Annotated in this window: 95 protein-coding genes, 1 tRNA gene and 1 pseudogene (1 of these 97 running past the window's edge); 31 read left to right on the top strand and 66 right to left on the bottom strand. The window is 33.0% G+C overall.

Annotation, left to right across the window (positions count from 1 at the left end; translation table 11 throughout):
* Window positions 1–196 precede the first annotated feature (196 nt).
* Window positions 197–583, top strand: coding sequence for an ankyrin repeat domain-containing protein (locus FG167_RS02445; protein ID WP_203459876.1), 387 nt, complete (start codon window positions 197–199; stop codon window positions 581–583).
* 55 nt (window positions 584–638) lie between these two features.
* On the opposite strand, the gene FG167_RS02440 is transcribed toward FG167_RS02445, so the two are convergent.
* Both FG167_RS02440 and FG167_RS02435 read right to left on the bottom strand, forming a co-directional pair.
* Window positions 639–1412 carry a M48 family metalloprotease gene (locus tag FG167_RS02440; protein WP_203459875.1) on the bottom strand — a complete coding sequence of 258 codons (774 nt, stop codon included), beginning with the start codon at window positions 1410–1412 and terminating at the stop codon, window positions 639–641.
* 30 nt (window positions 1413–1442) lie between these two features.
* Entirely contained in the window at window positions 1443–2171 is a 729-nt protein-coding gene (locus FG167_RS02435; RefSeq protein ID WP_203459874.1) for a M15 family metallopeptidase, read from the bottom strand.
* A 63-nt stretch (window positions 2172–2234) separates the two neighbouring features.
* Here FG167_RS02435 and FG167_RS02430 point away from each other — a divergent pair, with 63 nt between their 5' ends.
* Entirely contained in the window at window positions 2235–2666 is a 432-nt protein-coding gene (locus FG167_RS02430; protein WP_203459873.1) for a GNAT family N-acetyltransferase, read from the top strand.
* Here FG167_RS02430 and FG167_RS02425 read toward each other — a convergent pair.
* A complete protein-coding gene (locus FG167_RS02425; protein WP_203459872.1) occupies window positions 2656–3804 on the bottom strand; it encodes a gliding motility-associated C-terminal domain-containing protein in 1149 nt (382 codons plus the stop codon). The genes FG167_RS02430 and FG167_RS02425 overlap by 11 nt on opposite strands.
* Window positions 3797–15289 (bottom strand): hypothetical protein, encoded by an 11493-nt coding sequence (locus tag FG167_RS02420; protein WP_203461153.1) that lies wholly within the window; start codon window positions 15287–15289, stop codon window positions 3797–3799. The genes FG167_RS02425 and FG167_RS02420 overlap by 8 nt, the downstream gene beginning before the upstream one ends.
* A gap of 176 nt (window positions 15290–15465) precedes the next feature.
* Between FG167_RS02420 and FG167_RS02415 the strand changes: the two genes are divergently transcribed.
* Window positions 15466–15538, top strand: a tRNA-Gly gene (locus FG167_RS02415).
* A 652-nt stretch (window positions 15539–16190) separates the two neighbouring features.
* Here FG167_RS02415 and pepE read toward each other — a convergent pair.
* On the bottom strand, window positions 16191–16898 hold the full coding sequence (pepE, locus tag FG167_RS02410) for a dipeptidase PepE (protein ID WP_203459871.1): 708 nt from the start codon (window positions 16896–16898) through the stop codon (window positions 16191–16193).
* 146 nt (window positions 16899–17044) lie between these two features.
* Between pepE and FG167_RS02405 the strand changes: the two genes are divergently transcribed.
* The 10 genes from FG167_RS02405 (at window position 17045) to FG167_RS02360 (ending at window position 30562) form a co-directional block, all read left to right on the top strand.
* The gene (locus tag FG167_RS02405) at window positions 17045–17851 is read left to right on the top strand and encodes a hypothetical protein (protein WP_203459870.1); all 807 of its coding nucleotides are present in this window, start codon (window positions 17045–17047) and stop codon (window positions 17849–17851) included.
* Window positions 17829–18626, top strand: coding sequence for a carboxypeptidase-like regulatory domain-containing protein (locus tag FG167_RS02400; RefSeq protein WP_203459869.1), 798 nt, complete (start codon window positions 17829–17831; stop codon window positions 18624–18626). Before FG167_RS02405 ends, FG167_RS02400 begins: the two co-directional genes overlap by 23 nt.
* Window positions 18613–19386: a hypothetical protein gene (locus FG167_RS02395; protein ID WP_203459868.1), complete on the top strand. Its 774-nt coding sequence runs from the start codon at window positions 18613–18615 to the stop codon at window positions 19384–19386. Before FG167_RS02400 ends, FG167_RS02395 begins: the two co-directional genes overlap by 14 nt.
* A 115-nt stretch (window positions 19387–19501) precedes the next feature.
* Window positions 19502–20005 (top strand): DUF6702 family protein, encoded by a 504-nt coding sequence (locus tag FG167_RS02390; RefSeq protein ID WP_203459867.1) that lies wholly within the window; start codon window positions 19502–19504, stop codon window positions 20003–20005.
* A gap of 63 nt (window positions 20006–20068) precedes the next feature.
* Window positions 20069–22375 carry a M1 family metallopeptidase gene (locus tag FG167_RS02385; protein ID WP_203459866.1) on the top strand — a complete coding sequence of 769 codons (2307 nt, stop codon included), beginning with the start codon at window positions 20069–20071 and terminating at the stop codon, window positions 22373–22375.
* 80 nt (window positions 22376–22455) lie between these two features.
* Entirely contained in the window at window positions 22456–22743 is a 288-nt protein-coding gene (locus tag FG167_RS02380; protein WP_203459865.1) for a twin-arginine translocase TatA/TatE family subunit, read from the top strand.
* A gap of 272 nt (window positions 22744–23015) precedes the next feature.
* On the top strand, window positions 23016–24530 hold the full coding sequence (locus FG167_RS02375; protein WP_203459864.1) for a S8 family serine peptidase: 1515 nt from the start codon (window positions 23016–23018) through the stop codon (window positions 24528–24530).
* A gap of 270 nt (window positions 24531–24800) precedes the next feature.
* Window positions 24801–27593 carry a gliding motility-associated C-terminal domain-containing protein gene (locus tag FG167_RS02370; protein ID WP_203459863.1) on the top strand — a complete coding sequence of 931 codons (2793 nt, stop codon included), beginning with the start codon at window positions 24801–24803 and terminating at the stop codon, window positions 27591–27593.
* Window positions 27594–27603: 10 nt separating this feature from the next.
* Window positions 27604–28515: a type IX secretion system membrane protein PorP/SprF gene (locus FG167_RS02365; RefSeq protein ID WP_203459862.1), complete on the top strand. Its 912-nt coding sequence runs from the start codon at window positions 27604–27606 to the stop codon at window positions 28513–28515.
* Between the two features lie 25 nt (window positions 28516–28540).
* Window positions 28541–30562, top strand: coding sequence for an OmpA family protein (locus FG167_RS02360; protein WP_239004430.1), 2022 nt, complete (start codon window positions 28541–28543; stop codon window positions 30560–30562).
* A 110-nt stretch (window positions 30563–30672) separates the two neighbouring features.
* Here the strand turns inward: FG167_RS02360 and FG167_RS02355 are convergent, their stop codons facing one another.
* From FG167_RS02355 to FG167_RS02310, 10 genes are all read right to left on the bottom strand, one after another.
* Window positions 30673–31314 carry an O-methyltransferase gene (locus FG167_RS02355; RefSeq protein ID WP_203461035.1) on the bottom strand — a complete coding sequence of 214 codons (642 nt, stop codon included), beginning with the start codon at window positions 31312–31314 and terminating at the stop codon, window positions 30673–30675.
* Between the two features lie 91 nt (window positions 31315–31405).
* Complete coding sequence (locus tag FG167_RS02350; RefSeq protein ID WP_203459860.1) at window positions 31406–32488, bottom strand: amidohydrolase family protein; 1083 nt, start codon at window positions 32486–32488, stop codon at window positions 31406–31408.
* A gap of 50 nt (window positions 32489–32538) precedes the next feature.
* Window positions 32539–33066, bottom strand: a complete 528-nt coding sequence (locus FG167_RS02345) for a 3-hydroxyanthranilate 3,4-dioxygenase (RefSeq protein ID WP_203459859.1) — start codon at window positions 33064–33066, stop codon at window positions 32539–32541.
* A 146-nt stretch (window positions 33067–33212) separates the two neighbouring features.
* Window positions 33213–33995, bottom strand: coding sequence for an SDR family oxidoreductase (locus tag FG167_RS02340; RefSeq protein ID WP_203459858.1), 783 nt, complete (start codon window positions 33993–33995; stop codon window positions 33213–33215).
* Window positions 33996–34087: 92 nt separating this feature from the next.
* A complete protein-coding gene (locus tag FG167_RS02335) occupies window positions 34088–34408 on the bottom strand; it encodes a GIY-YIG nuclease family protein (RefSeq protein WP_203459857.1) in 321 nt (106 codons plus the stop codon).
* Window positions 34409–34548: 140 nt separating this feature from the next.
* Window positions 34549–35985: an aldehyde dehydrogenase gene (locus FG167_RS02330; RefSeq protein ID WP_203459856.1), complete on the bottom strand. Its 1437-nt coding sequence runs from the start codon at window positions 35983–35985 to the stop codon at window positions 34549–34551.
* A 79-nt stretch (window positions 35986–36064) separates the two neighbouring features.
* Window positions 36065–36496, bottom strand: coding sequence for a RidA family protein (locus FG167_RS02325; RefSeq protein WP_203459855.1), 432 nt, complete (start codon window positions 36494–36496; stop codon window positions 36065–36067).
* A gap of 266 nt (window positions 36497–36762) precedes the next feature.
* Complete coding sequence (locus tag FG167_RS02320) at window positions 36763–38163, bottom strand: NAD(P)/FAD-dependent oxidoreductase (protein ID WP_203459854.1); 1401 nt, start codon at window positions 38161–38163, stop codon at window positions 36763–36765.
* A 262-nt stretch (window positions 38164–38425) separates the two neighbouring features.
* Window positions 38426–39697, bottom strand: a complete 1272-nt coding sequence (kynU, locus tag FG167_RS02315) for a kynureninase (protein WP_203459853.1) — start codon at window positions 39695–39697, stop codon at window positions 38426–38428.
* Window positions 39698–39893: 196 nt separating this feature from the next.
* Window positions 39894–40559: a hypothetical protein gene (locus FG167_RS02310; RefSeq protein ID WP_203459852.1), complete on the bottom strand. Its 666-nt coding sequence runs from the start codon at window positions 40557–40559 to the stop codon at window positions 39894–39896.
* 71 nt (window positions 40560–40630) lie between these two features.
* Between FG167_RS02310 and FG167_RS02305 the strand changes: the two genes are divergently transcribed.
* Window positions 40631–41431, top strand: a complete 801-nt coding sequence (locus tag FG167_RS02305) for a bifunctional 2-polyprenyl-6-hydroxyphenol methylase/3-demethylubiquinol 3-O-methyltransferase UbiG (RefSeq protein ID WP_203459851.1) — start codon at window positions 40631–40633, stop codon at window positions 41429–41431.
* A 100-nt stretch (window positions 41432–41531) separates the two neighbouring features.
* Here the strand turns inward: FG167_RS02305 and FG167_RS02300 are convergent, their stop codons facing one another.
* The 14 genes and pseudogenes from FG167_RS02300 to FG167_RS02235 form a co-directional block, all read right to left on the bottom strand.
* Window positions 41532–41831 carry a hypothetical protein gene (locus FG167_RS02300; RefSeq protein WP_203459850.1) on the bottom strand — a complete coding sequence of 100 codons (300 nt, stop codon included), beginning with the start codon at window positions 41829–41831 and terminating at the stop codon, window positions 41532–41534.
* Window positions 41800–42075 (bottom strand): hypothetical protein, encoded by a 276-nt coding sequence (locus FG167_RS02295; RefSeq protein WP_203459849.1) that lies wholly within the window; start codon window positions 42073–42075, stop codon window positions 41800–41802. The genes FG167_RS02300 and FG167_RS02295 overlap by 32 nt, the downstream gene beginning before the upstream one ends.
* A gap of 188 nt (window positions 42076–42263) precedes the next feature.
* Complete coding sequence (locus tag FG167_RS17490) at window positions 42264–42461, bottom strand: integrase core domain-containing protein (protein ID WP_203461034.1); 198 nt, start codon at window positions 42459–42461, stop codon at window positions 42264–42266.
* Window positions 42462–42519: 58 nt separating this feature from the next.
* Complete coding sequence (locus FG167_RS02285; RefSeq protein ID WP_203459848.1) at window positions 42520–43494, bottom strand: permease; 975 nt, start codon at window positions 43492–43494, stop codon at window positions 42520–42522.
* Window positions 43487–43894, bottom strand: coding sequence for an OsmC family protein (locus FG167_RS02280; protein ID WP_203459847.1), 408 nt, complete (start codon window positions 43892–43894; stop codon window positions 43487–43489). The genes FG167_RS02285 and FG167_RS02280 overlap by 8 nt, the downstream gene beginning before the upstream one ends.
* Window positions 43895–43906: 12 nt before the next feature.
* Window positions 43907–44143, bottom strand: coding sequence for a thioredoxin family protein (locus FG167_RS02275; protein WP_203459846.1), 237 nt, complete (start codon window positions 44141–44143; stop codon window positions 43907–43909).
* Between the two features lie 51 nt (window positions 44144–44194).
* Window positions 44195–44500, bottom strand: coding sequence for a helix-turn-helix transcriptional regulator (locus FG167_RS02270; RefSeq protein ID WP_203459845.1), 306 nt, complete (start codon window positions 44498–44500; stop codon window positions 44195–44197).
* A gap of 288 nt (window positions 44501–44788) precedes the next feature.
* Window positions 44789–45079 (bottom strand): hypothetical protein, encoded by a 291-nt coding sequence (locus FG167_RS02265; RefSeq protein WP_203459844.1) that lies wholly within the window; start codon window positions 45077–45079, stop codon window positions 44789–44791.
* A 329-nt stretch (window positions 45080–45408) separates the two neighbouring features.
* Window positions 45409–46233: pseudogene (locus FG167_RS02260) on the bottom strand (IS3 family transposase); the annotation flags it as partial.
* Window positions 46234–46259: 26 nt separating this feature from the next.
* A complete protein-coding gene (locus tag FG167_RS02255) occupies window positions 46260–46631 on the bottom strand; it encodes a transposase (protein WP_055434618.1) in 372 nt (123 codons plus the stop codon).
* Window positions 46632–46819: 188 nt separating this feature from the next.
* Window positions 46820–47545 (bottom strand): DUF6090 family protein, encoded by a 726-nt coding sequence (locus FG167_RS02250; protein WP_203461152.1) that lies wholly within the window; start codon window positions 47543–47545, stop codon window positions 46820–46822.
* A gap of 224 nt (window positions 47546–47769) precedes the next feature.
* The gene (gene msrA / locus FG167_RS02245) at window positions 47770–48435 is read right to left on the bottom strand and encodes a peptide-methionine (S)-S-oxide reductase MsrA (RefSeq protein WP_203459843.1); all 666 of its coding nucleotides are present in this window, start codon (window positions 48433–48435) and stop codon (window positions 47770–47772) included.
* A gap of 109 nt (window positions 48436–48544) precedes the next feature.
* Window positions 48545–49324 (bottom strand): zinc ribbon domain-containing protein, encoded by a 780-nt coding sequence (locus tag FG167_RS02240; protein ID WP_203459842.1) that lies wholly within the window; start codon window positions 49322–49324, stop codon window positions 48545–48547.
* 3 nt (window positions 49325–49327) lie between these two features.
* Window positions 49328–50422 carry a Nif3-like dinuclear metal center hexameric protein gene (locus FG167_RS02235; RefSeq protein ID WP_203461032.1) on the bottom strand — a complete coding sequence of 365 codons (1095 nt, stop codon included), beginning with the start codon at window positions 50420–50422 and terminating at the stop codon, window positions 49328–49330.
* Between the two features lie 154 nt (window positions 50423–50576).
* Here FG167_RS02235 and lpxK point away from each other — a divergent pair, with 154 nt between their 5' ends.
* Complete coding sequence (gene lpxK / locus FG167_RS02230) at window positions 50577–51581, top strand: tetraacyldisaccharide 4'-kinase (protein ID WP_203459841.1); 1005 nt, start codon at window positions 50577–50579, stop codon at window positions 51579–51581.
* On the opposite strand, the gene FG167_RS02225 is transcribed toward lpxK, so the two are convergent.
* The 10 genes from FG167_RS02225 to FG167_RS02180 form a co-directional block, all read right to left on the bottom strand.
* Entirely contained in the window at window positions 51574–53805 is a 2232-nt protein-coding gene (locus FG167_RS02225) for an ATP-binding protein (RefSeq protein ID WP_239004429.1), read from the bottom strand. The two genes, lpxK and FG167_RS02225, sit on opposite strands and share 8 nt — an antisense overlap.
* A 47-nt stretch (window positions 53806–53852) precedes the next feature.
* On the bottom strand, window positions 53853–54851 hold the full coding sequence (gap, locus tag FG167_RS02220) for a type I glyceraldehyde-3-phosphate dehydrogenase (protein WP_203459840.1): 999 nt from the start codon (window positions 54849–54851) through the stop codon (window positions 53853–53855).
* Window positions 54851–55729, bottom strand: coding sequence for a lipoyl synthase (lipA, locus tag FG167_RS02215; RefSeq protein WP_203459839.1), 879 nt, complete (start codon window positions 55727–55729; stop codon window positions 54851–54853). Before lipA ends, gap begins: the two co-directional genes overlap by 1 nt.
* 100 nt (window positions 55730–55829) lie before the next feature.
* Window positions 55830–56378 (bottom strand): RNA polymerase sigma factor, encoded by a 549-nt coding sequence (locus FG167_RS02210; protein WP_203459838.1) that lies wholly within the window; start codon window positions 56376–56378, stop codon window positions 55830–55832.
* The gene (locus FG167_RS02205; protein WP_203459837.1) at window positions 56369–57481 is read right to left on the bottom strand and encodes a glycosyltransferase; all 1113 of its coding nucleotides are present in this window, start codon (window positions 57479–57481) and stop codon (window positions 56369–56371) included. Before FG167_RS02205 ends, FG167_RS02210 begins: the two co-directional genes overlap by 10 nt.
* Window positions 57482–57486: 5 nt before the next feature.
* Entirely contained in the window at window positions 57487–57690 is a 204-nt protein-coding gene (locus FG167_RS02200; protein WP_055442936.1) for a hypothetical protein, read from the bottom strand.
* A 113-nt stretch (window positions 57691–57803) separates the two neighbouring features.
* Window positions 57804–58595 carry an anti-sigma factor gene (locus FG167_RS02195; protein ID WP_203459836.1) on the bottom strand — a complete coding sequence of 264 codons (792 nt, stop codon included), beginning with the start codon at window positions 58593–58595 and terminating at the stop codon, window positions 57804–57806.
* A complete protein-coding gene (locus FG167_RS02190; protein ID WP_203459835.1) occupies window positions 58588–59136 on the bottom strand; it encodes an RNA polymerase sigma factor in 549 nt (182 codons plus the stop codon). The genes FG167_RS02195 and FG167_RS02190 overlap by 8 nt, the downstream gene beginning before the upstream one ends.
* A gap of 63 nt (window positions 59137–59199) precedes the next feature.
* Window positions 59200–60213, bottom strand: a complete 1014-nt coding sequence (gene murB / locus FG167_RS02185; protein WP_203459834.1) for a UDP-N-acetylmuramate dehydrogenase — start codon at window positions 60211–60213, stop codon at window positions 59200–59202.
* Complete coding sequence (locus tag FG167_RS02180) at window positions 60213–61403, bottom strand: pyridoxal phosphate-dependent aminotransferase (RefSeq protein WP_203459833.1); 1191 nt, start codon at window positions 61401–61403, stop codon at window positions 60213–60215. The genes murB and FG167_RS02180 overlap by 1 nt, the downstream gene beginning before the upstream one ends.
* Window positions 61404–61526: 123 nt before the next feature.
* Between FG167_RS02180 and FG167_RS02175 the strand changes: the two genes are divergently transcribed.
* Complete coding sequence (locus FG167_RS02175) at window positions 61527–62870, top strand: aspartyl protease family protein (RefSeq protein ID WP_203459832.1); 1344 nt, start codon at window positions 61527–61529, stop codon at window positions 62868–62870.
* Window positions 62871–62931: 61 nt separating this feature from the next.
* Here the strand turns inward: FG167_RS02175 and FG167_RS02170 are convergent, their stop codons facing one another.
* A complete protein-coding gene (locus FG167_RS02170) occupies window positions 62932–63348 on the bottom strand; it encodes a DUF1573 domain-containing protein (protein ID WP_203461030.1) in 417 nt (138 codons plus the stop codon).
* A 248-nt stretch (window positions 63349–63596) separates the two neighbouring features.
* On the opposite strand from FG167_RS02170, the gene FG167_RS02165 reads away from it, so the two are divergent.
* From FG167_RS02165 to FG167_RS02155, 3 genes are all read left to right on the top strand, one after another.
* The gene (locus FG167_RS02165; protein WP_203459831.1) at window positions 63597–66233 is read left to right on the top strand and encodes a valine--tRNA ligase; all 2637 of its coding nucleotides are present in this window, start codon (window positions 63597–63599) and stop codon (window positions 66231–66233) included.
* 213 nt (window positions 66234–66446) lie between these two features.
* A complete protein-coding gene (locus tag FG167_RS02160; RefSeq protein ID WP_203459830.1) occupies window positions 66447–69431 on the top strand; it encodes a T9SS type A sorting domain-containing protein in 2985 nt (994 codons plus the stop codon).
* Window positions 69431–70237, top strand: a complete 807-nt coding sequence (locus FG167_RS02155) for a DNA/RNA non-specific endonuclease (protein ID WP_203459829.1) — start codon at window positions 69431–69433, stop codon at window positions 70235–70237. Before FG167_RS02160 ends, FG167_RS02155 begins: the two co-directional genes overlap by 1 nt.
* A 38-nt stretch (window positions 70238–70275) precedes the next feature.
* Here the strand turns inward: FG167_RS02155 and FG167_RS02150 are convergent, their stop codons facing one another.
* The 4 genes from FG167_RS02150 to gcvP form a co-directional block, all read right to left on the bottom strand.
* Entirely contained in the window at window positions 70276–71124 is an 849-nt protein-coding gene (locus FG167_RS02150; protein WP_203459828.1) for a glycosyltransferase family 2 protein, read from the bottom strand.
* Window positions 71125–71208: 84 nt separating this feature from the next.
* Window positions 71209–71730: a methyltransferase gene (locus FG167_RS02145; protein WP_203459827.1), complete on the bottom strand. Its 522-nt coding sequence runs from the start codon at window positions 71728–71730 to the stop codon at window positions 71209–71211.
* A 49-nt stretch (window positions 71731–71779) separates the two neighbouring features.
* Window positions 71780–72838: a 3-oxoacyl-ACP synthase III family protein gene (locus FG167_RS02140; RefSeq protein ID WP_203459826.1), complete on the bottom strand. Its 1059-nt coding sequence runs from the start codon at window positions 72836–72838 to the stop codon at window positions 71780–71782.
* A 94-nt stretch (window positions 72839–72932) separates the two neighbouring features.
* Complete coding sequence (gene gcvP, locus FG167_RS02135; RefSeq protein ID WP_203459825.1) at window positions 72933–75785, bottom strand: aminomethyl-transferring glycine dehydrogenase; 2853 nt, start codon at window positions 75783–75785, stop codon at window positions 72933–72935.
* Between the two features lie 345 nt (window positions 75786–76130).
* On the opposite strand from gcvP, the gene FG167_RS02130 reads away from it, so the two are divergent.
* Window positions 76131–76970, top strand: coding sequence for a hypothetical protein (locus FG167_RS02130; RefSeq protein ID WP_203459824.1), 840 nt, complete (start codon window positions 76131–76133; stop codon window positions 76968–76970).
* On the opposite strand, the gene FG167_RS02125 is transcribed toward FG167_RS02130, so the two are convergent.
* The 9 genes from FG167_RS02125 to FG167_RS02085 all read right to left on the bottom strand — a co-directional run bounded on the left by FG167_RS02125 (window position 76938) and on the right by FG167_RS02085 (window position 84192).
* Entirely contained in the window at window positions 76938–77201 is a 264-nt protein-coding gene (locus tag FG167_RS02125; RefSeq protein ID WP_203459823.1) for a hypothetical protein, read from the bottom strand. The genes FG167_RS02130 and FG167_RS02125 overlap by 33 nt on opposite strands.
* 3 nt (window positions 77202–77204) lie before the next feature.
* Complete coding sequence (locus FG167_RS02120) at window positions 77205–77759, bottom strand: sigma-70 family RNA polymerase sigma factor (RefSeq protein WP_203459822.1); 555 nt, start codon at window positions 77757–77759, stop codon at window positions 77205–77207.
* Between the two features lie 49 nt (window positions 77760–77808).
* Window positions 77809–78711, bottom strand: a complete 903-nt coding sequence (locus tag FG167_RS02115; protein WP_203459821.1) for a TIGR01777 family oxidoreductase — start codon at window positions 78709–78711, stop codon at window positions 77809–77811.
* 2 nt (window positions 78712–78713) lie between these two features.
* On the bottom strand, window positions 78714–79112 hold the full coding sequence (locus FG167_RS02110; RefSeq protein ID WP_203459820.1) for a hypothetical protein: 399 nt from the start codon (window positions 79110–79112) through the stop codon (window positions 78714–78716).
* Window positions 79113–79114: 2 nt separating this feature from the next.
* Window positions 79115–79414, bottom strand: a complete 300-nt coding sequence (locus FG167_RS02105; RefSeq protein ID WP_203459819.1) for a hypothetical protein — start codon at window positions 79412–79414, stop codon at window positions 79115–79117.
* A gap of 105 nt (window positions 79415–79519) precedes the next feature.
* Entirely contained in the window at window positions 79520–80023 is a 504-nt protein-coding gene (locus FG167_RS02100) for a GbsR/MarR family transcriptional regulator (protein WP_203459818.1), read from the bottom strand.
* Window positions 80024–80115: 92 nt separating this feature from the next.
* Window positions 80116–82152: a M3 family metallopeptidase gene (locus FG167_RS02095; RefSeq protein WP_203459817.1), complete on the bottom strand. Its 2037-nt coding sequence runs from the start codon at window positions 82150–82152 to the stop codon at window positions 80116–80118.
* Window positions 82153–82499: 347 nt separating this feature from the next.
* Entirely contained in the window at window positions 82500–82979 is a 480-nt protein-coding gene (purE, locus tag FG167_RS02090) for a 5-(carboxyamino)imidazole ribonucleotide mutase (protein ID WP_203461029.1), read from the bottom strand.
* Between the two features lie 58 nt (window positions 82980–83037).
* Window positions 83038–84192 (bottom strand): 5-(carboxyamino)imidazole ribonucleotide synthase, encoded by a 1155-nt coding sequence (locus FG167_RS02085; protein ID WP_203459816.1) that lies wholly within the window; start codon window positions 84190–84192, stop codon window positions 83038–83040.
* A 170-nt stretch (window positions 84193–84362) separates the two neighbouring features.
* Here FG167_RS02085 and FG167_RS02080 point away from each other — a divergent pair, with 170 nt between their 5' ends.
* From FG167_RS02080 to FG167_RS02070, 3 genes are all read left to right on the top strand, one after another.
* On the top strand, window positions 84363–85472 hold the full coding sequence (locus FG167_RS02080) for an adenylate kinase (protein WP_203459815.1): 1110 nt from the start codon (window positions 84363–84365) through the stop codon (window positions 85470–85472).
* Window positions 85473–85572: 100 nt separating this feature from the next.
* Entirely contained in the window at window positions 85573–86571 is a 999-nt protein-coding gene (gene obgE / locus FG167_RS02075) for a GTPase ObgE (RefSeq protein ID WP_203459814.1), read from the top strand.
* A gap of 201 nt (window positions 86572–86772) precedes the next feature.
* Entirely contained in the window at window positions 86773–87297 is a 525-nt protein-coding gene (locus FG167_RS02070; protein WP_203459813.1) for a DUF4136 domain-containing protein, read from the top strand.
* Window positions 87298–87302: 5 nt separating this feature from the next.
* Here FG167_RS02070 and FG167_RS02065 read toward each other — a convergent pair whose 3' ends face one another.
* From FG167_RS02065 to FG167_RS02045, 5 genes are all read right to left on the bottom strand, one after another.
* Complete coding sequence (locus FG167_RS02065) at window positions 87303–88688, bottom strand: M64 family metallopeptidase (protein ID WP_203459812.1); 1386 nt, start codon at window positions 88686–88688, stop codon at window positions 87303–87305.
* Between the two features lie 2 nt (window positions 88689–88690).
* Window positions 88691–89200, bottom strand: a complete 510-nt coding sequence (locus FG167_RS02060; protein ID WP_203459811.1) for a hypothetical protein — start codon at window positions 89198–89200, stop codon at window positions 88691–88693.
* Window positions 89201–89292: 92 nt separating this feature from the next.
* Window positions 89293–90675 carry a M64 family metallopeptidase gene (locus FG167_RS02055; RefSeq protein ID WP_203459810.1) on the bottom strand — a complete coding sequence of 461 codons (1383 nt, stop codon included), beginning with the start codon at window positions 90673–90675 and terminating at the stop codon, window positions 89293–89295.
* 121 nt (window positions 90676–90796) lie between these two features.
* Window positions 90797–91168 (bottom strand): DoxX family membrane protein, encoded by a 372-nt coding sequence (locus FG167_RS02050; RefSeq protein ID WP_203459809.1) that lies wholly within the window; start codon window positions 91166–91168, stop codon window positions 90797–90799.
* Window positions 91169–91435: 267 nt separating this feature from the next.
* Window positions 91436–97552: an alpha-2-macroglobulin gene (locus FG167_RS02045; protein ID WP_203459808.1), complete on the bottom strand. Its 6117-nt coding sequence runs from the start codon at window positions 97550–97552 to the stop codon at window positions 91436–91438.
* A gap of 250 nt (window positions 97553–97802) precedes the next feature.
* On the opposite strand from FG167_RS02045, the gene FG167_RS02040 reads away from it, so the two are divergent.
* Window positions 97803–98747, top strand: a complete 945-nt coding sequence (locus FG167_RS02040) for a lipopolysaccharide assembly protein LapB (protein ID WP_203459807.1) — start codon at window positions 97803–97805, stop codon at window positions 98745–98747.
* A gap of 301 nt (window positions 98748–99048) precedes the next feature.
* Window positions 99049–100404, top strand: coding sequence for a UDP-N-acetylmuramate--L-alanine ligase (gene murC / locus FG167_RS02035; protein WP_203461028.1), 1356 nt, complete (start codon window positions 99049–99051; stop codon window positions 100402–100404).
* 34 nt (window positions 100405–100438) lie between these two features.
* On the opposite strand, the gene FG167_RS02030 is transcribed toward murC, so the two are convergent.
* Window positions 100439–101881, bottom strand: coding sequence for a hypothetical protein (locus tag FG167_RS02030; RefSeq protein WP_203459806.1), 1443 nt, complete (start codon window positions 101879–101881; stop codon window positions 100439–100441).
* A gap of 292 nt (window positions 101882–102173) precedes the next feature.
* Between FG167_RS02030 and FG167_RS02025 the strand changes: the two genes are divergently transcribed.
* Complete coding sequence (locus FG167_RS02025; protein ID WP_203459805.1) at window positions 102174–102821, top strand: hypothetical protein; 648 nt, start codon at window positions 102174–102176, stop codon at window positions 102819–102821.
* On the opposite strand, the gene FG167_RS02020 is transcribed toward FG167_RS02025, so the two are convergent.
* Window positions 102814–103413, bottom strand: a complete 600-nt coding sequence (locus FG167_RS02020; RefSeq protein WP_203459804.1) for an FMN-binding negative transcriptional regulator — start codon at window positions 103411–103413, stop codon at window positions 102814–102816. The two genes, FG167_RS02025 and FG167_RS02020, sit on opposite strands and share 8 nt — an antisense overlap.
* A gap of 95 nt (window positions 103414–103508) precedes the next feature.
* On the opposite strand from FG167_RS02020, the gene radC reads away from it, so the two are divergent.
* The 4 genes from radC to FG167_RS02000 all read left to right on the top strand — a co-directional run bounded on the left by radC (window position 103509) and on the right by FG167_RS02000 (window position 107301).
* Window positions 103509–104207 carry a DNA repair protein RadC gene (gene radC / locus FG167_RS02015; protein ID WP_055442894.1) on the top strand — a complete coding sequence of 233 codons (699 nt, stop codon included), beginning with the start codon at window positions 103509–103511 and terminating at the stop codon, window positions 104205–104207.
* Between the two features lie 98 nt (window positions 104208–104305).
* Window positions 104306–105607, top strand: coding sequence for a polysaccharide deacetylase family protein (locus tag FG167_RS02010; RefSeq protein WP_203459803.1), 1302 nt, complete (start codon window positions 104306–104308; stop codon window positions 105605–105607).
* Window positions 105597–106286: a YjjG family noncanonical pyrimidine nucleotidase gene (locus FG167_RS02005; protein ID WP_203459802.1), complete on the top strand. Its 690-nt coding sequence runs from the start codon at window positions 105597–105599 to the stop codon at window positions 106284–106286. The genes FG167_RS02010 and FG167_RS02005 overlap by 11 nt, the downstream gene beginning before the upstream one ends.
* A gap of 106 nt (window positions 106287–106392) precedes the next feature.
* The gene (locus FG167_RS02000) at window positions 106393–107301 is read left to right on the top strand and encodes a hypothetical protein (protein ID WP_203459801.1); all 909 of its coding nucleotides are present in this window, start codon (window positions 106393–106395) and stop codon (window positions 107299–107301) included.
* Between the two features lie 19 nt (window positions 107302–107320).
* On the opposite strand, the gene FG167_RS01995 is transcribed toward FG167_RS02000, so the two are convergent.
* Window positions 107321–108598 (bottom strand): replication-associated recombination protein A, encoded by a 1278-nt coding sequence (locus tag FG167_RS01995; protein ID WP_203459800.1) that lies wholly within the window; start codon window positions 108596–108598, stop codon window positions 107321–107323.
* Window positions 108599–108732: 134 nt separating this feature from the next.
* Here FG167_RS01995 and FG167_RS01990 point away from each other — a divergent pair, with 134 nt between their 5' ends.
* On the top strand, window positions 108733–109485 hold the full coding sequence (locus tag FG167_RS01990; RefSeq protein WP_203459799.1) for a rhomboid family intramembrane serine protease: 753 nt from the start codon (window positions 108733–108735) through the stop codon (window positions 109483–109485).
* Between the two features lie 110 nt (window positions 109486–109595).
* Here FG167_RS01990 and rlmB read toward each other — a convergent pair whose 3' ends face one another.
* From rlmB to FG167_RS01965, 5 genes are all read right to left on the bottom strand, one after another.
* Window positions 109596–110330 (bottom strand): 23S rRNA (guanosine(2251)-2'-O)-methyltransferase RlmB, encoded by a 735-nt coding sequence (gene rlmB, locus FG167_RS01985; RefSeq protein ID WP_203459798.1) that lies wholly within the window; start codon window positions 110328–110330, stop codon window positions 109596–109598.
* 60 nt (window positions 110331–110390) lie between these two features.
* Window positions 110391–112019 (bottom strand): aryl-sulfate sulfotransferase, encoded by a 1629-nt coding sequence (locus FG167_RS01980; protein WP_203459797.1) that lies wholly within the window; start codon window positions 112017–112019, stop codon window positions 110391–110393.
* Window positions 112020–112099: 80 nt separating this feature from the next.
* A complete protein-coding gene (locus FG167_RS01975) occupies window positions 112100–112969 on the bottom strand; it encodes a hypothetical protein (RefSeq protein WP_203459796.1) in 870 nt (289 codons plus the stop codon).
* Window positions 112970–112992: 23 nt separating this feature from the next.
* A complete protein-coding gene (locus tag FG167_RS01970) occupies window positions 112993–113847 on the bottom strand; it encodes a hypothetical protein (protein ID WP_203459795.1) in 855 nt (284 codons plus the stop codon).
* Between the two features lie 13 nt (window positions 113848–113860).
* Window positions 113861–115343, bottom strand: the 3' portion of a protein-coding gene (locus FG167_RS01965; RefSeq protein ID WP_203459794.1) for a SusD/RagB family nutrient-binding outer membrane lipoprotein. The gene runs 11 nt beyond the window's last position; the window shows 1483 of its 1494 coding nt (coding positions 12–1494); the start codon falls outside the window, past its right edge; its stop codon occupies window positions 113861–113863.

Raw genomic sequence — 115343 nt, 5'->3', positions numbered from 1 at the left:
ATGAAGCTTGCTAAAAAATAGTTTAAGGTTTCCTTGTGGTGTATAAGGAAAGTGTTATTAATTATAGCATAACGTGTTTGATTACAGAATGTTAAATAAATGTTATTTATAGGGTTATTGTGTAACAGTTTGTAATTCCTGTCGTCTTTATTGTATAATCAAAATCAAATTTATTAATCAATTAAAATCATTCATCATGAAAAAAACAATCATTATGTCAGCAATCGCATTAAGTTTCACAGTTGGAACTTTATATGCAAACCCTTCATTAGAAGACAAAAACCAAATCAATGTAGAGACCGTTATGGAGGCAAGTCCATTTCATTTATCTATAATTAAAGGCGATTTATCAACGGTTAAAAAGTTATTAGATTTAGGTGCAAATGTAAATGAAAAATGGAATGGATTAAGTCCAGCTATGTATGCGGCAAAATTTAACAGAGCTGAAATTTTAAAACTTTTAATAGATCATGGAGCGTCCTTAAGTTCAAGGTCTAAAGATGGCTATACCGCAAAAAAATATGCCAAAATATCTAAAGCTACAGAAGCTATGGCTGTAATTAAAAAGGCAATGGAGAAATAACAATTTCCTTTTTCAATAAAAAAAAGCCTTGAGAGAATTCTCTCAAGGCTTTTTTTTATTGAAATTGAGCTCTATACTTTTGAATAGATTCTCTAATTTTTTCTATACGATTGTCAGGGTCTGGATGCGAGCTTTGAAATTCTGGAACACGATTTGGTCCAGCAGCAGCTTTTAAAATTTCCATAACATCAATCATTTCTTCTGGGTCATAACCAGCTCTTAACATAAAACGTACACCAAGATCATCACTTTCTAGCTCGTCACCACGACCATTTTTTAAAATTAAGTTCTGACCAACACCTCCAATTAATCCACCAATATCTCCACCAACAGATCCTGCAGTAGAAAGTCCTTGCCAAAGTTCACTATTTGCAATACGCTCTGCACTATGTTTACCAAGTACATGGCCTATTTCATGACCTAAAACACCTGCTAATTGGTCTTCGTTTTCTAATTGAGAAAATAGCGCATAAGTAATAAAAACTTGTCCGCCAGGTAATGCAAAAGCATTTATGGTTTGCGGATCGGCCAATAAATGAAATTCATATTTATAAGGTGTTTCTTTAGCAATACTGTTGTTTATTAGTTTATTCCCAACATTGTCAACCAATGCTTGGTAGCTTTCGTTTGGATATAAACCACCATGTTGCGCTGCCATTTGATCTCTACTTTGTAAGCCCATTTGTATTTCTTCATCTACCGACATAGAAATGGCCTGTTTTTTTCCGGTATACGGATTTACTTCTTGCGATGTAAAATATTTAAAGCCAAAATATGCAGCGATACATAAACCTATAATTAGTCTTACTTTTAGATTGCCTGATCTCATGTTTTTTATGTTAGTTGTAAAGATTTAAAGTTACAAAAGTTCTGGGTTAATATCTAAAATATTTTCATTTCGATATTTACTTATAAATGCTTCTGAAAAATAAGGACTTCCTAATAATTCTTCATTTTGAAGCAGCTCTTGCATGTTTAAATTTTTATAGTTTTTTAAATAATTTTGTGATAATGGTTTGTAGCTAAAATGCCAAGGTTCATATTTAAAACCTTTTCGGTGACTGTCTCCTGTATATACCAAATAGAACCCAAAAGAATTTGCGTGTTGATCCATCCATTTTTTTAAGTGGATGTATGCGCCATCTCCATGAAAGTTTTCTTCACGAAGCACATATTTTGGTGCGTGTACGCTAGCATCAATTATATCCATATCTGTTCCCCAATGATGTCTGGATGTTCCAGGTATTGTAGAGTATGCAATGATCTTTTGAATGCTTTTTTCTTCGGAAAAACCTTGACTTCTATAGCGTTTGTATTTCCGTTGCCAAATACTTTTTTGATGTTCAAAATTTCTGTAACTGGAAACTATTTGAATGTGTACGCCTTCTTTTAAAGCTTCGGTTTTCATATTCTGAAAAGCAAGATGTGCTTCTTCTCTTAATTGATAATCTTTTCCAAAAAGAATAGGTTTGCCTTTACCTATAAGTTCTTCCGAAGAAATTATATTTTGAGAACATGCAAAACTAGGAATTGTAGCTAAGGCTATTCCTGTTAAAGTGGTTTTCTTTATGAAGTTTCTTCTTTTCAAATTCAGATAAAGTATTACAAATTACGAGCCAAAATTAATTAAATTTACAACAAAAATTACCTTATGCATTTTTCGTTTAAAATAATTGAAAAAGAAAATATTTCAACAATCCTTCCTTTGATTAATAAGTTAAATGAAGGAAAAGTTTCTATAGAAATTCTGGAAAAACGTTTTCAAGATATAGTACATCAAAATTATGAATGTGCTGGAATTTTTGATTCCGATAAACTCATTGGTATTTCTGGTATGTGGTTTTGTACGAGACATTATTCTGGAAAAAGTGTGGAATTAGATCATGTATATATTGAGGATGCATATCGAAATCATGGTTTAGGAAAACAGTTTATGGAATGGATTACAGATTATGTAAAAACTAAAAATGTAGAAGCTATAGAACTAAATGCATATATAGAAAATCCTGCGTCGCATCGATTTTACGAGAATCTAGGCTTTAAAAAACCGGGTTATCATTTTCTGAAAAAGCTTAATAATTAATATATAACCAACCGGCATATTCTTTATTTTCATCGTGCAAGTTTAAAACATAAAAATAAGTACCAACAGGAAGTTTTTTACTATCGCCAACTAATACCTTTTTGTTTGTAATGCCATTCCAATCGTTTTTGTAGTTTTCAACATCATAAACGGTTCTTCCCCAACGGTTATATATTTTTAAAGTGTTTCTAAATAATTGGACTCCTTCAATTATAAAGACATCATTTTTGCCATCTCCATTCGGACTAATTCCATTATAAACAGTAATGCCATCACTTCCAATTAAAGATCCAAAAGTTATAATTTCATAATCGTTTGGTACAAAGGAAGTAGAAGTAATGGTTCCTGTATTGATGTTTCCTGTAAAATCTACATTGCCTAAATCTGTCCATTGGTTTTCTGTAGCACTCCAGCCTACAACGCGAAGGTTTAGTAAATCATCTACTAAGGCATTAATGTCGCTATCTGAATTCCAAGTTAAAGTTACTGGTGTTTCTTGGGTACCATTAAAATCCCAAAATTCATTTATGTTTACGTTGTTTATAATTCCTTCGGAAAGGGAAGTGTTAAAAGTTTCACTAAACGTAGATGGGAAGTTAGGATCTTCATTAAAATATGCTGCCGAAAATTCAGGAGAACCATTTTGAAAAGGAGTGATTAAAGGTCTTAATTTATTATCGTCTCCAATTGGAAATGTAAATTCATTATCTCCAAAATAGGAACTATAACCATCTGTATGTCTTTGATTATCTTCTAAAACATAAATAGCGTCATTTAAAAAATCTAAAGAAATACTAGGAGTTAATCTTGGTGTAATGATTTTTCCGTTGAGGTAGCTTAGTGAATTTTCTACTTCGGTATTTATTTCTAGCAAAAGATTATCTATAACATCTACTTCCATTTCATAGAACTTTGGTATTTCGGTTCCAGAAATAGTTAATGCGTTATCGGTATTGTAAAATCCAGCTAAACCTAAATTTTCATTAAATGTACCATCGTTTTCTAGGTCCATATGGAAGCCTATCTGACCTTCGTCATGGATTTGTACATTTCCAAAATTATGAAATGCTGTTTGCGATTTTCCACTTTGTGAAAAGAGAACAGTAACGATTATTAAAATACGGAGTGTCTTATTCATAAGCTGTGTAAATTACGAGTATATTCTCTGTTTTGTTATCTACGTTTATTGTAAAACCGGTTGCATTAAAAGAGGTGAAACTTGCAGATGTTAAACCTAAATTATCTCCGTTATTATTGGAGTATCTAATACCTATGCAATGTGTGCTTGAAGCGTAACGAGAAATATCATTAATGGATGATCCACTACCACCAACATAAATTACTTGCTGGGTCGTTCCTCTTGCATAACCTGTCATTCCTCCAAAAGAATTATTAAATCCGTTATCGTTATTATTAACACCATTGTCGTTATTTATATTTTCACTTTCAATATTAGGATAGGCCTGAAATGTTATCTGTGAAGGTTCAAAGGGAAGTCCTGTAATTGTTTGATTTCCTGTTCCTGTAATTATAAAATGACCGATATAAGTTCCGGAAGGACCTACAGGTCCTTCGGGTCCAGTTGCTCCATCAACACCATCTATTCCGTTTGCACCAGCAGGTCCAGTTGCACCATCAACACCATCTATTCCGTTTGCACCAGCAGGTCCAGTTGCACCATCAACACCATCTATTCCGTTTGCACCAGCAGGTCCAGTTGCACCATCAACGCCATCTATTCCGTCTGCACCAGCAGGTCCAGTTGCTCCATCAACACCATCTATTCCGTTTGCACCAGCAGGTCCAGTTGCACCATCAACGCCATCTATTCCGTCTGCACCAGCAGGTCCAGTTGCTCCATCAACACCATTTATTCCGTCTGCACCGGCAGGTCCAGTTGCTCCATCGACACCATCTATTCCGTCTGCACCAGCAGGTCCAGTTGCTCCATCAACACCATTTATTCCGTCTGCACCGGCAGGTCCAGTTGCTCCATCGACACCATTTATTCCGTCTGCACCAGCAGTTCCAGTTGCTCCATCAACACCATTTATTCCGTCTGCACCGGCAGGTCCTTGCGGTCCAACAATTCCAACGGTAGTAGAAACGTTACTTTCATTTGTGTAGGTTACCGTACCATCTGTGTTATCAACTAATGTTGTTACTGTTTCTTCGATTGCTATGGCAGTGCCATCACCAGAGGTATGTGTTGCAATAGCATTACCAGTAGTTACTACTTGTGTTACATTTGAAGATAAGGATGAAAGATCTGTAGTAATTGTTCCTCCAGCATCTGTAGTTTCAAGATTTGTACCATTAAGAATTACAGTGCTGTTAAGTTCATTTGTACTATCGTTATCATTATTAGCAGGAATAGTTATGGATAAATCATAATTGTTATCACCGTCGTTACTAACACTAATTGAACCGTCTGTAGATTCTATCATTTGAATTTCGTTAGTTGCATCGGTATCTTCATCTACAGTAATATGATCTGCGATATCAGTTGCATTGTCCGTAATGGCATCATCTTGTGTTACTTGTTCCGCCTCTAAAGTATCAATATCATCTGCATTGGTTGTGATTTGCGTTTGTAAGGCCGTTTCGTCAAAAGGAGTAACGCTTAATTCAAAATCGTTTCCGTTAGGAGTAACCGTTACCGAATTATCTGGAGAAGTTACTGCTTGGATTTCATTAGTTGCATCTATATCTTCATCCGCAGTAATATGATCTGCGATTGCAGTTGCATTGTCAGTAATAGCATCGTTTTGTGTTACTTGTTCTGCTTCCAACGTATCAATATCATCTGCATTGGTTGTGATTTGTGTTTGTAAAGCGGTTTCATCAAAAGGAGTAACGCTTAATTCAAAATCGTTTCCGTTAGGAGTAACCGTTACCGAATTATCTGGAGAAGTTACTGCTTGGATTTCATTAGTTGCATCTATATCTTCATCCGCAGTAATATGATCTGCGATTGCAGTTGCATTGTCAGTAATAGCATCGTTTTGTGTTACTTGTTCTGCTTCCAACGTATCAATATCATCTGCATTGGTTGTGATTTGTGTTTGTAAAGCGGTTTCATCAAAAGGAGTAACGCTTAATTCAAAATCGTTTCCGTTAGGAGTAACCGTTACCGAATTATCTGGAGAAGTTACTGCTTGGATTTCATTAGTTGCATCTATATCTTCATCAGCAGTAATATGATCTGCGATGGCAGTTGCATTGTCAGTAATATCTGAAACGTTATCGGTAATAGCATCATCTTGTGTTATTTGTTCCGCTTCCAACGTATCAATATCATCTGCATTGGTTGTGATTTGTGTTTGTAAAGCAGTTTCATCAAAAGGAGTAACGCTTAATTCAAAATCGTTTCCGTTAGGAGTAACGGTTACTGAATTATCTGGAGAAGTTACTGTTTGGATTTCATTAGTAGCATCTGTATCTTCATCCGCAGTAATATGATCTGCGATTGCAGTTGCATTGTCCGTAATAGCATCATCTTGTGTTACTTGTTCTGCTTCTAAAGTGTCAATATCATCTGCATTGGTTGTGATTTGTGTTTGTAAAGCAGTTTCATCAAAAGGAGTAACGCTTAATTCAAAATCGTTTCCGTTAGGAGTAACCGTTACTGAATTGTCTGGAGAAGTTACTGCTTGGATTTCGTTAGTTGCATCTGTATCTTCATCTGCAGTAATGTGGTCTGCAATTGCAGTAGCATTGTTAGTAATATCTGAAACGTTATCAGTAATAGCATTATCTTGTGTTATTTGTTCCGCTTCCAACGTATCAATATCATCTGCATTGGTTGTGATTTGCGTTTGTAAAGCAGTTTCATCAAAAGGAGTAACGCTTAATTCAAAATCGTTTCCGTTAGGAGTAACCGTTACCGAATTATCCGGAGAAGTTACTGCTTGGATTTCATTAGTAGCATCTGTATCTTCATCCGCAGTAATATGATCTGCGATTGCAGTTGCATTGTCCGTAATAGCATCATCTTGTGTTACTTGTTCTGCTTCTAAAGTATCAATATCATCTGCATTGGTTGTGATTTGCGTTTGTAAGGCCGTTTCATCAAAAGGAGTAACGCTTAATTCAAAATCGTTTCCGTTGGGAGTAACGGTTACTGAATTATCCGGAGAAGTTACTGTTTGGATTTCATTAGTTGCATCTGTATCTTCATCTGCAGTAATGTGATCTGCGATATCAGTTGCATTGTCCGTAATAGCATCATTCTGTGTTACTTGTTCTGCTTCTAAAGTGTCAATATCATCTGCATTGGTTGTGATTTGTGTTTGTAAAGCAGTTTCATCAAAAGGAGTAACGCTTAATTCAAAATCGTTTCCGTTAGGAGTAACCGTTACTGAATTGTCTGGAGAAGTTACTGTTTGGATTTCATTAGTTGCATCTGTATCTTCATCTTCAGTAATATGATCTGCGATGGCAGTTGCATTGTCAGTAATATCTGAAACGTTATCAGTAATAGCATCATCTTGTGTTACTTGTTCTGCTTCTAAAGTATCAATATCATCAGCATTGGTTGTGATTTGTGTTTGTAAAGCAGTTTCATCAAAAGGAGTAACGCTTAATTCAAAATCGTTTCCGTTAGGAGTAACCGTTACCGAATTATCTGGAGAAGTTACTGCTTGGATTTCGTTAGTTGCATCTGTATCTTCATCTGCAGTAATATGATCTGCGATGGCAGTTGCATTGTCAGTAATATCTGAAACGTTATTGGTAATAGCATCATCTTGTGTTATTTGTTCCGCTTCCAACGTATCAATATCATCTGCATTGGTTGTGATTTGCGTTTGTAAGGCCGTTTCATCAAAAGGAGTAACGCTTAATTCAAAATCGTTTCCGTTAGGAGTAACCGTTACTGAATTGTCTGGAGAAGTTACTGTTTGGATTTCATTAGTTGCATCTGTATCTTCATCTTCAGTAATATGATCTGCGATGGCAGTTGCATTGTCAGTAATATCTGAAACGTTATCAGTAATAGCATCATCTTGTGTTACTTGTTCTGCTTCTAAAGTATCAATATCATCAGCATTGGTTGTGATTTGTGTTTGTAAAGCAGTTTCATCAAAAGGAGTAACGCTTAATTCAAAATCGTTTCCGTTAGGAGTAACCGTTACCGAATTATCTGGAGAAGTTACTGCTTGGATTTCGTTAGTTGCATCTGTATCTTCATCTGCAGTAATATGATCTGCGATGGCAGTTGCATTGTCAGTAATATCTGAAACGTTATTGGTAATAGCATCATCTTGTGTTATTTGTTCCGCTTCCAACGTATCAATATCATCTGCATTGGTTGTGATTTGCGTTTGTAAGGCCGTTTCATCAAAAGGAGTAACGCTTAATTCAAAATCGTTTCCGTTAGGAGTAACCGTTACCGAATTATCTGGAGAAGTTACTGCTTGGATTTCATTAGTTGCATCTGTATCTTCATCCGCAGTAATATGATCTGCGATTGCAGTTGCATTGTCAGTAATATCTGAAACGTTATCAGTAATAGCATTATCTTGTGTTATTTGTTCCGCTTCCAACGTATCAATGTCATCTGCATTGGTTGTGATTTGTGTTTGTAAAGCAGTTTCATCAAAAGGAGTAACGCTTAATTCAAAATCGTTTCCGTTAGGAGTAACGGTTACTGAATTATCTGGAGAAGTTACTGCTTGGATTTCGTTAGTTGCATCTGTATCTTCATCCGCAGTAATATGATCTGCGATTGCAGTTGCATTGTCCGTAATGGCATCATCTTGTGTTACTTGTTCCGCCTCTAAAGTATCAATATCATCTGCATTGGTTGTGATTTGTGTTTGTAAAGCAGTTTCATCAAAAGGAGTAACGCTTAATTCAAAATCGTTTCCGTTAGGAGTAACGGTTACTGAATTATCTGGAGAAGTTACTGTTTGGATTTCATTAGTTGCATCTGTATCTTCATCTGCAGTAATGTGATCTGCGATTGCAGTTGCATTATCTGTAATAGCTGTGTTTTGCGTCGTTTGCTCTGTTTCCAGTGCATCAATATCATCAGCGTTAGTTGTTATTTGCGATTGCAAAGCAGTTTCGTCAAAAGGAGTAACACTTAAATCGATATTATTGTTTGCATCTGTGGTTACTGTAACCGAACTATCAGTAGAAGCTACGGTTTGAATTTCGTTTGTTGCATCTGTATCTTCATCTGCATTAATATGATCTGCTATTGCAGTTGCATTGTCTGTTATGTCTGAAGCGTTATCTGAAATGTCTGAAGCGTTATCTGTAATGGCAGTTGCGTTATCGGCAATTGCAGTATTTTGCGTCGTTTGTTCCGTTTCTAAAGTGTCAATATCATCTGCATTTGTAGTGATTTGCGATTGCAAAGCCGTTTCATCAAAAGGAGTAACACTTAAATCGATATTGTTGTTTGCATCTGTCGTTACTGTAACGGAACTGTCGGTAGAAGCTACGGTTTGAATTTCATTCGTTGCATCTGTATCTTCATCTGCAGTAATATGATCTGCGATTGCAGTTGTATTGTCAGTGATATCTGAAGCGTTATCTGTAATAGCTGTATTTTGCGTCGTTTGTTCCGTTTCTAAAGTATCAATATCATCCGCATTTGTAGTGATTTGCGATTGCAAAGCAGTTTCATCAAAAGGAGTAACACTTAAATCGATATTGTTATTTGCATCTGTCGTTACTGTAACAGAACTATCGGAAGAAGCTACGGTTTGAATTTCATTCGTTGCATCTGTATCTTCATCAGCAGTAATATGATCTGCTATTGCCGTTGCATTATCTGTAATAGCTGTGTTTTGCGTTGTTTGTTCCGTTTCTAAAGTATCAATATCATCTGCATTTGTTTGAATATTTGCATTTTGCGTTACTTGCTCTGTTTCTAAAGTATCAATATCATCTGCATTTGTAGTGATTTGAGATTGTAAAGCAGTTTCATCAAAAGGAGTAACACTTAAATCGATATTGTTGTTTGTATCTGTCGTTACTGTAACGGAACTGTCGGTAGAGGTTACAGTTTGAATTTCGTTTGTTGCGTCATTATCATTATCTGTAATCGATATGATTGTTGCGGTTCCGTTTTCATCCAAATACGTAAAAGTACCATTCGTATTGTCTGTAATGGTAGTTACAGTTTCTAAATTGTTAACTAAGCTGGAAAGGTTTATTTGTGTAGTAATACCATCTTCATCTGTATAATCGATATTTGTATTGTCTGGATTTAATGCTATAGCGGTTAATGTTTCTAGATTGGCAACGTTTAAAATCGTTGGGTTTCCATCTTCATCGGTATAGGTTAACGTTCCGTCGTTGTTGTCTACTAAAGTTGTTAAAGCTTCTAGATTTGCTACGATTGCAGATAAATCTAATTGTGTAGTAATGCCATCTTCATCTACATAATCAATATTAGTGTTATCGGTATTAAGAGCAATAGAAGTTAAAGTCTCTAATGCTGAAATGTCTATTATTATTGGGTTTCCGTCGTTATTATCAAAAGTGTAGGTACCATTTAAATTAGCTGTTAATGTCGCTTTATTTACAGTATCCATAGTTCCGTCTGGTTTTTGTAAACTAAAAGTTCCATCGCCATTATCCACTAAACCAATAGCATCCACATAAGATTTTGGAGTTGCATCGCTTGGTCCAGTTGGTTGACCTAAATCCGTTACCGTGTTTCCGTTCATGTCTAAGTTTCCAACCATAGTATCTCCGGAAACATTTACATATCTAGGATCATAAAGAGCCGCATTAAAAGGATCTATTGCAATCCAAACAGAGGAATCGTTATCATAAATATAAGTCGCTCCAACTTGAGCTGGATCTGGGGCATCACTGTTTACAACATATATATCTCCTTCTTGCGGTGTTCCACCAACTTCAATTACTCCGATATCTCCGGTGCTTGTTGTTGGACCTGTATATACATTTCCAATAGGGATATTTATATTTCCACTTGGATCTGGTACAGAATTATTAACACTGACTACACGAATACCATATACCCATTGTGTGCCATTCCAATATATTTCGCTATTCGGATTTGGAGCATCGGCAAACATTTCTAACGTAATTTGACTAGTTAAATCCACTAAATTATTAGGAGTAGCAGGATTAGATAACTGTAATTCTGTTCCATTTAAAAACAAATCTTGTAGTTCATTTGTGGAATCGTTGTCGTTATCTATTACGGAAATTTCAACTGTTGTGCCTGCTTCATTTAAATAGGTATAGGTTAAATCTCCATTATTCGTTAGAGTTGTTAGTGTTTCTAAGTTTGCAGCATTAATTGTTGTTTGCGCTCCATTTTCATCGGTGTAAGTTAATGTTCCGTCGTTATTGTCTACTAATGTCGTAAGTGCTTCCAGATTTGCTATGATTGCAGATAAATCTAATTGTGTGGTAACGCCATCTTCATCTGTGTAATCGATGTTTGTATTATCGGTATTTAAAGCAATGGAAGTTAAAGTTTCTAAGTTAGTAACATCTAAAATAGTCGGATTTCCATCTTCATCGGTGTAGGTTAATGTTCCGTCGTTATTATCTACTAATGTTGTTAGAGCTTCCAGGTTTGCTACGATAGCAGATAAGTCTAATTGTGTAGTAACGCCATCTTCGTCTGTATAATCGATGTTTGTATTATCGGCATTTAAAGCAATAGAAGTTAATGTTTCTAGGTTTGCAACATCTAAAACAGTTGGGTTCCCATCTTCATCGGTGTAGGTTAATGTTCCGTCGTTGTTGTCTGCTAATGTTGTTAAAGTTTCCAGGTTTGCTACGATTGCAGATAAATCTAATTGTGTAGTAACACCATCTTCGTCTGTATAATCGATGTTGGTATTGTCTGTATTTAAAGCAATGGATGTTAAAGTTTCTAAGTTAGCAATATCTAAAACAGTTGGGTTTCCGTCTTCATCGGTGTAGGTTAATGTTCCGTCGTTATTATCTACTAATGTTGTTAGAGCTTCCAGGTTTGCTACGATAGCAGATAAGTCTAATTGTGTAGTAACGCCATCTTCGTTTGTATAATCGATGTTTGTATTATCGGCATTTAAAGCAATAGAAGTTAATGTTTCTAGGTTTGCAACATCTAAAACAGTTGGGTTCCCATCTTCATCGGTGTAGGTTAATGTTCCGTCGTTGTTGTCTACTAATGTTGTTAAAGTTTCCAGGTTTGCTACGATTGCAGATAAATCTAATTGTGTAGTAACACCATCTTCATCTGTATAATCGATGTTTGTATTATCGGTATTTAAAGCGATCGAAGTAAGTGTTTCCAGATTGGCAACATCTAAAACAGTCGGATTTCCATCTTCATCGGTGTAGGTTAATGTTCCGTCGTTATTGTCTACGAAGGTTGTTAAAGCTTCCAGGTTTGCTACGATTGCAGATAAATCTAATTGTGTAGTAACGCCATCTTCATCTGTATAATCGATGTTAGTATTATCAACATTTAAAGCAATGGAAGTTAAAGTTTCTAAGTTAGCAACATCTAAAACAGTCGGATTTCCATCTTCATCGGTGTAAGTTAATGTTCCGTCGTTGTTGTCTACTAGTGTAGTAAGTGCTTCCAGATTTGCTACTATTGTAGATAAATCTAATTGTGTAGTAACGCCATCTTCGTCTGTATAATCGATGTTAGTATTGTCTGTATTTAAAGCGATCGAAGTAAGTGTTTCCAAGTTAGCAACATCTAAAATAGTCGGATTTCCGTCTTCATCGGTGTAAGTTAATGTTCCGTCGTTGTTGTCTACTAATGTTGTTAAAGCTTCTAGGTTTGCTACGATTGCAGATAAATCTAATTGTGTAGTAACACCATCTTCATCTGTATAATCGATATTGGTGTTGTCTGTGTTTAAAGCAATGGATGTTAATGTTTCCAAGTTAGCAACATCTAAAACAGTCGGATTTCCATCTTCATCGGTGTAAGTTAATGTCCCGTCGTTGTTGTCTACTAATGTCGTAAGTGCTTCTAAATTTGCTACGATTGCAGATAAATCTAATTGTGTAGTAACACCATCTTCATCTGTATAATCGATGTTTGTATTATCGGCATTTAAAGCAATAGAAGTTAAAGTTTCTAAGTTAGCAACATCTAAAATAGTCGGATTTCCATCTTCATCGGTATAAGTTAATGTTCCGTCGTTGTTATCTACTAATGTAGTAAGTGCTTCCAGATTTGCTATGATTGCAGATAAATCTAATTGTGTAGTAACGCCATCTTCATCTGTATAATCGATGTTTGTATTATCGGCATTTAAAGCAATGGATGTTAATGTTTCTAAGTTTGCAACATCTAAAATAGTTGGATTTCCATCTTCATCGGTGTAAGTTAATGTTCCGTCGTTGTTATCTACTAATGTAGTAAGTGCTTCCAGATTTGCTATGATTGCAGATAAATCTAATTGTGTAGTAACGCCATCTTCATCTGTATAATCGATATTGGTGTTGTCTGTGTTTAAAGCAATGGATGTTAATGTTTCCAAGTTAGCAATATCTAAAATAGTCGGATTTCCATCTTCATCGGTGTAGGTTAATGTTCCGTCGTTATTGTCTACTAAGGTTGTTAAAGCTTCCAGGTTTGCTACGATTGCAGATAAATCTAATTGTGTAGTAACGCCATCTTCATCTGTATAATCGATGTTAGTATTATCAACATTTAAAGCAATGGAAGTTAAAGTTTCCAAGTTAGCAACATCTAAAACAGTTGGATTTCCATCTTCATCGGTGTAAGTTAATGTTCCGTCGTTGTTGTCTACTAATGTCGTAAGTGCTTCTAAATTTGCTACGATTGCAGATAAATCTAATTGTGTAGTAATGCCATCTTCGTCTGTATAATCGATGTTTGTATTATCGGCATTTAAAGCAATGGATGTTAATGTTTCCAAGTTAGCAACATCTAAAACAGTCGGATTTCCATCTTCATCGGTGTAAGTTAATGTCCCGTCGTTGTTGTCTACTAATGTCGTAAGTGCTTCTAAATTTGCTACGATTGCAGATAAATCTAATTGTGTAGTAACACCATCTTCATCTGTATAATCGATGTTTGTATTATCGGCATTTAAAGCAATAGAAGTTAAAGTTTCTAAGTTAGCAACATCTAAAACAGTTGGATTTCCATCTTCATCGGTGTAGGTTAATGTTCCGTCGTTGTTGTCTACTAATGTTGTTAAAGCTTCCAGATTTGCTACTATTGCAGATAAATCTAATTGTGTAGTAACGCCATCTTCACCTGTATAATCGATGTTTGTATTATCGGCATTTAAAGCAATGGATGTTAATGTTTCTAAGTTTGCAACATCTAAAATAGTTGGATTTCCGTCTTCATCGGTGTAAGTTAATGTTCCGTCGTTGTTGTCTACTAATGTTGTTAAAGCTTCTAGGTTTGCTACGATTGCAGATAAATCTAATTGTGTAGTAATGCCGTTTTCATCTGTATAATCGATGTTGGTATTGTCTGTATTTAAAGCAATGGATGTTAAAGTTTCCAAGTTAGCAACATCTAAAATAGTCGGATTTCCATCTTCATCGGTGTAAGTTAATGTTCCGTCGTTGTTGTCTACTAATGTAGTAAGTGCTTCTAAATTTGCAACGATAGCAGATAAATCTAATTGTGTAGTAATGCCATCTTCGTCTGTATAATCGATGTTTGTATTATCGGCATTTAAAGCAATGGATGTTAATGTTTCTAGGTTTGCAACATCTAAAACAGTCGGATTTCCATCTTCATCGGTATAAGTTAATGTTCCGTCGTTGTTGTCTACTAGTGTAGTAAGTGCTTCCAGATTTGCTACTATTGTAGATAAATCTAATTGTGTAGTAACGCCATCTTCGTCTGTATAATCGATGTTAGTATTGTCTGTATTTAAAGCGATCGAAGTAAGTGTTTCCAAGTTAGCAACATCTAAAATAGTCGGATTTCCATCTTCATCGGTGTAAGTTAATGTTCCGTCGTTGTTGTCTACTAATGTAGTAAGTGCTTCTAAATTTGCAACTATAGCAGATAAATCTAATTGTGTAGTAATGCCGTCTTCATCTGTATAATCGATGTTGGTATTATCGGCGTTTAATAATATTGTAGTTAATGTTTCGGCGCTATTTGTATCAATGGTTGTTACTGTCCCGTTTTCAGAAGTATAAGTGAAAGTCCCATCTGCATTATCTAAAAGGGAAGTAATAGTTTCTAATGCAGAGATGTCTAATGTTAGTGGTGCACCATTTCCATTATCAAATGTAAAAGTTCCATCGCCATTGTCTGTAAATGCCGATTTAATAATTGTTGTAATGGTTCCTTCTTCGTTTGTGTAACTTAGAGAGCCGTCATTGTTATCTATCAATGTTGTTATCGTCTCATTTGCCATTACATCTACACACAAGCTCGTCCAAGATGAGTTATTGTATTGGTATAAACAATCTTCTTCTGTGTTATAAATGATTGCTCCATTAATAGGAGTAATTGCATTCATTTGTGCAGTTGTTATTCTGGTAACGACTAAAACTTTTTCAGTGCTTTCTAATTCTAAAATAGAATTATTGTCAATCGCGTTAGGATTGTCTCCAATTTTAACTTGGGAAAACATACTAGAAGAAAGTAGGAAAGCAAATAGTAATAGGGCATTTTTCATTTTATAGACTTTAAATTCAAAAATCAAAAATACTTGGTGAGCTCCTATTCGTATGATTTACAGAGTGGAAACAATATTTTATCGATAAAAGGTTGTTTATTCTCGTTAAAAAACATAATATTTTTATTGAAAAAGCTTTTTTATATCATAAAAATAATTAATTTTGCCATCCGAATGCGAGAGTAGCTCAGTTGGTAGAGCGTCAGCCTTCCAAGCTGAATGTCGCCAGTTCGAACCTGGTCTCTCGCTCTTAAAGCCTTATCTTAACCGATGAGGCTTTTTTTGTTTTATAAATTTGTTAGTATTGAAGATTTAAGGTGAGAAGTTTATGCAGAGCGCAGACGAAGTAAACCTGGTCTCTCGCTCTTAAAGCCTTATCTTAACCGATGAGGCTTTTTTTGTTTTATAAATTTGTTAGTATTGAAGATTTAAGGTGAGAAGTTTATGCAGAGCGCAGACGAAGTAAACCTGGTCTCTCGCTCTTAAAGCCTTATCTTAACCGATGAGGCTTTTTTTGTTTTATAAATTTGTTAGTATTGAAGATTTAAGGTGAGAAGTTTATGCAGAGCGCAGACGAAGTAAACCTGGTCTCTCGCTCTTAAAGCCTTATCTTAACCGATGAGGCTTTTTTTGTTTTATAGAGTTAATAATATTGAAGATTTAAGGTGAGAAGTTTATGCAGAGCGCAGACGAAGTAAACCTGGTCTCTCGCTCTTAAAGCCTTATCTTAACCGATGAGGCTTTTTTTGTTTTATAAATTTGTTAGTATTGAAGATTTAAGGTGAGAAGTTTATGCAGGGCGTAGACGAAGTAAACCTGGTCTCTCGCTCACAAAGCTTCATCTAACGATGGAGCTTTTTTGTTTTAAAAAATTAAAGCTTCGTCCTATAGTAGAGCTTTTTTATTTTAAATGACTAAGGTCTGTATTTGTTTCTACTTCATAAGGTGTTTGGTTGTGTTCAAAAATTCTAGCTTGTAGTTTTCCTTTTAAAGTTATTCTGTTTTCTTTAACTTCTAACCAACTTCCTTCTCTTAAACCAATAACTGGTTGTGAGTTGTAAATATGAAATTCTTTAATTCTAGTTTCTCGAGTCTCTCCTTTATGTGTAGAGTTTGGATCTGGATCTAAATAATGCGGATTGATATTAAAAGGTACTAAACCTAACGTTTTAAAACTTGGTGGTTGTACTATTGGCATATCGTTAGTCGTGTTCATCGTTAGACCACAAATATTACTACCTGCGCTTGTTCCTAAATATGGCGTACCGTTTTCTACCACATCTTTTATACTAGAAAGTAATTTATTTCTATGTAACTGACTTACTAAAACAAAGGTGTTTCCGCCGCCAACAAAAATGGCTTCGGCATTATTAATTGCTTCCGTTAGATTTTTAAATGTATGTATACCAATAATCTGTTTGTTAATTTTATTAAAAGCTACACTTGTTTTTAAGGTGTATTCGTCATGCGAAATTCCGCCAGGTCTTGCATAAGGGATAAATAAAATAGTAGAGGCATTTTTAAAAAAGTGGGCTAATTCTTCTAAAAGGTATTCTAAATAATCGCTTTCATATATGGTAGAAGTACTGGCTATAATAATATTTTTCATGGTTGTATTTCTAGGAATAGAAGTCTTTTAAATTCCATTAATTTGTTGTAAATTTAAGTAATAAAGAGTTTTAACAAAAGTTTAATTGGCTATTGTATTTTATTTAAGATTTGAATTCTTTTCTTTAACATGTAAAACCATATACTATGAAGCATTTATTACTATTATTTACTTTTTTATTATCTATTTCTTATACTGCATTCGGTCAAACTCTAGATAGAATTGAGATAAACGGAAAGGTTATTGTTGAAATTAACGAGGTAGATGGTTTAGTGGTTTTCAACAAAACTTCAAACAACCGTACTTTTACAGATGGCAATGGTGAATTTAAAATACATGTTGCTTTAAATGATGAAATAGAAATATCCGCTTTACAGTTTAAAACCTTTATGGTAAGGATTACTGAAGATATTATTGCTTCTAGACAACTTACTGCTTTTTTGGTAGAACGTATAAATAATTTAGATGAGGTTGTTATTTTGCCCTTCGGACTCTCAGGTAACTTAACTACAGATTTAAATAAACTAAGAACTTTTAATTTAGATATAGATGCTATTTATTCTGATGTTGAAAATGCAGAAGACTTTCAATATACAGAACCACAATACGCTGCAGTTGAGAATATGATACTTAAAAAAGATCAATTTTATAATGGTGTAGATTTTGTAAAAATCACTAATTGGTTAATAAAACCAAGGTTCAAATCTAAAAATAGCAAGGATAAAAACGACCAAAAGTTTTCCAATTTTAATGATTTAATGACCAGCTATACAAATGATTTTATTAGTACAAATTTTGAAATACCTAAAGAAAAAGTAGAAGCCTTTATTATTTTTGCCGAAAAAAACAATACAGATAAAAGGCTTTTAGATGCTGGAAAAGACATACAGTTAATAGAATACTTAGTAACCCAAAGTCAATTGTTTTTAAATGAAGAAAAAAACAGGAATTAAGCTTATTTTTCTTTTAATTATTTGTTTACAAACCTCTTGGGCACAAACTGTAGAAATTAAAGGTAAGATTGTCTCAGAATCTTCAGATTTAGAAAATATCAATGTGTACAATAGTACTTCAAAAAAAGGAGTCATTACAAATGTAAATGGAGCGTTTACTATTGCTGTAAAACCAAAGGATGTTTTGGTTATCTCTGCTATTTCGTTTAAAGAGGTGAAAGTAATTATCAGTGATGAAATAATTAAAAGTAAAACGGTTACCATTTTAGTAAAAGAAGAAGTGAATACTTTAGATGAAGTTGTTATTCTTACTCATAATTTATCGGGAGAATTAGTAGTAGATGTGGAAAATGCAGATTATTTTAAACCTATTCCCATTAGTATGGGAAACATGGATAATTTGGACTTTGAGGATATTAGAATGAATAAGCCAGATAATGTTCTTGTGAAGAAAGGAGAGCTTTATAATGGGTTTGATCCAATGGAAATATTAAAACTGTTTGGCGTTTCCTTTAAAAAGAAAAAGAAACTTAATTACGAAGAGTTAAAGGCAAGAGATGCTAAAAAAATATATGATTTAGCAGATGTATATGCACCAAAATATATTAGTGATAATTTTAATATTCCATTTGATAAAGTGGAAGCTTTCTATGCCTTTTTAGAAGTAAATCAATTGGATTATGAATTGCTTAAAAAAGAAAACGAAGTACATCTTTTAGAGTTTTTGCTAACGCAAAGTAAGCTGTTTTTAAAAATGCTAAATGAAGAGGATTAAGAATATAATTTTGTTTGTTTTTAGCCTGTTTAGTATTTGTGTTTCTTGGTCACAAACCATTGAAATACATGGTGAAATTAGGAGCATAGGCGATGTGGAAAATATCCATATCATAAATAAAACTTCGCAAAAGTTCACTATTACAAATGCAAAAGGAAAGTTTGTAATTCCGGTAAAACGGAATGATACGTTGATCGTTTCCTCTATTCAAAACAAAATAGAAACTTTGATTATTAGTATAGAGCATATTTTGTCTAAAAAAATAATAATAACACTCGAAGAACAAGTCAATGAGCTAGACGAAGTGGTAATAGGTAAAATGCTAACCGGAGATTTAATTACAGATTTAAATGCTGTTGAAGGAAAACCAATAACCTCGTTAAGTCTTGGTATACCAAGTTATCAAGGACTACTAAAAACCCATAACCAAAGATTACTTAATGAAGCAACCACAGGAGGTGGTTTTATTCCTTTAAACCCCATTTTAAATGCTATAAGTGGAAGAACAAAAAAGCTAAAAAATAGAATAAGATTGGATGAGATTGAAGTTTTTATGTATCAGGTGAAAACGAAATTTTCTAATGATTTATTTTACGAAAACCCATTACACGAAGATAAAATCATGGATTACTTTTATTTTGTTTCAGAGGATGCTAATTTCACTAAGATCTGTAATGGAAAAAACGATTTAGAAATTTTGGTTTTTTTAAAGGAAAAATTAACGGCTTATAAATTAATGATGAATAGCAAAGAAGATTAAGTTGCTTTGGAATACTTTTTGAAGCTATAAAATCAATTACTTTTGCGTTTAATAAAAAAGATTTCCGTTTTACGCCACCGTAATAACTTCAGCGCAAGCGGACACAATAATAAATATGAAGAATCTAAAAATCGCCTTACTACTTTTCGTACTACCAATGCTGGCATTTACAACAATGCATAAATACTACGTAAGTGTAACAAGTGTAGAATATGTAAAAGAAAAAGAAGCAATACAAATCACTTCTAGAATTTTTATTGACGATTTTGAAAGATTACTTCGGGAACGTTATGATGCAAAAATCACATTAGATATAGAAAATGAATTATCTACAATTGATATGTATGTAGAACGATATCTAAAGGAGAAAATACAAATAGAAATTAATGGAGAACTTATACCGTTTCATTATTTAGGTAAGGAATATGAAGATGAAATTATTTTTGTCTACCTCGAAATCGAAGGTGTTAAAGAGGTTAAGCGTTTTGAAATAACCAATAAAGTATTAATGGATCTATTTGAAGAGCAAGAAAATATTATTAGAACCAATATTAATGGTAAAAATAAAAGTCTTCTATTAAGAAAAGGAAATGCCAAAGGCGTGTTAAACTTTAATTAAAAAATGGTTAATATTTTTAAAATTTTACTAATTTGGGCATGATTTCTAACAAAATTTTATCCAATGAATAAATTGAAGTACGTATTCCTTTCCGCTTTATTTCTTACTGCTGGTGTGTTCGCCCAAGAAGAAGAACCTGTAGAAAGAGAGCAAGGCCACACAAACAACAACAAATTTAAACAACTCTATGATGAGTTCTCTACACCTAATATGTACAGAACCGCATCTGGAGCTCCGGGTGCTGCTTACTACCAGCAGCAGGCAGATTACAAAATGGATCTAGTATTAGATGATGTAAATGCTAAATTATCTGGTTATGAAACCATAACATATACTAACAATTCTCCAGACGTATTAAAATATCTTTGGGTACAGTTAGATCAAAACATGAGAGCTAAAGACTCTAAAACACCTTTAATTAGTGATGATGCTTCACAGCCAGCAGAAACACCAGGAAGTTTTGCAAACAAATACTTAACAGAAGCATTTGATGGTGGATTTAACATTCAAGAAGTAAAAGATACCAGCGGTCGTGCATTACAGCACATGATAAATCGTACGATGATGCGTGTAGAGTTACCAACACCATTAGCAACAGGACAAAAATTTTCGTTCTCTATAAAATGGTGGTACAATATTAACGATCACGTAAACGGAAGAGGAAGATCTGGTTACGAGTACTTTGCAGATAGCGATAATAGAAACTACGTTATAGCACAATTCTACCCAAGAATGGCAGTATATAGCGATGTAGAAGGATGGCAAAACTCACAGTTCTGGGGAAGAGATGAATTTGCTTTACCTTTCGGAAACTTTGAAGTAAATATCACCGTTCCTGCAGATCATATTTTAGATGGTACAGGAAAACTTACCAACAGAAAAGAAGTCTTTTCTAAAGAAATGATGAAACGTTACGAGAAAGCAAAAAAATCTTATGATGAGCCTGTTGTAATTGTAACGCAAGCGGAAGCAGAAGCTGCCGAAAAAATAAAATCTACAAAAACAAAAACTTGGAAGCTATACGCAGAAAACGTTCGTGACTTTGGTTTTGCTACTTCAAGAAAGTACATTTGGGATATGATGGCTGTTAAAATTGGAAACAAAGATGTAATGGCTGTTTCTTTATACCCAAAAGAAGGAAACCCACTTTGGGAAGATTGGTCTACTAAAGCAGTAGCAAGTACATTAAAGTCGTATTCTCGTATGACTTTCGATTATCCATACCACAAAGCAATTTCAGTACACGCAAAACAACAAGGTATGGAATACCCAATGATTTGCTGGAATTATGGTCGTCCAGATGCAGAAGGTAACTATAGCGATAGAACAAAATTTGGTATGATGTCAGTAATCATTCATGAGGTTGGACATAACTTCTTCCCAATGATTGTAAACAGTGATGAAAGACAATGGACTTGGATGGACGAAGGTCTAAATACTTTTGTACAATACGTAGCAGAACAAGATTTTGGTAAATGGTATCCAGGTGCACTTTCAGAAGGACAAACAGCATATCCTTCTCGTCGTGGTCCAGCCTCTAAAATTGTAAACTATATGGGAGGAGATCAAGATTTTATTGCTCCAATCATGACAAAAGGATTAAATACGTACCAATTTGGTAACAATGCGTATGGTAAGCCAGGAACAGCTCTTAATATTCTAAGAGAAACAGTAATGGGACCAGAATTATTTGATTACGCATTTAGAGAATACTCAAGAAGATGGATGTTTAAACACCCAACACCAGAAGATTTCTTTAGAACAATGGAAGATGCTTCTGCATTCGATTTAGATTGGTACTGGAGAGGTTGGTTTTATACTACAGACTACGTAGATATCGGAGTGAAAGAAGTGAAAAAATACTACGTATCTAATGAGCCAAATGCAGAAATTAAAAAAATTGCTGAGCAAAGAGGAATGAAATTAAGTGACTTACCACCTTTAGTATTTTTTGTAGAAGAAGGAAGTGAAGATTTTGATGATACATTAAAAGGTAAATCCGCTTTAGAAAACTCGCCAACATTAAATGAGTATGTAATGGATAACTTTACTCCAGAAGAAAGAGCACAAATAAAAGAGCCAAAATTCTTTTATAAAGTAACTTTCGAAAAGCCAGGAGGATTGGTAATGCCTATTATTGCAGAATATACATACGCAGATGGTACATCAAAAACAGTTACATATCCAGCACAAATCTGGAGATTAAACGATAAAGAAGTTAGTAAAGCTATTGCTTCAGAAAAAGAAATTGTGTCTATTAAAGTAGATCCAAATTTAGAAACAGCAGATGTAGATACTTCAAATAATGCTTGGCCAAGAGAAGTAACGGAAAGCAAATTCGACAAATTTAAAAAAGAAGTAAGAAACTAATTTTAAAATATTTTTTAAAAAGCCGACTTTTAACAGTCGGCTTTTTTTATTTCTAATAAACATCTCACTATATTTGTACCGTGATACTACAAACAACATTTTTATTCATTAGCAGCCCAGAAATAGTCTTAATACTATTTGTTGTGGTCATGGTTTTTGGTGCAGATAAAATACCAGAAATCGCTAGAGGTTTAGGTAAAGGTATGCGCACACTTAAAGACGCAACCAATGATATTAAGCATGAAATAACCAAAAGTGCAGAGAAAAATGGTATCGACACCAGCATTACCAAAGATGTGGATGAAGAACTTAAAAAAGTAAAAGAAGATTTAGAAGATTTTACTGGTTCTGTACGTCGTAAATTATAAATTAATTATTTGGGCGTTACCACAAGGGTCGCGTCATGCATTATACCTGCCTGACGGCAGTCAGGTCTTTTTTTGCCATATATGAAAGCAAAAAAAGGATGCCATTTCTACCGCTAACGCAAATTCAGAACTATTATTAAACTTCAAATGCACAAGTTTATATATGTGTGTTTGCTATTATTAACATGGTTTATTTATCAGTTCGATATTTATTTTAGGTTTTTTTTAAGAATAATTCATATATTTAAGGACTAACCTTAAATTTTTATAAAATGAAAAAACCATTACTCAAGCTATCTATTCTTTTAGTAGCCTTTACTTTTTTTAATGCTTGTCAAGACGAAGACTATTTAGAAAATAACGAAGAAAGCATAATCATTGAAGAACAAAAAGAAGCGTTAACCATTTCAGAATTAAACGCTATAATAAATGAAAGCTTAGCCACCACAGGAGTTTTTGACTGGAAAGATGTAGATGAGCATACACTTTGGAGTGCCGTAGTTAGAGGAAATAATATTTTAACAATTGGTTACGGACAAGAAGGTGAAAGTTTTGCAGAGTTAAAAACAGATCGGTTAAAATCTACTTTAGAAGATGTTTTGCAATTAGTAGAAGACAACGAAGGCTACACCAGAAATAGAGAAACAGTTGTAGAGCATGATATTATTAATGTGGTAGATGTAAAAGTGGAGAACTTAGAAACTATCAAACAATTATTTAATAAAGAAGATGTTCGTTATTTAGAGCCAAATGGATATAATCACTATGAAGTTGTAAATAACGCACGTTCTAGTTCTGGATGTGATAAAAACGGAGCTTATATTAATCCAGCACATTACACAACAATAAGCCCAAATAATGCACAAGTTTCGTGGCATTTTTACCAACATAATATTCCGCAAGCATGGAACTATAGTACCGGATCTGGTATTACTATAGGTTTAATAGATACAGGTGTTTCGGCATCCCAACCTTTATTGAATTCTTCAGGAATTAATGATGGATACTCTAGTGGACGTTTTGTGCAAAAATACGGGACGTTTATAGATTCTAATTGGTGGTGGTCAAGTAATTATGATGGGCCACATGATAAATGTGGGCATGGTACAGCTATGGCTTCTACAATGGCTGCTCCTCGTAATGATAATGGTATGCCAGTTGGTGTAGCTTATAATGCTAATTTAGTAGCGTATAGAGCAACCGAAGATGTTTTATTAAATGATTATCACGAACGTAAAGGTGTATCTTCTGCATTAACAGCATTAGGAAATAGAAGTGATGTAAAAATAATCTCTATGTCTATTGGTTATTTATGGTCTATTGGTAATATTAAAGATGCCGTAAAATACGCAAATAGTAAAGGGAAATTAATTTTTGCAGCAGGAGGAACTTCCACAAGTTTTACAAATGGTTATGGTGTTATTTTTCCAGCAACAATGAGTGAAACAGTTGCAGTAACAGGAGTGGACGATGGATCCAATTATGACAGATGTGAAGTGTGCCATAGCGGAAGTAAAATTGATTTTACTATAATTATGGAAGGGGATAATAATACAAGTAAAGCGCCTCCAGTTTTAGGATTCTATAATGGAGATAGACGCTATACTGGAGGTTCTTCTGTAGCAACAGCAACTACTGCAGGTATTGCAGCTTTAGTTTGGGCAAAACACCCAACTTGGACAAAGACACAAGTGCTAAACAAATTAAAACAATCTGCTGAATTTTACCCGAATAAAAATAGTAGTTTTGGTTATGGTAATATAGATGCTCTACAAGCGGTACAGTAAAATTTAGATTGTAACATAGTGTAAAAAAAAGCCCTTCTATAAATTAGGAGGGCTTTTTTATACTATAATTTTTCAAACATAAAAACGATTATAAAGAATCTAAACGAAAGAATTATTCCTAGTATAATGCAATAAAATTTTTGTTCCTGTTATTTTAATCCGTATTTATGTAACTTTAAAACTCAATAAGTTACTGTTGATTAGATGAAAATTAATAACCTTGTTCTTGATTTGTATTAATTATCTTGCGCAAAATTAAACGAAACCAAATTGAATATTTTTAAATATATAGCTTTTGCTATACTCGTATCTTCTTTTGCTAAAATTCAAGCGCAATGTAATTTAGAAGAAACCATAATTATTTGTGAAATGACACAAATAGATGGTAATAATGATGGCACTTTAGATGGTGTTATTAATCTGTATGAAGAATACACAAATTTAACAGGAAATACAATCCAACAGGGTACTTGGTTTGATCCCGGATTTAATTTTGCGTTAGATAATAGTACTGGAGACCTTTATTTGTGGGATTTAGATAATGCTTCAGAAGCAAACACAGATTATCAGTTTCAACTTACAAACGCAACTTGTGGTACAGATAATATCGCATTAACTATAAATGTGATTTTAGGACCTTTTTCTGGTTTTGCTGTTCCTACAGTAGGAAGCAACGATGTTAATGTTGAAATTTGTGATGAAGGTATCGATCCATGTGGATCAACAACCATGTTCGATTTAAATCAAGCGCTCTTATCTATACCAAGCGCACATACAAATGGAGTTTGGTCTTATGAAGGTTCTAGTCCTAATTTTCTTGGAATAGAAGGGAGTACTTTTCTGGCAGATGTACCATACCAGCCAGGGGTTCCTTTGGTAGATGAAGAAACTTTTGAGCTAGTATATACCGTTCCGGGTATTACTCCGTGTACTAGTCCTTTGGCAGAAACACGAGTTAAAATTTCTGTTATTCGAGAAGTGTTTTCTGGAGCGGCAAATATTTTTAATATTTGTGAAACAGAATTGATTGCAGGTAATTACGGGGTTATAGATTTACGAGATGATGCTTACCTAGTAAATGAAGACATAGAAGGTATATGGTTAAACGGAGATGATCCTACAGGACAACTTTCTGGACCAGGAGATTCTATTATAGACCTAAGTGTACTATACAATGATTTATACCAAAGCAATCAGCGATTCGGATGTGAAACCTATGATTTTTCCTATTTTGTGGAAAGTCGTTCGCCCGTTTGTACCGATAAAACAAGTACGGTAAGTTTTACTTTTTTCGAGTATATAAGACCTTTTTCACAAGTAGATCCAACTCCAGAATTTTGTGTTGGTGACGAAAGTATAAGTACTTTTAACTTATATAGTTTGCTAGGTTTTACAACCGAAAACGGCGTGCTGTATGATTATCCTAATGATGAAGGTGTCACTTGGTCTTTAGTTTCCGGACCTTCACATTTAGGTTTAAATGATAACATAGGTAGCCCTTGTGGAGCATATCCGGTGAATACTTCTTCGGGAACTATTTGTTTGTCCGATTTAACCAATGCAGATGCAGGAACATATACCTTTCAGTTTGATGTTTCGTCAGACTATAATTGTCCAGTGGGAACACCAGAAACAATTTATGAAACACCAGATGGTTGTGCTTCATCAATAGATATCGCGCATCCTTGTCAGTCTGAAACGGCTCAAGTAACCATAATTATTCACCCAAAAAATTATGCTGGAGAAGATACAGGTGTTTTAGAGTTTTGCGAGTCCAGCATTACTAGTCCTATAGATTTAATCAGCTTATTAACTACCAATGGTGTTGATGATCCTATTTATGTAGGTGATTTAGGAAACTGGCTAGATGCAGATTCCGGAAATCTAATTGCTAATCCATTTACAGTTCCAGAAATTAACGGACAACAAACTTTTAATTTTGTATACAATACTACCACCGAAAATAATTGTGAGGATACCGCAGATTTATCTTTTCTAGTTTATGAAGAGTATCAATCCGGAATTAGTACCACTTTAGATATATGTAATGATAGTACAGCATTTAATTTATTTGATGCTTTAACAGGAAATCCAAACACCAACGGAACTTGGTCTGGACCAAACGGATTTACTGCAACAACAAACAATGTGAATTTTGATCCTGCTACTTTTGAGACTGGAGATTATACCTATACCGTTCCTGATAATGGAAATGGTGCTGACGTTATTTGTCCCGGAAATCAAGCAATAGTTACTGTTAATATTACACAAAATGCGAATGCAGGAAGTAATATGCAAACCACCTTGTGTCGTTCTGATGCACAGATAGATCTTTTAGATTTATTAGATCCTTTGGCAGATTTAGGCGGAACGTTTATAGATACAGATAATACAAATGCGCTAACTGGTACTGTTGTGGATGTGTCTAACTTTAATGTGGGTACTTATAATTTTGAATATCAAATTCAAGGAAGCCCAGTATGTACTGTAGCTGCAGCAAACATCATGGTAAGTATTATTGATGTGGATGCGCCTTCTGCTCAAAACCAAATATTCTGCCTTATTGATGCTGCTAAAATTGCAGACTTAGAAGTGGATAGTTCTGGTTTTGATTTTAATTGGTATGATACAGCAACCTCTACAACAATTTTGTCGGAAGACGAATTATTAATAAATGGAGAAGATTATCATGTTTCTTTAGTAGATGCTAATGGATGTGAATCTAGAAGAACTCCAATTACAGTTTCCTTATTAGCGCTTAATGATCCTTCTTGTGACGATTGTATTATCAATGACGGAATTTCAGATAATGATGATAATGAAAATGAAGTACTAGATTTATGTAATCTACCTGAAGTATTTCCAAATTATGAAATTGAAATATTTAACAGATATGGAACAATAGTTTTTAAAGGAAATAAAAATACACCTCTTTTTGATGGAACATCTAATGTGTCACTAACATTAGGCGATGCTTTACCATCGGGTATTTATTTCTATGTGTTTAACCCTAAAGATGGTAATACCGCGCCTTTTCAAGGAAACGTTTATTTAAGTAGATAATTTATATAGCATGAAATTAAAAATATATATCATAATGTTGTTATGTAGTGCATCTCTTTACGCGCAACAAGAACCACATTATACACAGTACATGTACAACATGAATATTATAAATCCTGCGTATATGATTAACGAACCTGGCCTAGTTGAGGTTGGTGCTTTGTATCGTTCACAATGGGTTGGTATCGATGGTGCACCAAAAACAGGAAATGTATTTGCTAATATTCCGTTAAGCGATAGAATAGAAATAAGCATCAACTATCTAAATGATGAGATTGGACAAAATATTAAACAAACAGAAAATGTGTTTAATGTAGATGCAGCTTATAAGATGAAAATTAATGAAACCTTAGATTTATCTTTTGGTATGAAAGCTGGTTTTGATCATTTAAGTACTAGTTTTAATGAAAGTAATGTAAGTGGTGATCCTTTGTTTGCTAATACCAAGAAGACAGTGCTTAATATTGGAGCAGGAGTATTTCTTTTTCAAGAAAAATACTATGTTGGGTTGTCTGCACCAAATTTACTTCCAAATGAAATAGATGCCAATGATGAAGTGCAATATCAAAACAAAATGCACCTCTTTTTAATCGCGGGTTATGTGTTTGATATTAATGACGATTTAAAACTAAAACCTTCCACCGTTGTTAAGCAGACTGCTGGCGCTCCTTTATCCTTTGATATTTCTGCAAATGCACTATTTAAAGAGAAATTCGAATTAGGGGTTTCTTATAGATACCAAGACGCTATTACTGCAATGGCAGGAATTGAAGTATTGCAAGATTTAAGAATCGGTTATGCGTATGATTTTAATACGAGTGCATTAAAAACGTATAATAATGGCAGTCATGAGTTTCTATTAACCTATAGGTTTGATGTGCTCGGTTTAAGTAAAAAATATTCATCTCCTAGATTCTATTAATATGCTGAAGAAAATAGTTATACTAATGACTTTGTTACTTGTAGCACAAACGTCATTTTCGCAACAAAAAACAAGAGCAGATCGCTTTTTTGAAAAAGGGGATTATACCAATGCTGCTAAGTATTATGAAGAAGAACTAGCAAAAGAGTATCATAAAAAGGCCTTAGAAAATATTTCGGTTTCTTATTATAATACCTTTCAATATCGCAATGCATCCCGTTATTTAAAACAACTGGTAAATGGAAAATTCGGAGAAAAAGATAAATCTTATGATAACGAATTTAACTTTAAGTTATACCAAGTTTTATCTGTTTTAGGGGATTATGAAACAGGTCTAGATTATTTCAAATTATATAAAGAAAATCTATCTGCTTCCCTTAATAAAGCCGAAGCAATTGAAACTATTGAAGCTTTCAAACTAAAGAATGCCGACTATACCGTAAAGTTAGCTTCGTTTAATTCACCTGCGTCCGATTTTGGTGCTGTAAAGTTAAAGGATGAAGTGTATTTCACTTCTGATAGAGATAATAAGCAACTGCTACCAAAAAAATATAAATGGACACACCAACCGTTTTTAGATATCTACGCGGTTTCCGTATCCGATAAAAATGAAATGATTGGGGAGGTGAGATTATTGCCAGAGCATATCAATTCTAAATTACACGAAGGGAATTTTTGTTTTAGTAAAGACGGTACTACTATATATGTTTCCAGAAGTAATTTTGATGATGGTAAAAAGGAGTTTGATGACAATGTGAACAATAACATTCATTTATATGTTGCAACGCGTACAAATGGAGAATGGTCCGAATTAGAAGAACTAGATTTTAATAAACCTGCATTTTCATACCAACATCCAGCTTTAAGTCCGGATGGTAAAAAGCTATATTTTTCTTCCAATCAAGAAGGTGGTTTCGGAAGCTTCGATGTATACTATGTAACCGTAAATGTAGATGGTACTTTTGGTGAACCTGTGAATTTAGGCGAAACCATAAATACTGAAAACAGAGAACATTTTCCTTTTATTTCAGATGAAGGTAATTTGTTTTTTGCTTCTAATGGGCATTTCGGACTAGGTTTATTAGATAATTTTGTTTCCGAATTTGTAGATGGTACATTCACCAAACCTATAAATTTAGGAGCTCCAATTAACTCGCAATACGATGATTTTAACCTAAATTATTACAATGAAACGGAAGGTTTTTTCGCTTCCAATAGAAATAGGTTAGATGATAATATTTATAGTTTCAACCAAATAGGAGAAATTTTTATTAGAGAATATATCAACCTGTTCGAAATTAGAGATAAAGAAACCAAAGCATTTATTTCTAATGCTAATGTGGTATTAACCGACAAAAAAGGAAATGGAATTTATACCAATACTTTAGATAGTATTGCTAGTTTTAATAAAAACCTATTAGCGGGTAATTATATGCTTAAAGCAACAAACGATGCTTATGAAAATGGTGTAATTAATATTGTTGTAGTAGAAGAGCAAGACCAAAAACATGTTTTGTATTTAACCAAATTGCCTCCGGTTTTGCCTCCAGAACCACCAAAACCATTAGATCCAGTAGAGGTTTTAATTGCGGAAAAAGGAATCGATAAAAACTTAAAAGAAGAAGATCCTAAGCGTTTTGAATTACTAACCGATGTAGAAGGTCCTCCAGTGATAGAAAAAGACGGAAAGTTGTTTTTTCAGTTAGAACCTATTTATTTCGATTTTGATATGTGGAATATACGAGCAGATTCTAAGCTTATTTTAGATGCACTTGCTGCAAAATTAGAACGCTATCCAGATATTCATTTAAAAATTAGTGCGCATACCGATAGTAGAGGAACGGTTCGTTACAATCAGATTTTATCCGAAAGACGTGCAGAAGCAACCAGAAATTATATCGCATTAGAAGGTTTTATAAATGCAAGACGAATGAAATTCCAAGGTTATGGTGAGTTGTCTCCAATTGTGCCATGTCCGATGCTAAATTGTACCGATGAAGAACATCAGTTAAATAGACGAAGTGAATTTGAAATTATAGAATATTAAGCTATTCGGAAGGATTACAATTTATTTTAAATACAAAAAACCGAAGCAAATCTGCTTCGGTTTTTAATTTTAGTTTCTATTGTGTTTGTGAAAAATACTTCTATCGAATCTTATTTTCTTCTACTAATAGTCAATCCATCACGAATTGGTAGCAATACCGTTTCAATTCTATCATCATTTCTAAGAAGCGTATTAAAGTCTAAAACAGCCTTAGTAGAAATATCTTTATCTTTTAAAGGTTCTACCACTTTTCCATGCCATAATACGTTGTCGGAGAGTATAATTCCTCCAGGATTTAGCTTATCAATTACTAAATGAAAATAGTTGCTGTAATTAGGTTTGTCGGCATCAATAAAAACCAAATCATAGGTTTTATCTAAAGTAGGAAGTATATCGATCGCGCTTCCTAAATGTTGCTGTATTTGTGAACCATAACCTGACTTGTCAAAATATTTTCGTTGAAAATCTACTAATTCTTCATTAACATCAATCGTGTCTATTTCTCCTTCTTTTTGTAAACCTTCCGCTAAGCATAAAGTAGCATAACCCGTAAAAGTACCGAGTTCTAAAATAGATTTCGGACGAATTAGTTTAGAGAGCATACTTAATACTCGCCCTTGATACGGGCCACTAAGCATAATAGGTTGTAGTATTTTCTGATAGGTTTCACGTGTAAGTTGCTGCAGTAATTCTGGCTCTTCTTGCGAATGTGCAACCACGTAATCGTCTAATTTTTCTGGTAAAAAGTGCATTATCTTGTCTGGTCGAGCGCAGTCGAGACCTTTTTTAATATAAGGGATATAAATACCTCTCGACTGCGCTCGAGGAGACATTGTTATTCGTTTACCCTAAAATACGTTTTACTAATTTATCTTTCGCTGCTTGATCATCACCACATAACCATTGTATCACATTATCTTCCCAGATAGCATCACGTTCGGCTTCTGTAATAATGTGTCTCTCTATGGCTAAATCTAAAATTTTACCAGGATAAGAACTTTGTTTTTCACTTTCCATTTCTCCTAAAGGATAGGGGTCATCTAATCCCATTATTACCTGTTTAGATCCTTGGTTTTTTATTAATAAGTCTAATCCTCCAGTGTCATGAACTAAGGTGTCAAAAAAGATGTTTTTATGGCCAACCGCTTTTCTTGGGTGACTTTTGCCTTCAAATAAATCGGGTCTACCATCAAAACCTTGAATACGTCTTCCTAAATTTATTTGAGCTAATTGCCCACCATGTGCAAAACAAGTTCGCATATTCGGATATTTATCTTGGTAGCCATTTAAAGTTAAAAAGTGATAGGCATCTGCACATTGTGCAAGCATCCAGATTAAGTGAAAACGCCAAGAAGTATTTTCTAATTTTATAAATTTTTCTCCATCATAAGGATGAATTTCGACTGCCAAATTATACTTGTTTGCCAATTCAAAAATAGGCTCGTTTTCTTCGTCAAAAATACAACGCCAAGTACCAATAGTATCCATGTAATGTGTTGGTAAACATAATAAGCGTAAACCTAATTCTTCTACACAACGTTCAATTTCCCAACAAGCACCGCGAACAAAACCAGGGTGTACTACAAAACCACAGGTAAATTTACTTGGGTTTTCACGCTGTACTTTGGCATTAAAATCATTCTGAAATTTTAGCGCTTGCTTCATCTCTTCCACACGCAAACCATTTCCATATAATTGGGATAAGTTTAAAACAACCGCATGGTCAATTTTAAAACGCTCCATCCAAGCTAGTTTTTCATCTAAAAAGAAACTAGAATCTGTAATTGGTCTGTTCCAATCTTTTTGAAGCATGAATTTTCGGTCTTTATCTACCCAAAAAATCTCTTTGTCTTGCATAAACTGAGGGATTTCTTCAGGATATGGAAGTAAGTGGGAATGGCCGTTAATTCTAAGTTTACGTTTCATAATGTGGTCCTGAGAGGTCAGGAATCTTTAAAGGTTGGTTTTTATTTAATCTATTTTACTTTACTTGGTGGTTGCATTACCGTACCACATTTTTTGCAAGTACGTTTAGCTTCATTGCTATAAAATTTATCAAAAATTATTGGCATATCCGTCTCAATATTGTCTAGCTTAAATTTTTTCTTATATAGCTTTGTATTACAATTTTCGCAATACCATATTAGGGCATCCTTCATTTTTTTAGAACGTGGATACTCTATTACTAATCCAACCGTATTTGCACCTCGTTGTGGAGAATGTGGTACTTTTGGAGGTAATAAATAGATGTCACCTTCATTAATATGTATATCTTTTGGCGTGTCTCCATCCATTATTTTTAACACCATATCGCCTTCCAATTGGTAGAAAAACTCTGGTGTTTCATTATAGTGATAGTCCTTTCTATTATTTGGTCCACCAACAACCATCACGATAAAATCGCCATCCTTCCAAACACATTTATTCCCAACAGGTGGCTTTAAAAGGTGTCTGTTTTCTTCAATCCAAGCTTTAAAATTTAAAGGCGAAACTAAATTACTCATAGTATTATATTTTGTTATTCCTGCGTAGGCAGGAATCTATTTAATAATTTTTCTTATTTTGGCTTCCCCATCAAGTGCGGAATGACAAAGTGGTATAAAGTTAATAATTACTTTTCAATTTATAAGATATCAAATCAAGTTTGATATTAAAGACTTTTCGTTCTTCCTCCATCTACCGGAAGATTAATTCCGTTAATATAAGCAGCACGTGCACTCGCTAAAAATGTAATCGCATCCGCTAATTCTTCAGGTTCTGCAAAACGTTTTGCTGGTACAGCACTTTTCATAGCATTAGCAGATTCTTCTTCTGTGTTGCCAGTTTTAGCCGATTTGTTTTTAATAATTTCCGCTAAACGATCCGTTCCTGTAGCTCCTGGTAACACGTTGTTTACGGTAATGCCAAACTGACCAAGCTCATTTGCTAAGGTTTTACTCCAATTAGCAACTGCTCCACGAATCGTGTTACTTACTCCAAGTCCGTCTAATGGTTGTTTTACCGAAGTAGAAATGACATTTATAATTCTACCATAACCTTCACTTTTCATAAACGGAACCACTGCTTGTGCCAATACATGGTTACATTTTAAATGTTGTGTAAACGCACTTTCAAATTCATCTAGGTCTGCCGAAAAAACGGGTCCGCCTTTTGGTCCGCCAGTATTATTTACCAATACATGAAAACCATGATTTTCTTTTACATAGGCTGACACTTTTTCTTTTAAGTCCTTCGGATTAGAAAAGTCAGCCACAATATAATCGTGATTTCTATGCTGAGGTAACTCGACTAACGTTGCTTTTAATTTGTCTTCGTTTCTAGCAATAAGGGTTACTTGTACACCTTCTTCCGCTAATGCTATTGCTGTTGCTTTTCCTATTCCTGCTGTGCTTCCGCAAACTAATGCGTATTTGTTGTTTAAGTCTAGATTCATGTTCTATGTTCTTTTGAAACCTCTCGACTGCGCTCGAGGAGACATTTCGTTTATATTTTAATTCTAATGTCTGGTCGAGCGCAGTCGAGACCTTATTCGTTATCGAGATTATATTTTGAATGACTAGCGTTTCTACATTCAGATAAAATTTGTAACAAATCATATTCACCATTCGCTAAAGCATATTTCTTTTTGGAACTCCAGTTTTTTATTTTCTTTTCAAAATGTATTGCTTGTTCGATATCATTAAAATCTTGAAAAAAAATCAATTCAAGCGGTCTTCGTTTAAAAGTAAAACAATTTTTATTTAAACCTCTTTTATGTTCTTCAAAACGTCTAGAAATATTATTGGTTACCCCTGTATACGTCAAGTTATCTGAACATTGTAATATGTAAACATAATATGTTTTCAATTTTAATCTTTTGGTTCTTTGTCTGGTCGAGCATTGTCGAGACCTTTTTGTTATTAATATTCGAATTTTAAAATTAACCTCTCGACTGCGCTCGAGGAGACATTTCGTTTCAATTCATGAGATTCCCACTTTCGTGGGAACTAGTATTTTATACAAACATTCTTCGCTTCGGTAAAAAAGCGTAAAGCTTCAAAACCACCTTCACGTCCAACACCAGAAGCTTTTACACCTCCAAATGGCGTTCGTAAATCACGCATCATCCAAGTATTCACCCAAACTATTCCTGCTTGTAATTGGTTACTCATTTTCATGGTGCGTTTTAAGTTGTTCGTCCAAAGGGTTGCTGATAAACCATACTTCACTTTGTTAGCCATGATTAACACTTCATCTTCGGTATTAAATGGCATGATAGTAACTACAGGTCCGAAAATTTCTTCTTGATTCACGCGACATTCGTCGGTTGGGACTTCAATAACGGTTGGCTCTAAATAGTAACCATTTTCATAACCTTTTACAATCACTTCTTTTCCGCCACAAAGCACTTTTCCGTTTTCTGTTTTGGCAATTTCTATATATTCTTTTACTTTTTCTAAATGGGACTTAGAAACTAAAGCTCCTATATTTGTGGTTGCTTCCGATGGATGACCGACTTTTAAAGCCTTTATTTTTTCGACAAAATCTTTCTTGAATTTTTCATAGATAGAAGCTTCTACAAAGATTCTACTTCCGCATAAGCAAATCTGGCCTTGATTCGCAAAAGACGAACGGACTGTGGTGTCTAACATATCGTCATAATCACAATCTGCAAAAATGATATTTGGGTTTTTCCCACCTAATTCTAACGATAGTTTTTTAAACATTGGAGCAGCTACTTTTGCAATATGTGCTCCTGTTGCTGTTCCTCCTGTAAAACTAATCGCTTTGATGTCTTCATGTTCTATAATGGCTTGACCTGTAGATCCTCCTAAACCATGAACAATATTCAAAACACCTTTTGGTAAACCAGCTTCGTTACAAATCTCACCTAGTAAATAGGCTGTCATTGGTGTTACTTCGCTTGGTTTGGCAACCACACAATTTCCTGCTGCAATTGCTGGAGCAATTTTCCAGGTAAATAAATAGAGTGGAAGGTTCCAAGGTGAAATACAACCTACAACACCAATGGGTTGACGTAAGGTGTAATTTATAGCTTGTCCAATGCTTTCATGGCTTTCACTAGCAAACTGTGTTATGGCATTTCCAAAAAATCGAAAGTTACTTGCTGCTCTTGGTATATCTACTGCTTTTGCTAAGCTAATCGGTTTTCCGTTGTCTTTACTTTCTGCTTCTGCAAAACGCTGTAAGTTGGCTTCTAGTAACTCGGATATCTTTATCAATATTCTACTACGCTCTTCTATAGAAGTTTGTGACCAACTCGGAAAAGCCGCTTTTGCAGCGATATATGCGTTCTCTACATCTTCTTTGGAGGAGTTTGGTATTTTTCCGTACACTTCTCCGTTACTAGGATTGTAGTTGTCTATCCAATGATCTTGCATTGGATTGTGGAAGTTTCCGTTTATGTAGTTTTGAATGTTCATGTTTTTGTCTGGTCGAGCGCAGTCGAGACCTATTTAAGTAACCTCTCGACTGCGCTCGAGGAGACATTAGATTTATAAATTAATTTCCAACATATGCCATCACCTTAATCTCCACTACTAAATCTGGATGTGGTAATTGGTGAACTGCAACGGTTGTTCTGGTTGGTCCTGTTTCTTTTTCAAAAAATTCAGCGTAGGCTTTGTTGTAACCAGCAAAATCATTCATGTTTACTAAAAACGAAGTAACATCTACCACGTCTTTTAAGCTTGCTCCAACTTTTTTAAGATTGGTGTCTATGTTTTTTAAAACCTCACGCGTTTGTACTTCAGCGTTTAAACGTTTGGTTCCCATTTCGTCAATAATATCTACTCCAGCAATAGTATTGTCTGCTCTGCGTGAACTGGTTCCGGAAACGAATATGAAATCGCCAACTTGTTTTACGTGCGGATATGCTCCTCTTGGTGTTACTTTCGTTCCTGCGGAAGCAGGAATCTCATCTTTTTTACTCATAATATTCTTGTTTGTGTCATTGCGAGATTTTTTTAAATCGCGGCAATCTGTATAATTGGATTACCATTTATGAGATTACCACGTCGCTTTCGCTCCTCGTAATGACAGTTCTATTGGTGTTTTTAGTTATTATTTTTATTGGATTCCTTACTTGATAAGGAATGACAATGCTTTTTGCGTTAAGGATTGCAGCGATATCCTTTTGTTTTACAAAAGATAAAGCGGAAAGCCTGACCACGCCAAAGCGTGGTAACGCCCAAATAATACTATTTCAATCCCGCAATTCTATCATCTTCTAAAATAGCCTCGGTTTCTTGTTGTACTTTTTTAAAGATAGTCTTTAAATCTTCGTTGGTATCTATTTCTTTATTCGCTATTAGGTTTAGAATTGCTTTGTCTTGAGCTCTTCCTTTTGTCATTGCTGTGTGATACGGAATGTCTTCTTTAAAAGTTACCATCGAGTATTTTGAAAAATAGTCGTTTGGAAATTCTTTCTCTAAAGCCATTTCAATAGCACGTTTTACTTTAAAAATAGGATTTGCAACATGATCACGCATTTCGTAATAATTGTCGATTGCTAAATCTGCAATAGCGTCGGTATCTGCTTTTCTCGTTTTTTCGTATACTTTAAAAATGGTTTCCCAGTCGCCTTCGTGTTGTTCTAAAATAGCATCAAAAACGGTTACATCTTCAAAGGATGCGTTCATTCCTTGTCCGTAAAAGGGAACAATAGCATGTGCGGCATCTCCTAATAAAACGTTTTTGTTTTTATAATGCCATGGCGAACATTTTACGGTTCCTAAAGCGCCTGTTGGGTTGTTGGCAAACTCTTCTGCTATATTCGGGATTAATGCTAATGCATCCGGAAATTGCGTAGCGAAGAATTCTTTTATGCTTTCTTCTGTGGTCAGATTTTCGAAATTGTATTTTCCTTCTTCGTAACTTAAAAATAATGTAACTGTAAAGCTTCCGTCTAAATTGGGAAGTGCAATTAACATATAATCACCTCTTGGCCAAATGTGTAAATAATCTTTACTGATAAGGTGTTTTCCTTCCGCGGAAGCGGGAATCTCTAACTCTTTATAACCATGTGTTAAATAGTTTTGCGCATAACTGAATAAAAATTTACGCTCTAAATAATAGCTTTTTCTAAGAGAAGATCCTGCGCCATCGGTACCAAAAATAACATCTCCTTTAACTACTAATTCTGTTTTTGTTTCGTAATCGTATAAGCTGGCGGTGTTGTTTTCGATATCAATTCCGTTACATTTTTTATTGAAATGAATGGTCAGGTTATCGTATAAATCGGCTTCGGTTAAAAGCAATCCATTTAATTCGCCTCTAGAAATGGAGTTGATATATTCGTTATCTCTTCCAGAATAGTTTGAAGGAAAAGTGTTTCCTTCTATATCATGGACTAATCTGCCATACATGGGAATGCAAAGCGGTTTTACTTTGTCTTCCACTCCTGCTAATCGCATGGCTTTTAAACCACGATCGGAAAGGGCTAAGTTTATAGAACGGCCTGCAGAAATATCTGTGGTACGTAAATCTGGTCTGCTTTCGTAAACGTTTACGGTGTAGCCGCGTTGTGCTAAACGTAAAGCTAGGAGGGAACCACAAAGTCCAGCTCCAATGATTAGTATGTTGTCTTTTTTATTACTCATGTTTTTTCTTTCCGCGAAGGTGGAAATCTCCTTTGTTTTAATATTCTGTTCATTTTGTCTTGATACAAAACGAACCAAAAAATCACAGTCAAGCCAAGGAATTTTTCAGTTTTACAAACTGAAAACCGATTTGAAAACTCCGCGTCGAACTGCGTTCTCCTGATTTCGGAGCTTTTCTTCATCTATTCTTCGCCTTGACGTTCAATTCTGCGAATTGATTTGGTACAAGACTAAATTATATAGTTTGTTTCTTGACTCATAATTATTTATTCAATATCTCTTTCAACTTCTCCACCATTCTAAACACATCTTCAAAAGTGTTGTATAATGGCACTGGAGCGCAACGTATTACATCTGGCTCACGCCAATCGGTAATAATATGGGCTTCAGTTAATTTTTTATGTAAAGTTTTATCTGCATCTTTTACTTGAATAGATAATTGACAACCCCGTTCTTTAGGGTTGGTTGGTGTGATTATTTTAATCTTGTCGTTATTTAATTCATTAATTAAGAATTCGAAATAACCTGTTAGCTTTTCAGACTTCTTGCGAAGCGCATCCATTCCTACTTCATTAAACATATCTAGAGACGCTTTAATGGCTGCCATAGATAAAATTGGAGGATTACTAAGTTGCCAACCTTCGGCTCCAGGAATCACGTCTAATGGTTGTCGCATATTAAAACGTGTTTTTTTATTATGACTCCACCAACCAGCAAATCGTTTTAAATCTTTGTTGTGTGCGTGTTTTTCGTGGACAAACAGTCCGCCTAAACTTCCTGGTCCAGAATTTAGATATTTGTAGGTACACCAAGCGGCAAAATCTACACCAGAATCATGTAACTCTGGTTGTATGTTTCCTGCTCCATGTGCTAAATCAATACCAACCATACAGTTTTTGGCATGCCCTAACGCTGCTATTTTTTTAAGGTCTAAATATTGTCCGGTGTAATAATTCACACCTCCAATAAGTAATAATGCGATTTCATCTCCTTGTTCTTCCAGAATCGTTTCTAAATCTTCTATATTAAGAAGTTCTTCGCCTTTTCTAGGTTTCCATTCTATAACTCCTTCATTAACATCAAAACCATGAAAATCTAATTGCGTCTGTACAGCATAGCGATCACTAGGGAAAGCATCACTTTCGATTACAATTTTATATTTCTTTTTTGTGGGTTGGTAAAAACTTACCATTAGCAAATGCAAGTTGGTAGTTAAGGTATTCATGATAACTACTTCAATTGGTTTTGCACCAACCACTTTTGCCATAGATTCTGTTAAGAACTCATGATATGGCATCCAAGGATTTTTTGCTTCAAAGTGACCTTCTACTCCAAAATTAGCCCAATCTTCTAGCTCTTGCTGGATGTATTCTTTTGTGGCTTTTGGTTGAAGTCCTAAAGAATTCCCTGTAAAATATAACCAATCCTTGCCTTCCTTATCTTTAGGAATATGGAATTGATCTCTGTAATTCGAAATTGGGTCGTTTTGGTCTTGTTGCTTTGCGTAATCTAGACCTTGTTTGTAGTTAGACAATGTGGATTGATTTTCGGTTTCCAACAAAAATAAGAATTATTATTTTAGGAATGAAGCTGGAAATGAAGAACAAAAAAACGCCTTGTAAAAAAGTATTACAAGGCGTTTTTTAATTTATATATAGACGCAATACTAATATTGCGGAGGGTATAATATATACGTGTAAGAGATTCGTTTTAGATGTTTTATTTTAAAACTAATTGGTATCTACCTGGATATTAGTGAGGTTAAGGTTCCAGTTTTCTCCTTTTTTAATATGTTCTAAGGCAATCTTAAGACCATTAAAATCTTTGTGATTTTCAAAAGAAGTAGTCATGGAAGGTTCTTTGGCATTACCTTTTCTATAAATCCATTCTTTAATAATATAATTGTCATCATAATAAAAATCGTAAGCATCACCAGGAGTGTAACCACCTTCATTAGCATATAGTAGTGTGATTTTGTTTAAAAGGGTTTCGCTAATTGGTGCTTTTTCTTGCGTAGGTTCAGAAATGGTTGTGCCACTATCCCATACCAATTGAAAAGGTACAAGCAACCAGAATTTATCATTTATAAAACCTTGATCTGCTTTAATAGAAATGCTGTCTACGTTTTTTCTATTGTAATGAATAGTGTCAAGATTGCTAATTAAGCGAACATCATTTGTTTTTGGTTTCCAGGTCCACGATCTTTCAAAATGTGTACTGTCTTTATCTACATTAAAAGTGAAAGCTATTTTTGAAATCTTATCCCAGTTTTCAAATCCGTGTGCATTTGCAATTTTTTCTGCTACAGATAATTCTTTAATAGCTTCTTTTTTTTCTTCCTTTTTACAAGAAATTAAAGTTATAAGCGCACAGAGTACAAGGAATGTGTTTTTCATTTTTTCTAGTTTTTAACAAAGATAGAGAAGATTGCATAAGAAGTTTTATCTTAGGCATTCAATTTAGTATTATGGATAAGAATCAAGATTATTTTAAGGCAAATAAAGTAACATGGAATGATAAAGTAAAAGTGCATTCTAAAAGCGATATGTATAATATGCAAGCTTTTAAAGACGGTAAATCTTCTTTAATGTCTTATGAAACGGAAGCACTTGGCGATGTTTCGGGAAAGTCTCTTTTGCATTTACAGTGTCATTTTGGACAAGATACATTAAGTTGGTCTAGGCTAGGAGCAACTTGTGTTGGTGTGGATTTAAGTGATGGCGGAGTGGCTTTAGCACAAGAGTTAAATGATGAATTAAAGCTAAATGCTAGATTTGTTTGTTGTAATGTTTTAGATACTTCCGAATATGTAAAGGAAACTTTTGATATTGTTTTTACCAGTTATGGTGTTATTGGTTGGTTGCCAGATTTAAAGCCTTGGGGGAAAATGATTGCCGAAAAATTAAATAAAGGAGGAACGTTTTATATGGTAGAATTTCATCCCATTGTTTGGATGTTTGATTACTTAGAAGAGAAGCCTATTATGAAATATGGCTATATGCAAGACGAAGTTATTTATGAAGAATACGAAGGTACTTATGCCAATCAAGAGTCTAAAATGGTAAGCAAAGAATATGGTTGGAATCATGGATTAAGCGAAGTGATTAATGCATTAACCGAAGCTGGTTTAAAAATTGAATATTTAAAAGAACACGATGAAGCTCCTTATGATGTTTTGCCAGGTTTAGAAAAAACAGCATCTGGAATGTATGTTACTAAAGATAAATTGTATCCTTTAATTTTTGAGCTGAAGGCAACAAAGATTTAATGTATTATTTGTTTTATATGGTTATTCTGGCTAGCGGTCTAGTTAGAATGTGTTTTAAAGGAGTTTTGCTTCTCATTTTTCGCTATTATCCGTTATTGTATTAGATAAAAGTATCAATATCTCCATAAACTAAGTTAATATTTTTAGTAGGAATTCTGTCATCAAAACTTTTTGCACCAATATGCCAAGACTCCAAACTTTGAATACTCTTTTCCATTAGTATTTGGTTGGGAGTACCTTCCAAAAGTTGAATATAAAGTTTTTGTATTCCTAATTCTTTCAGCGCTTGCTTTAGTGTCTTTAAAAAATTAGGAACATTTGTGTCTGAGGAAAAAGTTATAGCACCTAAATGCCCTTCATTTTTTAATTTAAGCCAAATGGAGTTGCCATCTATGTCCAAGAAATAATGCTAGTTGTAAATTGTTTCTATATCCATCATCAAACACAATGGCGATATTCATTCGGTTTTGGTCGGTTTTATTGGATAATAAATCAGACAACGAAACAAGGTTATAGTGTGTTTGTAAAAAATCTAATTGCTTCTCAAAGAGCTGTGCCGAAATGAAACGTCCATTGATATCGGTCTGTCCTACATAATCGATACCATGATATAGTAAAATACATTTTCCAGGTCGATCACGCAATAGCCAGTTGTTTCCTAAAAATCAAGATATAACATCAATGCCTATTCTACGAACATGGTAACTTATTTTTTTATGTAATGTAGTTATCATAATAAGGATTCATCTATGAATTTGTGCTTTGTTGATTTTTGTTTGAAACTGGGTTTTTATGTCTAGTCCTGAAATACGGTTACAGGTTATAATTGATTTTACGCTGATAATTTGCTCACCTGCCGAACGGGCAGATATACCATATTTGATGTTTTATAGTCTAAAGATAAATGTAATCTTCCTTCATTGTATAAAATAATAGCACTTTTTGCAGCTCTCTTTGCGTGTGCTATATTTTCAAAGGTTTGATCGAGATAAAATTCTTCTTTTAGTATTCCGTTTACGCGTCTTACTATCTTGTTTTCTTAGCAATGATTTTCTTCAGTTCGACTAATGTCTACCTTTTTTTTCGTTTTATAAAATCATATTAAATAGAAATCCTGAAAAGATGATAGCAATAGTAATGACACCAAAAAAGATAGCGATTAATCGTAATGACATTACTTTTTTTAGCAAGGTAGCTTCGGGAATGGATAAGCCTACGGTTGCCATCATAAAGGCAATGGCAGTACCTAGTGGGACTCCTTTTGCAACAAAGACTTCAATAACAGGAACTATTCCCGCTGCATTGGCATACATAGGTACAGCAAGAATTACTGCAAGGGGAACAGTCCACCATTCGCCACCACCAAGATATTGATTAAAATAGTTTTCTGGAACATAGCCATGCATAGCTGCGCCAATAGTAATACCTATAATCACATAAAGAAGAACACCTCTTACAATGTCCCAAGCTCCACGAGTGATTTCTGGTAAGCGTTGGCTGAAAGTTCGTTTTTCTTCTTCGTATTCCGTTTGTTTCATTTTATTATCTAGAATCTTTTTTACCCAATCGGAAAGTAAAGGTTCCAGATTGAGTTTGCCAAGTAGCCATCCACCAATGGTTCCTAATACAATACCTGAAACAGCATAAATTAGCGTAGCTTTTACACCAAACATTCCAAGAAACATTGCAATAGCAACTTCATTTACTAAAGGGGAAGTGATTAAAAAAGAAAAAGTTACTCCTAGCGGAATTCCTCCTTGAACAAAACCAATAAATAAGGGAACGGAAGAACACGAACAAAAAGGGGTTACCGCACCAAAAACAGCGGAGAAAAAATATTCTAATCCGTAAAGTTTCTTTTTGTTTAAATAATTTTTGAGTTTTTCAATAGGGAAATATGCATTTACAATTCCCATTAAAAACACAATAAAAAATAGAAGTATGAGGATTTTAAGAGTATCATACACAAAGAAATTCAGGGATGTACCCAATTTAGTTTCCGCAGCAATCCCAAAAATGGAATAGATTAACCAATCGGCAAAATGTTGTAACCAATCAAACATTTTCAATCGTGCTAATCGTTCCAGAAATGGTACAAGACAATTTTACCGTATTATAGATCGTACCAAATTTTTCAATATTCTTTTTAAGTAATTCTTTATTGAGTTTTTTATCGTTGCTATAAATGGTCAAATTATACAGGATGTTTTCCATCCTTGGCGGATTTTCAAGACGAGTAGCATTTACTTCTATTATAGCTTTTGTGTAGGTGAATTTCATCATCGTTGAAAATCGTTCCACATTTTTGAGTACGCAGGAAGCAAAAGAACCTAGAAATAATTCGGCAGGATTTGGCAAGGTTTCGGCAGTTTTTGAAGTGGTGCCAAAATCGATATTCGATTGCTTTATATGAAGAGTAGCATCTTGCTTTACAATGGATGAAGCCTGGATATGATAATTCATAGTTGGATTGAATTAGTTTAAAAGCGCCAATACTTCATCTTTTGAAGGCACTCTACCTTTTATTGTAATCACGTCATCTATTACTAAAGCTGGTGTTGTCATTACATTAAATTTCATAATTTCCATGATATCTTCTACTTTTTCAATAGTTGCATCTATGTGGTTTGCAGCAACCACATCTTTAACTACACCAGTCATGGATTTACATTTTGGACAGCCTGTTCCTAAAATTTTAATTACTTTGCTCATAATATTTGTATTTGTCTATCGGCAATAAGCGATGTGATTATAAAAAAAATATCAATCAAAAAATTGTTGAAATAAAGTTTTTGCAATTTTCCAGTTTTCAGGATGAATACAATACTTTATTTTTGGTGGTTTTAATTCGCCTTGAATTAAACCTGCATTTTTTAATTCCTTTAAATGTTGTGAAACTGTAGATTGAGAAATTGGCAATACGTCTACTAAATCTCCTGTAAAACAACACGATTGATTTTCAAGATGTTTTAAAATGGCAATACGAGTTGGATGTCCTAAAGCTTTAGCAAATTTAGCCAATGCTTCTATATCTTCCTTGTAGTCTATATGCTCTAAGCTTCTTTTCATATCCTCTATCGTAAATGTACGATTGGTTTTTAAAAGGAAACATGATAATTGTCATATCCAGTCTTTTTTTTCGAGTCTTAGAATTTGTGTATCGAAAACGATAATGTGCTGTTCGTGCAGTGGGTTCCAATTGTGGTTTACGATTTTCTGTAAACAGAGGTGTGTGTAAGTATGTAACTTTGCAAATGAAAACCGAACCAATCTTCCCATAAGTGAGAGGGAAATACGCGTGGGATTTAGTAAATAGGCTAAAGTTAAATGATCAATTATGTACGTTGTTTGGGTAGTTTAATTTCTTTTTACTATTTCAAATATTCCCAAAGTTAAAATGGCAATTATCACACCTTGTAGAGCTATCATTCCAATTCCGTATACGAATAAATCTATTAGTTCAACATTTCTATTTTCTAATGCTGACTTTCCATTTTTGGGTAAATAATCTCGATGAAAACTGGTCACAATTATCACAAAACGTTCCAAATACATTCCAATTTTCATGGCAAATGCCACTAAAAGGACATACCAAAATTTGTAAAGTTCAAATGTCTGTTTTGATAAATTACCTTTTGAGTTCTCCAAGCGGACGCAGAAAAAACAAGATTTAAAGGTCCGATGATTAAAATTCCAATTAAGGTCAAAGTTGGAATTGTAGAGCTAATTATTTTTCGTTTTTTTGTGTTGAAAATCCATAGATTCCAAAGCAAAGTCAGGGGAGTCCACACCATAATTCCCAAATACGTAAATGACTTTATTGTTTGGTTCTTAATTTCAAATGAAGTCAGTTCGTCCAGAGTATAAAGTAGAATTGTCAGAATGAAAATTCCGTTCAAAATTGTCGATATGTACTTCTTGATCGTCATTTTTTTTAAATGTCTTGTCCTGAAATATGGCTACAGGTTAAAATTGAATTAAGCTGATAATTTATATACCATATTTGGTGTTTTATAATCTAAAGATAAATGTAATCTTACTTCATTGTACAAATTAATTGCATTTTTTGCAGCTCTCTTTGCGTGACTCACGTTATCAAAGGTTTGGTCTAAATAAAATTCATCTTTTAAAATTCCATTTACACGTTCTGCCATTGCGTTTTCGTAACAATGATTTTCTTCAGTCATACTAATATCTATCTTTTTTCTTTTAAGAATTTGTGTGTATACATTGCTACAATACTGTATTCCTCTATCCGAATGATGAATAAGTTGCTTAATGTTTTTAGCTTGATAAATTGCCTTCTTAAGCGCTCTTACACATCCATTTAACTCTAAACTATCACTTAGGTCATAACCGACTATTTTTCTGGAATGCATATCTGTTATTAAAGCCAGATAACAAAAGCCCTTTATGGTTCTAATGTATGTGATATCAGATACCCAAACTTGGTTCGCTCTAGTAACTTCTAGGTCTTTTATAATGTTATTGTATTTATAAAAACGATGATAAGAGTTCGTAGTTCTAGCACTGGTTTTCTTTCTAAGTGTAAGCATATTATATTTCCTAAGTACTTTGAATAGTGTATCTCTACCTACTTTAATGTTAGCTTTAACAAACTCTTTATCTAAGGACCTGGTAAGTTTGCGAACACCTTCTCTAGGAAGGGATTTGCGTCTTTTTCTAACAATATCTATAATCTGTTGTTCTAGTTTTAAACGCTTATCAGCTCTGTTTTTATGCTTGTAATAAGCATTGCGTTTAAGTCCAAAACAATGGGTTATAGTTGTTAAAGAAGCAAATCCCTTAGATCTTTTTTTAGCTTTACTTAAGGCTTTATACTTAGCTTTTTTTTTAGTTCATTAACTGATTTATAACCAAGATCTTCAGCTGCTACTTCAAGATAACAATCCTGTACCATAGCATCGAGATCCTTTTTAAGTAGTAGTTTTTTAAGTTGTTCAACCTCTTTTTGAAGTGCTTTTATTCTAGATATTTCGTCTTTTGTTTCCACTTTTACTCTGGTGTTCATTAAGTCTTTACGATTATACTTTTTAATCCACACGTTTACTGTTGTAGGTGCAATAGAGTAGAGTTTACAAAGTTCACTCTTTGTGTGTTTTCCGATTGTAAGTTCGGCTAAAATTTTTAATTTAAAAGGCTCACTGTAACGTCTAATTACTTTGTCATTTCTATACATAATGTTTAAAATTATGTAGCCTTATTTCAGGACGGGTCAAAATTGTTTGTAACGGTTTTGTATATGGTTTGTTGCGTATTTAAGCACGTAATTTAGCAAATAAAAACCGAATAGAAAATCCGAGAGGATTTTCGTAAGTAAGCTAGAACTAGCAATAAATTATATACGGAGTTGTGCTTTCGTTATTTCTAGTTATCTTTTAATTGATTATCGATTTTAACTATCAATTCTTTTGCGTTTTCTCTAAAATTTATCAATTCTTGTGCATATACGTCAAAAACTAAATAATATAATGTTATCTCATTTTTTGCAATAGGATTATTAGAAATATAATCTATTACGCCTTCCATTTCCTTGTGTATTAATAAAGATGAAAACCAATCATATTTTTTTAGATTTTTATTTATTTCTACATTTTGACGGAATAGTTCCTCGATTGAAACATCTATTTCTACAATATGTTGATTGTAGAATAAGTTGATTTCAGAAGCTAGGTTTTGTTCGGTATTTACGATAAGGACTGATTGATTTTTCAGCAATTCAGAACCACGCTGGTTTATAGAAAAATCTTTATATCCATCTATTACAGATATGTATTGTGGATTTTTTAACCAGTCTTCTTTTGTAAGTTTTGTGTTTAAAACGGTTTCAAAAGATGGCTTTCTCACCTCATCATAATATTTTAAAAATGAATCAATTTCTGAAATATCATTAATCAAATCTTCCTTTACAATGAAATAAATTGAATTGGTAGTTCCCTTTTGCTTTCTGGTTTCATTCCAGTTATTAATAGACAATGCAATTAAAATTCCAATAACCACAAGAACAATTTCTCCAATAGCATATTTCAAATACTTTCCAGTTTTATTTTTCTCCATCAAGTCGTATCTTATTTTTCTAAAGAATTTTATCATTGTTTAATGGTTGGTCATAATGAAGCACAACTTGCTATATCATCACATTTATGAATCCTATCCCGTAAATAAGTCGGATATAGGAGTTTTTATGCGAGTGTTATTCCATAAAGATAATTTTTTCAAGCTTGTATGCAATGGATTTATTTAGCGTTTATTAAAATTTAAATTCACTTTTTTAAAGTCAGTAATATATCTTTAAATTCAATAAGCTTTAAAAAAATCTAATGCTTTTCTTTTAATATTTCGGGCATTAAAGATTGAAAACGTCTTAATCTTGGTATAGAAACACCTTGAATGTATCTATTTTCGGGATGTAGTCTTTCGTAGTTTTGATGGTAGTCTTCGGCAACCCAAAATTTTTGAAAAGGATATACTTCTGCTGCAATAGTTTTTCCTAACTTTTTAGCTAATGCTTCTTTTTTCTTTACGATGATTTCTTTTTGCGCTTCGTTTTGATAAAAAATTATAGAACGATATTGACTTCCTCTATCCGGACCTTGACCATTTACTTGTGTTGGGTCTTGTGATGCAAAATAAACATCTACTAAAGTACTAAAGGATACTACTTCTGGATTGTAAATGATCTCTACAGCTTCGGCATGACCTGTTCGTCCTGTGTTGCTAGCCTCGTAGGTAGGGTTTTTAGTTTGTCCGCCAGAATAACCTGAAATAGATTCGTCTACGCCTTTTACGCTTTCAAAAACAGCTTCTACACACCAAAAGCAGCCACTGGCAAAGTATGCTTTGGCTTTTCCGTTTTCTAAAGCAACTTCTACTGGTGTTGCGTTAATTACAGCTTGTTGGTCTTCATTAACTTGTGCTGTGTTTTTACAACTGAATAAAGTAATAAGTAAGAGGGATAATAAAAAGGTTTTGTGCAGTTTCATAACATATAGGTTTTTGGGTTCAGTCGGAAACAAGAGTTATTCCTTAAAAATAAAGCAAAAAAAAAGCCCTTACAAAAGTAAAGGCTTTTAAATATAGTTTGAAAATGGATTATAGTTTTGCAAACATTTTTTCCATTTTTTCTTTTTGTTCTTCAGCTAAATTAGCATCAACTAAAATACGTCCAGAATGCTCATCGGTAATAATTTTTTTACGACTAGCAATTTCTACTTGTACTTGTGGTGGAATGGTAAAGTAAGAACCTCCAGCAGCACCTCTTTCAATTGGCACAACAGCTAAACCGTTTTTTACATTTACTCTAATTCTAGTGTAAGCAGCAACTAAACGATCTTCAATAGATTCTTTGTATTCATCCGATTTCTTAATCAGCGCTTTTTCTTCTTTTTCTGTTTCCGCTAAAATGGCATTTAATTCACTTTGTTTGTGCTTTAAATGTGTTTGGCGAGCTTTCAAACGATCTTTGTTTTCAGAAATTACTATTTTCTTCTGATCTATTTGCGCTTTAAATTCTTTAATGTGCTTGTCTGCTAATTGAATTTCTAATTCTTGAAATTCAACTTCTTTAGTCAGTGAGTTAAACTCTCTGTTATTTCTAACATTTTTTTGTTGCTCAGCATATTTTTTAATTAAAGATTTTGCTTCTTCAATTAAATTCTTTTTTGAGTCAATGTCATTATTAGTAGCTTCTAAGCTTAATTCAAGCTTTTCTAATCTTGTCTTTAAACCAGTAACTTCATCTTCTAAATCGCGAACTTCTAATGGAAGTTCTCCACGTACATTTCTTATTTCGTCTATACGAGAGTCTATGAGTTGTAAATCATACAACGCTCTTAAGCGATCTTCTACAGTTACTTCTTTCTTTTTTGCCATACTTTAAAAATATTGAACAGGATTGGTGTTTGTCTTTGATAAAACGACTGCAAAATTAGTAATTTTTTTTGTAAGATGCGCTACTAAACCGTTTTTTGTGTACTGTTCGCTCTCATAATGGCCAATATCTGCTAAAACAATGCTATTTTCGGCAGAAAAGAAGTCGTGATATTTTAAGTCGGAAGTCACTAATACATCTGCTCCTGAGGCTTTTGCAGCAGAAATTGCGAAACTACCAGAGCCACCTAAAACAGCTACTTTTTTTATTGGTTTGTTGCGTAAATTGGAGTGTCTAATACAGCTAGCTTGCATTTTCGTTTTTAAATACTTTAAAAAATCGGCTTCTGTCATAGCGTTTTCTAGTTCGCCAAGCATTCCCATTCCTATATGTTGATTATTGTTTTCTAAAGTGACTATTTCATAGGCTACTTCTTCGTAAGGATGTGTTTTAAAAAGGGCCTGTAAAATGGTGGATTTTGAGTGTTTTGCAAAAGTTACAGAAATTTGGGTTTCTGCTTCTTGATGTGTTTCTCCTATTTTACCCAATGTAGGATTTGCATTTTCATTGGCTTTATACGTGCCAACTCCTTTGGTATTAAAACTACAATTACTATAGTTGCCTATATTTCCTGCTCCTGCCTTAAATAACGCTTTGCGTACTTTTTCAGCTTGTTCATTAGGAACAAAAGTAGTTAGTTTTTTAATGCTTTGGGTTTGCGGTATTAAAATGCTTCTATTATTAAGTTGTAATTGGTCGCAAATCATACTATTCACACCTTGCCATGCATTATCTAATGCGGTATGCATAGAATAAATAGCAATGTCATGTTTTATGGCTTTAATAACTACCCGTTCTACATAGGTTTTTCCTGTGATTTTTTTTAAACCTTTAAAAATAATAGGATGAAAACTTACAATAAGATTACAATTTTCTTTAATTGCTTCATCTACTACTTCTTCTAAAGTGTCTAGTGTTACTAGAACTCCAGTGAGTTTGGTATTTTTGTCTCCTACAAGTAAACCAACGTTATCAAAATCTTCGGCATATGCTAAAGGCGAAAATTCTTCAAGGTAATTTATGACATCTTGAATAATCATGTTTTTTAGTATTGGATTTGTAACAAATATAAAATATTTACTTGCATGTGCTGGCATTTATTATTTTAAAATATTCCTTGTAATCTCTATGTGGTTTAAATAATTATTATCTTCGATTTTTAAAAAATGGTCAAGCCTTTGTGGTTTATTTTATATGAAATTATTGCGATACTTTTTATTTCCTGTTGTACCAATTTACTATCTAGTAACTTGGTTGCGTAACGTGTTTTATGATAATGGTATTTTTAAATCTCAATCGTACGATTTTCCGGTATTAGCTGTTGGTAATTTAAGTGTTGGTGGCACTGGTAAAACACCAATGATTGAGTATTTAATAGCTTTACTGAAAGATAAAAAACAAGTGGCTACTTTAAGTCGAGGGTATAAACGAAGTAGTGAAGGTTTTTATTTGGCAGATAATAATGCCAATGCAAAATTATTGGGGGATGAGCCTTTTCAATTTTATAGAAAATTTAAAAAAGACATTCAAGTTGCCGTGGATGCAGATAGACAAAACGGAATTAAAAATTTAATGCAACAAGAAACTGCTCCAGAAGTTATTTTATTAGACGATGCCTACCAACATAGAAAAGTAAAAGCTGGTTTTTATGTTTTATTAACTACCTATAGTAATTTATATACGAAGGATTGGGTTTTACCAACGGGAAATTTACGAGAGCCAAGGGCAGGAGCGAAGCGAGCAAATTGTATTGTAGTAACTAAATGTCCTGATAACTTAAGTGCTATAGAAAAAGATGAAATTATAAGAAGTATTAATCCGAAAGCAAATCAAAGTGTTTTTTTTAGTGCTATTCGTTATGCAGATAGTGTTTTTTCTGAAGAAAAGAAACTGGGATTAAAAACGTTACATGATTTTACTTTGGTCACCGGAATTGCAAATGCAACGCCTTTGGTGAATCATTTAAAAACGGAAGGTTTGCAATTTGATCATTTAAATTTTAAAGATCATCATGACTTTACAGCGCAAGATATAGAACTGTTTAAAAGTAAGTCGCTTATTATTACTACGGAAAAAGATTATGTAAGGTTGTTACAGTTTGATGCTTTAAAAGATAAAGTATTTTATCTACCTATTACTGTAAATATAGATAGAGCTGAAGCTTTTAATGCTAAAGTTTTAGAGTTTGTTACTACTTAACTATTGCAACTTCTTCCTTGATTAAAGCTTGGTATAGTTTCTTTTCAAAGTCTTCTTGCTTAAATGGCTTAGATATGATATCATCAAATCCTGCTTCGTCAAATTCATGCATTTTGTCTTCCAAAGTTACCGCTGTTAAAGCAAATATGGTAAGGTCTTTTTTGAAGCCTCTAATTATCTTGGTTGCTTCTAGTCCGCTAATTCCAGGCATGTGTATATCCATTAAAACAACATCGTAATTTGTGTTTCTAACTTGCTCTACAGCATCTTCTCCGTTATCAACAATGTCACAATTAAGATTCATTTTGTTAAGAATCTTTTTGGTAATCATTTGGTTGATTTTGTTGTCTTCGACTACTAAGATTTTTATTGTACTCAATTCTATTTCGCTTATGTTTTTAAAATAATTCTTTTTAGTTTCTTCTTCAATTACTTGATCTGTATAGTTTAATGGGATTTCAAAAATAAAGTTAGAACCTTTACCTAATTCACTTTTAAGATAAATTTTCCCCTTTAAGATATCTATTAACCCTTTTACAATAGATAAACCTAAACCAGTACCTCCGTATTTTCTATTAATTTGAATAGAGCCTTGTGAGAAGCTTTCAAACATGTGTTCTTGCTTTTCTTTGCTAATACCAATTCCGTTATCTTCTATTTCAAATCTAATAGAGTAGGTTCTACCTGTTTGGTTAAGCTTATATACTCTAACCCAGATGTCGCCATCCTTTGTGAATTTTATAGAGTTTCCAATGAGATTAATTAGTATTTGAGAAATCTTTAGTTGATCTGCATTGTAGTTTTCTGGTAAGTCTTTGTCGTATTCAAAATGGAGTTTTATGCCATTATCTATTGCAGAATTATTTAACGCAGCAATAACATTAGCTACTTTCTTTTTTAAATTGAATACTTCTGGCTCTACTTCCACTTTATTCGCTTCAATTTTATTTATTTGAAGAATATCATTAATAAAAGTTAATAGGTAATCTCCAGAGAATTTTAAAGACTTTAAATGCTGTACTTGTTCTGGTTTCGGATTTTCGTCTAAAAGCATATTACTTAATCCGGTTACTGCATATAAAGGTGTTCTTAATTCATGTGTTACCGTAGATAAAAAGTTGGCTTTTGTTTTTGAAGCTAATTCTGCTTTTTCTTTAGCTAGAATAAGTTCGCCGTTCTTTTTGTGCAACATATTGTTTGTTTTTAACCTTATTCTGTTGTTTTTATATAACGATAAAGTTAATAACGATAAAATAGTAATTAATGCAACACTTAGAATAGCCGTTAGTTTACTAAGGTTTTTTGAATCTTTAAGTTCTTCAAGGTCTGCAGCTTGCTTTTTTTGATACTCTGTTTGGTTTTTTAATAAATATTCAAACCTTCTTTCTGGATTCAAATTTTGTCTTTTTATATTTAAAAGAGAATCTGATAATTTAATGTGTTTCCTTAAATACGAATTAGCAAGTTTGTAGTTTTTAGTTTCTTGGTTTAAGTCACTTAAAACTAAATAGCCTTCACTTATAATATTATGGAAATCATTATTAATGGCTTCATTTACACCTTCGTTGGTGATTTCAATAGCTTTATCAATATTGCCAAGTTTAGCGTAAACAACTCCTAGGTTTATTTGAGCACTACTATGTATTTTTTTTAAATTATATCTGTTAGCTAAATCGATAGCGTTTTCAAAAAGTAATTTGGCTTTGTTGTAGTCTTCTAGTGCTAAGAAAGTCTGTCCCTTTTTAAGGTCAACTTCGGCAACAAAATCATCTAGACCTTCTTGTTCAAAAAGGTTTTTTGACGATTTATAATAGTCTAATGCGATGTTGTATTCCTTTTTTGCAACATAAACGTTACCAAAGGTTTTGTAAGATTCTGCAAGGTTAATTTTATCATTAAAAAGGCGTTGTGTGGCAACTGCTTTTGTTAGTTGCTTTATCGCTTCATCTGGTTCTTCAATGATGTAATTAATTTTTCCAAGTTTAGAATATATTAGCCCTATACTTTTTTTATCTTCAATAGTTGTAGCAGGAATAAGCGCGTTCTCAAGCTCTTTTTGCGCTTCAAAATAATTAGAATTATCTATGTTTTTTTGAGCTAACCTTATTAGGTTATTTACATTTTGTTGTATAGTGTCTCTCTCTTGAGTAGTGATTTCCTGAGAAAATACACTGCAACTCAACACCATGATAATAGCACATATATAGTAGTTGATTCGGAACATTTTTTTAACAATGATATAAGCAAATATAAATATTTATTCGACAAAAGTTAACTTTTTACCGATAAATTGCTAATTAAATCAATTATTCTACTAGAATACCCTGTCTCATTATCGTACCAACCAATAATTTTTACCATGTTTCCAATGGTTGAAGTCATTTGAGAATCAAATATGCAGGAATGTGTATTTCCTACAATATCGATAGATACAATTGGATCTTCGGTATATTCCAAAATGCCTTTGTATTTATTTTGCGAAGCTTTTTTAAATGCATCATTAATCTGCTCGATGGTTACATTTTTCTCCACATTTAAAGTGATGTCTGTAAGCGAGCCATTCGCCACAGGAACTCTAATACCGCAACCGCCAATTACATTTGCTAATTCTGGAAATATTTTTGTAAGTGCCTTTGCTGCTCCAGTTGTTGTTGGTACAATGGACTGTCCAGCAGCTCTTGCACGACGTAGATCTCTATGTGGTTGATCGTGTAAACTTTGATCTGTGGTGTAGGAATGGACTGTGGTAATATATGCTTGTTTAATACCGCACAGCTCTTGCATGATAGCAAGCATTGGTGCCGCATTGTTTGTGGTACAAGATGCGTTAGATATTATTTTTTCAGTGCCATCTAAAATAGCTTCATTAACACCTAAAACTACTGTTTTTATGTCATCTTCTATAGGAGGAACACTTAAAATAACGCGTTTTGCACCGTTTTTAATATGCAGGTTTAGCGCTTCTGTGGTTTTAAACTTTCCTGTTGCTTCAATAACAAAATCGATATCATAAGGTTTCCAATTAATATCTTCTAGCTTTTGCTTATTTAATAAAGGAATATTTTTATTGTTTACTATAATGTGATTTTCATTACAAGAAATGTCTTCGTTAAAAATGCCATGAATACTATCATACTTTAAAAGATGGCTTAATGTTCTTGCGTCTGCTAAATCATTTATAGCAACGACTTGTATGTTTGGATTGTTTTGAAGTAGTCTAAAAACGCGTCTACCAATTCTTCCAAATCCATTTATTGCAACATGAATCATTAATTAATATGTTTTTGAGCTTTGTAAGAGGAACGTACTAAAGCGCTACTTTCTACATGACGAAAACCAAGACCTAAACCAATTTCTCTATATTCTTCAAATTGATCTGGAGTAATAAATTGCTTTACAGGTAAGTGTTTTTTACTCGGTTGTAAATATTGGCCAATAGTTACTACATCTACATCATTCGCTCTTAAATCGTGTAATGTTTCTATAACTTCTTCTCGCATTTCGCCTAGACCTAACATGATGCCAGACTTTGTTCTTCTTTGTCCTTGTTGTTTTAAGTATTTTAAAACCCCCAAACTTCGATCGTATTTTGCTTGAATACGTACTTCGCGAGTTAAGCGTCTTACGGTTTCAATATTATGAGAAACTACTTCTGGAGCAACATCTATAATTCTGTCAATATGTAATTCTACACCTTGAAAATCTGGAATTAGTGTTTCTAGTGTCGTTTCCGGATTCATTCTGCGAACCGCTTTAACCGTTTCATTCCACATAATGCTTCCCATGTCTTTTAAGTCATCACGATCTACGCTAGTTAAAACCGCATGCTTAATTTTCATGATTTTAATAGAGCGTGCTACTTTTTCAGGTTCATCCCAATCTACCGTTTCTGGTCTTCCGGTTTTTACACCACAAAAACCACAAGAACGTGTACAAACGTTACCAAGAATCATAAAAGTTGCGGTACCTTCTCCCCAGCATTCTCCCATGTTCGGACAGCTTCCTGATGCGCAAATAGTATTCAGTTTGTATTTGTCTACTAAACCACGAAGTTCGGTGTACTTTTTACCTGTTGGTAACTTTACACGAAGCCATTTTGGTTTTGCTACTCGTTCCGGAATTATGTTTGAAGCAGTATCTGTATTCATTTAGTTTGTTATTTCTAAGTACAAAGATACAAAGTATTCTATTAAAAATGCCTTTATCAAATAGTGAGATACCATAAATTAAAGCCAACTAGGAGTGTGGTTATTTTTTCTGAATAATTTCTGCTAAAAGTTTTTTAGCACGTAAGAGTTTTACCTTAACGTTGTTAATAGGTTCGTTTAATTGGGTGGAGATTTCTTTATAACTTAACTCTTGAAAGTAGCGTAGATTAATCACCTCTTGATAATGCGGTTTTAATTTTTTGATATCCCGAAGTAGTTTGGCTAAGTTTTGTTCGGTAATAAGTTTGTCTTCTGCTGAAGGGGTTTCGTCTAAAATTTGAAACAAAGAATTTTCATCGTCTTTAGACATATCTGCAGAAATAGAACGTTTTTCTTTTCGCAATAAATCGATATGAATGTTTTTAGAAATGGTAATCAGCCAAGTCTTAAACTTATATTCGGTGTTGTACGTCTCTATTTTGTCAAAAGCTCTAGAAAAGGTTTGAATGGTAACGTCTTCGGCATCGTTTTCATTTTGAATACGTTTTAACTGAAAACCATATACGTCATCCCAAAAGGTGTTTAGTAAAAAATTAAATGCCTTTTGTTCGTTTTTTTTTGCTCTTTGTATAGCTTCTTCTATTTCCAATATTTAGGTTTTGCAATAAGATTGGTTATAAATATAGTTAATTGCATTCCAATTAAAAAAATCTCTAAAAAAGGAAGAAAAATAATAAGGTCTTTTTCGTCTAATTTATTGGAGGTTTTACCAAATATTATATAAAAAATAAGTAATCTTAAAAGGAATAAAGGCAAAACTATTTGCCATGAATATGTTGTGATAAGTAGTGTAATTGCTAAAGTCCAAAATAAAAATTGTGAAATATAGAAAAGTACAAGCAAGGTTTTGTGTATTGCTTTATAATGTTTTGCGGTAGAAACGTGTCTTCTTTTTTGTAAAAGCCAGTCTTTAAAAGTTGTTTTCGGATTAGAAATAGTAAAACTTTCTTTTGTAAAACAAATGCTTGTATTTTTATTAGTGGCTACTTGATTAATGAATAAATCATCATCGCCAGAACGGACTTGCATGTGGTTTATAAAACCATTTGCATTAAAGAATGCTTCTTTTTTATACGCTAAATTTCTACCAACTCCCATAAATGGTATTCCTGATTTGGCATAAGAGAAATACTGTAAAGCGGTTAGCAGTGTTTCAAATCGGATTATTTTATTTAAAAAGGAGTTTTTAATTTTTGCATAAGCACCATAACCTAAAACAATACTTTTTGTTTGGTTAAAATGTGCGCTCATTTCTTGTAACCAGTATTTAGAATTTGGTTTGCAATCTGCATCTGTAAAAAGTAAGTATTCATTTTTGGATGCTTTTATACCAAGAGTTAATGCGTACTTTTTGTTTCCAAAAAACGCTTCGGTTGGAAGTACATTAACAATTTTAATGTTGTTATGCTTTGTGGCAAATTCCTCCATGATTTCTAGTGTGTCATCATGAGAGTTATCGTTAATTAAAACAACTTCAAAATCTGGATATTCTTGATTTAATATATACGGAAGGAATTTCTTTAAATTATCGGCTTCATTTTTAGCACAAATAAGAATAGAAACAGCAATGTTTTTTTGTGTTTCATGCTTGGGATGTAAAAAAGCAAACTTTGAAAATAAGAAAAGGTAATATATAACTTGAATAGTTACTACGGCTATAAATGCGTAGAAGGCAATATTCAGTAAAATCATGTACTTTAAGAATGTTGTGGTTCGCTACAGTCTTGGTATTGCTCAGGAGTTTTTCCGCAAAAGCCGCAAGATTCTCCTTCTTTATTTAACATTGGGTTTTGGCTAGCACAAGTACCAGCAAATTTTCCGTCTTTTTTTGCCCAAATTTTTATAGCTATTCCAGCGATTGCTAAACCTAAAAGTACTAATGTAATTGCTAGTAATTTCATGTGTGTATTGATCTTAATAATTTCTACAAAGATACTACTTTTTGGGAAATGGGTGTACTAAAAAGCCTCGCTTTTTAAAACGAGGCTTCTAAATATGTATCGTGGAAAGTATTTTACTTTTTTAAGCTAATTTCTGCTACAGATTTTTCAACAGAAGCATTTTCATTACCTCCTTTTGGTTCAATAGTAATATTTAAACCTAAAGCATTTTCTGTGTAAGGTAAAGGTATAAGTTGGCTGTCTGTTTCGTTTAAGATACCTAAACTTACCATTTTGTCTTGTACTTCTGCCCAAATTTGGTAACACTGCTCTTCTGGTAATTGTGGTAAAGAAACCACATCTATCATAGAGGTTTTATCTATTGGGTTTATATATGCAACCGTTTTTAAATTTTTAGCTCTAGCGTTTCCTTTTATTATATATTTTTGTGTCTCTGGATTATTAAGTTGCTTAAATTGTTGCATGATATCACTTAACATTAGGTTGTTTTGATCAATGTCGCTACGTAGATCAAAAATTTCATCTGCTATTACTTGGTTTTCACGTTTTAGGTCTTGATTGTTTATGTAAAACATAAATGTAGAACCCGCAAAAACTAATGCAGTTATACTTGCAGCTATACTAAATTTATACCAAGTTTTTTGTTTGGTAACCGTTTGTAGTGCAATTACTGGTTTCTCGTCAAGCGCCGAAAGTATATTGTTTAATATATGCTCTGGTGCTTCAATGGCATTACTTTTAGCAACAATCTCTAGATGCTGTTGCATGGTATTGAATGCCTCTTTAACTTCAGGATATTTAGCAATGTAAGCTTCTACCTTTACATTTTCTTCTGTAGTGGTATTGCCTACTAAATATTTGTCTAATAGATCTGAATTTAAAAATGAAATTACTTTATCATTCATTGCTTTTCAATTCTGGATCGTAAATCTTTTTTAATTCACGTAATCCAATTTTTAGTCTTGATTTAATTGTACCAAGCGGAATATTTAATTCGTCGCTTGCTTCTTGTTGTGTCATACCCTCAAAAAAGAGCGCATTAATTACTATTTGATATTTTACATCTATTGTTTTTAAATGTGTTTGAATATCAATAACGTCTTGATTTAAGCTATTGCCTGTTAATTTATATACGTTGGAATTCTCTATTTGGATTTCTTTACTTTGTTTATTCGACACAGAGCGTATTTTATCGATTGCGGTATTGTATGCAATTCGATATAGCCATGTAAAAAGTTTTGCTTTTTTAGCATCATAGGTTTTTGCTTTTTTCCAAACCTTTATAAAAGTTTCCTGTAATACATCTTGCGCTAAGTCGGGATCTGTGATTACTTTAGAAATAACTCCAAATAACGTATCTGAGTAGTTCTCGTACAACAAAGTAATGGCTTTTTTGTCGCCTTGTTTTAGTAAGTTAACTATTTGTTGTTCTATTGGAGTACTCAAAAGATGTTTTGTTTAGTGTTTTTCTAAGTTATAGAATATCAAAGTTATAGATTTATTTTAAGATTAAATAATATTTACTTCTGCTTCTATGTAAATATTAAAGATACGCATTATTGTTTCTTGTATGATTTTTGAAAGATTTAAAATTTCGGAACCCTTTGCATTATCATAATTGACCAAAACTAATGCCTGCTTTTGGTGCACACCATAGTTACCAAAACGCTTTCCTTTAAATCCTGCTTTTTCAATAAGCCAACCTGCAGGAATTTTAATAGAAGTACTAGAAACGGGGTAGTTTGGAATCTCTGGGAAATTTTGTTTTAATTTCTCAAAATCTTGTAAAGAAATCACTGGGTTTTTAAAAAAGCTTCCACTATTTCCAATTTCTTTTGGGTTTGGTAATTTACTTTCGCGAATGGTAATAACAGCTTTGGAAACCTCTTGAATAGTTGGTTTCTCTACTTTCATTATTTCTAATTGCGAAGCGATTGCTCCATAATTAGTACGTAGGATATGTTTGTCTTTGGTTAATTTAAAAAGAACACTTGTTATAATGTATTTCCCTTTTAATGCTTGTTTAAAAATAGAATTTCGATATTCAAAATTACAGGCTTCGTTAGTAAATGTTTTAGTTTCTTGTGTTGCAATTTCTAAGGCTTCGCAAGAAACAAAAGCATCTTTTAATTCCACGCCGTAAGCACCAATGTTTTGAATTGGAGCTGTACCAACATTACCAGGAATTAAGGATAGGTTTTCTAATCCGCCAAAATCATTTTGCAAACACCAAAGTACAAAGTTATGCCAGTTTTCACCGGCTTGCGCTTTTACTAAAACAGAGGAGTCGTCTTGCGAAACAATTTCAATTCCTTTTAAATGTATATGCATAACTAATGCTTCCACATCTTTAGTGAGTAGCATATTGCTTCCGCCACCAAGAATAAACCTTTTAGGATATTCTGACAGTTGAAGCACTTCTTTTAACTCTTCTATAGTATTAATGGAAACAAAGTGATTTGCTTTAGCATCGATACCAAAAGTGTTATATTTTTTTAGAGATATGTTATGTTGTATTTGCACTAGTCTTTATACACTTTAAGTGCTTCTTTAATAATATGTACCGCCTTAATTAGACTTTCTTTTTTAAGAACGTAAGCGATACGTATTTGGTTTAAACCAACGCCTGGCGTAGAGTAAAATCCGCCAGCAGGAGCTACCATAACCGTTTCTCCATTTAAGTCAAAATCTTCTAAAAGCCATTGCGCAAAAGCATCACTATTTTTTATTGGTAATTGAGCAATACAGTAAAACGCACCTTTTGGGGTTGCTACTTGTACGCCTTCTATTTTTTGTAATTCGCTTATTAAAACATTACGTCTTTCTACGTATTCTTCAATAACATCATCAAAATAACTTTGAGGTGTGTCTAAAGCTGCTTCACTTGCAATTTGTGCTAAGGTTGGCGGACTTAATCTTGCTTGTGCAAATTTTAAAGCAGTTTGAATGACTTCTTTGTTTTTAGATACTAAACAACCTATTCTTGCACCACACATACTATATCTTTTAGATACAGAATCAATCATGATTGCATTTTCTTCTAATCCTTCTTCTTGCATGATGGAATAATGTGTGTTTCCATCATAGGCAAATTCTCTATATACTTCGTCTGCAATTAAAAATAAGTCATGCTTTTTTACTATTGCTGCAAGTTTTTTAATTTCTTCTTTAGAATATAAGTAACCTGTTGGGTTTCCTGGATTACAAATAAGAATTGCTTTGGTTCTTGGTGTAATAAGTTTTTCGAATTCTTCAATTGGAGGCAAAGCAAAATTGTCTTCAATCTTAGAAATTACAGGAACCACTTTTACTCCAGAAGAAGTAGAAAAACCATTATAGTTTGCATAAAAAGGTTCCGGGATAATAATTTCATCATCTACATCCATAATGCTTCCAAAAGCAAAAAGCAATGCTTCACTTCCTCCAGTAGTTACAATGATGTCCTCATGGCTAACTTGAATATCATTTTTTGCATAGTAATTTGCTATTTTTTTCCTGTATTGCTCAGAACCTTCCGATCTAGAATACGCTAATACTTCTAAAGAAATAGATTTTACAGCATCTAATGCTATTTGTGGTGTTTTTATATCTGGTTGGCCAATGTTTAAATAGTATATGGATTTTCCATTTTTTGCAGCTTCTTCAGCAAATGGAACTAATTTTCTAATAGGCGATTGTGGCATTAATTGCCCTTTTTTTGAAATAGCTGGCATTTTATAAGTATTTGAGATACAAAGTTGCGAAAATTATATCAAAGTTTTTTTAAAAAGCAATACAAAATACGGATTTAAGAAGAAAGATTTGTAAATTGATAGAGATCGTGTTTTGTATTACTTATGAAAAAAATAGTTTTTACTTTCTTGTTTGTTTTTAGTCTACCTTTTCTGGGTTTTTCTCAAGACACTTTTGTGATTCAAAATAAAAAGAAAAGTGATAAAATAAAGTTTAAATTAATTAATAATTTAATCATAGTTCCTGTGAAAATTAATGGCGTAGAACTCTCTTTTATTTTAGATACAGGAGTGAGTAAGCCCATTTTGTTTAACATATTTAATGTTAATGAAACTTTGAAAATTAATAATTCTGAAAAAATTGTAATACGTGGTTTAGGAGAAGGAGAGCCTGTGGAAGCATTACGATCTAGAAATAATATAATAGAAATTGGAGATGCGATAAGTATTAATGAAGATTTGTATGTGGTATATAATTCTAAATTAAATTTTGCACCAAAGTTAGGGTTTCCAATCCATGGTATTATAGGATATGATTTTTTTAAAGACTTTGTCGTTGATATTAATTATTCTTCAAAAACGATTAAAATTTTTGAAAATGAAGTGTATCGCTATTCCGATTGTAAAAACTGTGAATCTATCCCTTTAAATTTTCATAATAAGAAACCTTATATACATGCCAATGTTACTATTGATGATAAAGAAATTCCTGTGAAACTTTTAATAGATTCTGGCGGAAGTGATTCGCTATGGTTATTTGAAGATGTTTCTTTAGGGATTCATGCTAATGAAGCACATTTTGTTGATTTTTTAGGCCATGGATTAAACGGAAGTGTTTATGGGAAGAGAGCTAAGGTAGATGCATTTAGAATTGGAAGTTTTACGCTAGAAAATGCCAATGTAGCCTTTCCGGATTCGACTTCTATTTCCTTTGCTAAGAATCATAAAGATAGAAATGGAAGTCTTGCAGGTAATATTTTAAAACGATTCCATGTTGTTTTTGATTATGAAAGGTCTATGCTTCAGTTAAAAAAGAGCAAGTATTTTAAAGACCCTTTTAGCTATAATAAAAGTGGTATTGAGTTGGAGCAAAATGGAATTAGGCTAATAAGAGAAAGAAGTTTTGGAGGCTTAAAAAGAACAAAAACAGATGATATTAATGGTGTAAATAGCACTTCAGGAATAAAATTCACGTATAATAATGATTATAAGTTATCTGTTAAACCTTCCTATACTATAGTAGAACTTAGAAAAGATTCTCCTGCAGAAAGAGTAGGGTTAAAGGTTGGAGATATCATATTGAAGATAAATGGTAAAGAAACGGCAGATTTTAGCCTACAAAATATCACGCAGTATTTTTACGAAAAAGATGGAAAAACTATCAAGCTACAAGTAAATAGGCTAGGTAAAGAATTCGATTTTGAATTTGAATTAGAAGATATGTTTTAATAAAATAAAGGTTGTCTACTTATTAGTAAACAACCTTTTAAGTTTGTGTTATTATAGAAAGTTATTTTTCCATTACACTTTTTTCTCTTTTTTCAAGAACGCTTGTTTTGCTTGGATCAATAACTTCTCCTTTAATTTTTAATGCTACAGTTGGTGTTTCTGCATTAGAAAGAACCGTAATAGTTTTTCTAATAGGCATTACACGCTTAGTGTCATACTTTACTTTTATTTCACCCGTATCTCCAGGCATAATTGGTCCCTTAGGACTAGATGGTACTGTACAACCACAACTAGAAGATACTTTAGATATAATAAGTGGAGCATCTCCAGTATTAGTAAATTCAAAAGTTCTAATACCATCGGCACCTTTTTCTATAGTACCATAATCTACTGTCGTTTCTTTAAATTCAATTTTTGCTTGAGCAGTCATTGAAAAACTAAATATTCCGATAAATAAAATTGTAAGTATTTGTTTCATCATTTTTTAATTTAAATTATTTTTATTTTAAAACACATTTAATTGATTATCAATTACTTGTGTTGTTTTTGTTTTTAATTATATTGTAAATCTACTTACTTTTCAGTCATTCTACAAAAATAATGGATGTAATGCGTAAATCTTAACATAAACTTTAGGCTTAAAGGTACATTAAACCCCATTAATATTTTTCAAAATATAAATTATAAGTACTTTTGCATAATATTATTCAAAAACTATTCCAAAGTATGAACATTCCATCAAAATATGATGCAAATAGTGTAGAAAGTAAGTGGTACAGCTACTGGACAGAACATAATTATTTTCATTCCACACCAGACGAAAGAGAACCATATACCATTGTAATTCCGCCACCAAATGTAACTGGAGTTTTACACATGGGACACATGCTTAACAATACTATACAAGATGTTCTTATACGTCGTGCGCGTTTGTTAGGTAAAAATGCATGTTGGGTTCCTGGAACAGATCACGCATCTATTGCTACAGAAGCAAAAGTTGTAGCTAAATTAAAGGAACAAGGAATAGATAAAAACGATTTAACAAGAGAAGAGTTTTTAGCACACGCCTGGGAATGGACCGAAGAATATGGAGGAGTAATATTAGAGCAACTTAAAAAATTAGGGTGTTCTTGTGATTGGGACAGAACTAAATTTACAATGGATGATGATATGTCTGAATCTGTAATTAAGGTTTTTGTGGATTTACATGAAAAAGGATTGATTTATAGAGGTTACCGAATGGTAAACTGGGATCCGGAAGCAAAAACTACCTTGTCTGATGAAGAAGTAATTCATGAAGAACGTCAAGGAAACCTATATTATATAAATTATAAGGTGGAAGGAAGCGACGATACTTTAACGATCGCAACTACACGTCCGGAAACTATTTTTGGGGATACCGCAATTTGTATTAATCCAGAAGACGAACGTTTTGCACACTTACGTGGAAAAAAAGCAATCGTACCAATTTGTAATCGTGTAATCCCAATTATTGAAGATGCATATGTAGATATAGAATTTGGAACTGGTTGCTTAAAAGTAACTCCAGCGCATGATGAAAATGATAAAAATCTTGGGGATAAGCACAATTTAGAAGTTATCGATATTTTTCATGAAGATGCGACTTTAAATAGTTTCGGATTGCAATTTGAAGGTCAAGATCGTTTTGTGGCTAGAAAATCAGTATCTAAAGAATTAGAAGAAATAGGTGCTTTAGTGAAGACTGAAACACATATGAATAAAGTAGGAACTTCAGAAAGAACCAAAGCTGTTATTGAACCAAGATTAAGTGACCAATGGTTCTTAAAAATGGAAGAGTTGGCAAAACCGGCTATTGAAGCTGTTTTAGGTGAAGATCCTGAGATTAAATTATTTCCGAAGAAATTCGAAAATACCTATCGCCACTGGATGGAGAATATTCGCGATTGGAATATCTCTCGTCAATTACTTTGGGGACAACAAATTCCTGCGTATTTCTATGGCGACGGAAAAGAAGATTTTGTAGTTGCAGAAACTATCGAATTAGCAGTTGAGAAGGCGCAAAAAGTAACAGGGAAAGCAGATTTAAAAGCTTCCGATTTAAAACAAGATACAGATGCTTTAGACACATGGTTTAGTTCATGGTTATGGCCAATGTCTGTTTTTGACGGAATAAGAAATCCGGAAAACGAAGACATAAAATATTACTATCCTACTAATGATTTAGTAACTGGGCCAGATATTTTATTCTTTTGGGTAGCACGTATGATTGTTGCAGGTTATGAGTATAAGAACGAAAGACCTTTTCAAAATGTGTACTTAACTGGTTTGGTTCGCGATAAGCAACGTCGTAAAATGAGTAAATCTTTAGGGAACTCACCAGACGCTTTAAAATTAATTGAAGAATATAGTGCAGATGGTGTTCGTGTTGGAATGCTATTTAGTAGTGCAGCAGGAAATGACCTAATGTTTGACGAAGCCCTTTGTCAACAAGGAAAAGCCTTTGGGAACAAAGTATGGAATGCATTTAATCTTACCAATATTTGGGAGGTTAGCGATACTATAGAACAACCAAACTCGAGTAAAATAGCTTTAGATTGGTACGAAGCAAAGTTTCAAACAGCCTTAGTAGAAATTGAAGACCATTTTAGTAAATACCGTTTAAGCGATGCTTTAATGTCTATTTATAAATTGATTTATGATGATTTCTGCGGGTGGTTATTAGAGATTGTAAAACCAGCATACCAACAGCCAATTGATGCGGTTACTTATAATAAAGTAATGGCTGCTTTTGAGGATAACTTAAAAATATTACATCCATTTATGCCTTTCTTAACGGAAGATATCTGGCAATATATTGCAGAACGTACGCCAGAAGAAGCATTAATCATTGCAAAATGGCCAGAATCTAAACCAGTGAACAAGGAGATTATTTCTCAGTTTGAATTTGCTTCGGAAGTGATTTCGGGAATACGAACCGTTAGAAAAGAAAAGAACATTGCGTTTAAAGATGCTATTGGTTTTTCGGTAATTAATAATGAAAATTCGGATACTACATTTGATGAAGTTATTGCAAAACTAGGAAACTTAGAAGCTATAGAATATGTAAAAGAACCTGTAGAAGGAGCGCTTACGTTTCGAGTAAAATCTAACGAGTATTTTATACCAATGGATGGCGCTATAGATATTGAAGCAGAAATTAAAAAGTTAACCGAAGAATTAGGGTATACCGAAGGTTTCCTTAAATCGGTACAAAAGAAACTTTCTAACGAACGTTTTGTTGCAGGAGCCCCAGAACAAGTTATTGCTAACGAACGTAAAAAAGAAGCAGATGCTTTGGCTAAGATTGAAACTCTAAAAGCTAGTTTGGCTAGTTTGAAGTAAACGCTTAGAACATATATGAAATAAAAAAGCCTTTCCAGATTTGGAAAGGCTTTTTTATTAGAAATAAATGCCTATTAAACATATAAAGAAGATATATGAGTTCCAATCATCGGCTATACATATCATCTTAGCGAATAAGATCTAAGAGCAATGTTAAATGATTTTTAATAGTGTTTTTGTTGCCTACCTTTGCAGCCCCTAAGAATTAATAGCATGTTTAAATTAACCTTATTCCCAATACTGCTTCTTGCTTTATTGTGCCCTATTTATATATTTTCGCAATCTGGCCCAGGTGGCGTTGGTAATACATCAACTAATGGCCTTTGGTTAAAAGTGGATGATTTAAAATTATTAGATGGAGAAGTCGTTTCTAATTGGCGAGATGCTTCTGGTAATAATAACGATGCAAATCAAACGATTACAGGTGAACAACCATCTTTTATTAGTAACTCTTCTTTAAATAATTACCCTAGTGTAGATTTTAATGGGGTTAGAGATTGGTTAAAAGTAGATGATGCCGATATTTTAGATGGGACTACTGCAATTACTTATTTTTCAGTTTTTAAGCCAAAAGGCCTTTATACCAGTAATAATGTACACGCGATATTAGGTAAAAGACTTACTTATTCTGTCAGTGCGAATTATGCGTATACCTTTTTTCTTTATAATAATAAACTTACAACCGATATTGTAAATTCAAATAATCGTTATACCAGTTCAGCATCTTTTTCTAATGATGAGAATTATATTTTGAGTTTTGATTTTGATGGAAGCAACCCCATTAATTCAAGAAGCTCTATGTCTCGTAATGGTAGCGTTCTATTAACAGCAAAAGAAAATAGTACGAGTATTATAAATTCAAATCAGCCTTTAACCATTGGAACGATGAATGTGGATTACAATCGTTATTCTAAAGGAGAAATGTCAGAGCTTATTCATTTTAATTATAAGTTGAATCAGGCAGAAACTATAATTGTAAATAATTATTTATCAGCAAAGTATAATATCGCTTTAACAGCTAATAATTTTTATACTAACGATAATATTGCTAATGGTGATTTTGATCATCATGTAGCAGGAATTGGGCAAGCTTCAGATGGGAGTAATCATTTAGATTCTCAAGGGTCAGGAATTGTTAGAATAAATGCACCTTCTGCTTTATCTAATGGAGATTATTTATTTTGGGGAGAAGACAAAAAGGATCCTTCCTATAATTTTGTTACAGAAACAGTACATTATAGAGAGCAACTAGATTCAAAATGGCGCGTTAGTAAAATTGGAAACCTGGGAACTGTAAATATGAGTTTTGATATTTCCGCTTTAGATTTAACAGCTAAACAAAGTTGCCAACCTTTGCAATTAATTGTAGATAGTAATAGTGCTTTTTCTACAGCAACTAGTTATGATTTAACCATTTCAGGGTCTACAGCAACTGTATCCGGAGTTTCTTTTTCTGATGGAGATTATTTTACATTAAGTTATTTAGACCAAATTGTTTGGGACGGAACTTCTTATTTTAACGGGTCTGGTATTGGTAGTGCACCAAATGCATCAGATTCCTGTTTAAAATTAACGGTGAAATCTGGAGCAATAGGCATTCTAAATGAAGCTGGATATGTTAGAGAAGTTCAAGTAGAATTAGGTGCAACATTACAGGTTAACGATGGTGTGCTATTAGAAGTTGAAAATGGGATATGGAATAATGGAACAATTACGTTTGTAGATGAAGCGCAACTAATTCAAAAGCATACAGGAACCTCTTTAAATTCGGGAAGTGGTGATTTAACCATTTCACAAGAAGGTTCTAATAATTTATATAATTATAATTATTGGAGTGCTCCGGTGCATAGAAATGGTAATTGGCAAGTAAATTATTTAGAAACGGAAACAGGACCTATTGGTTTTACATCTAGTAATGATGCTAATCCTTTGGCTAGCCCTATGGAATGGAGTAATCGTTGGTTGTATACTTTTAATGGCTTAGCTGATGCGTATGCAGATTGGCATGATATTTCTCCAACAACTCCAATTACACCAGGTCTTGGTTATACCATGAAAGGTTCTGGAAACCTATCTGTTTTAGAACAAAAATATACTTTTAAAGGTATAGCAAACGATGGCGATATATTTATAGATGTATTAGCGGGTGATGAGGTTTTAGTAGGTAATCCATTTCCTTCCGCATTAGATGCTGTTCAATTTATTAAAGATAACCTTTCTGTAATAGATGGTTCTCTTTATTTTTATGAGCAATTTGCTTCAAATGATACACATGTTTTAAATCAATATCAAGGAGGTTATGCAACCTATAATTTATTAGGGGCTGTTAGTGTTCCTATACCAGTAAATGGAGGAGTATCCTCAAAAGGAGGTCCTAAAGATTATATTCCTGTAGGACAGAGCTTTTTTGTAAAAGCGCATACAGATGGTACAATTGTCTTTAAAAATAGTCAAAGAGCATTTAAAAAAGAATCTTTGGGAGAAAGTGTTTTTTATAGAACATCAGAAGAAACAACAACAGATACTCGAATTAAATATTGGCTTGCGTTTAGAGATGCAGCTAGTAATGAGTCTACCATTGCTTTAGGATATGATACGAATGCGAATGCTGGTTTTAATCATGGTTACGATAGTAGAACCTTTAATGAGCTTTCCAATGAGATTTATTGGGCAATTACAGATGAAGAGTTATGTATTCAAGCGCTTAATAGTTTTGATGTATTAGATGAAATACCTTTAGGAATCCATATTACCGATTCTGGCGCTTATACTTTTGAGATTACAGAAACTCTAAATTTTCCGGAAAGTGAAACTATTTATTTGAAAGATAATCAGACAAATATGTTTTATGATATAATGGATAATGGCATAACTTTAAATTTAAATAGTAGTGTAGATGTATCTCGTTTTTCAATAGTTTATCAAGAAGGACAAGTTTTGTCTTCACAAGATTTGGATGCGAATCCAGTTTCCGTTTTTTATAATATAGAAAAAGAAACATTAGTGTTACATGGTATTGAAAATTTAAATGAGATTCAAAGCTTGAATATTTATAATCTGTTAGGACAAAATATACAATCTTTAAATAATGTGAATTCCGAAAATGTAGATCTTTCCTTTTTAAATTCAGGAATGTATATTGCAGAAATTACGGATAGATCCAATAAAAAGATAAAGCTTAAATTTGTAAAACGGTAATGGCTAATAAAAAAATATATTCTGTAATTGCTATCCTAATCCTTGTTGGAGTTTATGGATACGATGCTTATTTCGATAATGAAATTAAAGTTGGCATCATTGAACAAGGAGGTACAGTAAAAACAAATACCAACGAATATTTTTTGCCAACAAGTACCACAGGACAGATAGTGCATCATGAAGGGTATAGTTTAAGTTATAGTGAACCCCATGAACAAGCAGAATGGGTAGCTTATGAACTTAAGAAATCACATTTAAGTAGCGCTAATTTTAAACGTCCTTATTTTGAAGTGGATAATGCTGTGAAAACCGGAGCTGCACATTGGCGAAATTATAAGCAATCGGGTTATGATCGCGGACACCTTTGTCCTGCAGGAGATAGAAAATATAGTAAATCTGCGCATGACGAAACTTTTTTGACAAGTAATATTTCTCCGCAAAAACACGATTTTAATGCCGGTGTTTGGAATCGATTAGAACAGAAAACAAGATATTGGGCAAGTAAGTACAATGGCGTTTTTGTGGTGTCTGGCGGAATTTTAAAAGGAAATATGAAAACCATAGGTACCGAAAAAGTATCCGTGCCAAATCAGTTTTATAAGGTGTTGATAGATAACAATTCTGGTAAAACGAAAGTGATTGCGTTTTTAATGAAGCATAAGGAATCTAAAGAGCCGCTATATAAGTTTGTCGTTTCTGTAGATGAGGTAGAAGCATTAACAGGAATTGATTTCTTTTCCGAATTGGAGGATACTGTAGAAAATAAATTAGAAGCTTCCGCAAATTATAAAAATTGGAGTTTTTAGAAGGTTAGCCTGTCATGCTGAGCGCAGTCGAAGCATCTTTATTTCAATTTATCTAGCATTCCTTCCCAACGCAGTTTTCTAATAAAAACACCTTGATCTTTAGTAACTAAATATGCTGTTTTGTTGGTTTTCGCTTTAAAATAACCAGACATATAATCTTGAAATAGAGCAAATCTTCCTTTTTTATACGCCAATTTTAATGCAGAAATTAGTGTGATTATAAATCCGTAGCGCATTTTATACATCGCTTCTCCTTGCATGTGTTTAGATGCTTTGTTATAGCTTATTCCGGTAGGTTTTAAATGTTTTACGTGTAGTGTCTCATCGGTAAGTATTTCCCAATCGTAATATTTAGATAAAAGCTCATCCACAGTATCCCAACCCATAGAAGGTTTTAGTTTTCCTATTTGCTCAAAGCACTCTTTTCTATAGGCTTTTAAAGCACCACGAATATGATCTTTACGCGTTAGATTTTCTAAGATCCATTGCTTGTCTTTTTCAATATAGCAGAAACCAGCAGCCATTCCTAACTTTTTATTCGCATTAAAATGTGCTGCTAATTTTTCTAAATAATTATTCGGAAAGATTAAATCTGCATCAAATTTACAAATCACATCGTAGTTGGTGTCTAGAATTTCTAAGCCTTTGTAAAAAGCATTGATAATTTTAGTTCCTGGTAAATGTGCATCGGAAGAAGTAATGTTTACAAGAGAGATCCAACTGTACTTCGATAAATAATACGAAACTATCTTTTGGGTTTTATCGGTAGAATTATCATTTACAATCACAATTTGCTTTGGACGAAGCGTTTGATTTACCAAAGAAACGATAGTTTTTTCGATAAACTTTTCTTCGTTATGCGCAGGAATGATAATGGAAATGTTCATGAAAACAAATTACAATATTAAAATCTCAAATTCCAAAACCAACCGAGTAAGTTTTTGGGATTTGTTATTTCGTTTTTTGAAATCTTATACGCGTTCTGCGTAGATTATATAATACCTAGGAGTAAACCATCTTAGTATTGGTCTAATCCCAATTTTTTTGGTAGGATTAGTCCATTTTTGTCTATCTATTATTTTCCATCCCGTTTTTTCTAATAGCCAATCTAATTGCCAATCTTCAAACTCATGGTAATGTCTATCCCATGTATCTATTTTACTTCGGTAAGCAGTAGAAAACCATAATCGAAGCGGAACGCTTATTACTAGTTTATCTGCTTTTATATCTTGTAAAACAGTAAAAGGAGAGAGTAGGTGTTCAAAAATCTCAAAAGCCGTTACAACGGTTGCTTCCGAGTTTTTTATGGTTGTAGTATTCGTGTCCAAGTCTTCCCCTTTGGTGTTCTCCACAGAAAAACCATTATCCTTTAAGATTTTGGTAAACGGATTTTCTACTCCTAAATCTAAAATTGCTTCCGATTTAGAAATGTGTTTTTCTAAAAACTGATAGGTAAGTTTGTAGCGTTTATGCGGAAATGTTTGTTCGTACATATTTATTTTCCGCGAAAGCGAAAACCTTTTAAATTCAATGATTTAATAACTAGTGCTTATACACTATTGCGTTAATATTCATACCAGCTCCAACACTTGCAAACATGATGATATCTCCTTTATGGATTTCTTGATTTTCAAGTTTTCCTTTTAAAATCATATCATATAAAGTAGGAACCGTTGCTACGCTAGAATTACCAAGCATGTTAATAGACATAGGCATAATACCTTCTGGTGTTTCCATATTATAAAGCTTGTAAAAACGATTTATAATCGCTTCATCCATTTTTTCATTTGCTTGATGAATTAGTATTTTTTTGACATCATGTATACCATATCCACTTTTATCTAAGCATGATTTTAATGCTAATGGAACATTGGTTAAAGCAAATTCATAAATCTTTCTACCATACATTTTAATGTATTTACGTTGACTAGCAGATTCTTGTTTATTAGTTTTTCCAAAATAGATAAAATGCGCCTCGTCTAAAGCAAAAGTTGCAGTTTCATGGCTTATAATACCACCTTCTTCTTCGGTTTCTTCCACAATAACAGCTCCTGCACCATCACTATATATCATAGAATCTCGATCGTGTTTATCTACAACTCTAGATAAAGTTTCCGATCCGATAACCAAACAGCGTTTTGCTATTCCAGATTTAATAAATGCATTGGCTTGGATCACACCTTCAATCCAACCTGGACATCCAAAAAGTAAATCGTACCCAACACATTTTGGATTTTTAATTTGTAACAAGTGCTTTACGCGTGAGGCAATACTTGGTACCGTATCACTTTGCTCCGTATTATGTTTTATGTCACCGTAATTATGGGCGACAATAATATAATCTAAGGTTTCTTTATCAATTTTTGCGTCAGCAATAGCCTTTTCTGCTGCATAAAAAGCAATATCAGAATTTGATAATTCTGGTTTTGCATAGCGCCTTTCTTCAATTCCTGTTATCGCTTTAAATTTATGAACGATAACTTCATTTGGACTATTTATTTTAGAACCATCTGCATTTAAAAATTCATGATTATAAAAATCTTCATTTTTTTCTATTGTGCTTGGTATATAACTTCCTGTACCTGTAATTTTGATATTCATAAAAAAAGGAATGCCTTTAATTGTTTATTCGCTAATATAAGTCGTAAAAATTAAAGGCAATTTTTAATGATTAATTATTTACGATGTTCAACCGTTAGTTTGCGTCGATATATTCTTCAATAGGAGCACATGTACATATTAAATTACGGTCTCCATAAGCATCATCTACTCTTCTTACGCTTGGCCAAAATTTATTGTCATGTACATATTCTAAAGGATATGCAGCAGTATCTCTAGTGTAAGGGAAATCCCAATTATTAGCAGTTACCATTGCCAAGGTATGTGGAGCGTTTTTTAAAGGATTGTTGGTATCCTCTTTTGTTGCTAGGTTTATTTCTTTTCTAATAGAAATTAATGCATCACAAAAACGATCAATTTCTTGTTTACTTTCACTTTCTGTAGGCTCAATCATTAAGGTTCCTGCTACTGGAAAAGATACTGTTGGCGCATGAAAACCATAATCCATTAAACGTTTTGCAATATCTGTAACCTCAATACCATTTGCTTTAAAAGCACGACAGTCTACTATCATTTCATGAGCTGCACGACCACGTTCACCAGAGTATAAAGTCTCAAAATGCCCCTCTAATCTAGTTTTAATGTAGTTTGCATTTAAGATTGCAACTTTTGTAGAAGCTGTTAATCCTTTTGCTCCTAGCATTTTTATGTAACCATAAGAAATTAAACAAACTAAAGCAGAACCAAAAGGAGCAGAGGAGATGGCAGTTATAGCGTCTTTTCCTCCAGTTTTAATTATTGGATTTCCAGGTAAAAAAGGAGCCAATTGTTTTGCAACGCAAATTGGTCCAACTCCAGGGCCTCCACCTCCATGAGGAATAGCAAAGGTTTTATGTAAGTTTAAGTGACAAACATCTGCGCCAATATTTCCAGGATTGGTTAATCCTACTTGTGCATTCATGTTTGCTCCATCCATATAAACTTGTCCGCCATTATCATGAATAATTTTGGTAATTTCTTTTATAGAAGCTTCGTAAACCCCATGTGTAGAAGGATAAGTTACCATTAAACAAGATAAGTTATCTTTGTGTAAAATTGCTTTTTCACGTAAATCTTCCACATCGATGTTACCTTCGGCTGTAGATTTAGTAACTACTACCTTCATTCCTGCCATCACTGCACTAGCTGGATTTGTACCATGTGCAGAACTAGGAATTATACAAATGTTTCTATGATGATCATTACGAGACTCATGATATGCTTTAATAACCATTAGTCCTGCAAACTCTCCTTGTGCACCAGAATTTGGTTGTAAAGATGTTGCAGCAAAACCGGTAATCTCTGTTAGTTGGTCTTCTAATTCTTTTAAAACTTTAGTATAACCTCTGGCTTGTTTTAATGGCGCAAAAGGATGAATATTACCCCATTCTGATTGGCTTAAAGGTAGCATTTCTGCTGCTGCATTTAATTTCATAGTACAAGAACCAAGCGAAATCATAGAATGATTTAACGATAAATCTTTACGTTCTAGTCTTTTAATGTATCGCATTAATTCGGTTTCTGAATGGTACGAATTAAAAATATCTAGTGTTAAGAAATCGGTGGTTCTTTGAAGTTCTTTATCAATATTATTTACTTCTGAAAAAGAAGAAATAGTAAATGCTTTTTTACCTGCAACTTTAGCGAAAATAGAAATGATCTCATTTATATCTCTAACCGAAGTCGTTTCGTTTATAGAAATAGTAACTGTTTTCTTGTCAGGATAAAAGAAGTTTACTTTTTTGTCTTTGGCAATTTTCTTTACTTTTTTAGCTTTGGTTTTAATTTGAAGCGTATCGAAGTACGAAGTATTGGTTTGTTTAAAACCTAATTTCTCTAAGGCTTCTGCTAGCGATGAAGCTGCACTATGTACTTGGTTTGCTATAAATTGTAAACCTTTAGGTCCATGATAAACAGCATACATTCCAGCCATAACCGCTAATAATACTTGTGCTGTACAAATATTAGAGGTTGCTCTGTCTCTTTTTATATGTTGTTCTCTAGTCTGTAAAGCCATACGTAAAGCTCTATTACCGTTTACGTCTTTGGTAACACCAATGATACGTCCTGGAATATCGCGTTTGTACACTTCTTTAGTTGCAAAATATGCTGCATGTGGTCCGCCATAACCCATTGGAATTCCAAAACGTTGTGTGGTACCAACTACTACATCAGCTCCAAACTTACCAGGAGCTTCTAGTTTTACTAAGCTTAAAATATCTGCAGCAATAGCAACTTTAATTTGTGCTTCGTTAGCTTTAGCTATAAAAGATTTTATGTCCGTAACTTGTCCGTTTTTTCCTGGATATTGTAAGATTGCTCCAAAGAATCCTGAAGAAAAATCAAACGTGTTTTCATCTCCAACAACTAGTTCTACACCAATAGGGTTAGATCTAGTTTGTAAAAGAGAAAGTGTTTGTGGTAAAATGTTTTCAGAAACAAAAAACTTATTTATACCAGCTTTTTTTTGTGCACGATCTCTAACTGCAAATAATAGGCTCATGGCTTCAGCAGCAGCAGTACTTTCATCTAAAAGCGAAGCGTTTGCAAGTTCCATTCCTGTTAGGTCTGTAATCATCGTTTGGTAATTTAGAAGTGCTTCTAAACGACCTTGTGCAATTTCCGCTTGATACGGTGTGTACGCAGTATACCAACCCGGATTTTCTAAAATGTTACGTTGTATTACTGCTGGTAAAATAGTTGGGTGATACCCTAAACCAATATATGTTTTGTATACTTTATTCTTTTTAGCAACCTCATTTAGGTATACTAAATATTCTTGCTCACTCATGGCTTCTGCAAGATCCAGATCTTTTTTTAATCTAATATCATCCGGAATGGTTTCGTAGATAAGTTGGTCTAAACTATCTACACCAATGGTTTTTAGCATTTGTTTTTGGTCTTCTTCTCTAGGACCAATATGACGAAGTGCAAAGGTGTTTGTATTCATTCTTAAATAGTTGTGTTATATTCTCACTTTCGTGAGAATGAGATTTTATTAGGAGCTTTATTGAAATAATAAAGCGTGTTGTTTGCGAGCCCAAAAATACGGAAATAATAGAGTTTTTTAGTTTTGAAATATGAAAGTTTTTAACCAAATGAAATGGTTATTAACAGGTAGCATCTTTTATTAATTCTATAGAGGGATGTAAATAGTTGTTTTTTGTGTGTACATTAAAATAAAAAGCGTTCTTAACTACTGCTATACTTGAGTTTTAATTATCTCGAAAACAAAAAATAACACATTTCTTTTTAGCAAATTTAATTCCTAAAAGGTATTGCGTATTTTTGTTTAATGCGAATAGTAAAACACCTTTTCGATTTTTATATAAACGCGAGTATTCATGTGGCTTTAAGTGTATATGCTTTAACATGGGTTACCCTTATGGAGTTTGGTGTTTCTTATGATGAGAATGTTTTGTTTTTTAACTTTTTTGCAACTATTACAGGTTATAATTTTGTGAAATACTTTGGTTTAGCGAAATTTCATCATAGAAGTTTAGCAAGTAGGCTGAAGGTGATTCAAATATTTTCGCTTATTTGTTTTATCGCTTTATGCTATTTTGCCTTTCAGTTAGAAGTAAAAACCTGGTTGTGTATTTTACTGCTTGGTGCAATTACTTTTTTTTATGCGATTCCTTTTTTGCCAAGAAATATATTTGTGGATAGCAACCAAAACTTACGCCAAATTAGCGGATTGAAAATTTATGTAATTGCTTTGGTTTGGTGTGCAGTAACGGTATTGCTTCCCATTATAGATAATGATATTGCTATAACAACAGATGTTCTTATAACTACCTTGCAACGATTTGTTTTTGTGTTAGCCCTAATGATTCCTTTTGAAATAAGAGATTTACAATATGATAGTTTAATACTTTCTACCATCCCACAACGTATTGGAATACGTAAAACAAAGCGTATTGGTGTTTTTTTACTGGTGGTTTTTTTCTTTTTAGAATTTTTTAAAGATCAAACTAATAGTAGAAACATTCTCGTTTTAATGGTAGTTGCACTAATTACATTATTGTTTGTGTTGCTTTCTAAAAAACACCAAGGAAAGTATTATAGTTCCTTTTTTGTAGAAGGTTTGCCAATTATATGGCTAATTTTTATGCTCTTTTATGGCTTGTTTTAGGTTGTCTTTTAAAGCTTCTTTTTCATCTTTATGCATACAATCTACCTTTGCCTTTTCTAATGTAACGCTAAGCTTTTTATTGTTTTTAGAGTAATTTCTACAAGCCCTACAGAAAGCTAAATGTATAGTAAGTTTTATTTTCTCTAATATAGAAGCTTCTTTATATTGCGATTTATCACAAACATGATTTGCTTTTTCGCAAGCTTTACTTATGTTAATCTCTGTATTCATAATTTAAAACCAGTTTTTCTCCATGCAAGATGCCATTGTTGTTCTTGCTCTATGAATGATAACCCAAAGGTTAGACGCAGTAATGTTTAGTTCATTACAAATAGTTTCGGTATCTATTCCTTCAATGGTTTTCATTTTAAAAATAGTAGCTTGTTTTTCGGGAAGTTTATCTAAGCAACTATAGATGGCATCACCTAGTTCTTCATTCTCAATAACACTTTCTGCATTTTTATCAAAAGGATCTGCAACGCGTTCTTCTAGCCAATCGCCTTCGGTTTCTACATCACTGTTGTAGCTCATTCTAACTTCGGCTTTTCCTTTGTTAGAATTTATTTTTCTGTAATAATCAATTATTTTTCGCTTTAAAATAGAAATTAACCAAGTACGTTCACTGGCTTCTCCTTTAAAGTTTTTCATTGATTTTAAACCAGCAAAAAAGGTGTCTTGAACCAAATCTTTAGCCAAATCTCTATCGTTAACACGAGAAATGGTGTAGTTGAATAGATAATCTGAATATAAATCAATCCATTTGTTTGGATCTATTTGATGCTTTGGCATATTCTTTTTTTAGCTAAGTTTTAGCAAAAGTAAGCAAAAGGATTTATATCTATTCTATTAAATTTTTTACGGCGGAAACAATTGTTGGAAATTGAAACTTAAAACCAGCTTCTAATAGCTTTTTAGGGACTACATTTCTGCTGTTTAAAATGAGTTCTGGTTCTGTTTGCATAAATAAAGCACCGATATCTAGGATGAATTTCGGACTAGGAATACCAAAAGGAATACCTAATACTTTTCTAAAATCTTTCATCATCGTTGCATTGTCTGTTGGTTTTGGAACACAAAAATTATAAGCGCCTTTAGCATTTTCTTTTTGGATTAGAAAATCTACAGCTCGTGCAAAATCGGTTTCATGAATCCAGCTTACCTTTTGTTTTCCGTTACCTTGTTTACCACCTAAACCAAATTGTGTTAGTTTTTTTAATGGTACAAAAGCACCATCTGCATTACCTAAAACGATAGAAGTACGTAGTACTATTTTTCTGGTTTCTGGATTTTTGGTTTTATAAAAAGCCTTTTCCCAAACGGTGGCAACTTCCGCTTCAAAATCGTTACCATACGCTGTGCTATCTTCAGTCATTTCTTTTGTAAATGACGCTTTGTATATAGAAGTAGTGGAAGAGTTCATCCATACTTTTGGTGGATTACTACAGGTATCAATAGCTTTTCCTAAAAGTGCTGTGGAAACAATTCTAGATTCTTTTATTGCTTTTTTATTAGCGTCTGTAAATCTGCAATTAATTGTTTTTCCGGTAAGGTTAATAAGGACATCTAAATTTTCAAGATGGGTAACCCAAGAGCCTTCCATGGTTTTTGCATCCCAAAGGATTTCATTATCACGTTTAGGATTTCTGCTTAATATTTTCACGGAATAACCTTTACTGGTAAAATGCTTTTCTAATGTTTGTCCGATAAATCCTGTTCCTCCTGCAATTAGTATATTTTTCATGATTATTCTTTATTTTGATTTTCAACAATTGGTTTTAAATTTTGTCGAGATTTTCTTCTTCCTCTAAAAAACAGAAACAAGTTAAGAAATAACATAATACCTAAGTATATTGTAAATCCGCCAATTTTTTTACTTAATATTTCAATCAAAATTTGATAATCTATTCCTTGGCTCGAGTAGTAATATATTTTCATAATATATAAAGCAAAGCCAATGTTTATTAAATAAAAACCAATCTCAAATAATTTATTTGTAGCCAAAGCAATTTCTTCTTTTCCTTTAAATATGTCTATCATAAAAAGCTTTCCATTTTTAAATAACATTTTTGAAACATAAATAGTTAGAATGATAACTATTGGTAGATAGATAAAGTAGCCGATAATAATTTTTGAATTTTCCATAATTATTGTTTTATATAATTTGATTTAGTTAAGTACTTCAGCCAAAAAATATTATTATAATGAAGTAAGGCTAGAAGCATTATTATTTTTCCAAGAGTAGTTGTTAGAGAATTTATTAATTCGATTGTATTTTCAATAGATTGCCAATACGCAATTGTAATTATTGCATATCCAATATTGGTTAGATAATAACCTGTTAAAAGTAAATTATTGATGTTTTTAACTAATGGAAGGTTATTATTTAAAAGGTTTAATAAGAATAACTCACCATTTTTATAAAACAACCAACCTACTTTAATCATAATTAAACAAATGATTGGAAGATAGATGCAGTATGTTATTATATTATAATTCATTCTGATTATTTAAAACTTTCAGAAAATACTGAAAGTTTATTTTAAATTTTTTTATTTAATGAGTTTGATTAAAGATTTAGTAATCCAATTTTGATTTTTGTCAACTAGATTATTTATCATTAAATCAGCATTTTCAGTTAATTCTTTTAAAGCTTTGGTTTGTTTTATTAGTTCTTTAGTTTTTTGAGTTCCATCATCTTGTATAGATGAAACATCTTTTAAAACTTTAATTACTGGTCTTATTTCTCTTCTGCTTCTTTCTTTAGCAATAACTCTTGTTAGTTCTTGTACATCTTTTTCTGTGGTAAAAAACTCTTTACGTTCTCCAGCAACAAGTTCTTTTGTTACAATTCCCCAATCCATAAGCTGTCTTAAATTCATACTAGTATTACCTCTAGATATTTTAAGTTCTTCCATGATGTCTTCCATAGAAAGTGGGTTAGGAGTAATAAAAAGTAAGGCTTGAATTTGAGCCATAGCTTTATTAATTCCCCAAAGAGTACCTAGACTTCCCCAAGTATTAATAAATTTTATTTTTGCTTCTTCGTAATCCATACAGCAAATATACAATAATTTCTAAACTTTCAGTAATTATTGAAAGTTTCTTTAATTAAAAAAGCTGATTAATTAAAATCAGCTTTAAAATTTTATTTAATTAATCCTGCTCTTTTTAAAAGCGCTTCTGGTTTTGGTTCTTGACCTCTAAAACGTTTGTAAAGTGTCATTGGGTTTTCGGTTCCACCTTTGCTTAATACGTTTTCTTTAAACTTTGTGGCAACGGTTTTGTTAAAGATACCTTCTTCCTTAAAGTATTCAAATGCATCTGCATCTAAAACTTCAGCCCATTTGTAACTATAATACCCCGAAGAATATCCTCCTTGAAAAATATGAGAAAATGCAGTACTCATACAATTTTCTGCAACATCAGGGAATAATTGTGTGTCACCAAAAGCTTCTTTTTCATGTGCTTTTACATTGGTAATCGCTGAAGGATCTTGTGCATGCCAAGACATATCTAATAATCCAAAACTTATTTGACGCATGGTTTGCATACCTTCATGAAAAGTAGCAGATTCTTTTATTTTTGCTACCAATTCCATTGGAATCACTTCTCCAGTTTCATAATGTTTCGCAAAAAGTTCTAATGCTTCTTTTTCATAACACCAGTTTTCTAATACCTGACTTGGTAATTCTACAAAATCCCAATAAACACTGGTTCCAGATAGACTAGGATAAGTAGTGTTAGCTAGCATACCGTGTAATGCATGTCCGAATTCGTGAAATAAGGTAGTTACTTCGTTAAATGTTAAAAGGGAAGGTTTTGTTTTTGTAGGTTTTGTGAAATTACAAACTATAGAAACGTGCGGTCTATCATTTACGCCATTTTTTATGCTTTGTGGCTTGTAACTTGTCATCCAAGCACCATTTCGTTTTCCTTTTCTTGGGAAGAAATCAGAATAGAAAATAGAGACTAGTTCTCCGTTTTCATCGTTTACTTTATAAGTTAAAACATCTTCATGATATGTATCTATAGTGTGAATTTCTTCAAATTGTAAACCGAATAATTTATTAGCAATAGTAAAAGCACCTTCAATTACGTTTTCTAATTTAAAGTATGGTTTTAACTGTTCGTCGTCTAAGTTGAAAAGCTTTTGTTTTAGTTTTTCGGCATAATAACCAGAATCCCATTTTTGTAAGGTATCAATACCGTCCAATTCTTTTGCAAAGTTTTCAAGATTTGTAAACTCTTCTTGTGCAGCTGGTTTTGCTTTTTCTAATATTTCATTTAAAAAGCTTTTTACCTTTTCAGGAGTTTTCGCCATGCGTTCCTCTAAAACAAAATGTGCATGCGTTTTATAACCTAAAAGATTGGCTCTTTTAAAACGAAGTGTTGCAATTTGTAAAACGTTATCTTGATTGTCTAAAGCGTCGTTATGAAAAGCTTTGCTTCCAGAAGCTAAAGCTAATTCCTTACGTAATTCCCTATTGTCGGCATAGGTCATAAAAGGAATATAACTAGGATAGTCTAACGTGATAAGCCATCCTTCTTTCTCTTTCGATTCTGCTAATTGCTTAGCCGCTTCTTTAGCGCCTTCTGGTAATCCTGCTAAATCATCTTCATTGGTGATAAGCATTTCAAACTTATTGGTTTCTGCTAGAACATTTTCGCCAAATTTTAGTTTTAGTTTACTGAGCTCCTTATCTATTTCACGAAGTTCCTGTTTTTTGTTTTCTGGAAGGTTGGCTCCATTCCTAGAGAAACTTTTGTATTTTTTATCTAAAAGGGTTTCTTGTTCTGTAGTTAATTTTAAGTCTGCTTTATTATTATAAACGGTTTTTACACGTTTAAATAAATCTTGATTTAATGTAATGTCATTACCAAACTCTGAAAGTAACGGCGAAACTTCTTGTGCTATTTTTTGAATTTCTTCATTCGTTTCGGCAGAATTAAGATTGAAAAATATACTAGAGATTCGATCTAATTGTTCTCCAGAGAAATCTAAAGCTTCAATAGTGTTTTCAAAAGTTGGAGCTTCAGAATTATTAATAATAGCATCTATTTCTGCTTTGGCATTCTCTATTCCTAATTTAAAAGCAGGAAGAAAATCTGTAGTAGCTATTTTGGAAAAAGGAGCTGTTTGAAAGGCTGTCTCAAATTTCTCTGTAAGTATATTCTTAGTCATTTTTTAAAGTTATGTTAAAAGAAGAATTTATTATGCACGCATAATAAGTATTTTTTATCTTTGTTTAGAATTTTTCATAGAGTTGGTTACTCATTGACAAAATTATTGATTAATAGCTAAAAACCTTGATGCATGTCAAGGTTTTTTTAATTTGTAAAAACGACAAATCAACACTTAATCGGTTTTATTTGTTTTTAATCGAAAATAATAAATCCCTTCTTTCTTTTGTTAATAATAATGAGGAATAGTTAAATATTTGCATAAGTTTTTTCATGTGAGTTCAATCTCATGTTTAAGAAATTGATTAATAGCGTTATAACCTTGAGAGAAATCTTGAGGTTATTTGGTTATAGACCTTTTGCAGATTCTATAACTTTGGCCTTTAAACCTTCTTTATAAGCAATTACTTTATCTAAAACAGAAGCATTGGAAGTCGCAATAATTTGTGCAGCAAGTATTCCTGCATTTTTTGCTCCATTTAAAGCTACTGTTGCCACAGGAACTCCGCCAGGCATTTGTAAAATAGATAATACAGAATCCCAACCGTCAATAGAATTACTGCTTTTTACAGGAACACCAATTATAGGAAGTGGCGATAACGACGCTATCATTCCTGGTAAATGTGCAGCTCCTCCAGCTCCAGCAATAATAACTGCAATGCCATTTTTATGTGCGTTTTTACCATAATCGAACATTTTTTCTGGTGTTCTGTGTGCAGAAACAATATCTACTTCTACCACAATATCAAAGCTTTTTAAAATATCTATAGCTTCTTGCATTACTGGAAGATCACTTTTACTTCCCATGATTACTCCTACTTTCATAATAAATTTCAAATATTTAAATTTTGAATGATACTAGGTATCAATATTTCATTGTTGCGATTTACTCGCTTATCACTTTAATCGTATTCTTAACTGCTTCCGCAATTTTACGTGCTTCGTTTATATCTGGATGTACAATAGTGACATGTCCCATTTTACGAAAAGGACGTGTTTCTTTTTTACCATAAATATGCGGAGTAACTCCTTCCATATTCATAATGTCTTCTATGTTTTCATAAACAACACTTCCAGTATAACCTTCGGCGCCAACAAGATTTACCATGATTCCACCAGCTTTATTCGCAGTGCTTCCTAAAGGTAAATTTAAAATGGCTCTTATGTGTTGTTCAAACTGCGAAGTATAATTAGCCTCAATAGTTTGATGGCCAGAATTATGCGGTCTTGGCGCAACTTCGTTGATTAATATTTCATCATTTTGTGTTAAAAACATTTCCACAGCCAATAAACCAACATGTTTAAATGCTTCGGATGTTTTTAAAGCAACTGCTTCTGCTTTTTTAGCAATTTCAGGAGCTATTCTTGCAGGACAGATTACATATTCTACTTGGTTTGCTTCCGGATGAAATTCCATTTCTACCACAGGAAAAGTTTTTACTTCGCCTTTTGCATTTCTAGAAACAATAACAGCAAGTTCGTTTTTAAAAGGAATTAAATCTTCAGCAATACATTCGCCTTTTGGTAAATCTTTTAAATCTTCCAGACTTCTCACTACTTTTACACCATTACCATCATAGCCAAATTGTGCTGCTTTCCAAACAAATGGAAAATGTAAACCTCCATTTTCTATGGCGTCTTCGATTTCAGAAAGATAAGCGAAACGTGAAAAAGGCGCAGTAGGTAAATTTTTATCTATATAAAATAGTTTTTGTTTTGCTTTATTTTGAATAGTTCGAAGCGTTTTCGAAGCAGGATAAACCGTAACGCCTTCTTTTTCTAACTTTTCGAGCGCGTCTATATTTACGTTTTCAATCTCAATGGTTAACACATCTACCTTTTTTCCAAACTGGTACACGGTTTCAAAATCCATTAAGCTTCCTAAATGAAATTCATTACTTCCTATTTTGCAAGGTGCTTCCGTGCTTCCGTCTAAAACACAAGTGTAAATATCTAGTTTTCTGGTTTCGGTAAGTAGCATTTTACCAAGTTGTCCGCCACCAAGAATACCAAGTTTAAAATCTGAAGAAAAATAGTTCATATTTATTTTCCGTGAAAACGGAAATCTTTTTAATTAATAAGTCTTATTTTAATTGTAACAAAAATACAGTTTAATATGAAAATATAGCCAATAAAATCGCATCAAAATCGTAAATCATATTACAAATATGTATCTTTGCAAGGAATTAATAAAAAACAAGTTAGTCTTATATGATTAAGCTAGACGATTTATCTTTTAAACCATTTATTTCGGCAGAAAAAATTGATGCTGCTGTACAAAAAATGGCAGATGATATTGCTGCAGACTTAGGAGATGAAGTACCTGTGTTTATAGGTATTTTAAATGGCTCTTTTATGCTAGTAAGCGATTTTGTTAAAAAATACCCGAAACCTTGCGAAGTTACTTTTATAAAACTGGCTTCTTATGAAGGGATAAAATCTACAGACGACATACAAAGACTTATTGGTTTAACACAAGATTTAACAGGACGTACGGTTGTGATTCTAGAAGATATTATAGATTCTGGAAAAACGTTAGCAGAAGTACATCGCATTTTTAAAAATGAAAATGCTAAATCTTTACTAATAGCGACCTTGTTTTTTAAACCTGAAGCATATAAAAAAGACTACAAACTACATTATATAGGTATAGAAATTCCGGATAAATTTATAGTTGGTTATGGATTAGACTATAATGGTTTAGGAAGAGATTTACCAGAAGTATATCAATTAAAAACAACACAACACATGACAAATTTAGTGCTATTTGGACCTCCAGGAGCAGGAAAAGGAACACAAGCTAATTTTTTAAAAGAAAAACACAATTTAGTACATATATCTACAGGAGATGTTTTTCGTTATAATATAAAAAACAAAACCGCTTTAGGTATGTTGGCTAAATCTTTTATGGACAAAGGCGAATTGGTTCCAGATCAAGTAACTATTGATATGTTGGAAGCAGAAGTGGAGAAAAATGCGGATGCTAAAGGTTTTATTTTTGATGGTTTTCCTCGTACTCACGCACAAGCAGAAGCTTTAGAAGAGTTGATGATGCGTAAAGATTCACAGATTAATGCAATGGTCGCTTTGGAGGTAGATGATGAAGATTTAGTTTTACGTTTGTTAGAACGTGGTAAAACTAGTGGAAGAGCAGATGATGCAGACGAAAATATTATAAGAAATAGAATTAAAGAATATTACGATAAAACAGCTATTCTTAAAGATTTCTATACCGCTCAAGATAAATATTATGGTGTAGATGGAGTTGGTAATATTGAAGATATTACAGCACGATTAAATGACGTTATTGATACGCTTTAGTTTCTAATAACAAAGGATTTTGCTAATGTATTGTAAAGAATACAAGGAGTAAAAATCATATATTAATTAAAAAATATTTCCGCTTTTGCGGAAAGGAAACATGACTGAGGGAAATTTTGTAGACTATGTAAAAATGCACGTTTCTTCTGGAAAAGGAGGACAAGGATCGACGCATTTACACCGTGAAAAATATTTAGAAAAAGGTGGCCCAGATGGAGGAGATGGAGGTCGTGGTGGTCACGTAATTCTTAGAGGAAGCTCTAATCTTTGGACGCTTATACATCTTAAATTTAAGCGACACATAAGAGCAACACATGGTGGAAACGGAAGTAAAGGAAGAAGCTCTGGAGCAGATGGTGAAGATCAATACGTAGATGTGCCTTTAGGAACCGTAGTTAGAGATACAGAAACCAATGAAGTGCTTTTTGAAATTACCGAAGAAGGTGAAGAAAGAATTGTTGCAGAAGGTGGTAAAGGAGGTCGCGGTAACTGGCACTTTAAAAGTTCTACCAACCAAACCCCTCGTTATGCACAACCTGGAATTCCGTTAGAAGAAAGAGATATTACCTTAGAGTTAAAATTACTAGCCGATGTTGGTTTAGTAGGTTTCCCTAATGCAGGAAAGTCTACATTACTTTCTGTAATTACGTCTGCAAAACCAAAAATTGCAGATTACGAATTTACAACGCTAAAACCCAACTTAGGTATTGTAAAACATAGAGAGTTTCAATCTTTTGTAATGGCAGATATTCCTGGTATTATTGAAGGAGCAGCAGAAGGAAAAGGTCTTGGTTATTACTTTTTACGCCATATTGAGCGTAACTCTATTTTATTGTTTTTAATTCCTGCCGATGCAGAAGATATTAAAAAACAATACGATATTTTATTGGATGAGTTAAGACGTTACAATCCAGAAATGCTAGATAAAGATCGTATGATTGCGATCTCTAAATGTGATATGCTGGATGCAGAACTCCAAGCCGAATTAAAAGAAGAATTAGACAATACGTTACCAATAGATTATTTGTTTATCTCCTCTGTCGCACAACAAGGTTTAGCAGAACTTAATGATAAGCTCTGGAATATGTTAAATGAATAATTTTTGGGCGTTACACTACTACGCTTAGGCTACGCAGTGTCAGGCTTTTCGTTGTATCTTTTATTTTGAAATAAAATAAAAGGATGCCACTACAATCCTTAACGCGATATATCATAATTTATGATTACTTTAAAACTACCATATACATGGTAGTTTTTTATTGGAATAGTTTTTGATTATTTTTACAGAAACACAATTCCTATGAAAGCCATTAAAGTTTTACTATTTACATTCCTCATTACTTCTTGTGCGCCAATTTATCTGACTACAGATTTCGAAAAAGGCACCGATTTTTCTAAATACAAGACCTATAATTACTATTCAGATATAGAAACAGGATTAAGCGAATTGGATGCAAAACGCTTGTTTGATGTGTTAGATACCCAATTACAACTGCAAGGATTATCTATTTCCGAAACCCCAGATTTCTTTATTAATATTCAAAGTAAAGAATATCCAGCGGAACAAAATAGTACGGTTGGAATAGGTATTGGTGGAACAGGAAGAAATATTGGAGGAGGTGTTTCTATTGGTATTCCTATTGGAACAGCAAAAGTGACTAGAGAAATTATATTCGATTTTATAGACGAAAATGGCATCGGTCTTTTTTGGCAAGCAACTAGTGAAAGTACTTATCAGCCAAACGCAAGTCCGGAAAAACGCGAAGCAAGCCTACAAGCACTTGTCGAAAAAGTGTTTAATAAATATCCTCCGCAACAAAAATAATATTACTAGTTCTTAACTATTTTTTTACTAGCGATTAAAACATTGTTAGTGTAAAAGTTAGTGATGTATAATCCTTGACTTAAAGCACTAATATCTATTGCTGTGTTTTGGTTATTAGTAAGATTTATTGTTTTTACGAGCTTACCATCCATACTTACTATTTTTACAAGAACCGTATTGGCTAAGGTATTTTCTAATTTAAAATGAACCACATCATTTGAAGGATTTGGATACATGGTTAAACTAAAATTATTAGCAACAACATCCTGAATTCCTAAAGTATTATCAATAGTCCAGGTAACTGTAGCAACGTGTAATGATTCATGACTGTCTACATTTATTAAAGTAGTTGCATCATGTACCACTGCAGTTAAAGTGTTTGTTCCTGCACTTAAATCGCTTTCTTGTAGGTTTACTGAATTTACATTGGTAGCAAAACTATTTGTGTTAAGTGTCCATGTGTTTTCTAAGGTATTTGTAGGAAGTGTTTGTATGGTGTTTATTTGAAAAGCTAAAGGAAATGTAGGGTCACTTATTGTCGTTTCTGTTGGTAAATAAGAATCTAGAGGTGAAACTAGAAGGTGGATTTTTTCAATAATACCTTCCTTACAAACCGCACAAAAAGGATATCCTAAATAACGCATTTTACAACCTTGATGTGGTCTTTTCCAGGAAGGAGCCTCTGTTGTTCCAGTATGCGAATAAATACCAATGCCCTCTATGCCAATCCAATTTTTCCATTTCACTAAACTAGGATCTGTTTCTTGCGTCATGTTTATTGCCTCTGCAACTTGATTATCTCCAGGGTAATATTCGTCCTTTAAATCGGCAAAAGAATGTCCGATTTCATGAATAGCAATTTCGCCTCCATCTTGCCCTGTAGAAGCAATAGGATACGTTCCGCCACTTCCTCCATAGTGAGGAGAGTTTACTAAAATAAGCGCTTGGTCAAAGGTTTGAAAATTGTTCGCTAAAACCGTGCTAATAGTAGCTTGGCTTTCTGTATAAAGTAATCTATGAACATTATAATAATCATAGGTTGTATCAAAATAACTGTCAACTATTAATGTTGGTATATTATAACTTGATTCGTCTGCAGCAGTTCCTGGGTGCGTTGATCCACTCTCGTTAGATGGTACTTTTAATATATGTACATTAAAATAGTTTTCATAACTAGCAAAAGGTTCTTCAGCAAAAAAATCGTTCATGAAATTTGTAGCGTCTATTTCAAACTGTGGTAACTCACTAGTTTGATAACCTTCACTCAAAATAACTAAGTTAATTCGGTTGTTATCATCGCCTGAATTTTTAATAGTAACTTTATCAAAAATTTGTCCTACAACCAAGGATACATTAAATATAAGAAGTAAGAAAAGTAATGGTTTTTTCATATTTAATCTATTTTGGTGATGATGTGTTCTTTAGAACTTGCGTTTGTTAATTCAGTAATTTTCATGTGTTTAGCTTCCGGTGGCAATTGTATTCTTATGGTGAATTCCACGCGGTCTAAATCTAATGTTCTTTTTTCAAAATTACCAAAATCGTTGACAAACTCCACTGTTTTTTTTAACGGATTTTTTAGAGCATGTTTTTCAATGCTATTATAGTCTTTATCTAAAAGAATATATTCTAAATCGCCAGAGCTGGTATTTGCTATGTTTTTAGGTTTCCCTTTTAGTTTTCCTTCCGTTTTAATTTGATTTATTAGCGTAATGCTTTTTTCGCCTTGGGCATTTTTAACCAATAAATAATTCAGAAAAATAATTTTTGATTTTGGAATCGATTTCGTTTCTTCTTTTACTAGAATATCTTCCGCTGTAACTTGCTTTTTTGAAGCGCAAGATATTATGAATAATACAAATATTAAATAGGGAATTTGTTTTATGATTTTTGAAATTTTCATTTATAAAAAAGCAGTTTTTTTAGCATTGTAAAGTTACGTAATAATGACTTGTTTATTCCTTTTGTTCTATTTTCGATAATAATAAAATACGGCTATTTTTTAATGATTTTTTTACTCGAAATTAGAACATTATTGGAGTAAAAGTTAATTATATATAAACCGGTACTAAAAGCACTAATGTCTATTTGATAATTATCCTTATTTGTAAAGTTAAGGGTCTTTATTCTTTTTCCGGTAATACTAACTATTTCTATACGCGTATCTTTTTCTAAAGTACTCTCCATAGCTATATTTACGATGTCGCTAGATGGATTTGGTGATACTGTAATACTATAATTATTAGCTTCAATATTTTCAATTCCTAAAGAGTTATCAATAATCCAGCTAACAGTGTATACATGCGTTGTATTATGATTATCAATATTTATTAAAGAAGTGGCATCCTGCACAACTACAGTTAGATTATTGGTGCCTGAAACTAAATCGTTTACCTCTAACGAAACTACATCTACATTCGTTTCAATAATAGTATTGTTAAGTGTCCAAGTACTTTCTATAGTGTTGGATGTTGTTTGAATAAGATATAATTGAAATTCTAAAGGAAAGGTTTCATTACTAATAGATGTTTCTGTTGGTAAATAAGAATCAATAGGAGATACTAAACTATGAAATTTTTCAATGGTACCTTCTTTACAAACCGAACAAAAATCGGCATACAAATAACCCATTTTACAATAGGTGCTAGGCTTGTACCAAGTAGCAGCACTTCCAGAACTTCCATAAGGATAAATCCCAATACCGTTAATTCCTAACCAGTTTTTCCATCGCACTAAAGCAGGATCTGTTTCCTGTGTCATATTAATATTTTCGTTTGCCCAAGCATCCCCTGGGTAATACTCATCTTCTAAGTCAACCAGAACATGCCCAACTTCATGGACAGCTATTTCTGCAGCGTTTGGATCTGTAGAAGAAATAGAGAATTCAAATCCAGTTCCTCCATAATGATCTGTGTTTACAATAATTAATGCTAAATCATACTCCGGGAAATTATTTGCTAATACGTTATAAATTAAAGATGAATTTGGCGTGTAAAGCGCTCTATGAATATTATAATTGTCAAAAGAACTTCCAAAGTAATTGTCTACAACACTTACTGGTAAATCATAATTAGCTTCATCTGAAGCATTGCCAGGATGACTTGCTCCACTTTCGTTAGAAGGCACTTTTATAATATATACATTAAAGTAGTCTGCATATTCACTGTAAGGAGATTGATTAAAAAAATAATTAGTGATTTGCATCGCGTCTGCTTCAAATGCAGCAAATTCACTTTCTTGATAACCATCGCCTAAAATCACGATGTTAATGCGCTTATCTATATCTCCAGCTAACTTTATGTTTTCTACCTCAAAAACTTGAGCATATGTAATACTAAAAGGAGAAAACAAGAAAGCTATAATTAAAAGGTTACGCATCGTTAATTGTTTTTTGGCTGTATTATTCTTTATGATCGTTTTAATTCAAATGTAAAGTTACTCATTAAAGGCATAAAAAAAGAGGCTATAACAGCCTCTTTTTTGTTTGATATATTGTTTGTTATGCTAACAAATCTTTGTATTTGTTTTTATAACCATAAAGTACCGCAATGTTTAATATTAATAAAACTGCTGCTCCAGCAATTCCTGCAGGATCTAAAACGGCATGAAATAAAACGGCGTTTACAGAAACGCTCATTAAAATTAGTGCTAGTAAAGCGCCGTACTTATTAAAGATTAAAGCTAAACCTGCAACGATTTCTACAACACCTACAAGTGTCATTGTTTTAGCGGAAGTTAATGCGCCAAAATAGGCGGCTGCTTCTGCAGATAACTCTGGCATTGGCATGAAATTTAAAAACTTGTTTAGTCCGAAAACCAATACGAAGATTCCAAGTACAATTCTTAAAATTATAAATACTTTTGCGTTCATAATTAATTATTTGTTAGTTAGTATTGTAAGATACAAAATAGAATGTTTCCTATTTCTAACATTAGGTCGTGTTATTAAATGGTTACTAACAAATAATAGTTTCTATTGAAAAACCCTTCCGTACTTCGTGCACTTTCCCTTGCGAAAAGAGAAGGGATCCTATTGTGATGTTTTGCGTTTATAGGAAGGCGCTTTGTGACTCTCTGCGTAATAATAAAATAATAATATCACTTCGCTCCATGAGATTCCTGCCTTCGCAGGAATTTGTTACTCTACGGTGATTTTTACACCTTCACTATGACTACTAAACTCTGGAGCATACATGCTTTGTATGGTTGTAATACCATTACTCATGTATCCCGAATTATTAACACGTAAATCATATTCAAAAACATAAACACCTTTTGGTAGATAGTCGAAAAAGAAATTAGTTGCTGCATCTTTAGTGCTTTCATAATATCCCAAACCATCTTGCCATTTGTATTGTGATAATACATTTATAGGTTCTAAACCTGCGGCACGCATATCTTTCATGTGTACAAACTCCATAGCACGATCGCTTCTTAATTCGATACGAACTCTTACCAAATCGCCAACTTGTAATTTGGTTTCTAAAGTTACTTCAGAAAGCTCTTCACCAAGATCTGTATTCTTTTTTAGGAAGAGTTTTTTCTTCAATTGTAAAGGCGTTTCGGCAGTAGTAATTTTATCTAAATCTTCAAAATATTGCCAGTACAAACTTCCCCAAGCAATCCCTTTTCCTTTTTTGGTGATTTTAACTTCCGCCATTTCCGGTTTGATTTCTGCACCTTTCCAAGACGTTTTAAAATAACCAGTTCCTGCTTCTACTTGTACGTCTTCTAGTTTTTTAGGATCTATTTCCTGATTACCAATAACAATGTCTACCATGTCTGTAACAGATAACCAATCGCTTCCTTGTAGCAATAAAGCATATACGGCTTCTGTAGTTGCTTTGGTAGTTTTCCAACGGTTGGTTTGCTTGTTTTTAAGTAACCATATTTTAAGATTGTCGATGGTTTCGGTGTCGTTTTCAATTTCTGCAAATGCTTCAATTAATAAAGCTTGTGTCTCAATTGGTGCTTGATACCAATACCAAGAATTGGAGTTCTCTTTCCAATACATCCCTAATTCTTCACTAGTAATGCTGTTTTCTTTTAGCGATTTTAGAATTGCTTTTGCAGTTTTTGTATCGTCAAATCTTTCAGCAACTAAAGCCATCATTCCTTTTGCATATAAACTTCTAGATAACCAATATTTCTCTATTTGTGTTTGATAATAATTGGTAATGTTTTGTACTTCTTTACTTTTCTTAATTTCCGGAAAAAAGCTTCGCATGTATAAATAATGCAATTGCGTATAGCTTAAATGGTCTTTGCTTAGTTCTACGTCTTTGTTATATTTTTTAATGTCTTTGTATTCTTGAACAAATGCTGCATCTAAATAATCAATGGCTTTTTGAATCATTGGTTCGAGATCTCTCGACTGCGCTCTAGATGACAGATCAATGACATCGAGTTTGCTTAAGTGTCCAAATCCAGTAATAATATGTTGTGTGATGTAACGATTTTCTCTTCCGCCAGCAAACCAAGACCAAGCACCACTATTCATTTGATTTTGCTCTAGTTTTCGTTTTGCAGTTGCTAACTCGTTATTCATTTTGTTTAAATCGAATAATAACGCAATTCGTTTTTTCTGTTCGGTTTCACTTTGTGCATCGCGTAACCAAGGTGTTTCCTGAATTAATAAAGATTTTAACTCTTGATTTTTTTCCAGATTAGAAAGTAATGCATCTGTGTTTTTCCACTGATTAAAAACGTCTTGAATTCTAGGATTGCTATTTGCAATATGACTAGCCAATGCATTAGCATAATATCTACTGAAAGTTTGCTCATTACAATCGTATGGATATTCCATTAAATACGGAAGTGCTTGCACCGCATACCAAGCAGGATTACTAGTCATTTCTAAAGCTAGATTATGATGCTTCAAAGTGGTAGAATTGCTATTCTTTAACTTGTCTAAAGTAAAGGTTTTGGTTTCGTTACTTTTAATCCACATTGGCAATGTTTCGGTAACCAACATTCTATTGGAAAGTACAGGAAGCACATTTTGTTCGCCATCGCTATATGCACCAGATTGTGCAATAACTTTGTATTGTACCGCTTGCACATCTTCTGGAATGTAAAGTAGCCAAGATACTTGTGTGTTTCCGTTGGCGTCTACCGTAAATTGTCTTGTTCCGTATGCGCCAGAATAATTCCCGGTATAATTCGGACTAGGGATTTCAGCCTCTGTGAATAGTTTTTTGTCAATTCGTTCGCCAGTGGTAGCATCAAAAAGTTGTAAAACAGCTTCGCCCGAAATAGCTTTCTCGGTAAGGTTTGCAATTTTACTACTGATTACAATTTCATCTCCTTCACGTAAAAAACGAGGTGCATTTGGTATCACCATCAACTCTTTTTGTGTAACCGTTTCTAAACTAGTAACAGCGCTTTCAAGGTTTTTGGTATGTGCTAATAATTGCAAATTCCATTTGGTTAATGCTTCCGGAGTGGTAAAACTAAAACTTATGTTTCCGTCTTTATCGGTTTGTAATTGTGGAAAGAAAAAGGCAGTTTCTTGCAGGTTTTTTCTAATAGTTACTCCAGAGAAGTCTATCTTTTCTTTTTTAGTTATTTCAGAAGTAAAATAACCACCACTTTGTTCTGTTCTTTTATTGAAAACCAATGCTTTTTCTGAATTGATTGCGTAAGCTGCATCTTCCATTTCTGCAACTGGAGCTCCAGCAACTCGCTGTTTTTGCGAAGCACTTTGTTTCACCATCATCATATTATTTTCTAGATCCATTAATCTAGTATGCCCTAAGTAAAAACCAAACCAATTCAATTGATCATAATTCTGGGGTTTATAATAAGCAGTATTATTATGTTGATTATATACTCTAAAGCCAATAGCGCCAAAACTATGTCTGCCATTTATTTTATTACGTGTGTAATAATTTTGTTGGGTTATTGGGTTAAAACTCCAAGTGTGTGGTTTAAATTGGTCTAGTGAAGCATCATACATACTTGCAAGTAATTCTGCACTCACTTTTTCTCCTTTTGGTCCTTTAATTTTAAAGCTCCAAGTTTCATCGGTTCCCGGTTGTAATTTATCTCGAAACGTAACGGTCTCTATTTCTAATGCTGTTTTAGCATACGGAACCACAATATTTATACTAGCACCTTGAAAGCTGTTAAAAGCCGAAAAACTATAATGCACAATAAAGCCACCAACATCTTCTTTGTTAACAGGAATGCTAATGGTTTTCTTGTTATTGTTTAAATGAATAGTTTCTTCCTGAATAATTTTATGCTCTTTTTCTACGGAAACCGAAACATATACATCTTGTGCTGCAGAAGCAAAAGTTACTGTAGCAGTTTCACCAGCTTTGTAGGTTTCTTTATCTGTTGTAATATGAAATAACTGATTGTCTGCTATGCTTTCATCTTTATTACTAAATAGGATGGTTTTTATTTCGTCTTTTACTTCTTGACCAAATTTATCTTTGCTTTCTAAAAGGATTACATACGTGCCAGATTTCCATTTTTTAATGTTTCCTAATGCTAATTCTTTCTTTTTGGAAGTATCAAATTTTTCGTCTAGAACCAGTTTGCCTTTTTTCCAAGTGCTATTATCCTGTTCGTCTTTATATGCTTCATGTGGAAACTTAGATTTAAAATCATTTTCAGATAATTCTTGATAATCTGGAGCAGTCCAAGGTCTTGGTCTTAAAACCTGTTGTGGCGCTTCTAATTTATAGATTTTAATACTTCCTTTTGCAGGAGCAAATTCGCCATTTAAATTTTTAGTGTCTATTTTTAAAGTATGAGCTTTGTTGTTTTTATCTAGTTTGTCAGCAACTGAGAGATTCGCTAATAATGCGTGATAACCAACATTTACGTTGGTAGTTGCACTTCGGGTTTCGCCATTAATATCGGTAATATCTGCAGTGACTTCATAATGAAAAATAGGTAGGCTTGTTTTGTCTACGTTTTGGTCTGGTTGGGCTTCGAATGTAATTTCAAATTCTCCTTTATCATTGGTTTTACTTTCGCCATGTGTAATTTCTTGAGGTTCGCTAGTGAAAAATGGTCGATACCAGTAATACCATCTCGGGTATTGTACTTTTCGGTGTATGCGATACACCACTTTAGCATCGGTAATATTACTTCCTGCATAGGCAAGCGCATTTCCTTTTATTGTGATTTGGTCATTTACTTTGTAGGTTTCTGTAACCGGAAGAAACTTAGCTTCAAACTTAGGACGTTTGTATTCTTCGACGGAAATATTAGCGTTTCCGTTAATCTGTACATTTTCAGAAGAAATACTAATATTAAAATTACCTGTTAATCCTGTATTTGGTAAAATGAATTCTCCTTGAATCGAACCAAAAGCATTGGTAACAAAATCTAAGGATTTTACTTCTTGGCCATTTGCATCTGTGAGACGAACATGCAATTTCGCATCTGGAAATACTTCCGAGACATCGTTATTGGTTTTAATCGCAATCCCTTTAAAGAAAACCGTTTGTCCCGGTCTGTAGATACTTCGATCTGTAAACAAGAATGCGTTATATCTTAGTTTGTCTTCGGTGTCATTATAACGATTATTGTACAGGTAATAGTCACCAAAATAGGCTTTTTCGTCCTTGTATGTAACTTCAATTTTTACGCTTCTATATTGGTCGCCATCTTTAGAAATAGTAACTTTTCCTTTGTTATTAGAAACTGCATTTTCGGTTTGTAAAGTACGATCGTTATTCTTTAAATAGGTGATTTTAAGTTTCGCTTGCGGAATTGGTTTTCCGTTGTTTCTATCGATAACTTGAAACGTTGTTTTGTTGTTTAAAGTGTTTTCTACAACAGCCAAATTGGTGATTTGAATCGTTGCAAAGCCAAAAGTGTTGGTGTCGTTATTTGGTCTAGCAAAAATCACATAACGACCATTATCTAATTTAGGTAAAATAACTTCGGTGGTATGGGTTTGGTAGTCCTGTTCGTTACGAAGTGTGCTTTGCCATTTAGTAGTAGGATCTAGTTTATTTATAAGAGCAAGTTGCTCTTCTTGTCTGTAGGTTTTGTTTAGTTTTTCGAATTTGTTTTCTGAAATTTTATAGACTACAAAAGATAAATCCTTCAAGTTTTTATAGCGAATTAAAAACCTAGCATCTTTTTGAATGGATAAGTAAGATTCGGTTATAATCTGAAGCGTTTGCTGAAGTATTTCTTGTTTTAGAACTTCACATTTTTGTGCCCCAATACTTTTTGGAAATTCCTTTACAACAGCATTGCAAAGGGCAAGTGCTTCTTTGTTTTTCCAACGGTTTTCTACTTTCGTTTCTGGCTGATACGCTCTTCCTTGTTCCACGAATAATATAGCAATTTCAAAATCATATAAACCAGAAGCCGCATTTCCTTTTAATCGTTTGCTTTCTGCTTGCAATGCTTTTAAATAAATAGCATCTTTATTAGTAAAAGTAGCATGTTGTTTTACAAATTTTAATCTTTCTAAATTAACATCTGCTAAAGCTTCAGGTGCTTTATCCTTACTATGAAATTGAATAAGATCTTGATATATTTTTAAAGCTTGAAGCTGTAAAGATGTGCTGTCTTTAGAAGTGATTTTTAGTTTAGAAAAAGCCGCTGCTTCACTAATGTATTCTTCTTTATCGATTTCAAATTTATATGCAGGTTTGGTGATGCCATTCTCGTCTGTTTTGTAAAATTGTAATGCATTATGATTTAGTAAATCGAAAAGCGTAGGTCTAAATATTTTAGAATTTTCCTGCTCTTGTAAAAGTGCTTCGTAGTTGTCTAGGTTGGTTTGTTGAAGTAGTAAACCGTTTTCTAAAGAAGCTTGGTAATGTGTGTTAATTTCGGCGAAAAGCGCTTGTAAATCCCAAGTTCTAAAATCGGTAGCATCTACTTTCTCTTCGGTTTTTGTTCGGTTATAAAACTGGTAACGATTTTGCTCGAAATATTGCCAATACAAGTTGGCTAGCATATTCTCTAACAAGTTTTTGGTAGGAGAAACACTTTCCTTAATTTCTGTTTTAAAATCGTTTATAATTTTTAATTGCGCATCTTCTTCCAACGTTAAAGCGTACTTGCTTTTATAGAGAAGTGCTTTTACAATTTGTGGCGAATTTTTAGCAGCTTTTGCTTTCGAGCTAATGGTTTCGACAATTTGTAATGCCGATTTTGTTAATCCTTCTTTCTCCAATTGCGCAATTTCCTTCCAAAGACTTTCGTAATTGTTAGTTTGAGCTTGAGAAAAATTGGCAAAAAGGATAATCATAAATATAGCGATCGTGTTTTTCATGGGTGTATGTCTATTGTTTTCCATGGACAAATGTAGCATCTGTTTAATCCTTGTTCTTGCGTGTCAAGTTTTAATTATAGATGTTACCTATTCCAAGTTTTCAGTAAAACTAACTTCAAAATGTGTTCCAAAAAACACAGAATTAGGGAATACTGCTTTTGGAATAGTGAAGTTAACTTTTTTTTTAGGAAAGCTAGCTTTTTCCAATTAGTTTTTGAAAGGTTATCTTTGCTTGAGCGACTCCAATTATATGCGAATTTTATTTGTCTTTTTACTGTTTCCGTTATTAAGCTTTACGCAACAAAGTTTGGATAAAGCGGAAGCATATTTGCTACAGAAAAAATATGCAAAGGCAGAACAAGTATTAGCTGTTTACGTTTCTGAAAATCCGAAAAACGAAAAAGCAATCGAACTATTTGGTGATGCTTTTGGCTACCAAAAAAAATGGGATGATGCCATTACGCAATATAAAAAACTGGTAGATGTAAAACCATTAGAAGCAAATTACCATTACAAATATGGAGGTGCTTTAGGTATGAAAGCTTTACAGGTGAATAAAATAATGGCTTTAACGTTAATTGGCGATATTAAAGAAGCTTTTTTAACAGCCGCTAAATTAGATGTAAAACATATAGAAACACGTTGGGCTTTGGTAGAATTGTATATGCAGTTACCCGGAATTATTGGAGGAAGCCAAAGTAAATCCATGCAATATGCAAATGAATTAGAAGCATTATCTAAAGTGGATGGTTATTTAGCAAAAGGCTATATTTATGAATATGATGCACAACCAGAACGTGCAGAAAAATATTATAAACAAGCCATTACCGAAGGAGGATCTTTAACCTGTTACGAAAAACTTTCTAGTTTTTACGAAAGCAACAAGGAGCCAGAAAAAGCTATACATACTATTGTGGAGTCGGAAGAAAAACACAAACGCAACGCATTGCATTATCAAATAGGAAAAGTGGCTGCCGAGTATAATGTGCAGTTACAAAAAGGCGAACAGTGTTTACAGAAGTATATTAAAAATTATTCGGCAGAAGATGGTGTTCCTGTTGCTTGGGCGAATTATAGATTAGCACAAATTTATAAGCATAGCCAAAATAAAGAAAAGGCTTTAAAGTATATTGATTTGGCAATTTTGGAGCTGCCAAAGATTAAAGTTTTTAAAGAATTCAAGGAAGGTTTGTAATGCCTAAGTTGCTACGCATAGATTCTCTACGTTTGCCCACACACACACACACACACATACAGAAAGATTATAGTTTCATTTGATATATTCGGCTAATTTGTAAAATTGTTATATAAAAATAGTTTGAATTGGTTACTCCTAAAATTAGATGGTTTTTTGATTTAAGATGTTATCCTTTATCCTACAGTTTTTCCACGAATCTCTGTAAAAACTTAGTTGGACTCTACAAAATAATCCATAAAAAAACATTCGTGTATTCGTGGCAAAAAAAGTATCTTTGGTACTTCTTCAAAACAAGTTTATGAACGTACATTTTATAGCTATTGGCGGATCTGCAATGCACAATCTAGCACTAGCATTACATAACAAAGGATATCAAGTAACAGGAAGCGATGATACTATTTTCGAGCCTTCAAAATCTAGGTTAGCAGCAAAGGGATTACTACCAGAAAACTTTGGTTGGTTTCCAGAAAAAATAACGACAGATTTAGATGCAATTGTTCTTGGTATGCATGCTAAAGAAGACAATCCAGAATTGTTAAAAGCACAGGAATTAGGCTTAAAAATCTATAGCTATCCCGAGTTTTTGTACGAGCAATCGAAACACAAAACCAGAGTTGTTATTGGTGGAAGTCATGGTAAAACAACCATTACTTCTATGATTTTACACGTGATGCATTATCACGATCGTGATGTCGATTATATGGTTGGTGCGCAATTAGAAGGTTTTGATGTGATGGTAAAACTTACCGAAGAAAATGATTTTATTGTTTTAGAAGGTGACGAATATTTAAGTTCACCAATAGATAGAAGACCAAAATTTCATTTATACAAACCAAATATAGCTTTGTTAAGCGGAATAGCTTGGGATCATATTAATGTGTTTCCTACCTATGAAAACTATGTGGAGCAATTCGACATCTTTGTAGATAGTATTGTAAAAGGAGGAAGCATCACCTATAACGAAGAAGATGCGGAAGTAAAACGCGTTGTTGAGGCTAGTCAGAATACCATTAGAAAACTGCCTTACCAAACTCCGGATTATACGGTTGAAAACGGACAAACACTTTTAGAAACTCCGGAAGGACCATTACCAATAGAAGTTTTTGGAAAACATAACCTTAACAATCTTGCAGGAGCAAAGTGGATTTGTCAACACATGGGAATTGATGAGGATGATTTTTACGAGGCCATTGCTACTTTTTCAGGAGCAAGTAAACGATTAGAAAAAATTGCCGAAAGTAAAAACGCTGTAGCTTACAAAGATTTTGCGCATTCCCCATCTAAGGTAGAAGCAACCACGAATGCGGTAAAAGAACAATATGAAAATAGAACCTTGGTTGCATGTTTAGAGTTGCATACCTATTCTAGTTTAAATGCCGAATTTTTAAAAGAATATAAAGGCGCTTTAGACGCAGCAGATGTTGCTGTAGTATTTTACAGTCCGCATGCAGTAGAAATTAAAAAGCTAGAAGAAGTGTCGCATGAACAAATAGCCAATGCTTTTCAGCGAGACGATTTAATTATTTATACCAATCCAGAGGAGTTTAAAGACTTTCTTTTCAAACAAAATATGGAGAACAAAGCTTTGTTATTAATGAGTTCTGGTAATTATGGAGGTTTAGATTTTGATGCTGTGAAAGATTTGATTGGTTAATTTTTATATTAGAAAAAATAACCAATCTAAACCCTTAAAAGGCTTTTAATAGTTTAAATCCTGGGCCAAATATACCACGTGTTTTTACGTTTTTGGAAGATATATATTCTCCATAACCATTAGTTTCTCCATCTATATAAATCCCTTTATAGGAGGTAGTATTGTCGGCGCCATGAAAAATACCATAACCATTAAGTTTTCCATCTGTAAAATTGCCAAATGTTACATTGTTGTTAATCTTTAACGCACCAGGACCATTATATGCACCGTTTTTAAAATAGCCACTATAAGAATCACCATTGTTATAGGCGTATAAACCAAAGCCATCTGTACAGTCATATTGGCAAATTCCGTTCTCTGTGTTTTTCACAGTGGTATTTGCTAATAAAAGATCTTCATGTAAAACGTCCTTACTGTATTTACCAACTCTAGCAAATTTATAGGATTCATCTATTGCAAAACCCAATCCGCTTTTGAACCCATTGATATAGTTTCCTAAAAATAAACTGTTAGTTCTCTCATTACGAAATAAGCCAAATTTATTGATATGGTTATTACTAAATTCTCCTTGCAGTACGTTTCCATTACTATATTCTTTTCTACCTATTCCATTAAGTTTTCCGTTTTCAAATTTGCCTATTAATAAAACTTTATCAGTTTTTAACTTTCCCCATCCATTATTACAATCCCCACTTACACAATATCCTTTTTTTGCGTTTACATTAGGGTCTTTACGCATACTTTCCATAATGGCAAAACCTATATCTTCATCTTGATCTAGAAAATAGGAAATATCAAAATGGCGACTGTCTTCACTTACGCCATTAGTAAACTCTTCATAAGACACAAGGTTTCCAAAGGAGTCCAATTCATTAATAAATACAGAATTTAAATCTTTTCTTTCTTTAGATGTGCGTTTTGTTAAATTACCATCTACATAATAATAGGTTATGTCTAGAGGATCTGACACTCTATTAATTGTTTCTTCAATAATTAAGGTGTCTCCAGATTTTGAATAGGCGTATAGACGCTCTTCTGTTGAGATGCCATTTTCAAGCTGTTCTACTTTAATGACACGATTTTTATAGTCATAAGTAAAATTATGTGTATAACCTAAATAACCAGGTCGTGAGATTAATAAACCTTTATCATTAAAGATATAATGGATGTCGCCTCCTTCTTGGCTTAGTGTAATTAAAAAACCTTTAGGATTTACTGTAAATGTATCACCACTTTTACTACTTATTAGTCTATCTTCTTTATCATAAAAATAGTCGAAATAATCTTTAATAAGATAACCATCTTCATTAAAATGAAGTCTTTTATATTTAGATACAGGCCCTTTTAATCCAAAATGTTTTTTGTGCCATTTAAACCCCACTTGATTCATAGGTGCGTTTACAAAGTCTACATGTTGGGCATTTGCAAATGGAAAAGAAATAAAAAATAATAAGATAATAGCGGTAATATGTTTCATGATAATAGCTTTTCAAGAAATAAAGATAATAATTTATTTTTATCACCTAGCGTAAATTCTTACGCTTCAGTATTTTGCTTATCCAGTACATAATGACTAAAGATTAGATTTTGATGCAGTGAAAAGATTTATGTAATAGGTTTGTCATGGGGAACTAGATACAACATCTAATTTGAAAATTATTCATACTAATAAAATAAAGTAAGTAATTACACGTTAATCTAAAACGAACCAAAACAGTATTTTATAAAGCACAATTACATTTTTAATTTATTAACCAAACCAATTAAATATGAAACGTATTCTTTTTACTGTATGCTTTTTTGCCCTTTTCTTTTCTTGTAATTCTGATGATGATGATAATAATTCATCAGAAGCAGAAGATAATTTTTATGCTTTAACTGTTGGAAATTCATGGGAATATCGATATTACGATTTAGACACCTCTAGTGATAGTTTTGTAGCGAGTACTATTGTTGAGAATGTTTCTATTGTTTCCACAGAAGAAATAGAAGGTGAAACCTATTTTAAGTTTAGATATTTTGTAACAGGTAACGATGTTAATTCCCTTAATTATCCATTAAACGGAGAATCCTTTAGATATTTTAGAGAAGATTCTGAAAGTTTAGTAGATGATAGTAATACCATTATTTTTCTTAGAGAGAATCATGACGAAGTATTAATAGGTAACTTGAGTGGTCCTATTCTTCAGTATTTACGATTAGCAGAAGATACGCATGTTCTAACTACAAACGCTGGAACATTTGAGACCTTAGATATGGAATTATATGCAAGAGACGGAGATGGTAATCCATATCCTGGTATTTCTCATTATTACTATGCAGAGGGTATCGGGTTGGTTTTAAATACTACGACTTTTATCTCTACGGAACAACATTTTCTAGAAAGACGGTTAGAGTCATATAGTATTGTTAACTAAAAACACGATCTAAAAAAGACTTAATAGATTGCTGACTAGCGCGAATCAATTCCGCTTTAGCGTTAGCAGTATCTTTAGCCTTTTTGTCTTGTGAGAGTTTAAATTTACCTTCCCAAGAATCGATAGTAATTTCAAACATTTTAATATAATCTAAAGCACCTTCCATTCTTGGGTTATCTGCTTCCAGCACATACTTATGTTCTGGCGTTTCCATAAATTCGGTCATTTTAACTAAAGATTCTATTAAAGCATCTTTATTGTCAATGGCTTTTACGGTTCCTTTTAGGTGCACTTTTATGTAATTCCAAGTAGGCAATTGCGTGGAGGTATACACCGAAGGAGATATATAACATTGCGGTCCAGAAAATAGTATGGTAAGTTCTTTATTGCCTTGCATTAATTTGGTTTGCGGATTATATATATCAATATGACCAATCAGTTTACCATCCGACTCTCTATAAATTAAAGGCAAGTGTGTAATGTATGGTTGGTTTTCTTCCACAGAAATTACAGTCGCAAGCGGATAGGTTTTAATAACCTCCAACATATGAAGGGTATCAGGATCTTGATGGTGTTTTGGTGGATATTTCAAGAGTGTGGAAATTAAGGATTAGAAATCGGTATCTTTTGTTTATCGAAAATATTCTCTATATTTATTCTCTATAAAAATAGTAATTAACAAGCAATATGTCTAGTAAACCAGAATCCTTTTCTATAAAAAACTGGAGTCAAGACGATCAGCCACGTGAAAAACTTCGCGATAAAGGCAAAGCAGTTTTAAGCGATGCAGAATTGGTAGCTATTTTAATAGGATCAGGAAACCGACAAGAAAGTGCTGTAGCTCTTTGTAAACGTATTTTGGCAAGTGTAGATAATAATTTAAGTGCACTGGGGAAACTCTCAATAAAACAACTTATGGCGTTTAAAGGAATAGGAGAAGCCAAAGCAATAAGTATCACTGCGGCTTTAGAATTAGGAAGAAGACGTAGAGGAGGAGAGGCTTTAGAGAAAAATAAAATCACATCTAGTGTTTCGGTTTTCGAGTTTATGCAACCTATAATTGGCGAATTACCTCATGAAGAATTTTGGATCGTTTATTTAAATAACTCCAATAAAGTGATTCAGAAAAACCAATTAAGTAAAGGGGGTATAACAGGTACTTTAGTCGATGTGCGCTTAGCATTAAAAACAGCTTTAGAAGTTGGAGCAACAGGAATTATCTTGGCACATAATCATCCTTCAGGAACTTTAAAACCTAGCGAAGCCGATAAACAACTCACCAAGAAACTAAAAATAGCTGCAGAAAGTTTAGATATTAAAGTGCTAGACCATCTTATTATAACCGAAAAAGCATACTTTAGCTTTGCTGATGAATCCCTATTGTGAACGTTCTAAAAAACTAAAATCCAAAAAATTTAGATTTTAAAAATGGAAATTGATTATTTTTGGCTGAAGACGGCAAACTGAATACCGCGACTAAAAACATGCTATTAGTATATACACATAAAATTACACCAAGAATAAAGTATGTTTTTAAGCATATTTGTACCCGAATTTTAGGACTTCCTGTAACCTTTACAACTACTATTGAAGATTTTATTGCACATGATAGTTTAAAAATATCCTATACCAAACAACCATTAAGTCACGAGGTATTTATACGCAGTAATGAGTTGTTGTTTGAGCAAGGTTTAAATGATGTGGATATTCATGTGCAAGATTGGGGAAACACAAAAGGCTTTTTTCCTGCAGGAGAAATAAGCGTTTTGCCTTATGATGTTTTTGCGGCATCCTTTTATCTGCTTTCTAGATATGAAGAATATTTACCACATGTAAAAGATGAATATGGTCGCTTTACAGCAGAAGAAAGTATCGCCTTTAAAAATAATTTTTTACAGCAACCCATTGTAGATATTTGGGCCTACAAGTTTAAGGATGCATTACAAGAAAACTATCCAGATTATTCATTTACAACAAAACAATATCAAGTAAAGCCAATAATAGATGTTCCTGAAGCATATAGTTTTAAGCAAAAAGGTTTAATGCGAAGTTTTGGCGGAACAATTAATGATTTAGTGACCTTTAAGTTTAAAAGACTGTATACTCGATTTTCGGTTTTATTTGGATTACAAAGAGATCCATTTGATACATTTAAGTACCTTTTAAACAAACAGAAACAATCTGATTTTAAATTTATTTTTTTCTTTTTAATTGGAGATTATTCTACATACGATAAAAATATAAATGTAAACAAAGCACAATTTGTGTCGTTAATAAAGCAAGTTGCAGATTATAGTATTGTAGGATTAAAGGCATCCTATTTTGCAGTATCTAATTTTCAAACCTTAAAAAAGGAAAAGGAAAAAATGGAAGCGATAATTAATACTTCGTTATTAGCTTCTCGAAATTCGTTTTCTAAACTAAACCTTCCGGAATCGTATAGAAATTTAGTAGAGTTAGAAGTACCAAATGATTATACCATGGGCTTTGTAAATCATATAGGTTTTAGAGCAGGAACATGTACGCCTTTTTTCTTTTACGATTTAGATTATGAAGTGCAAACCCCCTTAAAAATACATTCGTATACGCTTTTAGATTATGCGTTGCTTAAAACCAATTCGCTTTTAGATAAAAAGAAGGTTTTAAATGAAATTATGAGAGAAGTAAAGAAAGTGAATGGGCATTTTATTCCTGTTTTTCATAATTATACGTTTAGTGATATAGAAAGATGGAAAGGCTTCAAAGAACTTTTTAATATTATTATAGAATCGCCAAATGATGTATAAAAACATAACAGATATTTTTTTTGATTTAGATCACACACTTTGGGATTTTGATAAAAACTCGGGTTTAACTTTCGAGAAAATCTTCAAAATAAATAAAGTAGATATAGATGTTTCTGAATTCTTAAAACATTATGAACCAATAAATTTAAACTACTGGAAACTCTATAGAGAAGAAAAGATTGATAAAGAATCTTTGCGCTTTGCTAGGCTTAATGATACTTTTCAAGCGGTAAATATTTCCGTAGAAAAAGAATTAATTCTTCAGTTATCTGAAGATTATATTACACACCTTTCTAGTTTTAACCATTTATTTGAAGGTACTATTGACCTTCTAGAATATTTAGAACCAAAATATAATCTGCATATTATCACAAATGGTTTTCATCAAGTGCAAAATGAAAAATTAAAAAATGCAAACATTAGTAATTACTTTAAAACGGTTACTAATAGTGAAATGGTTGGTGTAAAAAAACCAAATCCTATAATTTTTAATCATGCATTAGATTTGGCAAAAACTACTAAACCTCAAAGTATCATGATTGGCGATAATTATGAAGCAGATATTATTGGCGCTTTAAACTTTGGTATCGATGCTATTTGTTTTAACTATCATGATTTTCCGTTAGATGCTAATATTAAGAAAGTAGATAGCCTATTAGAATTGAAAAACTATTTTTAAAATTACAGTGTCTTAAAGCCGATTCTTAGTTTACCAAACGAAGAGAATTTTACAACTTGGCAAACTGTATATTTGTAACGAAATTAAAATTTTATATTTAAATATAATGAAGACTAAAATCATCCTATTATTAAGCATAATAATGTTTAGTAGTAATTTCACAAATGCACAAACAAATATTAATAATTACAAATATGTAATTGTACCAAATACTTTTGACTTTTTAGATAAAGCAGATGAATATAGATTAAATACGTTAACAAAATTACTTCTAGAAAAGTATGGTTTTATCACCATAATGGAAGATGCTACATTGCCAGACGAAGTCATTTTAAACCCTTGTTTAGCTTTAAAAGCGAATGTGCTAAATTCATCTGGACTTTTTTATTCTAAATTAAGAGTGCAACTAGAAGATTGTAAAAATAGTATCGTTTTTACTACTGCTGTTGGTGAATCTAAAGATAAAAATTATCAAGTAGCTTATACTTTAGCATTAAGACAAGCTTTTAAATCTTTTGACAGCTTTACCTATAAATACAAAGAGAGTCCATCTATTTTGGCCTTTGGAAAAACACCAGAAAAAGAAAGTAAAGCGGAGATTGAAAAACTAAAAGAAGAAATTAAAACCTTAAAAGAGGAAAAAGTTGCAGAAGTAGAAGTCGCTCAAGTAATAGAAGAAAAAGAAATAGTTACTGCAAACCAAGTTAAAAAGGAGTTAGAAATAAAGGAAGTGGTTCAAGAAGAAGTGGTTCAAAAGGTTGCCGTAAAAGAACCCGTTATTGTGAAAACAGAAACAAATAGTTTACATATTTTATATGCACAAAAAGTAGTGAATGGTTTTCAGTTAGTAGATAATACTCCTAAAGTAGTATACAAAATTAAAGAAACAGGAATGTCTAATGTTTTTATTGTAGAAGGTAAAAATGCTATTATCTATAAATTAGATGCGACTTGGATTTTAGAATATTACGAAAACGAAAAGCTTCAAACTAAAATATTAAATATTAAGTTTTAGTTTCCGCTACAGCGAATAACTAATAACCATATTTATCTTTCCATCGCTGTTTTAAAAACTCACGATGTGCATTTTCTCGAGCATTATTGCTAGGATCGTATAATTTCGTGTTTTTAATTTCGTCTGGTAAGAATTCTTGTTTTGCAAAATTATTTTCGTAGTTATGTGCATATTTATAATTGTCACCATACCCTAATTCTTGCATTAATTTGGTTGGTGCATTTCTTATTTCTATTGGCACAGACAAATCGCCAGTTTCTCTCACTAGTTGTTGCGCTTTACCAATTGCTTGATATGCAGCATTACTTTTTGGAGAACAGGCTAAATACGTAGCACATTGGCTTAATATAATTCGAGATTCTGGATAGCCAATAGTAGAAACTGCTTGAAAGGTGTTGTTAGCAATAACTAATGCTGTTGGATTGGCATTACCAATATCTTCACTAGCCGCAATTAATAAACGCCTAGCTATAAATTTCACATCTTCACCACCTTCAATCATTCTAGCTAACCAGTAAACCGCTCCATTAGGATCGCTGCCACGAATAGATTTAATAAATGCAGAAATTATATCATAATGCTGTTCTCCTGTTTTATCATAACGTACCGTGTTGTTTTGTACTTTTTCTAAAACACTATCATTAGTAATAACCACTTTGTCACCTTCTTCTGCATTGACTAACAACTCAAAAATATTTAATAACTTTCTTGCGTCACCACCAGATAGCTTCAATAAAGCATCTGTTTCTTTAAGGGTTATGTTTTTTTGAGATATGTACGTGTCTTTTTCTATTGCGCGCTTTAAAAGTGCTTCTAAATCGTTTTTATCAAAAGCTTTTAAAATATATACTTGACAACGGGACAAAAGCGCAGAAATAACTTCAAAGCTTGGGTTTTCTGTAGTAGCGCCAATTAAAGTTACCCATCCTTTTTCTACGGCTTGTAATAAAGAATCTTGTTGCGATTTACTAAATCTATGAATTTCGTCAATAAATAAAATAGGGTTTTTTGTAGTAAATAAACCACCGCTTTTTTTTGCTTTTTCAATGACTTCTCGAACATCTTTAACACCAGAATTTATAGCACTTAAAGTATAAAAAGGTCTGCCAGATTCATTAGCAATAATATTGGCTAAGGTTGTTTTTCCAATTCCTGGTGGTCCCCATAAAATCATCGAGGGAATTAAACCTAGCTTAATCTGTTTGGTTAATGAGCCATTTTCACCAATCAAGTGTGTTTGGCTAATATAATCTTCTAAAGATTTTGGTCTTAAACGTTCTGCTAGCGGTTCATTCATAAATGTAAAATTACAAATTCCTACGTAGGCAGGAATCTTCTTCGTCACTTTTTATTATAAATTTAATAGAAAATCTTGTGCTGACAATTTATCACGCTACATTATATTGGACAGTAAATTGCTATCTTTAAAATATGCAAGAACAGTTTAAATTTACAACAGGAGTTTTAGGGTATCCAATAGCATTTGTGTTAGTACTTTGGATTGTTTTTTGGTTTGAAATACGTTTCCATGTAAATTTAAATAGCCATGGTATCTATCCTAAAAGGCTTTCGGGATTGCAAGGTGTATTTTTTAGTCCGTTTATACATTCTGGAATAAAACATTTGTATTCTAATAGCATTCCCTTATTTGTGCTTTCTACGGCTTTATTTTATTTCTATAGGCAAATTGCTTGGAAAGTGTTGTGCTACGGAATCTTACTTTCGGGGTTTTTAACTTGGTGTATTGGTAGACCCTCTTACCATATAGGAGCTAGCGGACTTATTTACGTGCTGGTAAGTTTTACTTTTTTTAAAGGAATTTTGGCGAAACACTTTAGACTAATAGCCCTTTCATTATTAGTTATATTTCTCTATGGAAGTATGGTTTGGTATACGATGCCAATTGAAGAAGGTATTTCTTGGGAAGGACATTTTTCTGGTTTATTAACGGGATTATTATTCGCATTTCTATTTAGAAGAGAAATTGCGAAACCTAAAAAATATGTTTGGGAACATAAAGATTTCAATGAAGAAGATGACCCATTTTTAAGACATTTTGATGCAAACGGAAACTTTGTAGAATTGGTAGAACCTGAACCTGAATTACTTCAAGAAATGGAAACCACAACTCAAAAGGAGGGAGGTCCTACAATTCACTATACTTTTAAAGAAAATAAAGATTAGCCTATGCTATTTTGTTTGCATAATCTTAAGACTAACTCAAAGAAGAATTATTATGGTTTTTAGATTTCCACTTTTACAGGTATTCAAAACTGCTTATTGAGACTGTAAACTTATCTTCGTTGTCTAATCGCTTCGTATAAAAAAGCACCGCAGGCAACAGAAACATTTAAAGATTCTATTTCACCTAGTAATGGCAATTTTGCTTTAGCATCTACAAGTTTTAAAACCGAAGGATTTATTCCTCGACCTTCACTTCCCATTATTATAGCACAAGGCTCTTTAAAGGAAACATCATAAAGTGTATTCTCTGTTTTTTCTGTAGCAGCAATTACTTTTATACCGGAAACTTGTAAAAGAAACATGGCATCTTTGATATGATCTACTTTACAAATAGGAATTTTAAAAACGGCTCCAGCACTTGTTTTTATAGTATCTCCATTAACGGGAGCACTTCCACTTTTCTGAATGATTATACCATCTACTCCTGTACATTCTGCAGTTCTAATAATAGCACCAAAATTTCGTACATCACTTAATTGGTCTAAGAGTAAAAATAGTGGCGTTTTACCAGATTCTATAACATTTAGTACAAGATCTTCTAGGTCATAAAATGCAATAGGAGAAATTTGCGCAACAACACCTTGATGGTTGTTTTTTGTGAGTCTATTTAGTTTTTCTACGGGAACATAGGAGTTATTAATTCCTTCTTTCCTTAATAGCGCTTCTAGTTCATGAGATAATTCTCCTTGAAGCCCTTTTTGAATAAAAACTTTATCAATAGCCTTTTTAGCATTTATTGCTTCGATAACTGCTCTGATACCAAATATTTGTGTACTGTTTTCCATTAATGCAAAGGTATAAAAAAACCATCCTTAATAAGGATGGTTTTAGAAATAATAAACAAATTATTGCTTTATGATTTTTTTACTAATTATGTTATGTTCACCATAAATTTTCGCAATATAGATACCAGTAACTAGATTGGATAAATCTATTTCTTTTACATTTTCTTTGGAAAGCACTAACTTCCCTAACATATTAAATAAATCTATTTTTTCAATTGTCTTTGTTGTTTTAATATTCAGTATACCATTAGTTGGGTTTGGATATATATGTATTTCTTCAAAAGTGATTTCAGAAATACTTAATATAGAACAACCACTTAAATCGGGGTTTAATTCAATAGGGTTGCCAGGTGTTAAATCTCTTCCAATAAAAGCAGGGTAATCTAAAGCGAATTTTTTTGCTCTAAATGTAAAATTTGCGGAAGGTGTATCTCCTTGTGATAGTATACCATTATTAGTATCTGGATTTCTATATTCCCAAACTATATTTTTAGATTGGTCTATTTCAAAAAAATAACCGGAATCACCATCGCAAATAAGAGTATTTCCATTTGGAAGACGTTGTCCGTTTGAAAGGATAGATGAGAAGAAATTTTGAGGATCAACAGGATCTACATAAGTCCAATCATATGCTGATGGTCCATAACCATTAACCGCATCATATTCATAAACACCAGGGGAGCTAACCGTAGGAGTGAAAATATCAACCGATGAATATCTTAAGGAATTACCATTATTAAATACCATAATTTTACCAGCATCATTGAGTCCATCTGGAATCCAATGTGGGTGGTGTTGACTAAATAGCCTTTGGTCTGTTTCATTACCATTATCATAGGATTTAGGGTTTCCCCAACGAAAAAGAAAATCCCCACCTTTTCCATAATTTCCACCAGAACTAGATGCAGCTTGAGTGGTGGTTGTAGAATGATCAATAATGTACAACTCACTTAAAAGGCGTGAGCTTAAAATAATTTGATCTAAGTTTTCGTTGTATTGTAAAGAGTTCAAGTGAAGCCAATTTGCATGACCAATTTCATTATTTAGAAAATTAAAATCTAAAAGTTCTGGATGGTCATTAATTACACCAAAATTAGCTTTTGTATTATCAAAATCTTGAATTATGTGATCTTTTATATTCCATTCCCAAACAATATTTGCTGTATTGGTACCAAGAATAGGTTCTAATTCTATAATTTGTTCATTAAATATTTTACCATCTAATATTAAGGAAGGATCTCTTCCTGCTGCTATTGCTTGCGCTTGTGTCATGGTTGAAACGGCTAACATTAAAACGTTTCCGTTTGGTAATGGGTAAATATCGTGATGTTGACTTACTAGATTAGATGAGTAACTATAATCCCATAAAAGGTTATTGTCCCAGTCAAATAACTCTATTTTACCTCCAACACCACCAAAAGTAATATTTGGATTATCAATTTGTCCTGTTCGTAGTAAATTTCCGTTTTCTAAAAGATATACGGATGAGCCAGGTGTAAAAGTACTTGTCCAATGATGTACTATTTCGCCACAATTATTGATAAGATATGACTTGGTAGAATTATTAGGACTAAAAAGTGTATAGCCATTATAAGATCCTGGCTCATTAGTTAGAGTACCAATAGTATTTTGACTAAAAGTAACTATACTATTAAAAACTAAAAGTACTAAAAATAATTTTTTTTTCATTGCATTTTAATTTTAAAAAAAAAATGCCACCTATAAATTAGGTGGCATTTAGATATGTTAATCGTAAGATTAAGTTTTAATTATGGACAAACATTAGTCCCAGTAGTGATAACACCAGCTGTTGGAATACCTGAATAATCCATAGTACCTTCTTCCCATACTGTTCCATCAGGAGCAGTTAATTTGAAGTAGTTTTCACTTTCCCATCCTGGACCAGCTCCAGTTCCTCCTCCAGACACATAAGTTATAGTGTAATCAGAACCATCACCAATATTGATGTTAAAAGCGTCAATTACTCCAGGACCTACATCTGATGCAGCATATTGAGTAGTAATTCCATCAGAAATAACTTCAACATAACCACCGTTCCAACCATCACCATAAGTGTCAGATGTTTCTAAAAGCCATGTACAGTAAATAAAATCTTCAACTGATACATTTAAATTTAAAGCTCCATCAACTGGTATAGCTGTTCTACTAGCTGCAGCAACAATTTCTAAAACACCATTTTCTGTAGCTGTTTCAAAGATTAAATCGTTAGTTGCCTCTATTTCAAAAGTATATTCTGTTGAGTAAGGTGGAATAATAATAGCATAAGAAACAGGTCCTCCTAAATGTAATCCATCAGATGCTTCCATTCCTGTATAGTTACTACCAACAAAACTAAAGTCGGTAACATCATCATGAATAGAATAATCGTCCATATCTAAAGCACCAGACTTAGTTCTAAGTGCAAGATAGATAGGTTCTGCAATAGCTTGACTTACATTTAATGTTATAGACGTTCTAGCTCCTATTTCAGTTAATTCTAAAGTAGATGCAGATTGTAATGAAACAATTGGTTTAGCTGTAACAGCTGCAATATCATCATCAATCACATCACATGAAGCAAATAACACTAAACTAAAACCTAGTATTATTTTCGAAATAAATTTTATATTTTTTTCCATTTTTAATTAAGTTTTATTATATGTTATTGTTTAATATAATCTAGTACTAATATGTAACATTGATCATAACAAACGTTATATTCAATGTGGATATCTCCAGTAATACTATCTACAGTTCCTGCAGGTAGATTAGAACCTAAATTCCCTTCTACTGTATTACCATAGTACCCTCCTAAAGCTTGTGAAGCTACAAATACTTCTCCACAAATAACTTCGAACAAATAACCATCATAACCAGGAGCTAATTCACCAGGGCCAAAAGGAGGCGTTGTATCAGTTATATATACATTTGGAGTTGAAGTTAATTCTAAAGTTTGACCAGGAAGGGTATACTGTGATACTACTCCGTCATAATTTGTAAAAGTCACATTAACATTGTATGTGTTTGCTTCTACAGTTGCTAAACAACCTACAAACTTAACAGTTAAACTACTATATTGTTGTGAAACAATAGTGTTTGTAGTAGTTGTAGTTATGTTTATGATAAGCTCTGTTGGAGTTTCCGTGTCAAAATTTCCTGTATTAATATCTAAAGGAAATAAAGCATAATCAGAACCAGCAGGAATTGTTAAACCTCCACTAGTATCTACAAAATCAAATTCTTGACCTTCTACAGCAGTAGAAGATGGATCAATAGAATAGTTAATAACTATATCTTTATCATAATTATCACCTGTAGGACTTCCTTTTAAAGATACAGGGTATTCTTTGTAAACTACACCTTCATCTTGGAAATAACTATTAGTTGAAGAAGCTGTATCAAAACCTACTATGTAAGGTGTGTTACCTGTTATAGTCTGTGCTTCATCATCAACTAAACAAGAACTTGCGATTCCCGATAGGACAAGAGTTACTATAAATAATTTAAAATTTTTCATCTTTTCTTTTTTTTTAGTTAACGTCCCAGAATATTTTAGTATTGAATGCGCTATCTTCTGTTTGTTCTGGAACATTTGCTGAGTTACCAGCGTATTCAGAAGATGGGTATAATAATCTGTTTGGTCTAGCTGCTCTACCAGCAGTAATAGCTAAAGGAACTGCAGGATATCCTGTTCTTGTATATTCAATCCAAGATTCTAATCCATTAATTCCATTTAAAGCAATCCACTTTTGAGTTTGAATAGCTTCTATTTTATTAGCAGTACCAGTCCATCCAATGCGATTAGTGTTTTCACTTAAATTGATATAATTTTCAACGTCAGTTGCACCTAATAAACTAAATGATGATCTAATAGCATCTCTAAATAAAACATCTGCTGCAGGACCTGAAGTTAAATCTCCATTATTTCTTGCTTCAGCTTGTAATAATAAAGCTTCAGCTGCAGTCATTAAATAACCATCTTGAGATGAGCTAATTACAATTCCAGGACCAATTTTAGCTGGTTTTAAATTTCCAGGAATGCTGTTTGCACCTTGTTGTATTCCAACAAAATCTCCATCTACTGGCTCATATAATCTAGTAACTCTATTGTCATAAACTGAAGTACTAATTGCATTTTCAGTAACACCACCTGTTAAAAATTTCAATGCATAATCAGAACCAACAACTAAAGTTCTACTTTGATTAGCTGTACCACCAACTGCATAAAATAAATTGTAATGTGGGTTTTGTTTGTTTTCTGCATCTTGGTAACCTGGGTTGATAGTTACATCTTCACCCATACCAATAAAACTAGCACCATTTAAAGAAGCAAATTGACTATTGTATATTCCACTTCCTTTTTGTCTAACTAATAACTTTAACTTTAAAGTATTAGCGAATTTTAACCACATTTGCATGTTACCTTGATATACGATATCCTCAGTACTAGGCGTAATCGCATCTAAAGATGGGTTGTTAATTAAATCAATAGCAGTATTTACTGAACTTAATAATTCACCATAAATTTCTGAATCAACATCATAAGTAGGAGTAAGAATACTACCTAATTTATGAGCTTGACTGTAAGGCGCATCACCATATAAATCTACAATATATTGCATATAATATGATTTCATTATTCTAGAAATCGCATTATAATTAGTATAAGCAGGGTCATTATTATCAATCATAGTTTGGAATGTTGCAGTTCTTAAATATAAACCATCCCAAATACTAGAATAAAATGATGCATTTAAATCAAGAGCGTACTCATTTTGAAATGCTCCAGTAAAGTTTGTAGCATCACCAGCCCAACTTTGCATGTATAAATTCCCTAATTGATTTCCTCCTCTAGGAAGAGAAGCAGCATAAGACTCCGCTAACGCACCAGCTAATAATAAGTCTGGTGGCGTAGAATCTGCAGTAGGGTTAATAGGATCTTCATTTATGTCTAGATATTCTTCACAAGAAGAAACCGAGATTATGATAGCTATAAGAGCTAAATATTTTGTT

This window comes from Lacinutrix sp. WUR7 (assembly GCF_016864015.1).
Classification (GTDB): domain Bacteria; phylum Bacteroidota; class Bacteroidia; order Flavobacteriales; family Flavobacteriaceae; genus Oceanihabitans.
Note: the sequence above shows the minus strand (reverse complement) of the source record. Positions and strands in the feature narration are given on the sequence as shown.

Bases quoted from the DNA above. Each gene is read 5' to 3' on its own strand.
- FG167_RS02445 (WP_203459876.1), top strand. From the start codon at position 197: ATGAAAAAAACAATCATTATGTCAGCAATCGCATTAAGTTTCACAGTT.
- FG167_RS02440 (WP_203459875.1), bottom strand. From the start codon at position 1,412: ATGAGATCAGGCAATCTAAAAGTAAGACTAATTATAGGTTTATGTATC.
- FG167_RS02430 (WP_203459873.1), top strand. From the start codon at position 2,235: ATGCATTTTTCGTTTAAAATAATTGAAAAAGAAAATATTTCAACAATC.
- FG167_RS02425 (WP_203459872.1), bottom strand. From the start codon at position 3,804: ATGAATAAGACACTCCGTATTTTAATAATCGTTACTGTTCTCTTTTCA.
- FG167_RS02420 (WP_203461153.1), bottom strand. From the start codon at position 15,289: ATGAAAAATGCCCTATTACTATTTGCTTTCCTACTTTCTTCTAGTATG.
- pepE (WP_203459871.1), bottom strand. From the start codon at position 16,898: ATGAAAAATATTATTATAGCCAGTACTTCTACCATATATGAAAGCGAT.
- FG167_RS02405 (WP_203459870.1), top strand. From the start codon at position 17,045: ATGAAGCATTTATTACTATTATTTACTTTTTTATTATCTATTTCTTAT.
- FG167_RS02400 (WP_203459869.1), top strand. From the start codon at position 17,829: ATGAAGAAAAAAACAGGAATTAAGCTTATTTTTCTTTTAATTATTTGT.
- FG167_RS02395 (WP_203459868.1), top strand. From the start codon at position 18,613: ATGAAGAGGATTAAGAATATAATTTTGTTTGTTTTTAGCCTGTTTAGT.
- FG167_RS02390 (WP_203459867.1), top strand. From the start codon at position 19,502: ATGAAGAATCTAAAAATCGCCTTACTACTTTTCGTACTACCAATGCTG.
- FG167_RS02385 (WP_203459866.1), top strand. From the start codon at position 20,069: ATGAATAAATTGAAGTACGTATTCCTTTCCGCTTTATTTCTTACTGCT.
- FG167_RS02375 (WP_203459864.1), top strand. From the start codon at position 23,016: ATGAAAAAACCATTACTCAAGCTATCTATTCTTTTAGTAGCCTTTACT.
- FG167_RS02365 (WP_203459862.1), top strand. From the start codon at position 27,604: ATGAAATTAAAAATATATATCATAATGTTGTTATGTAGTGCATCTCTT.
- FG167_RS02360 (WP_239004430.1), top strand. From the start codon at position 28,541: ATGACTTTGTTACTTGTAGCACAAACGTCATTTTCGCAACAAAAAACA.
- FG167_RS02355 (WP_203461035.1), bottom strand. From the start codon at position 31,314: ATGCACTTTTTACCAGAAAAATTAGACGATTACGTGGTTGCACATTCG.
- FG167_RS02350 (WP_203459860.1), bottom strand. From the start codon at position 32,488: ATGAAACGTAAACTTAGAATTAACGGCCATTCCCACTTACTTCCATAT.
- FG167_RS02345 (WP_203459859.1), bottom strand. From the start codon at position 33,066: ATGAGTAATTTAGTTTCGCCTTTAAATTTTAAAGCTTGGATTGAAGAA.
- FG167_RS02340 (WP_203459858.1), bottom strand. From the start codon at position 33,995: ATGAATCTAGACTTAAACAACAAATACGCATTAGTTTGCGGAAGCACA.
- FG167_RS02330 (WP_203459856.1), bottom strand. From the start codon at position 35,985: ATGAACATTCAAAACTACATAAACGGAAACTTCCACAATCCAATGCAA.
- FG167_RS02325 (WP_203459855.1), bottom strand. From the start codon at position 36,496: ATGAGTAAAAAAGATGAGATTCCTGCTTCCGCAGGAACGAAAGTAACA.
- FG167_RS02320 (WP_203459854.1), bottom strand. From the start codon at position 38,163: ATGAGTAATAAAAAAGACAACATACTAATCATTGGAGCTGGACTTTGT.
- FG167_RS02310 (WP_203459852.1), bottom strand. From the start codon at position 40,559: ATGAAAAACACATTCCTTGTACTCTGTGCGCTTATAACTTTAATTTCT.
- FG167_RS02305 (WP_203459851.1), top strand. From the start codon at position 40,631: ATGGATAAGAATCAAGATTATTTTAAGGCAAATAAAGTAACATGGAAT.
- FG167_RS02285 (WP_203459848.1), bottom strand. From the start codon at position 43,494: ATGTTTGATTGGTTACAACATTTTGCCGATTGGTTAATCTATTCCATT.
- FG167_RS02280 (WP_203459847.1), bottom strand. From the start codon at position 43,894: ATGAATTATCATATCCAGGCTTCATCCATTGTAAAGCAAGATGCTACT.
- FG167_RS02275 (WP_203459846.1), bottom strand. From the start codon at position 44,143: ATGAGCAAAGTAATTAAAATTTTAGGAACAGGCTGTCCAAAATGTAAA.
- FG167_RS02270 (WP_203459845.1), bottom strand. From the start codon at position 44,500: ATGAAAAGAAGCTTAGAGCATATAGACTACAAGGAAGATATAGAAGCA.
- FG167_RS02255 (WP_055434618.1), bottom strand. From the start codon at position 46,631: ATGTATAGAAATGACAAAGTAATTAGACGTTACAGTGAGCCTTTTAAA.
- FG167_RS02250 (WP_203461152.1), bottom strand. From the start codon at position 47,545: ATGATAAAATTCTTTAGAAAAATAAGATACGACTTGATGGAGAAAAAT.
- msrA (WP_203459843.1), bottom strand. From the start codon at position 48,435: ATGAAACTGCACAAAACCTTTTTATTATCCCTCTTACTTATTACTTTA.
- FG167_RS02240 (WP_203459842.1), bottom strand. From the start codon at position 49,324: ATGGCAAAAAAGAAAGAAGTAACTGTAGAAGATCGCTTAAGAGCGTTG.
- FG167_RS02235 (WP_203461032.1), bottom strand. From the start codon at position 50,422: ATGATTATTCAAGATGTCATAAATTACCTTGAAGAATTTTCGCCTTTA.
- lpxK (WP_203459841.1), top strand. From the start codon at position 50,577: ATGAAATTATTGCGATACTTTTTATTTCCTGTTGTACCAATTTACTAT.
- FG167_RS02225 (WP_239004429.1), bottom strand. From the start codon at position 53,805: ATGTTCCGAATCAACTACTATATATGTGCTATTATCATGGTGTTGAGT.
- gap (WP_203459840.1), bottom strand. From the start codon at position 54,851: ATGATTCATGTTGCAATAAATGGATTTGGAAGAATTGGTAGACGCGTT.
- lipA (WP_203459839.1), bottom strand. From the start codon at position 55,729: ATGAATACAGATACTGCTTCAAACATAATTCCGGAACGAGTAGCAAAA.
- FG167_RS02205 (WP_203459837.1), bottom strand. From the start codon at position 57,481: ATGATTTTACTGAATATTGCCTTCTACGCATTTATAGCCGTAGTAACT.
- FG167_RS02200 (WP_055442936.1), bottom strand. From the start codon at position 57,690: ATGAAATTACTAGCAATTACATTAGTACTTTTAGGTTTAGCAATCGCT.
- FG167_RS02195 (WP_203459836.1), bottom strand. From the start codon at position 58,595: ATGAATGATAAAGTAATTTCATTTTTAAATTCAGATCTATTAGACAAA.
- FG167_RS02180 (WP_203459833.1), bottom strand. From the start codon at position 61,403: ATGCCAGCTATTTCAAAAAAAGGGCAATTAATGCCACAATCGCCTATT.
- FG167_RS02175 (WP_203459832.1), top strand. From the start codon at position 61,527: ATGAAAAAAATAGTTTTTACTTTCTTGTTTGTTTTTAGTCTACCTTTT.
- FG167_RS02170 (WP_203461030.1), bottom strand. From the start codon at position 63,348: ATGAAACAAATACTTACAATTTTATTTATCGGAATATTTAGTTTTTCA.
- FG167_RS02165 (WP_203459831.1), top strand. From the start codon at position 63,597: ATGAACATTCCATCAAAATATGATGCAAATAGTGTAGAAAGTAAGTGG.
- FG167_RS02160 (WP_203459830.1), top strand. From the start codon at position 66,447: ATGTTTAAATTAACCTTATTCCCAATACTGCTTCTTGCTTTATTGTGC.
- FG167_RS02155 (WP_203459829.1), top strand. From the start codon at position 69,431: ATGGCTAATAAAAAAATATATTCTGTAATTGCTATCCTAATCCTTGTT.
- FG167_RS02150 (WP_203459828.1), bottom strand. From the start codon at position 71,124: ATGAACATTTCCATTATCATTCCTGCGCATAACGAAGAAAAGTTTATC.
- FG167_RS02145 (WP_203459827.1), bottom strand. From the start codon at position 71,730: ATGTACGAACAAACATTTCCGCATAAACGCTACAAACTTACCTATCAG.
- FG167_RS02140 (WP_203459826.1), bottom strand. From the start codon at position 72,838: ATGAATATCAAAATTACAGGTACAGGAAGTTATATACCAAGCACAATA.
- gcvP (WP_203459825.1), bottom strand. From the start codon at position 75,785: ATGAATACAAACACCTTTGCACTTCGTCATATTGGTCCTAGAGAAGAA.
- FG167_RS02130 (WP_203459824.1), top strand. From the start codon at position 76,131: ATGCGAATAGTAAAACACCTTTTCGATTTTTATATAAACGCGAGTATT.
- FG167_RS02125 (WP_203459823.1), bottom strand. From the start codon at position 77,201: ATGAATACAGAGATTAACATAAGTAAAGCTTGCGAAAAAGCAAATCAT.
- FG167_RS02120 (WP_203459822.1), bottom strand. From the start codon at position 77,759: ATGCCAAAGCATCAAATAGATCCAAACAAATGGATTGATTTATATTCA.
- FG167_RS02115 (WP_203459821.1), bottom strand. From the start codon at position 78,711: ATGAAAAATATACTAATTGCAGGAGGAACAGGATTTATCGGACAAACA.
- FG167_RS02110 (WP_203459820.1), bottom strand. From the start codon at position 79,112: ATGGAAAATTCAAAAATTATTATCGGCTACTTTATCTATCTACCAATA.
- FG167_RS02105 (WP_203459819.1), bottom strand. From the start codon at position 79,414: ATGATTAAAGTAGGTTGGTTGTTTTATAAAAATGGTGAGTTATTCTTA.
- FG167_RS02100 (WP_203459818.1), bottom strand. From the start codon at position 80,023: ATGGATTACGAAGAAGCAAAAATAAAATTTATTAATACTTGGGGAAGT.
- FG167_RS02095 (WP_203459817.1), bottom strand. From the start codon at position 82,152: ATGACTAAGAATATACTTACAGAGAAATTTGAGACAGCCTTTCAAACA.
- FG167_RS02085 (WP_203459816.1), bottom strand. From the start codon at position 84,192: ATGAACTATTTTTCTTCAGATTTTAAACTTGGTATTCTTGGTGGCGGA.
- FG167_RS02080 (WP_203459815.1), top strand. From the start codon at position 84,363: ATGATTAAGCTAGACGATTTATCTTTTAAACCATTTATTTCGGCAGAA.
- obgE (WP_203459814.1), top strand. From the start codon at position 85,573: ATGACTGAGGGAAATTTTGTAGACTATGTAAAAATGCACGTTTCTTCT.
- FG167_RS02070 (WP_203459813.1), top strand. From the start codon at position 86,773: ATGAAAGCCATTAAAGTTTTACTATTTACATTCCTCATTACTTCTTGT.
- FG167_RS02065 (WP_203459812.1), bottom strand. From the start codon at position 88,688: ATGAAAAAACCATTACTTTTCTTACTTCTTATATTTAATGTATCCTTG.
- FG167_RS02060 (WP_203459811.1), bottom strand. From the start codon at position 89,200: ATGAAAATTTCAAAAATCATAAAACAAATTCCCTATTTAATATTTGTA.
- FG167_RS02055 (WP_203459810.1), bottom strand. From the start codon at position 90,675: ATGCGTAACCTTTTAATTATAGCTTTCTTGTTTTCTCCTTTTAGTATT.
- FG167_RS02050 (WP_203459809.1), bottom strand. From the start codon at position 91,168: ATGAACGCAAAAGTATTTATAATTTTAAGAATTGTACTTGGAATCTTC.
- FG167_RS02045 (WP_203459808.1), bottom strand. From the start codon at position 97,552: ATGAAAAACACGATCGCTATATTTATGATTATCCTTTTTGCCAATTTT.
- FG167_RS02040 (WP_203459807.1), top strand. From the start codon at position 97,803: ATGCGAATTTTATTTGTCTTTTTACTGTTTCCGTTATTAAGCTTTACG.
- murC (WP_203461028.1), top strand. From the start codon at position 99,049: ATGAACGTACATTTTATAGCTATTGGCGGATCTGCAATGCACAATCTA.
- FG167_RS02030 (WP_203459806.1), bottom strand. From the start codon at position 101,881: ATGAAACATATTACCGCTATTATCTTATTATTTTTTATTTCTTTTCCA.
- FG167_RS02025 (WP_203459805.1), top strand. From the start codon at position 102,174: ATGAAACGTATTCTTTTTACTGTATGCTTTTTTGCCCTTTTCTTTTCT.
- radC (WP_055442894.1), top strand. From the start codon at position 103,509: ATGTCTAGTAAACCAGAATCCTTTTCTATAAAAAACTGGAGTCAAGAC.
- FG167_RS02010 (WP_203459803.1), top strand. From the start codon at position 104,306: ATGCTATTAGTATATACACATAAAATTACACCAAGAATAAAGTATGTT.
- FG167_RS02005 (WP_203459802.1), top strand. From the start codon at position 105,597: ATGATGTATAAAAACATAACAGATATTTTTTTTGATTTAGATCACACA.
- FG167_RS02000 (WP_203459801.1), top strand. From the start codon at position 106,393: ATGAAGACTAAAATCATCCTATTATTAAGCATAATAATGTTTAGTAGT.
- FG167_RS01995 (WP_203459800.1), bottom strand. From the start codon at position 108,598: ATGAATGAACCGCTAGCAGAACGTTTAAGACCAAAATCTTTAGAAGAT.
- FG167_RS01990 (WP_203459799.1), top strand. From the start codon at position 108,733: ATGCAAGAACAGTTTAAATTTACAACAGGAGTTTTAGGGTATCCAATA.
- rlmB (WP_203459798.1), bottom strand. From the start codon at position 110,330: ATGGAAAACAGTACACAAATATTTGGTATCAGAGCAGTTATCGAAGCA.
- FG167_RS01980 (WP_203459797.1), bottom strand. From the start codon at position 112,019: ATGAAAAAAAAATTATTTTTAGTACTTTTAGTTTTTAATAGTATAGTT.
- FG167_RS01975 (WP_203459796.1), bottom strand. From the start codon at position 112,969: ATGGAAAAAAATATAAAATTTATTTCGAAAATAATACTAGGTTTTAGT.
- FG167_RS01970 (WP_203459795.1), bottom strand. From the start codon at position 113,847: ATGAAAAATTTTAAATTATTTATAGTAACTCTTGTCCTATCGGGAATC.